This is a genomic window from Maritalea mobilis (assembly GCF_004363175.1).
GTDB lineage: Bacteria > Pseudomonadota > Alphaproteobacteria > Rhizobiales > Devosiaceae > Maritalea > Maritalea mobilis.
The window spans coordinates 5001-116286 of record NZ_SNYR01000003.1 but is presented as its reverse complement, the minus strand read 5'-3'; the positions used below and the strand labels follow the sequence as shown (position 1 = coordinate 116286).

Here is a 111286-nt window from a genome sequence, read left to right as displayed (position 1 = left end):
GGGCGTCGATCATCGCCACTTTGCCAGTGGTACGACATCTGATGAATATCGCATAGTTGGTGTCGAGAACCGGCAGCATTTCAATATCAAACTTTTGCGTCATGTCGGATCCTTCAAAATTTGGCGTTGGCAATAAGGTCTGTTGGGCATTACATATATAACATGTGCGAAACTAAGTTGAACCCAGTTCCATGTCGGTAACTATCGATGATCTCATGCAATTTTACCGCTCGCCGTTGGGGCGCATCTCCCGTCGGCTTATTGCGGATACGTTGTTGCCACTGGCACCGGTTCAGGGGCAGCGGGTTTTAGGCATTGGCTATGCCACGCCTTATCTCAATCGGTTGCGGGCGGACGCAGAGCGGGTGATGGCATTTATGCCGCAGCGTCAGGGTGTGACTCATTGGCCGCATGAGGCACCGAGTCTTTCTGCTTTGGTGGACCCGTTGGAGCTGCCGCTGACAGACAGCGCCGTTGACGTGGTGATCGCCATTCACGCGTTGGAGCATTTGTTTGATTTAGAAGAATTCATGCAAGAATTGTGGCGGGTGACCGCGCCCGGTGCGCGAGTGATTTTGGTGGTGCCGCGTCGGCGGGGCTTTTGGGCCCAGCGCGATACAACGCCATTTGGGCACGGGCATCCCTTTTCGCAAAATCAATTGGCCCGCTTATTGAAAGATCATTCTTTCACCCCGGAAGTGTGGCGCGAAGCGTTGTATTTGCCGCCCTCAAATTTTGGCCCATTGCTGAAATCGGCTCGCTTGTTTGAAACGATGGGCCGTTTGTTGGGGTCAGGCCTTGCTGGGGTGATGCTGGTGCGGGCGCGCAAGGAAATGTATCCGGCGGTGACCAGACGGCGGCGCTCACCGCAATTTTCGCAAATTCCCGGCCTTGTTTCTCAACCAGCATGGCCAACGGGACATATTCGCTAAAATTCGTTCGCCCTGCACCATAAAGACCAATGAATAATAGAGTTTTCTTTGCGTCTGGCGATGGCTTTGCCTATGGTGCGCGCGGCTAATTTCTTCAGGAAGAACAAAATGTCAGACAAACCGAATGCACATCGTTCGATTATGGATATTGCGGCATATAAGCCGGGCAAATCCAAATCGCCTACTGGCCAGTCTTTGGCCAAGCTTTCAGCCAATGAATCACCATTGGGCGCCAGCCCAAAGGCCGTTGAAGCTTATGGCAAATATGCATATCGGTTGGCCGAATATCCAGATGGCAGTGCCGCAGAATTGCGCGCCGCAATTGGCGAGGTGCATGGGTTGAACCCAGATCGCATTGGTGTTGGGGCGGGTTCTGACGAGATTTTACACTTGCTCGCGCAAGCCTATGTTGGCGCAGGCGATGAGACGGTGATGTCTCAATATGGCTTTTTGGTTTATCCCATCGTGACCAAAGCGGCGGGCGGCACTTGCGTGCAAGCGCCTGAAACCAATTTGAAAGCCGATGTGGATGCGTTGTTGGCGGCGGTGACCGAGAAAACAAAAATTATGTTTTTGGCGAACCCCAACAATCCAACCGGCAGCTATTTGACCGCCGATGAAATTAACCGTCTGCACCAAGGTTTGCGGCCAGACATCTTGCTGGTGCTGGATGCTGCTTATGCGGAATATGTGGATGCGCCGGATTTTGAAGTTGGCATAGATTTGGTCAATCGCGCGCAGAATGTGGTGATGACACGCACATTCTCCAAGATTGGCTTGGCTAATTTGCGCGTGGGTTGGTTCTATGGCCCGGAACACATTCTGGATGCCTATAACCGTTTGCGTGGACCCTTCAATGTGAATGGCATTGCCCAAGCTGCGGCAAGCGCTGCGGTGAAGGATATTGAATTTACGGCAGAGTTGAAGGCCCACAACGCCAAAATGCGCGACATGTTGGTGCGCGAGTTGCAATCCAACCGCTATAAAACTTATCCAAGCCAGTGCAATTTTGTGTTGACCGAATTTGGCGATGAGCCCGGTTTTACCGCGGCGGACGCCTTTAATCTTTTGATGGAAAAGGGACTGATTGTGCGTGAGATGCATTCTTACGGTTTGCCCAATTGTCTGCGTATTTCCATAGGCACCGAAGAGCAGATGCAGCTTGTGGTGCAAAGTTTGCAAGAAATGAGTGATCATGGCTGAAAAACCATTGTTTGATCGTATTGCCATTATTGGCATTGGCCTTATCGGGTCGTCCATCGCGCGCGCTATTTTGCGCGGGAATTTAACTGACGAATTGGTGATCTCTGATCGGTCGCCGCAGCATTTGTCTGAAGCGGAAAAGCTGGAATTGGGGCATGCGTTTCATGCCAACCCATCGGATGCGGTGAAAGATGCTGATCTGGTTATTCTGTGCACGCCTGTGGGCACTTATCGCGAAATAGGGGAACAGATTGCGGCTGGCCTTAAAGCAGGGGCCATTGTTTCAGATGTTGGCTCGGTGAAAGAGCATGTGGTCAATGCGCTACAAGATGTGCTTCCCGCACACGTAGACTTCATTCCGGGCCACCCGATTTCGGGTACGGAAAAATCTGGCCCAAAGCATGGTTTTGCGGAATTGTTTGATCAGCGGTTTTGTATTTTGACGCCGACTGAAGATGCGTCGCAGAGTGCTATCGATCGCTTGAAGGCGTTTTGGGAAGCTATTGGCTCCGACGTGGAAATTATGGATGCCAAACACCATGATCTGGTGTTGGCCATTACAAGCCATGTGCCACACCTTATTGCATATAATATTGTGGGCACGGCAGACGATCTTGAAAGCGTCACAAAGTCTGAAGTGATCAAATTTTCTGCCGGTGGTTTTCGTGACTTTACGCGGATTGCCGCCTCTGACCCGATCATGTGGCGTGATGTGTTTTTGACCAATCGCGATGCTGTGTTGGAAATGCTGGGCCGTTTTTTGGAAGATCTCAGCATGTTGCAGCGCGCGGTGCGCGACAGTGATGGCGAAATGTTGGAAGGGTTGTTTACCCGCACCCGCAATATCCGTCGCTCAATTATTGATGCAGGGCAAGAAACTGACGCGCCAGACTTTGGCCGGAAGCATCATAGCGATAAAGCTGAGTGATGATTTTGGGTGCTGGCGCTAAAAGAGCGCCGGCACCATATAGATTGGGGCCATACCCACGCTGATCACGCCCGAATTGGCCATAATTGGGATGTGGTGCTTACCTTCTTGATCAGGTGCGCCGACAATGGCTGCGGCCATTGGGCCGAGCGCTGACAAATCGAACTGGCTCACAATGTTTTGTGACGATGTGCGCAAAATACCTTGCAAAAAGCCTTGCTCAGTAAGCGTGAATTCACCCTCAGCATTGAGGGCAATGTCTTGCGCTTGGATTTGGCCTAGCGGCACAATGCGGCCATCTGTTTGATATTTTTCAATGATGATTTGGCCTTTATCAGCAGCGAATTTTTGTAGCGTGGCGGGGAAAACCCAATTGGTCAGATTTTGATCCAATGTGGTGATTTCAGCCTCGAGCAATGTGTTGAGCGTTTCAACGCCCAATTGCTGACTTTGAATATTGTCGAACTTCGCATAGGCAAAGAAGCCGGTTTTTGTTTCATCATTTGCGAGCAGGTGCAGCTCGGCCATGTCGGCTTGGCCAATATCTTGGGTGCCAAATAGCTGATCTGACCAAACGGGGTTCACCAATTGCGCTGACACTCGTTTGAGATTGAGTGAAAAATCGGCGCGGGCGCTTGCTTCGGCTTTTTCAAATCGCAGCTGCTTTTGCGCTCCGGTGAACGCGTTTTGGTAGTCGATGGGGCCTTCTAAAAAAGCCAGAATATGGGTCGGGCGATAGAAGAGTGCCGTTGCTTCAATTTTGGGAATGGAGATGGCCATATCGCCAGAATTGATCTGCGCGTTAAGGCAGCGCACATCAAAGCGGAACGGAAAGCCAGAGATGCTTTGTTCCTCACACGTCAAATTGACCTCTGGGTCATTGATCGCGGTTTGAATTTGCTGATCAATTTGTTGGGCGACGAAAAACCAGCCTGCGGTGACGGCGGCGCACACCAGAAGAATCGCGGCGAGCATGATTTTGAATTTTGCCATTTTCAAATCCTAACGATGTTGCACTTGGGTGTGTGCCTTGTGTCTTTTAAGAGAAGTTTGTACATCTCAATTATGGTTTTTCAAACAGGTGATTTGGCGAATTAATGGGAAAGTGGGTTTTTGGCTATGGCTCGTTGATCTGGCGTCCGGGCTTTGATTTTTTAAGCAAGAAGCCAGCGCTTTTGCGCGGTGCCCACCGCCAGTTGTGCATTTACTCCTTCACCCATCGTGGCACCGAAGAATGCCCTGGGCTGGTGTTTGGTTTAGACCGCGGTGGCGCTTGTCGTGGCATGGCATTTGAAGTTGACCCAGAGCAATGGGATAAAACATATGCCTATCTGCATGCGCGCGAGCAGCAAAATGGGGTTTATCGCGAAACGCTGCGCCGTGTGGCGTTAGATGATGGGCGGCATGTGGATGCGCTGGTTTATTTGGCTGATCCGCGCCATAAACAATATGCAGGGCGATTGAGCCATGTTGAGCAATTAAAGTTGGTGCAGCAGGGGCAAGGCCAAGCAGGGCCGAACATTGAATATGTGGTCAACACCCATGCGCATTTGGTTGAGTTGGGCATTCAAGACCCAAGCTTAGATGCACTGGTGAACGCACTGCAAAATAGTTGAATTGCAGTGATGTGATAATGTTCAGGCAGCGTGGGGTAAATTGTGATGGGTGTTTGATAAATCCCAGCTGGCCAAGGATTGCTCGGCACTATCTACAATTTCAATGATGTAGGCTTTATCTGCCTTATTCACCACATCCAAAAATTCAGCACGATTTGGCTGGTCATGCACAAGGCTTTGGCCAGAGCCGACCCACAAAATATCTTCAGATTGCTGATTGCGTACGCAAAGCAGGCACAATTGATCGTCACGAATGCGCAAATTCTCTAGCTGGGTTGGCTTTGCAGCATAAGTTTTGCCAGAGCGGCCAACAAAGGATACAGGTTTAGCTGCATCTTCGTCGGGATCTGCATATTGGGTTGTTTCTGATGTTGTTTGCACATTCAAAGAAGAGACGTAAGCCTCTTCAGCTCCACCTTGAGTGGTTTCAAATGGATAAAGTGTCCCATCGGTCATAACGGCCTCGCAAGCTCCCCAACTTTCTCTGGCGTCGCGGTACGGAACAAAACTAGAACAAAATCCGCATTTCGTCAATAAACTTTATAGTATGGACTATATTTATGAATTGTGGCGGCAGTTTGTCAATATCTAGTAGTTATGCGGATTTGCGCTGGTCGATGCGAGACTGGAACGCTTCGGAAATGGGTAGGCTGATGCCTTTTTCCAAATCTTCGAAGATCATTTTGTCGGTTTCAGCTTCAATAACGCTTTGTAATTTCTCGTGAAATTCTTTTGCGTCCAGACCGGGTTCGATGGGTTCAAGATAGCGTGCGCGGGCTGTGCCCGGCCATAACACCAAGGAGTTGCGGGGCCAATATAGACCCGATGTAAGGGCCACAGGCACTACGGGTATGTTCAATTCCGTATATAGTTTTGCGATGCCCCATTTGTAGTTTGGCTCGGCTAAAGGCGCTTTGCGGGTGCCTTCGGGGTAAATAACGATGCGGCAATCATGCTTGATGGCTTCCTTGGATTGCTCGATCATTTGAGGTAAAGCTTCGCGCCCTTTTTTGCGGTTGACCGAAATGGTGTGGAAGTTGCGCGCCGCCCAGCCGAAAAATGGAATGTCCAAAAGTTGCTTTTTGGCAATGAAGGAAGGGCGTTTTCCTGTTGCAGGCAACAAAGCAAAAATATCCCAGTCAGACTGGTGTTTCGACGCAATAATGCATGGGCCTTCCGGCAAGTTTTCTTCACCTTCAATTTTGGAGCGAATGCCCACAAAGAGGCGGAGGAAAAACAGGTTGGAATTGTACCAAAGCCAAACGATCGGATAGCCCGAAAATTTAGGTGCGACCAAAGAATAGATGCCCATTGGAATGGCAAGGAGGGTCGTTATGCCAATAAAAAAGACATAGAAAATCAATGAGCGGATGGTTTGGACAATCATGTGTGCTGCCTATCAGATCGGATCAATGAGGCCGCGACTAAGGCGCGACCTGTGCCAAGAAGCGATGTACTGTAATGCGGGAGGTGATGCTTGTCAGCCCGGCAATGATGGCCACAACAATGATCAAGCCAAAAATGCCCAGCCAGCCCAAAGAGAATTGGCCAAAAAGCAGTTCCACCTGTTCAGCGCTTTGGCTTGGTAAGAGATAATTGGTGATGATGCCAGCGAGAATAAAGAAGATCAGCGCCGCTGCGCCGCCAACGATGCCGCCTTGTAAACCAATGGCGAAAAAGCGGGATTGGAAAGCGCTTGCAATATAACGGTCTGGCGCGCCGATAAAATGCAGCACATCAACAATTTCTCGGTTTGAGGCCATAGCGCCATTGGTGGCGAAGATAACAGCAAGAATTGTCGCTGCCATAATCAACATCAACGCCAATAGACCAGAAAACACGATGGTGCCTGACATGGCGTTTAGTTTTTGCTGCCACGCTTTATGGGTGTCGATGGTGGCGCCGGGTACGGATTGTTCCAGCTTTGCGGTTAGTGCCGCTTGATCAAAGGCATTTGGATTGGACAAATGCACAACCACCAAACGCGGCAGATCAAAGCCTTCCAAATCGAACTCATCGCCCAACCAAGGTGATAAAAGGCGCTCGCTATCTTCAATGGTGAGTTCTTTGGCGCTGCCTACGCCAGGGCTGTCCAACGCGAGCGCGATTGCCGTGCGCACATTGGAGGTCATCTCATCGCCATCCACCGGCTGCAATTGAATCGTGATTTCGCGGCCCACTTCGGATGACCAAGCGATGGCCGAATTTTGAACCAGATAAACGGCGCCAAATGTCACGCAGCTCAAAAAGGTCATAATGGCGACCAGTAAGGCGAGGGTGCGGCCCGCGATGGATGAACGCGGCACAATGGCGATTTCGGTGCGATTGCGATTTAGAAACTGATCAATCATGAATGCTCACCTCGCCATCTTGCAATTGCAATCTTGGGAAACGGAATTGATCCAGCAAATGCAATTCGTGGGTTGCAAGAATAATGGTTGTGCCCATGCGGTTGAGTTCAACAAATAAATGCAGCAAACGTTCTGCCAATTCTGGGTCCACATTGCCTGTTGGTTCGTCGGCAAGCAAAAGCTCCGGTTTGGCAATCACTGCCCGCGCAATGGCGGCGCGTTGCTTTTCACCACCGGACAATAATTCAGGGCGCGCATTGATTTGATGGCCAAGGCCCACCCAATCTAGAAGTTCTTTCACGTTAGATCGATAAGAGGCTTCCGGCTCGCCACGTACCGCTAAGGGCAATGCAACATTTTCAAAAGTGGTGAGATGGTCCAGCAGACGGAATTCCTGAAACACGATGCCGATATGCTGGCGCATCGCCATAAGGCCTTCTTTGTCTAGTCCAGAAACATCTTTGCCAAACATGTTGAGACGCCCTGACGTGGGGCGCAATGACAGCAGCAAAAGGCGCAACAAGGATGTTTTGCCCGCACCAGAAGGTCCGGTGAGAAAATGAAAGGAACCTGGGTCAATTTTGAAATTGAGATTTTTTAGAATCTCTGGACCTGTGCCGTAATGCAGACCCACATCATCAAATTCGATCACTGGCAACTCCCGAATCACTATTTGGCAACCATTTTAGCAGTGATGAAGCATTGTTTGGGTGAAAGCTAGTCCGGTTTTTTCGGAGTGTTAAGATTCTCCGGGCTAAGATGGCGTTTGAGTGTTGGAAAAGCGTCTTTAGTTACCCATGATCATCGTATGCCCAAATTGTAATGCCGAATATGAAGTGGCAGCCCAAGCTATTGGGGAATCTGGTCGTGTGGTGCAGTGCGCAAACTGTGCCGAATCATGGCGTGCTATGCAGCCGCCACCAAAGCCAAAACCGGTGGAAGTGCGCGAAGTAGAACTTGCAGATGATTCGGATGATTTTTCGCGTTTGCTTGATGATGCGATGAAAGAAGAGGGTTTAGACCCGCTAAAACGTCCAGAGAAGTCAAAAGCCGAAGAAACAGCAAAAGAAGATGCTGAAAATGCTGGCGCAAAAGTTGCTGACAGCGAAGAAAAATCTTTAGACCAAGAGATTGAAGCGTTGGATGACGGGCAGGACGCCAAAAAGGGCGGTGCCAAAAAATCTAAAGGCGCAGGCACCGATGGCACTGGTGGCAAAATTTACAATGCCGAAGATGATGATGTAATGGAATCAGCATCTTACGCTACAAGGCGGCGCACGCGTATCGACCGTATGAAGCGGGCGCGGCGGGTGGCCAAGCGCCATCGTGACATTGCCCGCGGTTTGCCGATGGCCCGCACACGGCGAATGATCACCACGACTTGTTTGGCGCTGACTGCGGTGATTCTTTTGGGGCTATTTTCCTTTAGGGTTGAGGTGGTTCGGCTTTATCCAGAGATGGCCAGCCTCTATCGTTTGTTCGGCACAAATGTGAATGTTGTTGGACTTGATTTCGCAAATGTGCGTACAATTCGGTCATGGAAGGACGGACACGAGGTTTTAAACGTGACCGGCGACATTCAAAATGTGACCAGCAAGATTGCATATTTACCCCCCATTAGGGTGGCGCTGGTTAGAGATGACGATACTGTCATTTACGAATGGAACATGACGCCGGGAGTATCCGTCTTAGAGGCAGGTGGATCATTTGAGTTTTCAACTCAATTGCTATCTCCGCCTAATGATGTGCGGCGTGTAACACTTTCATTTTTGGATTGGCAGTCAGACAAAACAAATTGAACAATTCAAAAATTAAACAGGGACGTGGGTAAGGAGTAACGGGTATGGCACGGATTTTGTTGGCGGAAGACGACCCAAGCGTACGCGGATTTGTGGCGCGCGCGCTAGAGATGGACGGTCATGCCGTGCTGGCGACTGAAGATGGTGGGCTGGCCGCCGAAGCCATGTTGGAACATGAAGGTGCATTTGATCTGTTGCTCTCAGACATTAAAATGCCCGTGATGGACGGTATTGCGCTTGCCTTGCGTGTGGCCGATCAATTTCCTGATGTTACCATTTTGCTGATGACTGGCTTCGCTGATCAACGCGAACGGGCCCATGGACTTGATGCACTGGTGCATGATGTGGTGCCGAAGCCCTTCACCTTGGCCGATATTCGCGCGAAAGTGAAAGAAGCACTGGACGGACGCGAAGCCTCGACCATTACCTTGGCGCAGCAATTGGGCGCTTAGCACCTAATGCAAACGTCAATTGGATACTGAATTAAAAGAAAGCCCCGCAATGCGGGGCTTTTTTTATAACCAATCCGGCACAGAGTCCTGTCCGATTAAATCCTCGTAGGTTTGGCGCGGGCGGATGGTGTGGAATTGGTCGCCATCGACCAAAACTTCCGCGCATAGGGGGCGCGTGTTGTAGGTGCCAGACATAACGGCGCCGTAGGCACCGGCGCTCATGACTGCGAGGAGATCGCCTTCTTGCACGTGCGGTAGGTGACGGCCTTTGGCGATATAATCGCCGGTTTCGCAAACGGGACCGACTACATCGCCAATCCGATCTTGCAATTGCGCATCTTCCTTGACTGGTTGAACCGTGTGATAGCTTTCGTAAAGCGTTGGGCGTAGCAGATCGTTCATGCCCGCATCCACGATGACAAATTGCCGCTCCGCGCCTTCTTTCACATATTCAACCTTGGTGATGAAAATGCCCGCATTGCCAGCGACCATGCGGCCGGGTTCGAGCACGATTTCACAATCCAGATGGTTGAGATTTTTGCGCACGATCTGGGCGTATGCCATGGGCTCTGGCGGCACCTGATTGGAATTGTCATAAGGAATGCCTAAGCCGCCGCCCACATCGATGTGCTTGATTTTGTGGCCCGCAGCGCTGAGTTTCTCGACCAGTTCTGCCATCAATTTGAACGCATTGTCGAAGGGCTCCAAATCAGTGATTTGTGAGCCGATATGCATATCAATGCCCACCGCCTGCAAATGATCGCAGTCTGCAATCAGTTGATAAACCTCATTCGCGCGCTCAAATGGGATGCCGAATTTATTTTCCGCTTTGCCGGTGGAGATTTTGGCATGTGTTTTGGCGTCGACATTTGGGTTGATACGCACGGAAACTGGCGCAATCTTGCCCAAAGATTTTGCCACTTCATTGATGCGCAACAGTTCCGGTTCGCTCTCGGCATTGAAACATTTAATGCCCAAATTCAGGGCATAGGCGATTTCTTCATGGGTTTTGGCGACACCAGAAAAGACGATTTTTTCCGGTGGAATGCCAGCGCGCTCGGCGCGCATCAATTCGCCGAGGGATACCACGTCAGCACCTGCGCCAAGGCTGGCCACCAGTTTCAAAATCGCCTGGTTTGAATTGGCTTTCACGGCATAGGCCACAAGGGTGGGGCGATCGGCAAAAGCCTCCTGCATCACTTTGATATGGCGCGTGAAGGTGGCGCGTGAATAAAGGTAAAAAGGTGTGCCCACTTCTGACGCAATGTCAGCAATTGCCACATCTTCAGCATACATCTCGCCGTGGCGATATTGAAAATGATGTACCATAGTTGCCCTTTATGCGCTGGTGAGGCGGTCGCGCCAAATGGCGGCTGCGGTTTTTACGTTGGCAGGAGATGTGCCGCCGAAAGAGGTGCGGCTTTTCACGGAATCTTCCACGGTCAGCACCTTAAAGACCCTTGCGTCGATGCGTTGATCGATTTCTTTGAAGTCTTCAATGGTGAGGCCCGCGAGATCGCAGCCTTTTTCCTCGGCCCGGGCAACGGCTGACCCGGTGATATGGTGGGCATCGCGGAAGGGCACATTCGCCTCGCGTACCAACCAGTCGGCCAAATCTGTTGCCGTGGCAAAGCCTGCGCCCGCCGCATCGCTCATGGCGTCTTTGTTGACCTGCAAATCTTTGATCATGCCTGTCATTGCGGCAAGTGAAAGTGAAAGGCTGTCAAAAGCGTCAAAGCTGACTTCCTTATCTTCCTGCATATCTTTTGAATAGGCGAGGGGAAGGCCTTTCATCACCGTCATTAGCGACACCAAAGCACCTGTGATGCGGCCAATTTTGGCGCGGATCAGCTCAGCGGCATCCGGGTTGCGTTTTTGGGGCATAATGGAAGAGCCGGTTGAGAATTTGTCTGATAGGCGCACAAAGCGGAACTGCGCGGTGGACCAAATCACCAACTCTTCGGATAGACGCGACAAATGCATGGCGCACAGGCTGGCGGCGCTTAATGTTTCCAACACAAAATCGCGGTCAGACACAGCGTCGAGCGAATTCGCGGTTGGACGGTCGAAGCCTAGGGCTTCAGCTGTCATCTCACGATCAATCGGGAACGAAGTCCCTGCCAGTGCGGCGCTGCCGAGCGGGCTTTCATTCAGCCGCTTGCGTGCATCTTGAAAGCGGCCAACATCGCGGCCCAGCATTTCCACATAAGCCATCATATGATGACCGAAGGTTACGGGCTGTGCGCTTTGCAAATGGGTGAAGCCGGGCATCACGCTATCCGCATGTTCTTCGGCGCGTTCAACCATGGCCAACTGCAAGGTTTGAATTTGGGTCACAAAAGTGTCGATGCAGTCACGGACATAGAGTTTAAAATCGGTGGCCACTTGGTCGTTACGTGAGCGGGCTGTGTGCAGCCGACCTGCAGGTTCGCCGATGATTTCTTTCAGTCGCGCTTCCACATTCATATGAATATCTTCGAGCGCGCGCGAAAAAGTGAACGTGCCTGCGGCAATTTCGTCATGTACCTGATCTAGACCAGAGATGATTGCATCTTTATCTTCTTGGGTCAGGATGCCGACCTTGGCCAGCATTTCCGCATGGGCTTTTGAGCCAGCAATATCTTGCGTGTGGAAGCGTTTGTCATAGTCGATGGAGGCGTTGATTTCTTCCATGATCGCATCTGGACCGGTGGCAAAACGGCCACCCCACATTTTGTTGCTCATTGTACCCTCTTTTAGGAGAACCTATGTCCTCTCAACCATCAAATCCAAACGGCAATGATCGCGGAAATGGGGCTGAAAATGCCGTCAAAAAGCGCATTTCCATCGGCGCGGCCACTGCAATTGTCGTAGCTATAGCGACCGCCGTGTGGGTTAGCAATGGGAACAATGGTGGAAATGGTACGGCAATGGCCAATTCTTGCCCCGCAAACCCTGCTGTGCAAACGGCATTGGATGAAAAGGCGGTCGGTGATTTGGCCGCGGTGCAAGTTACTGCCAAGGGCGCGCGCTACGATGAAATCAGCTTTATCCATGAAAATGGTGATGAAGTGGGATTCAACGCTTTTGAGGGGAACGTCACTTTGGTGAACTTCTGGGCCACATGGTGTGCGCCGTGTCGCGCTGAAATGCCTGAGCTGGAAGCGCTGCAAAAGGATTATGGCGATAAAGGCTTTACGGTTGCCACCATCAATCTAGACATTGGCGATGATGGCCTTGCCAAAGCGCAAAAGTTTATGGATGAGGAAAATCTCAGCCAATTGCCGCTGCATCGTGACCCGACCTTTGATGCGTTTGAAGTGTTGAAGAAGCGCGGCGTGGCGTTAGGCTTGCCTGCCACGCTTATTTTGGGCCCGGATGGGTGCGAATGGGGCGTTTTGGCTGGACCTGCCGCATGGCATGGCGACGACGCAAAGGCGTTTGTTGAAGCCGCATTGGACTTGGCGCAAGAAAGCTAAATCTTTTTGATCACGCGTGCTGGGTTGCCAACGGCTAGGCTATCCGCGGGTATATCTTTGGTGACGACGGCGCCAGCACCGATCACGGTTCTGTCGCCAATGGTGACGCCTGGCAAGATGATTGCGCCTGCGCCAATCCAACATCCGTTGCCGATGGTGATGGGGGCTGCCAGATTGACGAAGTTCATCCGGTCGGGCTCATCTTCAAAAGGATAAACCATGCGCTCGTTGGCAGGAATAGGGTGTCCAGCCGCTAAGATTTGCACATTGGGGGCAATCAAAACATCATTGCCAATGGTGACTTTGCAGCTGTCCAGAATGACGCAATTGGTGTTGATAAACACCTTCTCGCCAATTTCGACCATTTCGCCAAAATCAACATAAAAGGGTGGCTCCACCCAGAATTGCTCTCCCGCTTTGCCCAAAATGCTGCGCAAATGCTCCATGCGTGTTTCATCATCGGGATGGGCTGTGTTGAAGGCATAACAAGCGCGGCGCGACCGCGCGGCAATTTCGCCAAGTTCAGGGTCGCCCGACAAGGTGGGTTCGCCAGCGAGCATGCGTTCTTTTACGGAGCGGGACATAAAAAGCCTATGGTCTTAAATTGGTAATGTGCCAATTTTTATGAGGCTTTTGGTGATTTGACCAGTGGGAAATTTATGCAGATTTGTCGACAATGGTGCCTGTGCCAGGTGCGGGCATGGCTTTGGCATTTGCCAACCCCTGATCAAGCATGTTGATCATGGCTTTTTGCATGTCGTTTGCCGCTTTAACCATCAACATTTGCGCTTGTTCTTGGCGCTGAGCTGACTGCATGGCAACGGCTTGTGTCACCAATGACATATCCATCTGAATGGCCTTCCTAGCTTTCAGTTGGCCACAGTCTCGCAATTCAAGATTAATAAGCCATTAATAATCATAATTTGGATCAAGCTTGACATCCACAAAATTTTCTATAACCATATAGTTATGGAACAGATTGGTTATGGAAAAAGTTCAGCGGATTTAGACGCAATTTTTGCTGCTTTGGCAGACCCGACACGTCGCGCCATGTTGACGCGTTTAGCGGAAGGGGAAGCATCTGTTGGTGAGTTGGCGGCGCCATTTCAGATAAGTCAGCCCGCAATCTCAAAGCATCTAAAAGTGTTGGAAAAAGCGGGTTTGGTTGAGCGTGCCATTGATGAGCAACGTCGCCCAGCGCGACTAAATGCAGAACCCATGGCGGAAGCCGTGGAGTGGATTAATTATTTCAAACGGTTTTGGGGTGACAGCTTTGATCAGCTTGACGAATTGCTGGTGACACTCAAAGCCCAGAAGGAGGAGGGGAAAGATGAGTAACCCAGCAGAATATGTGTTTAAGCGAGAATTTGATGCGCCGCGATCTTTGGTGTGGAAGGCTTGGACTGATCCCAAATTGTTATCGCGATGGTATGGTCCAAATATTGAAACGATCATCCACCAATTTGATCTAAAGCCAGGCGGCGAGTGGCGCAATGAAATGGTTATGGGTGATAAGTCGGACTTATCGGTGATGAAGTTCAAAGAAGTGGAGCCAGAAGAGAAAATTGTTTGGCACCATTGTTCCGCGGATAAGGATTGGAATGTTGTTTCCAGCCCGATGATGCCCAATTGGCCTAGGGTGCTGCACACCACAGTGACGTTTAAAGAAATGGGCGACAAAACCATTGTGACTATGGTTCAGGTGCCCTTTGAGGCGACGCCAGAAGAGAATGAGACTTTCGCCAATATGATGCGCGGCATGGATAATGGCTGGGGTTCTGGCTACAAAATTATCGACCAGATTTTGGAAGAGTTGCAAAACGCCTAGCTTGCTCAAGATTGTGAACTTTAAAAGCGCGCTTCGGTGCGCTTTTTCTTTGGGCTTTTCAGGATTGGAAATGCTGGCCGCTTTTCTATCGGTTGTAAATCTGTTGCTTCTTTCGTAAAATTTATTTATTACTGACTAGTCAGTTATTTTAGAAAGTCAGTATGATGTTTGTAGATTGGGAACCACCAGCACCGCGAAAAGGACTATCAGGCAGTTGGGATAAATTTGTTGGGCCTGGCGCCACTCAGGCTGAGGAATATGTGCAGTTGGGCTTAGGCGCCGTGATTGCAGCAGCGCTTGTTTTCCTATTTTGGCAGGGCGCGAATGCAGCCTATTCCGCTTGGCATTGGGTGTTTGTTGTGATCCTCGCGCTGGATATAGGCGGCGGTATTGTCACCAATGCGACATCTGCAGCAAAGAGATGGTATCACCGAAAAGGCCATGGCAAGCGCCAGCATTTTGTGTTTGTTTGCGCTCATTTATTGCATCTGGGCTTGGCGGCCTTTCTGTTCGCTGTGAACCCTATGGTGTTTTTCGCTGTGGCGGCGGGTGCTTTATTGTTTGGCACAATAGTGATCCTCTTTACGCCGTTATATTTGCAACGGCCAGTTGCGTTTGGCGTGGCCACTCTGTTTATCTTGCTCTCATTTCTGCCGATGATGAATCTGCCAAATTTGAATTGGCTGCTGCCCTTATTGGCGCTGAAATTATTGCTTGGTCATCTTGTCAAAGAAGCGCCATTCCAACCGGAGAATTAGATGTCTGTCGAAGTCAAAATCTGGAATGGCGAAGGGCGGCGAGCATTGGCTGAAATGTTTGCGCGTGCCTTCGCGCAAGATCAGGCGATGGTTTCATTGGTCAATGCTGGCCAGCATGACGCCGTAAAGCGGTTAAGCGCGTGGTTTGAGATTACCTTGCGCGCTTGGCCGCAAGCTCAAGTGATTGTTGCGACAAGTGAAGGTGAGTTTGTCGGTGGTAATATTTTTAGCCTTGGCAATCATGCACCGCCATTGCGGTTTTTGCTGCGCTGGTTTTGGCAGCAATGGCGGGTTTTTGGCCTGCGGGTGCCTTTGCATATGGTGCAGCACGAGCGGCGGCGGTTCGACATATACCCGCATAAATCTGCCTTGGTGGTTGAATTTGTCGCGGTGGATGAGCGTGCGCGGGGACAGGGACTGGCGCGACAGCTTTTTGAAACCGCTTATCATTTGCTTGAGAGACCGGCCACGGTTGCGCTGGAAACAGGAAATGCACAAAATGTAGCGATCTATCAGCATATGGGCTATCAGGTGGTGGCCCAATATGAGGACGATCAAGTCGAGTATTGTGTCATGACAAAACTCTTGGAAAAGGAAGATTGATGCCCCGCCCCAATATGAGCGCAAAGCGTATTCCTCAAATCTTAGATGCGGCCATGTTGGTTTTCTCGCGCAGTGGGTTGCAATCCACCAAATTGGAGGAAGTGGCCCTAGCCGCCGGGGTGAGCAAAGCCACCATTTATCTCTATTTCAAAAGCAAAGAGGATCTGATCTTCGCGTTGATGAAGCGGTTCTTTGAACAAAATATGGATGTGTTGCATCATTTGCGGCAAACCGAGGGTGATTTTCGGCAAATTCTGATGGAATGGATTGATCAGACAGAAGAAGTGCTGGCGGAAAATGATGTGTTTGTGGCGATCGGTTTGGAGTTCTATTCTTTCGCAGGGCGCGACGCGCAAGCGAAAGACATGGTGCGGGGCTTCTTTTTGGAATATCAGCAGCTGCTCACTGAAATGATTGAGACGGCCCTTTTGACGAAGGGCAAGCCAACAGATATTGCGCCGCAAATTGCATTTGGCCTGATCACCCAATTTGAGGGGACAAATTTGATCGGCTCGCTGATCAAATGGGAGCCCGGCCTATATGGCAAAATGAAAACCAATATGGGTTTGCTGCTGGATGGCGCAGGGCTTTAGTTGTGCCGCCTAGCCTTGGAAGAGTTTTACTTCCGGGCGTTTTAGCAAAAACACGAGGGCCATGCCCGTCAGCACGCCGCCAATATGAGCCCACCATGCAACCGAATCAGTTTGCGGCAAGATCACATAGACAAATTGCATGATGATCCACGCGCCCAGCACCCATAGGGCGGGGATGGGCAAGGGGAGCGGCACAATGATCCGCGCCAGCACATAAACGCGAACTTTTGGATACAGCAAAATATAGGCGCCGATGACACCGGCGACAGCGCCTGACGCGCCCACCAAGGGTGAAAGATCACCTTGGAACATCAGAAAATGCAAACCCGCGCCACCTGCCGCACAAAGCAAATAAAAGAGCAAATAGCGGACATGACCCAACGCATCTTCAATATTATCGCCAAACACCCATAGGAACAGCATGTTGGACAGAAGGTGCAGCCAATCTCCGTGCAAGAACGCGTATGTGATGAAGGTGAATTCATCCGGCACAAATGGGATTTGGTCGATCCGGCCATCGGCAAACCAATAGGGCACCATGGCGAACGTTGCGATTACATAGTTTTCTGCATTTTGTGGCAGGATATATTGAATGGTGAAAGCGAGTGTTGTGATGAGGATCAGGCCATAATTCACATATGGCTTGATCACGAAGCGCTTTGGGTTTTGGTCATAAAAAGGCAAAAACATAAGGCGCTTCGCTCACTTGTTGTTTGTGGATTAGCGGTGCTTGCCCGGCGCCCACAAAATATCCGATGCGCCATTATCATTGGCGATGCGTGACAAGACAAATAATAAATCTGAGAGGCGGTTGAGATATTTAATCGCTTCCGCGTTCACATCTGCTTCTTGCGCTTTCAGTTCAATGGCATCCCGCTCAGCACGGCGCACGATTGTACGGGCCAAATGCAGATGTGCGGCCAAGGCTGAACCACCCGGCAGGGTGAAGCTTTTGATGGGTTCCAAATGCGCGTTGAATTGGTCGATGGTTTCTTCCAGCCAAGTCACCTGGCTTGCGATGATCCGCAGTGGTTCAAAGCCCAGATCTTCGCCCGTGTCCGGCGTTGCCAAGTCTGACCCGAGATCAAAGAGGTCATTTTGCACGCGCAAGATCACTTGATCCATTTCCTTATGATCTGCTGTGTGTAAGCGCACCAACCCAAGGGTGGAGTTTGCCTCGTCCACGGTACCATAGGCGGCCACGCGTAGATCGAATTTTGGACGGCGTGGGCCGACAACCAAGCCAGTTGTGCCATCATCGCCGGTTTTGGTGTAAATCTTATTCAGTTTGACCATTTTCGCCTCCTATTTGGGTGCAAAAAAGAATGCTGCAATAAACAAAAGCAGCAGCGCGACAGCTTGGGCAATCACTCGTGCGCGCATCAGTTTTTGGCTGAGATTTGGGTTGCCGCCACGGAACATATTGATCAGGCCAGCACCAAGAATGATCGCGACCACGGCTATGGCCGCAAAAATGAGATAGTTGAGTATTTGATCCATCATCAATCTTTTTGGTTAGGTGATTTGGTGGCTAGTATAGGGGATAAGTTCCTTGGCCAATAGGTCATAAATGACGCGGATGCGCTTTGCGCGATGCACTTCCTTGTGGGCGGCGACCCACATTTCCATGGGGGGAATGTTCAACTCTGGCACCAGCCGTACCATGCCCGGCGTGCTATCAATTAGGCTTTTTTGGGCGAAGGAGACGCCTAGCCCCTGGGCCGCCATCTGCCAAATGGCGGTTTGGCTGTCGGTGCGAACAGCGAAGTCTTCGCGTTTAAGTTCAAACCCGATCATGCGCGCTACTTTGATAATATCTTCCTGCCGATCGAGCCCCAATAATTCATGGCCGAACAGATCGTCGATGGTTTCTGGCGTTCCATGCCGATCGAGATAGGATTGGTGGGCGCAGGCGCAAAGCGGCACAAGGCCGATTTTTTTCGCGACCACATCCAATTGGCTGGGGCGGAACATGCGGATGGCAATGTCGGCTTCGCGCAGCAAAAGATTTTCTGCCGAATCGGACGGGACGATTTCCAACTGAATGGTGGGATAGGTTTGCCGTGTCTTTTTCAAAATGCCTGGCAAAATATGATGAGACAGCACTTGTGATGCGGTGATCCGCACGGTGCCGTCCAGCATTTGAGTGCTGCCGCTGGCCATTAATTGTGCCTCGGCCAATGCGGACTTTGCGCCGCGCACAGAATTGAGCATTTGATGCGCCAAAGGGGTTGGGTTTAAGCCGCGGCCGGTGCGGTCAAACAATACTGCGCTCAGGCTGTTTTCCAATTCTTCGATATGGCGGCCAATGGTGGGTTGGGACGCGCCCAGTTTACGTGCTGCCGCGGAGAGCGACCCTTCCTCCATCACCGCAAGAAAGGATCGCCACAAAAACCAATCAGGTTCAATTATCGTGGTATTCATATTTGAATATCCCAAATGCGGTTTCAGTCAATTTTCATTTGAATATGAATATATCATCTTAGTCCCATCAGCAATGAAGGGATTTTGAAAATGACTGAGAACAGCACGCAAACAGTTTCTATTTTGGGCATCAACGGTCGCATTGGCCAATTCGCCGCCAAAGCATTTATCGATGCCGGGTGGCAAGTGAAGGGCTTTGGTCGCGAAAATCGCGCGCCATTCGATGGTTTTGAATTTGTGAAGGGCGACGGCTTTAATCTGCAAGATGTGCAACGTGCCGTTTCTGGCGCGGATGTGGTGGTGCACGCGCTAAACCTTCCTTATGATAAATGGGCCGACATGGAAAAGGGCGCGGTGGCGCTTAATCGGGTGGTGATTGAGGCGATGAAGGGTAGCGGCAAGACGCTTATCTTCGCTGGCAATGTTTATAATTATGGCGCGAAGGATCATCGGCTAACACCAGATTTGCCGCAAAACCCTGCCACGGATAAGGGCGAGATTCGGGTGCAGATGGAGAAGGAATTAGTCGAGGCTGGTCGTACCTATAATTTCCAGGTGATTGTGATCCGCGCCAGTGACTATTTTGGGCCTGATGCGACGGGCAGTTGGTTTGATTTGGCGATTGCGCGGGAATTCCACAAAGGCAAAATCACGCGGATTTGTGATGGTAAAACCAAGCATAGCTGGGCCTATTTACCAGATTTAGGCCGTGCATTTGAGAAGGTTGCTGCGCAGCGCGACCAATTGGACGCCTATGAGAATTTCCATTTTGCGGGCTACCGCGCGACAGGCGAAGAATTGATTACTTTGATCCAAGCTGCCTTGCCGACGCCTTATAAGGTGGTGCAATTGCCGTGGTGGGTGTTCAACGCGATGGCGGTATTCAATCCCATGATGCGGGAAATCGTCAAAATGCGTTATTTGTGGCAGGAGCCACATGAATTGGTGGACCCCAAACTGGATGCGATTTTAGGCTCGGATTTTGGCACGCCGTTTGAACGCGCAGTGGCGGAAACAACTTATAGTCTGTTGCCAGAACATGAATTAGCGAAAATCAAGGCCAAGCGTGCAGCTTAGTCTAATCCAATGGCGGCGCGCACCTGGTGCGCGCTCCAGCCTTGCTCGCGCAGCTCCTTGAGGCTTTGTGCCTTTTTTGATTTAGACAGTTTTTCTGCCGCTTCATCGCGGATTAAATCATGATGATGATAAAGCGGTTCGGGAAGAGCGAAGAGTTTTTGCAACACCCGATGGATCGATGTGGCAGCATATAGATCTTTGCCGCGGGTGATGTGGGTGATCTGTTGGGCGGCATCGTCCAGCACCACGCTCAGATGATAGGAGGTTGGCGTATCCTTTCGCACCAAAATCACATCGCCCCAACTCATTGGATCAGCTTCAATGGTACTGATTGTTTCAAGGTCGGCCTGAAGTTCACGCCATGTCAAAGCGCCGGTTTCCACCAGCGCTTTTTTCATATCCAGTCGCCAACTGTGCGGGATATTTTGCGCTAATTTCTCTTCAACTTCGCTTGATGATAAATGGCGGCATGTGCCCGGATAAATGGGGGCGCCGTCAGGATCGGTTTGGCCGTCGGCATTTTCGCGAATATCTTTGCGGCTGCAAAAGCAGGGATAGATCAGGTCGCGCTGTTTTAGGGTGTCAGCGGCGGCACGATAGCGCTCGAAATGATCAGATTGTATTTCTGGCGTGCCTTCAAATTCAAAGCCAATCCACTCCAAATCGCTAAGCATTTGAGTGACCAGTTCTGGTGTGCAGCGGGCTTGATCAATATCTTCAATGCGCAGCAAAGTTTTTCCGCCAAAATGGCGCGCAATTTTGTTAGTCAATAGCGCTGAATAGGCATGGCCCAAATGTAGATGGCCATTGGGGCTAGGCGCAAAGCGGAAAACGGGTTGTGTTTTTGCTGTCATAAGTCAAAGCTAGTGAAAAGTTGCCTTCTTCATACACGAGCGAACGCCATGCATAAAGAACGATTGAAAAGCCGCGCGGTTTTAGAGGCGCATTTGGACGGGTTGGCGGCTTGTGATCCGCGCTTGAAATCTGTGATCGCCGACTGCGGCGAAGTGCCATTGCGCGAGTCGACCGATGGGTTTGAAGGCATGGCCAAGATTGTGGTGGGGCAACAAGTGTCCGTTGCTGCGGCGTCTGCCATTTGGGGGCGTTTTGCTGGACTTATGGAAAATGTGTGCGCCGCTGAGTTTTTAACTCATCCTGAAGAAAAAGTGCGCGGTGCTGGCTTATCCGCCAGTAAATTTCGCACCCTGTGCGTTGTGGCGGAGGCCGAGCAATCTGGTGAGCTGCAATTTGACCAGCTTGTGCATTTGCCACCTGAGGAGGCGATTGAGCAACTTACAAAACTAAAGGGCATCGGCCCGTGGACGGCAGAAATCTATTTGCTGTTTTGCCTGGGGCACCCCGACATTTTCCCCGCAGGCGATTTGGCGTTGCAAAAGATGGTGGGGCATATCAATGGGCTTGAAGATGTGCCAAAAGAAAAAGAAACGCGCGCGTTAACAGAGATCTGGTCGCCCTATCGCGGGGCGGCATCGCGATTGATGTGGCGCTATTTCGCTGTGCTGAAAGATAAAGAAGGTATTGTTTTATGAGTTCATCGCTTGAATTGTCTGGCCCCACTTTGGCCCCTGCAAATGGGGCGCCTGCAAAAAAGCTTGTGATTTTGTTGCATGGATATGGCTCAGATGGACAAGATCTAATCGGGCTTGGGCAATATTGGGCGAATGCCTTTCCGCATGTGGGCTTCTATTCGCCCAACGCGCCGCATCGTTGCAGCATGAACCCGATGGGGTATGAATGGTTTCCGCTTAATGTGGAGCGGATCGGCGCAGACTATACGCGTGGCGCAGAAAGCGCTTATCCAACTGTGCGCGACTATGTTTTGGCGCGGACTGAAGAAGCAGGGCTAACGCTTGGCGATGTGGTTCTTGCTGGCTTTTCCCAAGGGGCGATGATGGCGCTTTATTCCGGCTTGCGGTTTGAAACGCCGCTGGCGGGTATCCTTGCCTTTTCTGGCAAGATGGTTGATGTGGAAAATGTGGCTGACGCCATTAAATCCAAGCCACCTGTTTGCCTTGTGCATGGCGAAGTTGATGATGTTGTGCCCGTTGCTGGCAGTGTTGAGGCTGCGACTGCGTTGGACGCACAAGGGTTTGATGTGCGTTTGAAGAAGTGCCCGGGTACAGGACATGGTATTTCCATGGATGGGCTTGAGTTTGCGGGTGAATTTTTGAAGAAGGTCACCTGATAATTCTTGCGCGGGCGCAGAAATTGCGCCCTATTAGAACCCTGAATAAATCTAGGTTCTACAGACGATGATTAAAAGTGACATTGATTTGCGCGGGGCGATTCAGCAAGCCCGCAAGGATGCGGCATCGCCCACAACTCAATTACAAATCAGTTCACTCATCACACCACTTATCACCCACGGGCTTTTGCTGCTGCTTTATCTTGGCGGCGGCTATTGGGTGTTTAAGGCATTCAATGAGAGTGCTTGGGGCTTTGTCGGTGTTGCAATGATGCTGTGGGGCGGTTTGTTCCATGGCATGATTTTGCTGTTTGTCTATGGCTTTGCGGGATATGCAGCTCTTTTCCGTCCACATTGGTTTCAGCGTGTCATTGAGCGTCGCCATGTTGAGCGGGTTAATGGTCGAATTGAAAAAGATTTGTTGAATGGTGATGTGGATAAAGCGCTGGATCGCCTGCGCGGGCTGCTATCCATCTATCGCGAAAATTTTACGTTGCGGCGTCGGTTGGCTGCCTTGCTGATCGAGCAGGATCAGTTGGTGGCGGCTGGGCAACTGATTATCTTGCATCCGCGAGCTACCCCGCCAGAGCAAAAAGCGATTTTGGCGTTTAAAGAAGCGAATGGGAATGATGCGTTTCAACTTCTGCGTAAATCGATCAAAGGTGTTTCGGGGCAAAATTTGAGCAAGCAATCACGCTTGAACTTGGCAGATTTACATCGCCAGATTGACGATGAACAAGGGCAGGCAAGTTGGCAATATCGGTTAGTCCAACAATATCTCGACTATACACTGCATCGACCTTATTGGCAGGTGCTTTGGGTTGAGCATCGCAATGTGTTGATCGAGTTGGTGATCGCTTTGTCGCTGCTCAGCTTCTTCTGGTTCATCCAATAGGGGCATGCCATGACACCGAGCATATTGTTGAATCTGGTATGGATCGCTGGGGTGCTGGCCATCGCGTTTTATTTTTTGCGCAAAGAGCATTTGAAAGAAAAGCAGCAAGAGCAGGAAGAAAAAGCCCAGTTGGACGCGATTGATAAGAATCGTGCCAAACTGCAGAAGAGCTACGCGCAGCAATATATCGATTTGCCGGATGGTGATTTTCCAAATTTAGAGCGTGATCAATTTGAATTGGCAGATTTAGCTCTGTTCGCGATGCATAATCCGCCGGATGTTCCATTGCCGTCGCTCAAATTCAAGCGGCTTGTTGGGCCGGGCGATTTGGTTCTGGTGGGGCTTTTGATGGCGGACGAGGACGAGCATGTTGAGGCAGTGGTGAAGGTTGCGACGCGTCTTGATCAACATATTTGGCAGGGGGAAATAATTGACGTGGCTGACCCCGCATTTGCCAAATTTGCTGGTTGTCAAGTATTGCTGCATGCAAACCATATTGGTGAGATTATTCAAGGTGATGCAGGCAAGTTATCGCATTGATAATGTTGCGGGTAAGTTATCGAGTTTCCTTTCAAAGAAATCCCAGCACTTCTGCTTTTCGCAGTCGTCGCAAAAATGGAACAAAGACTTCACATATATGACATGTTCTGCCTACAATAGTTAAGGCGAGTTCAAAACGAGTGATTCCATTTTAAGGAGGAAGGCGTGACCCTGCATGTGTCACCCGAATCTCTTCCGGCGCTGGTACTCAATGCTGACTATCGGCCCCTGAGTTATTATCCACTGTCTCTATGGTCCTGGCAGGACGCGATTAAAGCTGTTTGCCTTGAGCGTGTGAACATTGTTTCCAACTATGATCGGGTGATCAAAAGCCCAAGCTTTGAGATGCAACTGCCCAGCGTGGTGAGCCTCAAATCTTATGTAAAGCCAACAGGTAATCCTGCCTTTACGCGCTTTAATGTGTTTTTGCGCGATCATTTTGAATGTCAATATTGTCATTCAAAGGATGATCTGACCTTTGATCATTTGATCCCGCGCTCAAGGGGTGGGCGCACCACTTGGGACAATGTGGTGACAGCATGTTCGCCCTGTAATTTGCGCAAAGCCAATAAGATGCCGAAAGACATCAATATGTGGCCGACGCAAATGCCTTATCGGCCGACCACTTTTGATTTGCAGGCCAATGGCCGCAAATTTCCACCCAACCATTTGCATGAGAGTTGGATGGATTATCTTTATTGGGATATTGAGCTCGAGCCTTAAGCGATTTTTTGCACGCTCTTTTTGGTGGCCAGTGCAAAGATAGCAGCAATGACCAATGACACAATTGCGTTCATGCCGGCAAAGCTGAGGCCGAAGAAGCGCACGCTTGCGCGGTCACATGGCACCACGCGTGAGCCGTCAATATCGCTGAGCTGGTCAAGGCTGATGCCACCGCCAATGCCGGTGCAGGTATCTGGTCCCGGCCAAAAGCCCCATTCCACGCCTGCATGATAGCCCGCTTGATAAGTGCTCCACAAAAAGATGATCAACATGGCAGAGACCAAAGTGGTGATCATGATTTTTGACAGCTTTTTCCAGAAAATCAGCGCCAACAGCAAAATCGGGATGGCGATGTAATAAGGATTGCGCTGGGCATAGCACAACTCGCAGGGCTGATAATTCATCACATATTGGAAGAAATAGACGCTGAGAATCGTCAGTGTCGAAAGGCCAAAACCAATGACGGTTAGATTTTTCACACTTAGATTGTTCATGGTCTATTTTCCCCCATTAGAACAAGAATTTAACGGCGATAAAGCCACCAACCAGCAATGCGCAGCCCAAGAAGAACATGAGGCCCAAGCGTTTTTCGATGAAATCTTTGATGGGTGGGCCGAAGAAATAAAGAAGCCCTGCCACAATGAAAAAGCGCAGGCCGCGCGCCACTATGGAAGACAAGATAAATATGGGCAGATTAAGGCCAGTTGCACCGGAGGCGATGGTGATCACCTTATATGGGAAAGGTGTGAGGCCAAAAACGAACACGATCAGCAATCCCCATTCGTTAAAGGCTTCTTGGAAAGTTTCGAATTTGTGCCAATAGCCATAAAATTCAAGAATCGGCTGGGCAACTGCTTCGAGCAGGAATGCGCCGATCAAATAGCCAAATAGGCCACCCAATACAGATGTGATTGTGCAGATGAGTGCAAAGCGCCATGCGGACTCGCGTTTGGCGAGCACCATGGGAATCAACATGATGTCTGGGGGAATCGGGAAGAAAGAACTTTCCGCAAATGAAATTGCGCCCAAAGCCTTTGGTGCATCTTTTGAAGCGCCTAAAGCCAATACCCAGTCATAAAGTTTTCTAATCACACGCACATCCTTAAATTTTGCCCGAGAAACCGGGTAAAAAGTGGGTTTAGATGTAAAGAGTTTCAAATTAGTGTCAATCAGTGATTGACGGGGGCGAAACTTTACGATATTTCGCATGCCCAACACCTTAGTGCGGGTGTGGCGGAACTGGTAGACGCGCGGGATTCAAAATCCCGTTCCTTCGGGAGTGGGGGTTCGATTCCCTCCACCCGCACCAATATATCTCTTCTTCAAATTTCTCCTAAAACACAAATAAAACAAACGCTTGTCGCGTTGGGTTTTATTTTGCGCTGCGTTGGCACTTTTTGTGCGTGCGCAGGCTGCAAGGTGCCTTCATGTGACGTTCAGGTTCATTTCTTTATGTGAGAGGCAGAGCCAATTGGCTTGGTAAATATGCGACGGAAAACAGGGCGTTTTGGTGATCCTTGGCCATAAATCTGAAGCCTTTATGGAACCGAACTCCCCGCGAAACATTCTTATATGGACATTTGCATATCAGATCATATGCAGAATTGTGACATGCGAGACAGGTTGTTTCGGCGAGCCCGCATATGAGTCGGATGACTTCTCGAAACCATAAGGAGCGTGCCTATGCGCAACGCGATTTTGAAGAATACAATGCTGGCGATGTTGAGCATCGCGCCTATGCAGGCCATAGCACAGGATGCACCCAGCCAGGACGTGCCAGCCCAAGAAGTGCCAGCTGAAGAAACACAAGCAACTGAAGCCCCTGCACAAGATATGCAGGACCAAGCTGCCGTTGATGAACTGATGGTGGCGTATGAGCAATATGCAGAAGCACGGATTAATCTTACCCAAGTGCAGGCTGACGGGGGCGATGTCGCTGCTGCTGCCAGCAACTTGGATATGGCACGTGAAAATTTGAGCGATGCCTGCCGTGTTTTAGAAGCGCCTGATCTGGCGACATGTTTGGATCAATTTATTCCACCGGAAATGCGCCTGCCAGATGATTTGGCGCCGATCAATATCGAGCCAGCCCCTGAAGCTGAGGCGGAGGTGCCGGTTGAGACACAATCTGAGCCTGAACCGGTTACGGAAAGAGAATCTGAGCCAGTGATGGAAAGTGAAGAGGTCGCGCCTGAAGCTAATGCAGAAAGCGATGCACAGACAGAAGCGCAAGCAGATGCGGAAGCTGTTCAAGAGCCTGTAAGTGAGGAAGCGCCGGTTGAAAACCAAGATGAAATGAGCGCTGATGACAGTGCGCCGGAACTTATCGCGGCGTATGAAGCATATGCAGCTGCACGTATTGCATTCACTCAAGCTGATGCGGCTGGTGAAGACAGTTCAGCGGCAGCAGATGCTGTGCTGAATGCGCGTTTAGACCTTGAGGCAATTTGTGCCGAGTTGGGCGCGCCGAACCTCGCAGCTTGTTTAGATGAGTATGTGCCTGCTGAGATGCGTTTGCCGAATGATTTGGCGCCGCTTGAGATGAATTCTGGTGAGGCCACATCAGATGAGCCGATGCCAGAAACTGATGCGCAGGAAGGCGAACAGGCGGCTACTGAAGGCGAAGTAGCACCTGTAGAAGAGCAGCCAACTGAGCCGCTGGAGCAAGTTGAGGGTGTGGAAACATCTGAGGAAGATGTTGCCCCTGTGCTTGATAGTGCGAAGGAAGAACCTGCGCCCGTGCCTGCTGAAGAAGCCGAAATGGATGCAAATGCTGAGGCTGCAACCGATGGTGAAACTGCGGTTGAAGCGGAAGCTGATGCTGAGGTGAAAGCTGATGCACCTCCGCCACAGGATGATGCAGAGGCACAAGCAGAAGCTGCGCCAAAAGAAATCACTTCGATCACTGCGGAAGAAGGTGAACGGGTTTCAGACGAAGAGAAAGTTGAAGCCGCCGCCGCACGCAGTGCGCCTAAAGACGCGAAAGTTGTGCAGGAAAGCGAATCTGATTTCCGGATTGTGTTCCAGTTCAACAATCAGGTGATTGTGGAGAACAAAGATAATGAGCGGTTGGAGCAAGGCTCTGACGAGACTTATATCGAACGTTTGCGCAATGGCCGTACTCGCGAAACAATTGTGCGGGCTGATGGTTCTGAGATTGTGACGATCTATAACCGCAATGGTGATATTATTCGTCGTTCGCGCTTCACGCCTGATGGTCGTGAATATGTGTTGGTCTATGTAGACGAAACATATGAAGACGATTTGCTTGAATGGCGCGACCCTGCGCTGGATCTAGGTCCATTGCGTCTCGAAATCCCAGTATCAGAATATGTGCTTGATGCGGATGAGGCGGATGAAGACGAGTTGGTTCAATTCCTTGATCAACCGCCAGTGGAACGTGTGCAGCGTCTATATTCTATCAATGAAGTAAAACGCTCTGCGCGTATTCGGGATATGGTGCGTCGCCTAGAGGTCGGTGGCCTGACCTTCGATACAGCGAAAGCCACGATCTCTACAAATCAGATCGATAGTTTGACCAATGTGGCCAATGCGATGCTTGATTTGTTGGACGAGAACCCAGCAGAAACCTTCTTGATTGAAGGGCATACAGATGCTGTTGGTGGTGAGGTTTATAACCTTGAACTGTCAGACCGTCGCGCTGAGACTGTCGCGGTGATCTTGACCCAAGCCTTCGGCATTCCGCCAGAGAACTTGGCAACCCAAGGTTATGGCGAACGCTATTTGAAAGTGCGCACGCAAGAGGCAGACCGTCGGAATAGACGGGTGACCATTAAGCGGATTACGCCGCTGATCTCACCCGTTGCCCGCCGCTAAATGAAATGAAGCCCCTGCAACTTGCAGGGGCTTTTTTTATTGCTGATCCAGCTCGCCCAACATGTCATGGGTCAGTTTGCCGAAGCCAAATTCTGACCGTTTGATGTTGCCAATATTGGTTGCAAACGCGAAAGATGCGTTGGTTTTGGGATCATTGACCAAAAAGGCGTACCACATTGTGTTTGAGCCATTGTGGAACAGGCTCAATCGCTCATCTTCGCTAAAGCTCATCCAAATCCAGCCTGCCGCGTAAGGCGGGTGATTTTCGTTTATTTGCTGTGGCGGTGTGTGCAGCGATTTTGCGGTTTCGGCAGAAATATAGTCGCTGGTGCCTGCTTCAATGGCCAGATGGGCTTGGCCATATTTTGCCAGATCTGCCAAACTCATATGTACGATGCCTGCTGGCCCCATAATGGCTGAATTGTCAGCATTGGAGGAGGTCGGGTCCATCGCTTGGGTCAACACCATCAGTTTTTTGGCATGGCCCCAAGGGTTTTGGCCTTGAGGTGGGCCAAAGCCGGCACTGGTCAAATTCAGTGGTTTAAACACTTCCTCTCGTACCAATTGTTCCCACGATTTCCCAGTTTGTTGCACTGCCAATTGCCCAGCGATGGTGTAGCCAACATTGGAATATTCGAAATTTGTGCCGGGGGTGGTTTCTGGCGCTTTTTGCAAAATGCTCAACACGGCCTCTTGCCGTGCACTGTCCAGCTCAGCTTGGTTTTCGAAATCTCGATTGGTGAGAACTTTCAGCCCAAAATTTGCTTTTGCACCGCTGGTGTGATGCAGCAATTGGCTCATGGTGACCGTGCGCCAGGCTGGATCAAAATTTTCAGCTTCCTCAGGCCACAAATCTGCAATGCTATCGGAAAGATTTAGCTTACCTTGATCGGCCAAGCGGCCGATCATAGTTGCCGTTATGGATTTGGTGATGGAGCCGATATGCCAAACATCATTTGCGCCAATAGAAAGTTCTGTGTCTTTGCGTTTAAGGCCACTGTGCGCTTCAGCGATAATCGTGCCATTCTGCATTACAACGCCGCCATTGCCGATTTGTCCGGCATCTTGCAAAATCTGAGGCAGACGGTCATCCATCAATTTTTGCAAGTTTGCATTTGTGTTTTGATCTTGGGCATGAGCGCTCATGAGCGGGCCTTTCGCGCTTAATGTAGCGATAAAAATCAGGGGAATTAGCTTGGGAATTTTGGATAAGTTCATCATTTTAGCCTTGAGCAATTGTGTTATATTAAAATATGTGAAATTTATTTAATATGAGTCAGCCGCCTATTCAAGATCGCCCGGATATATTTATTTTAGATCGGCCAGAGCAATTGCGTGTGCTGGGGGCTACAGCTACGCATGACGCTTTTATCGGGTTGCTGAATATCAGAGAGGGTGGCGTGGCAGATATTGCCAAGGCGATTGGAAAAAGCCCGCATAGTCTTTATCACCATATCGAAAAGCTGGTGGATGTGGGGCTGGTTCTGCCAGCGGGTGAGCGTCGATCAGGCGCACGCACTGAGCAGCTTTATCGGCCAGTCGCACATTTATTGCAAACAGATCCGGATAATGATGATCCAGACTATCTGGCCGCTATCGCTGAGAATGCCAGAGCCGATTTCCGTCGAGCAGGTAAAGCGGTGACATACGCGTTAGCGCATGGGTTGGCCAAACGGCAACCAGACAATGCCAATATTGCTTCTTTGCAGTTCACCGTACCTTTGAATGATGAGCAGCGACAGCGTTTGGTGGCCCGGCTAAATGCGGTGGTGGAAGAGTTCACCAGTGAGCTAGAAGAAGAGGAAGGCGCGCCTCTTCATTTGGTGACATTGGGCCTGAGCCCTTTGAAATCCTCTTGAGTGGGCAAAAATTTGCCGCAATCTGGCAGCAGTGATTGCAAGCAATCGCCAGCAAGGCTAAAACTGGTCCACAAATTCGAATTTCGGGGTGTTCATGCGGTTATTTTTGCGCGTTATTTTGCTTGTGCTGACATTGGGGTTCAGCGCACAGCCGAGCTTCGCTTTGCCGCAATTATTGCTGGACATGCGCACTGGCGAAGTTTTGTTTGAAAAGGATGCTGGTGTGCCTTGGCATCCAGCCTCATTGACCAAATTGATGACAGCTTATGCCGCATTTGAAGCGGTGGACTCTGGGCGTTTGACATTAGATACGCCGGTTGTGATGACCGCCAATGCCCTTAAGGCGCCCCCAAGTAAAATGGGTTTTCCTGTCGGCACAGCGGTAACGCTTGAAGATGCGCTTTATTTGATGCTGGTAAAATCAGCCAATGATGTGGCCACGGCGATTGGCGAAACGGTTGGCGGGTCTGAGGCAGAATTTGTGAATTTGATGAACACTCATGCTGCGAATTTAGGGCTGACCAATACGCGATTTGCCAATGCAAATGGGTTGCATGACCCTAACCAGATAACAAGTGCGCGCGATATTGCGATTTTGGCATTTGTGATCCGCTCTCGCTATCCGCAATATGACAAGATTTTTGAAACTCGTGCTGTGAAGTTCGGCAAATCTACTTTGAAATCGTTCAATGTACTGCTGGAGAAATTTCGTGGCACAACGGGCATGAAAACCGGTTATGTGTGCGCGTCGGGCCTGAATATTGTGGCAACGGCGCAGCGCAATGGGCGCGAGTTGATGGCTGTTGTGATGGGGGGTGTTTCAGCACGCGAACGCGGTGAGATGGCGGCCTTGTTGTTGGAGCGTGGCTTTCAGGGGCGTTATACGGGTGAACGCAAGAGTGTGACCAATATTCAGAATTTAGCGATGTCGCCACCAGACATGCGGCCACAAATGTGTGGTGCGGAAGCGAAAAGCTATTTGGAATCTCGTAAAGTGGCGTTTCCCTTCGGTTTAGAAGGGCAGATCAGCTATTTGAACGATGATGTGGAAGAGCGCGCGGTGCGGGTGAACACATTGGGCAAAATTGTTGATGTGGATTTGCCACGGCCTCGCCCCGCCTATGCCTTTGTGCCCAAGTCGATTGCGTTGCCGCGCCCGCGGCCAGTGGTGCTACGCTGATTTTGCACGGCGATAGTGCATTTCTAATTCGATCAGTTTTTGCTTTCGCCAGAGTCCGCCGCCATAACCAGTGAGCTGTCCGTCCGCCCCGATCACGCGATGGCAGGGGATGATGACCGCAATTTGGTTGGCGCCGTTGGCGCGGGCAACGGCACGCGCTGCAGTGGGGTTACCCAAGCGTTTCGCCAATGCGCCATAGCTTACGGTTTCTCCGGCAGGAATTGTCTGTAACACCCGCCACACTGTTTGGGTGAAGGCGGAGCCATGCAAGGCCAGTTTTAGGTCAAATGTGGGGCGTTTGCCGTCAAAGAACTCCAGCATTTGCCGCTCCGTTTCTTTGATGATCGACGTTGTGCCAAAGCCCATTTGCCCTTTGGCTGTTTTGAACAATTTCTTCAATTCGGTGGGCAATGCTTTGCGGTCGTGAAACTCCAGCAAATGCAAGTGTGTGTCGTCGGCCACAGCAATCATGGTGCCGAGCGGCGTGTCGAACCAATCTGCTTTAAGTGGGGCATCGGCACTAAAGTCTTTTGGTTTTAAGCCGATATTTTTCGCAAAGGCGGTGCGGAATGCGCTGGGCGATGAAAACCCCGCATCCAGTTGCGCTTCGATCATCTTGCCGCCATCCTTCAGCGTGGTGAAGCTATTGCGCAGGCGGGTCAGTCGCGCCATTTCCAAAAAGGTGATGCTGAATTGGCGTTTGAACGCACGCCGCACGGTGGACGGATCAAAGCCCAAACAGGTGATGTCGCTTTCCTGCCAGAAATGATCGGGACGCTCTTCAAGCGCCGTTACCAATGTGCGGATGGCTTTGTTGGCCTCGGCCTCGCTGGTGGTGGGATGGCACTTCTTGCATGCGCGAAACCCCATCTCAAGCGCTTCGCTTGCGGTTTCGAAGAAGGTGCAATTTTCGCGTTTTGGCTTTCGTGCCGGGCAGGTGAGCCGACAGAAAATGCCCGTGGAAGAGACCGCGACAAACACACGGCCATCATAGGATGGATCGCGGTTTAGAAGGGCCTGATAAAGTTGATCGTCATTTGGTAATTGAAACAGCATGGTCACATCTTATCGTAAGATTTGTGACAGGTCTGTCTCAATTCGGGCGTCTAATTATTTTTGGATCAGAAAACGGATCACGCCGTCTTCAGTGCTGTGTTCGGCAAGGGTGAAGCCTTGCTTGTTGCACATATTGGGAATGTCGATGGACGCCAACGGGTCGGTTGCTAAGAGCGTGATAGACTGACCAGCTGCAATCTCGGTCAATGCCTTCTCTGCCTTAATAACAGGCAGGGGGCAGTTTAGCCCCCTTGTATCAATGAGCCGCTCGCTCATTTTGCGAGGCCGAGCACCCAATAGGTGCCATAGGTCGAGTTTGCATCATAATGCACGGCGATGGCCGCTTTTGAAGCAAATGGGTTCAGGAGGACTTTTGAATCCTTGGTGCTGTTACGCCAACCTGAGAATGTGTCAGCAAAGGTGGCATAGCCCGCGCTGGTGAGGCTGGCGGTTTCGCCAGGCACGTTCAAAGGCTTAGTGGCCGCTTGGCTGTTGCCGTTCTTTGCGTAGGCCACGGCAGCATCTTGTGCTTTCACCTGCACATTTGCGTCCAAAGTCAGCATGTTGAGGCCATTGGCTGTGCGATACTGGTTGATCAGGTTCAGTGCGGCTTGCCGATCCAATTGCGGATTGTTTGTATCCATACGTGCGGTCAATGCAGCAGGCAATTGACTGGTCATGGTGGTGCAGGCTGCCAATGGCAACATCAAAACTAATCCAAGCAATAATTTACGCATAAAAACTCCCAACCGCATCTTCGCAAATGGCTCATATCAGAACCCACAAAAAACAGCCAGCAAAGCTTTGCTGGCTGCGGCGAAATTGCCTGATAAGTGCGGCGGAAATGAGATGATCAATTGGCGCGGTCAATGCGGGTTGTAAAGCAACTATAGGCTGCAGACCGAATATGGATGAAGGCAACATTCTGATAAGCAAATATCTTTTCGGCTTGCTCCGGTAGTTCCTTTACTTTCACGATCTGACCTGTGCGATAATCAATTTTCTCATCTGCTGAATAGCCGCGGATTAAAAACTGTTCGCGTTCGGCAATCACGGGTGGCAGTGCACCATTTTCACTTTCGAAACGCTGGCAATTGTCTTCACAGATGAAAATGGGGCCGATCTCGGAGAAAGCGCCAGTTGATTGAAAGGGCTTATAAGCCCCGAGCAGAACACCTTTACCCTCGTGGATGTTTTTCAGACAATGGCGACAGGGCGCGCTGCCGTCTGAAATGCGGTGTTCAGGCAAAAGGCCTTGTGCGTCAGCGCCGCCATTGCGCCAGCTATTAGCTATTTCGGTGGGAATCGCGGTGAATTTGATCGACATATATATGCTCCTTTTGCGGAGGAGCATTGCGCAATGCTTGTCGAAACACGACCCGATTTTTACATCGCGACTTTTTGCGTCTTCGCTTCGTTGATTGCATCAAGTAATCGGGTCACGCCCATCTCTAAGGACTGATCATTGATGATCTGGGTTTGCGGCAAGCTGGGGTCGATGTCGTCCACTTTGCGGTTGAGCCGCTGGGTTATTTCTTCTTTGGTTTCTCGGCCACGTCCCGCAAGGCGTTCTGCACGCAAGGCCAGTGGTGCGGTGATGTTGATCACGTGGATTGGGTATTTTTGATGGGCGATCGGCAATTGTTTGCGCGATGTATTGCAGATCAGCGTTTTACCAGCGCGCAATTCATCCTCAATGTCTTTCGGGATGATGTAGCCGAGCCCATGTGCGCGCCAATGCAAAGCGAAATCGCCCTGCTGCACCATCTCTTCATATTGGGTTTCGCTGATGGTGCCGTGATCTTCCAGTTCAGCCATGGCCTCGCGGGTGATCAAGCGGCGCACAAAGCTGATATTTGGGTCTTGGCTGAGCGCGGTGGCCGCGCCCGCCATTAACGTGTCTTTGCCTGCGCCAGAAGGGCCGACGACAAAAATCAAAATGCCCTTAAAAGCGTCCGACATATTGCGTTCCTTAGATTACGCGTTGGCCGTCGCGCCATACGGCACGTACGATCGGCACGCCATCTTCAGGCAAATGCACCCGCGCAAAATCAGCTTTTTTGCCCACGGCCAATTCGCCACGATCATCAAGCCCGGCTGCCCGCGCTGGATTAAGCGAGACCTTGGCAATGGCTTGTGGCAACGTGATTTGCTCCACATTTTCGGCCAGTTTGAATGCACCTTGCATCAGAGAGAAGGGCACATAGTCTGAGCTCAATACGTCGAGCAAATCTTCCTTCGCCAAATCAGTGGCAGAAATATTGCCGGAATGAGACTTACCGCGCACCACGTTTGGCGCGCCCATCAGAATCGCCAAGTTCGCTTTGCGAGAGGCTTTTGCCGCTTCAATGGTGGTTGGGAATTCGGCAATGGCAACGCCGTCACGTTTGGCTTCGTCTACATGTTCTGCCGTGGCATCGTCGTGGCTGGCGAGGGCCAAGCCAATCTCATGCCCGCGCTTTACAATGGCTTGGCGGTTCGGGCCGGAAAATTGTTCGTGCTCCGCGATACGTGCGGCGATGAATTGTTCCATCTCCGCATCGCTCATGCCGGTTTTGCCTTGGTAATAAAGGTAATATTGTTCCAGCTGCATAAATTGGCGTTGGCCCGGCGTATGGTCCATCAGGGAGGCCAATTTCACCAGTTCATTTTGGCAATATTGCTCAAACTGCTCCAAGGCATCATGGCTGGATAGCTCGCACCGCAAATGGATCAAGTGATCCGAACGGAGGCGTTTTTCCGCCTTGGCCTTGGTGATGGCACCTACCAACACATCGACGTGCTCACCCATATTTTTCATATCGGTATCGGAGCCGATCCGCACCGCGTCGAACACGGTGGTGATGCCGGATGAAGTGACTTGCGCATCGTGGGCGTGCAACGCGGCCATCGGGTCCCAGAAGACGCCGGGGCGCGGGCGGTAGTGGCTTTCCAAATGGTCAGTATGCAGTTCGACCAGGCCCGGCACCAGATAATCGCCGTCAAAGTCGAGGCCCGTATCGCCTGTGCTTCCCATGTCAGCGATCATGCCGTTTTGCACGTTTAAGGTGCCTGTGATTTCGCTGTCTGCAAGGATCAGCTTTGCATTTTTAATGCTTAGATTCTCGTTCATTTCATCTCAGCTTTCGTTCAACCCTTTAAAGGGAAATCTTCTAATCGAACAAAAGGCGCGCCTTGTTCTGGCTCGTGATATAGCGCCAAATTGTTGAAGGTGTAGGTGCGTTCCAGCTCTTCCGCAAACCAATGCTGTGCGGCTTCAAAAAGCATCTTTCCTGCCAATTCATCCACTTGCCCCGTTAGGGTCAAATGCATTTTGAACTGCTCGCTCACATAGGGGTAGCCCCATTTATCCAGCAGCTCGATCTGGCGTTCATTAAGGCCTGAGGCGATGCGCTCTTGCCGTTTTTCTTGGCTAAGCGGCGCGCGATAGCGATCAAAATGGCGCACCACTTTTTGCGCAAATTTGGTCAATTCTTCGCTTTGTTGTGTAGGCACCATTGCGATAAATTTACCGATTTGATGCAGTTTTAGCGCGCCGATCTCGACAGGTTTTTGCATATTGGCAAATGCTCTCAGCTCCCGCCTTAGCGAATCAATATTGGTGTTGGCGACCAAATGAAACGGCGCTTTGATGGTGGCATGAAAGCCATAACGCCGTGGTGAGGCCGTAAGCCGATATTGATCAACTGGCGTCATGCCGTTGATTGATGGCTGTGCCAACTCACCTTTTTGATGGCAGTCGCGCCCAAGCCATTGGCTGGCTTTTTGCCACAAAGAGTCATTTGTGGCTGGCGCATAATATATCGCATAACGCTCAGACATGAGGGACCTTAAGAATTGGAAGGCGTGAACTCGCGCCTTCGCATAGTCTATTTAAATGTCAGCAATTTGACAGTCATTTATTTCGTCAATTTATGCTGCGCGTTGTACCGCGAATTTGGTGACATCGATCACGCGATCCGCCACCTTGTCGCGCGTATCTGCATCGTGAAAAATGCCCAACATGGCAGTGCCATTGGCTTTGCGTTCTTCAATTAGCGATAGAACAACTTGCCGATTGGCTGCATCAAGCGAAGCTGTTGGCTCATCGAGCAACAGCAATTTATGCTCGCCCATAAAGCCGCGGGCTATGTTGACTCGCTGCTGTTCACCGCCAGAGAAAGTGGCGGGGGGCAAGCCCCACAAATGCTCAGGGATGTTGAGCTGGCTGAGCATTTTGGCCGCCTTTTCTTGCGCAACTTCTTCGCTGTGGCCCCATTGGCGCGCGACTTGCGCCACCAAATCAAGGGCAGACACGCGAGGAATCGCCGAGAGGAACTGACTCACATAGCCGATGGTGGATTGGCGCAAACGCAAAATCTCGCGCGGTGAGGCGGTGACCAAATCGGTGTGCTGATCGCCATGGGCGATGATGATTTCGCCTGCATCCGCGGCATAATTGCCATAGATCATTTTCAGCAAGGTAGATTTGCCCGCGCCCGATGGGCCGCCAAGCACTACACATTCGCCAGTGAAGACTTCAAACCCTGCCCCGTCCATAACGGGCAATTGCAATCCATTTTGCAAATGCATCACGAAGGATTTGGTCAGGTTTTGAACGCTCAAAATCTTTTGTTGCATTGGATTAACTCCCCACATGCAGAATGGATGACACCAGCAATTGCGTATAGGCTTGGTGCGGGTCGTCCAACACTTGGTCTGTTAGACCTTGCTCAATCACCTTGCCGTCTTTCATCACCATAATACGGTCTGACAACAAACGTGCGACGGCCAGATCGTGGGTAACGATAATGATGGAAAGGCCAAGCTCCGAGACCAAACGGCGAATTAAATCGAGCAGGCGCGCTTGCACCGACACGTCCAAACCACCTGTAGGTTCGTCCATAAATACCAAGCGCGGGTTGGTCACCAGATTGCGCGCAATTTGCAGCCGCTGCTGCATGCCGCCTGAAAAAGTGCGCGGCGCGTCGTCGATCCGGTCGGCCTGAATTTCCACTTTCTCCAACCAGTCGAGGGCCGTGTCGCGGATTTTGCCATAGTGGCGGTCGCCCAACGCCATCAAGCGTTCGCCTACATTAGCGCCAGCGGAGACATTCATGCGCAACCCATCGCGCGGGTGCTGGCGCACAAAGCCCCAATCGGTGCGCAGCAAAATGCGCTGTTGGGCTTCGCTCATCTCATAAAGATTGTCGGACTGTCCCTTGCGGTTGCGGTAAAAAACCGCGCCATCGGTGGGGATGATTTGGGTGGAGAGACAATTGAGCAGGGTGGTTTTGCCCGACCCACTTTCGCCCACAATCGCCAGCACTTCGCCGGGATAAAGGTCGAAATTGACATTTTTGCAGCCCAGATGCTGGCCATAAAAATGGGATAGATTTTTCACGCTCAACAAAGGCAAGTCTTGATCTAGGCTCATTGCATGCGCTCCTTATAGTCGGCATTTAGCGGGCCAAGATGACCTTCGCTCTGGCGGGTTTCGCAATAATCGCTGTCCGAGCACACAAACATATTGTTGCCTGCATCATCCAAGATCACCTCGTCAAAATAGACGCCTTCTGCGCCGCACATGGCGCATTTGGTGTCGGGCCATTCCTGAATGGTGAAGGGATGATCTTCAAAATCGAGGCTCACCACATCGGTGTGCGGCGGCAGCGCGTAAATACGCTTTTCGCGACCCGCGCCGAACAATTGTAGGGCTTTGGACTTGTGCATTTTCGGGTTGTCGAATTTGGGTGTCGGTGACGGGTCCATCACATAGCGACCTTCCACCATCACAGGGTAAGCATAAGTGGTGGCGATGTGGCCGTGGGTGGCGATATCTTCATAGAGCTTTACATGGATCAGACCATATTCACTTAGCGCGTGCATTTTGCGGGTTTCGGTTTCCCGTGGTTCCAAAAAGCGAAGTGGCTCGGGAATAGGCACCTGATAAACCAGCGTTTGATGCTCTTGCAGCTCTTCTTCCGGAATGCGGTGCCGGGTTTGAATCACGGTCGCTTCGCTGGTGTGAGTGGTTAGGTCCACATTGGCGGTTTTGGCGAAGAAGTTGCGGATTGAGACCGCATTTGTCGTGTCATCGGCCCCTTGGTCGATCACTTTAAGAATGTCGCTTTCGCCCAAAACGGAGGCGGTGACCTGCACGCCGCCAGTACCCCAACCATAAGGCATGGGCATTTCGCGCGCAGCGAACGGCACTTGATAGCCGGGCACCGCTATGCCTTTCAGGATCGCGCGGCGGATCATGCGTTTGGTTTGCTCATCGAGATAGGCAAAATTGTAGGCCGGGGCCTCATTGGTCAATTGATCAAGGCTCATTGGGCCGCCTCCATTTTTGGCTCATCGCCATTTTCATTTTGCTGCGCGTCAAATTCCTTGCGCATGGTGCGGATCAGGTCCAATTCAGCTTGGAAATCGACATAGTGCGGCAGCTTCAAATGCTCTACAAAGCCAGTGGCCTGAATATTGTCGGAGTGTGACAGCACAAATTCCTGATCTTGCGCCGGGGCGGAGAATTCTTCGCCCAGCTCTTTCCAGCGGAGCGAGCGGTCCACCAACGCCATCGACATGGCTTTGCGTTCCGCTTGCCCAAACACCAATCCATAACCGCGGGTGAAAGCAGGTGGCGCCTTGGCGCTGCCTTTGAACTGGTTGATCATTTGGCATTCGGTCACCTCCATGGTGCCGATGGGCACGGCAAAGCCAAGCTCTTCAGCGAAGAACTCTACCTCGACTTCGCCGAAGCGAATTTCGCCAGCGAAGGGGTGCGAGCGGGCATAGCCACGCTGGGTGGAATAGCCCAGTGCCAGCAAAAAGCCTTCGTCACCACGGGCCAGATTTTGCAGCCGCACGTCGCGATCGGTTGGAAAATCGATCGGCGTTCGGGTCAAATCGCCTGTTTCATGACCTTCATCAAATTGATGGTCTGGCTCGATCATGCCGGACTTGCCCAAAATGTCAGAGACGCGCGGCACCTCCGCATTCAGATCAATATCTTCGTCACTTGAAGGGGGTGTTTCAGGTGCCGCTTCCGCGTCGAAATCAAAATTGATCAGGCGGTGCGAATAATCAAAAGTTGGTCCAAGCACTTGGCCGCCAGGCAAATCTTTAAAGGTGGCCGATATACGCCGTTCGATGGCCATCTTGCCGGTTTCGATGGGCTCCGCATAACCAAAGCGCGGCAAGGTGGTGCGATAAGCGCGGATCAGGAAGATGGCTTCGATCAAATCGCCTTGCGCTTGCCGAATGGCCATGGCCGCCAATTCTGGATCATAAAGTGAGCCTTCGCCCATCACGCGATCAACGGCGAATGACAATTGTTCGGTGATCTGGTCCAGACGCAGGCCGGGCACATTTTCATTACCGCGACGCTTGGCGGCGAACAATGTGTGGGCGTTTTTGATGGCCTTTTCGCCACCTTTTACAGCAACATACATATCTATTCTCCTTGCGCCGGATCAAGTTTGATTTTGGTGGAGCGGGGCAGGGCCGCCAGTTGCGTTTCGGTCACGAAAATATGGTCGATGCCCAAAGGATATTCCGCATTGTTGGCTTCTGCCTGTTGCCAGAATTGTTGGTTCAAGCTGGAGGAAGCGAAGGCGCGGCTGGTTTCGATGCCGGGGCCGGAAAGTGTAACGCCTGCCTGATTGGCCAGATCGTTCACGGCGATGATGACCGTGGAGGATTGGTCAGGATATTCATGATTACCCATATTGAAATTATGGTCGCCCTCCAAGGCTTCCGCGCTGCTCAGAAAAGCAAATTGCGCTTTTTGTGGGTCACTTGTGGTGGCCGCGCCGGTGTGGAACGCCAAGAATTGGCGTGTCTCTGGCGTATTGAGTGCCTCATCAAGATAGATCAGCGTTTCTGCGTCACATAGGGTCAGGGCAGTCATGGCAGCAACGGGATTAAGGGCACCCGCATTGTCCACTTTATGCGGCGCATCATAGATTTTTCCCGGCTGTGCCATGGCATCCATAATCGCTTTAAAGCTCTGTTGGCTTTGATGGGTGAGGTCGGTGAAACCCTGTGCGATAGCTTGTTGTGGCATTGGCATTATCCGTCTCCCCGCACCATGGTGAAAAAGTCGACCTTTGTGGCCGCTGCTTTTTTCAACTTGTCTTTTTTGGCCGTGAGTTGTTCTTGCTCCAACGGCGCGATGATGTTGGCTTCAACGCTTTGCTTGTGCGCTTCGCTCAACCATGCGGCATCGAAGAAAGCGGCGATGGCAGCTTTGCGTTGGTTGCGGCCTTGGCAGTATGCATGGCCAACTTCGCCACTTTCCAATTGAATGGCGGCGCGGGTCACAGTTATTTCGCCCAGATTAAACGGTGCCCCGCCGCCGCCGATCCGCCCGCGTGTCATCACAAGGCCCGTCTCGGGCTTGCGGGCGAATGTCCAGTCTGGCTTGTCAGCAAATTTCTCATACAGATATTCAAGCTGTTGGTCGGGTGCTTGCGCCAAAACGCGCATAACGCGCTGGCGAGTGATCACCTCAGCATTCTCAGCTTTATTGTCGGGGGAGGAAGGCGCGGTCATGAATTGGCTCTTTTCAGTTTTTGAAAGATCAGAACGGGTGCTGTCCTAAAGCATTTCAAAAAATTTGTCTATACGAATTGTATATATTTGTATACTTTTGTTTGTATGGTTTATTAAAGTGCGAAATTATTGCAGCCATATGACGGCATAAAAGGCTTGGGAGTGCGGAGTTTGAGCAAGATTGAGCGGGGGCGGGGCGTGTCCCTTTGGCGGCAAATTGCCGAGCGTTTGCAGCATGAAATTGTTGCGGGTACATTTAAACCGGGCACCCAATTGCCAACGGAAATCGAGTTGGCGAACGATTATGAGGTGAATCGCCACACGGTGCGGCGGGCCATCGCTTCGCTTACTGAAAATGGTTTTTTAACGGCCACTCGGGGGCGCGGCACATTTGTGGCCGAGGCGCCGATTACTTATCCAATTTCGTCGCGCACGCGATTCTCTGAAATTATTAGTGCGCAGAAACGCCAGCCAGGCGGGCGGCTCATCTCTTCTTCAGAAGAAGCTGCAGATGAAGAGGTGGCCAAGCATTTGGATATCTCCGCAGGTGATCCCGTATTGCGCATTGAGACGTTGCGGGTGGCAGATGGTGTGCCGATCACGGTGGCGACCATTTGGTTCCGCAAAGACTTGTTGCCGGATCTGGTGCCGCATTATGCAGAGCTCGGTTCTATATCTAAAGCGATGGCGCGCGCTGGATACGAAAATTACAAGCGAGATAAAAGTTGGGTCACAGCTATTGCTGCGACGGTGCATGATGCGCGCTTGCTACAAGTTGAGGTTGGGTTCCCCTTGATGCAGATCACCAGCGTGAATGTGTCAGAAGCAGGGGATAAACTGCAATATACACGGTCACGTTTCCGGGGTGAAACGGTGCAATTGGAAATTGAGAGTTAGTTTTCCACTTATATTTGTCTAGCGATTGCGACTTTCACAAATCTGACACGAAACCGACATTTTTGTGTAAAGCAGGCGCAATAGAGATGAGCCCGATTTGGAATTAGGGGCACATCTTTAAATGTTGAAACTGCAAAGTGTAAATCGTCGGTTTGGAGACAAGTTGGCGGTTAAAAATATCAACCTCTCTATCGCTTCCGGCGAAATGGTGGGGGTGATTGGCTCCTCTGGTGCAGGCAAGTCCACACTGTTGCGCATGATCAATCAATTGATCGGCGTGAGCGATGGCACCATCGAATTTGATGGCACGAAAGTAACTAGCCTTAAAGGCGCCGAGTTGCGCAATTGGCAGCGCGACTGCGCCATGATCTTTCAGCAATTTAACTTGGTGCCGCGCTTGGATGTGCTCACCAACGTGATGTTGGGTCGCTTGAACCGTCGCAACACATTTTCTTCCCTCATCAAAAGTTTCACCGAAGAAGAGCAGCTTGAAGCGCTTGAAGCGCTGGAGCGATTGAGCATTGCCCAAACCGCATTGCAGCGCGCTGGCACATTGTCTGGCGGTCAGCAGCAGCGTGTGGCTATTGCGCGGGCCTTGATGCAGCAACCCAAAATGATCTTGGCCGATGAGCCGATTGCCTCGCTTGATCCGCGCAACGCGAAGGTTGTGATGGATAGCTTGAAGGCGATTAATGAAGATGATGGCATCACCGTCATCACCAATTTGCACACGCTTGATACGGCCCGCAATTATTGCGAGCGGATCATTGGCATGTCGCATGGCGAAGTGGTTTTTGATGGCCCACCAGAAGCGTTGACCACTGAAGTCGCGCGGCGCATTTATGGCGCTGAAGGGCTGAAAGATGCCTTCTCTGAAAGCATGACATCCACTTCTTTGGATGATGAGGATGATGCACCGGCAGATAAGCGCCGTGCTCCATATCGTGATGCTGATGCACACGTGACACTGAATTGATGCGCTTGGCGCAGCAATGAATTTCAACGGTAAACCGCATAATTTTAGGAGAATCCCATGAATGCGATCCGTACTGGTCTTTTGTCTGCAGCAGCTTTGGTTGCGATGACATCAACTGCAATGGCTCTTGATACTTTCCGTGTAGGTATTTTGGGCGGTGAAAACGAAGCTGACCGTTTGCGCAACAATCAGTGCTTGATTGATCTTTTGCCAGACGCCATTGGCGTTAAAGACGTGAAATTGTTCCCAGCTGCTGACTATGATGGCGTGATCCAAGGCCTTTTGGGCGGTACGCTTGATTATGCTGAGTTGGGCGCTTCTGGTTATGCTGCTGTTTATTTGAAAGACCCAAAAGCTGTTGATCCGATTTTGACAACAGAACAAACAGATGGCGCAACTGGCTATCACTCAATCATGTTGTCTCGTTCAGACAGCGGCATCGAAAATCTTGAAGACATGAAGGGCAAGCATCTTGGTTTTGCTGACCCAGATTCAACTTCAGGCTTCTTGGTTCCTTCAGTTGCTTTGCCAAAAGAATTGGGCGTTGAGCTGGATGAGTATTTCTCAGAAACATCATTCAATGGCGGCCACGAAAACAACGTTTTGGCCGTTCTTGATGGCAAAGTTGACGGCGGCGTAACCTGGTCATCAGGTGTTGGCGAATATTCCGAAGGCTATACATCAGGCAATATCCGCAAGATGGTGGATAAAGGCCTTTTGGACATGGAAGACGTTAAAGAAATCTGGCGTTCGCCTTTGATCCCTAACGGCCCAATCGTTGTTCGCGCTGATTTGGACCAAGATGTTCGCACCAAGTTCAAAGACTTTATGATGAACTTGCCAGAAACAAATCCTGATTGTTTCTCTGCCATCCAAGGCGGCACATATAACGGTTTTGTTGAAGTAGATCACTCTTTCTACGAAACAATCGTTGCTGCCCGTAAAGCCAAAATTGGTGGCTAATTTTAATATCCTCGTTGAAAGGGCCGGTCATATTGATCGGTCCTTTTGCATATCTAATTGGAGCGCGATTTGATGGGTGCCGTTAGCCAATCTTCACCGCCAAAACTCAATGATGCCACCAAGGCGGTGCATCAACATTATAAAGAGCTGGCGCGAACCAAAAAGCTCTATAGCTTTCTTACAATTGGGATTTTGAGCGTTATTCTTGTGGCGGCCTTGTGGTTTGCCAACGCGTCTAATTCCGGCAAATTTATTGATCGCATTCCTTACTTTTTCGATTTTGTTTTGAATTTCCTGCCGGACGATCCTTTAGAGATTTTCCGAGCGCTTTTTGATTTGCCTTCGCCCTATGCGGATGGCTCTTTGAAATATGATTATGAAGAGGGACGGCATTATCTGTTCGGCGATTTTTATCTGCCTGAATATTTTTATGAAATGCTGGTCACTCTAAACATTGCATTTGTGTCCACCCTTTTGGGCGGCGGCATTGCTTTTGTTCTTTGCTTTTTTGCGGCGTCTAATCTGGTTGGGTCTAAAGCGGTGCGTTTTGTTGTGCGCCGGATCATGGAGCTGTTGCGGGCTTTTCCTGAGATTGTGATTGCGGGCCTTTTGGCGGCGATCTTGTCGCTGGGGCCAATTGCGGCGATTGCTGCGGTGTCGATCCACACGATTGGGGCGCTGGGTAAGCTGTTTTTCGAAGTGGTCGAAAACGCAGACATGAAGCCTGATGAGGGCTTGCGTGCTGCTGGCGCGAGCTGGCTGGAGCGCGTGCGCTTCGCCATTGTGCCCCAGGTTTTGCCTAACTTTACGTCCTATGCCCTGTTGCGGGCAGAGATTAATGTGCGGGCCTCTACCATTATTGGTGCTGTTGGCGGCGGTGGTATTGGCGAAGTTTTCCGCTTGTCTCTATCACGCGACCACGCAGCTAAAACCTACGCCATTATTCTATTGCTCTTTGTCACCATTATCGCGGTGGACCAGCTATCTGGCTGGTTGCGGCGCAAAATGGTTGGCGATCAAGCCTTCCAATTCGGCGCATAGGAGACGATCATGATGACAACTTCCAATCTCACAGACGAGCGTCGTTCCGAACTGAAAGCACAATATGCAGACGTGTTTCACCAAGACCCGGTGAAAAAGTTTCGTCCAATTGCGATCGTTGTGGCGCTGGTCGCCTATCTGGTGTCCTGCTTTTTCTTCTTCAATATCCCGCAAGTCTTTTCTGACGCGAAGTGGGATCGGGCGGGGCTTTACATGGCGGACTGGGTGTCTTGGCAGGCGCAGCCAAAGTTCCGCTTTCGCGACGAAGGTTTGGAACTTCAATATCCACGTTTCTCGCCATTGGGTGAGAACCCCAATCCAGACTGGATTTCATCGACCGAAGCAGGCGATGTTTATCGCGTGGATTTTGGCGGCAATAACTTCATTCTGGTGCAAGAAGGTTTGGTGGAAGTCACTAAAAACGGTCAGCGCTATGATGTGGTGATCACGGATGATGCTGCACTTCTACCTGAAAATGCCAGCAACGCTTTTGAAGAGCGTAATGGCCGTGTGTCGCTGAGTTTCGGCTTTGCGGGTAATATTGAAATTCGCAACACCCAAGTGCGCGTTTGGCGTCGGTTCTGGGGGTGGGAGAATTTCTTCTTCGACCCAAGCTCAGCCTATTGGGGCATGAATGGCTTTGAAGTGTTGACCATGATTGCGGCTGGTCCTCAACTGGAAGAGGGACAAAGCAATCTGAGTGTTGCGGTCAATGACTTCCTTTATAATGCTGAATGGCAGCATGCAGATGTTTTCATGAAATTGCTGCAGACCATCGTGATGGCCTTTGTGGGTACATTGTTTGCAGGCGTTTTGGCCTTCCCCTTGGCCTTCATCGCAGCGCGAAACATTACCCGTTCCAATGCGGCCAACTGGTTTATGAAGCGGTTTTTCGACTTCTTGCGCTCGGTGGATATGCTTATTTGGGCGCTGTTCTTCACCCGTTCATTTGGTCCAGGGCCGATTGCAGGTATTGCCGCGATCTTCTTCACAGACACGGGCACACTCGGCAAGCTTTATTCTGAAGCGCTGGAGAATGTGGACGACAAGCAACGTGAGGGCGTGAAATCGCTTGGGGCGTCTCCGGTGGAGGTGCAGCGCTTTGGCGTGGTGCCGCAAGTTTTGCCGCTGTTTGCGTCACAAGCGCTTTATTTCTGGGAATCAAACACCCGTTCCGCCACCATCATTGGTGCAGTGGGCGCGGGTGGCATTGGCCTCAAATTGCTTGAGGCCATGCGCACCGGCACCGACTGGGAAAATGTCGGCTATATGGTGATTTTGATCCTGATCGTTGTGTTTGTCTTTGACAATATTTCGAACCATCTCCGGTCAAAACTGATCGGCGAGGAAGCCCGATAAACGGACTTTTTACTGCCCAAAACTATCAAACTCGCCGGCGAGGAACTCTTCCTCTGCCGGCGTATTTTTGCGCCCCAGCACTTGGTTGCGATAGGGATAGCGGCCGAATTGCTCGATAATGTTGCGGTGCTTGATTTCATATTCAAGGCTGTTTTCATTGCCCAAGCTTTTGAACAGTTTCACCGCTTCATCATGCACTTTCAGGCTCTCCGCATGCATATAGGGCATATAGGCAAAGGTGCGCATGCGCGGCTCTAAATCTTGATCATCTCCACGGCTTACCATTTCTTGCGCCAGCGTGAGGGCTTGCATGTCAGAGGCGAATGCCCGCTTGTCTTTGCGGTAAATTTGGCGGCTAAATTGGTCGAGAATGATGATTTCGGCCAAACGCCCCTCAGCATCTACGCGCCAATCAAACAGATCGCCGCGCGCGGCTGCGGTGTGGGTGTCCGTAAAGCGCTCAATTATTTTAGCATCAAAGGCTTCGCCGCCCGTGAACCAATCTTCTTCACCGTGGTCTACAAACCAAAATTCAATAATGTCTTTTGCAGTGACAGTCATAAGCGCTCCTTTTGCCGGAAGGTTAGATTGATCTGATCTTTTGAGAAAATCAACTTGATGTGACGTTAGGGGTCGCCTTTATCCTTCAATTTGCGTTAGTAAGGCGGAACTCTATTTTATTTCGGTACGCCTTATGACCATCGAAACGACCAAACCCTTTCAAATGAACCGCGAAACCATGACGGGGATTTCGCGCGATCTCTATCAATTGGCCGATAGTGGCAAAGAGATCATTGTGGGTTTGATCGGGGCTGGAGAGATGGGTACCGACTTGATTTTGCAAATTGGCCGAATGCGCGGCATGCGTGTTGGGGCCGTTGCGGTGCGGAATATTGATAATGCACTAAAAGCCGTTGAGATTGCTTATGGCGACCGCGAAAATGCTGTGGTGTGCGAAAATGATGCCGCCATTTCCCGCGCAATTGAGATGGGCAAGATTGCCGTTTGTGGCGACGCACGTTTAGTGGCGCAAAATGGGCATATTAGCCAAGTGATTGAGGCAACGGGCAAGCCAAGCGTGGGGGCTGAAATTGGCTTGTTGACTCTGGAAGCGGGCAAACATTTGGTGATGATGAATGTGGAAGCTGACGTGACCGTCGGCACTTATTTGCATCGTCGCGCCAAAGAACTTGGATTGGTTTATTCTGTTGGAGCAGGGGACGAGCCGTCGTCGATCATGGAGCTGATCGATTTTGCGAATGCTTTGGAATTGCCGATCATCTCTGCCGGCAAGGGCAAAAACAACCCGCTCAAATTTGACGCAGTGCCTGCGGACTATGAAGAAGAAGCCTTTGTCCGCAATATGAACCCGCGCATGCTGGTTGAATTTGTCGATGGCTCTAAAACGATGGTGGAGATGGCGGCGTTGGCCAATGCCACTGGTCTGGTGCCGGATGTGCCGGGCATGCATGGACCAGAAGCGACCATTGATACGCTTGAGGATATTTTGATCCCACAGGAAGATGGCGGCATCCTCTCTGGTGCGGGCAAGGTGGATTACACCATAGGCAAGGGCGTGGCGCCAGGTGTTTTTGTGGTGGTGAAGGCCCCGCACGAACGCATTCATGAACGCATGGCGGATTTGAAAGTGGGGCGTGGGCCTTATTTCACGCTTTATCGTCCGTTCCATCTGACCAGTTTGGAAGTGCCGCTGACTTGCGCGCGCATCGCGCTTTATGGCCAGTCAGATATGGTGCCGATGGGTCGGCCAGTCGCGGACGTATGTGCGGTTGCGAAAAAGGATATACAGCCAGGTGAAACATTGGATGCGATTGGGCAATATTGCTATCGCTCTTTCACAATGACGCGCCATGATGCCAAGGCGAAGGCTGCGCATCCGGTGGGGTTGATTGAAGGCGGCAAAGTGATTGCCCCGATCAAAAAAGGTGAGCTGATCACTGCGCAAAACACCACCCCGGACGCGAGCTTGAAGATCGTTGATCTGCGCCGCGTCCAGGATGAAATGTTAGATTAGGCTATTCGCCTAAACAGTCAGCAAAATTATTGCCCATGGTGCGGATCAGGTTGAAATAAAGCTCTGGTCCATCTTCAAGTTCTGCGCCAAGCGGGTCGAGCACGGCCTGTTTCACATTGGTGCCTTCCACCGCCAGATCAACCAGTTTTGCATCAAACTGAGGCTCTGCGAAAATGCAGCTGATTTGATCTTCTTTCAAATGTGCTTTCAGCTCTGTCAGGCGTTTTGCACCCGGTTTGATCTCTGGGCTCAGCGTAACGGTGCCTGCATTGGTCAACCCATATTGAGCTTCAAAATATTGATAAGCATCGTGGAAGGTCACAAACTTTTTGGCCTCAAGGCCCGCCAATTGCGCTTTGATTTCCGCGTTTAGGGCGTTTAGGTTTTCAAGGGTAGCAGCGGCATTTTTTTGGTATTGCGCGGCGTGCTCAGCATCCGCCGCACTCAGCTCTTCGGCCACTAATTCGACGAAATGTTTGGCGTTTTCGACATCAAGCCAAAGGTGAAGATCTGTATCACCATGGTGATGGCCCTCATGGTCGTCATGACCATGTTCGTCTTCATGAGCGTGCTCGTCGTCATGCTCATGCTCTTCATGGTCATGATCGTCCAGGCTGACTTCGCGGGTGGGGAGAAAATGGAAATGATCCTCATGCTCTTGAAGCTCAATCACTTTGGCTTCTTGTGGCAATGATGTAATTGATTTTGCCAAAAAACCTTCAAGTTCATGACCGACCCAAAAGATGATGTCTGCATTTTGCAGCGCTTGCGCGTCTGAAGGTTTGAGCGCGTAATCATGGGGTGACGCATTGGCCGGCACGATGTTTATGGGTGTATTGACCCCTTGGGTCACGTTGGCCACCAGCGAGTGAAGTGGGCGAATGGAGGTCACCACATTGAGTTCACTAGCCGTTGCAACACCCGTCATCGCCAAGCTCAGGGCCAAGGCGCTTGCGCTAAATTTCATTCGCATTACCATCTCCATTAATGTAATAACATAACATTGTTGCGTAACGATATAACGTATGGCAAAAAGAGGCGCAACCGTTCTTTTTAAATGAGTGGAAAATCGTGGGTGATCAATTCAAAGCGCAAGAGGCGCTGGTGCGTTTAGACAAAGTTGGCGTTTATCGCGACGGCAAGTGGCTCGTGCGCGGCGTTAGCTTTGATGTGCATCCGAAAGAAATCGTTACGCTGATTGGGCCAAACGGTTCGGGCAAATCCACGAGTGTTAAAACGGCTCTTGGCGTGGTGCAGCCAACCGAAGGGCGGGTGACCCGTCGTCCCGATTTGCAAGTTGGCTATGTGCCGCAAAAATTTACGTTGGACTGGACATTGCCGCTTCCGGTCAAACGCATGATGAATTTGACCAAGAAACATAGACACGCTGAAATTGAGCGGGCTTTGGATCTGGTTGGGATTTTGCATCTAAAATCGGCCAATATGCAATCGCTGTCCGGCGGAGAAACCCAGCGCGCTTTGTTGGCGCGGGCTTTGTTGATGCAGCCGGATTTGCTGGTGCTGGATGAGCCTGTGCAAGGCGTGGATTTCGCCGGCGAGATCGCGCTTTATGAGTTGATCAAAACCATCCGCGACGAAACGGGTTGTGGAATTTTGCTGATCTCTCATGATCTGCATGTGGTGATGGCGCAAACCGATACGGTGATTTGTTTGAACGGCCATGTCTGTTGTCGCGGTACGCCGAAATTGGTGGCAGAGAGTGACGAATATAAGCGCTTGTTCGGTGCGCGCGCAGCGCAAAGTTTAGCGGTTTATCAGCATGATCATGACCATACACATCTGCCGGATGGGCGGGTGATGCATGCGGATGGCACCATTCATGGTCATTGCGAACATGTGCATGAAACATCCCATGAAAAGGAACATCACTAATGGGCATTTTTGATGATTTCTTTATGCGAGCATTGATTGGAGGCATTGGATTTGCCTTGGTTACCGGACCTCTTGGCTGCTTTATCGTGTGGCGGCGCATGGCTTATTTCGGCGACACGATGGCCCATTCGGCCCTGCTGGGCGTGGCGTTGAGTTTTGTGTTCAATCTTAATTTGATGGTGGGCGTTATCGCCGTGGCGTTAATGGTGTCGTTTGCGCTGATGATTTTGGAAAAGCGCCAATCGCTCTCTGCAGATGCGCTGTTGGGCATTCTGTCTCATTCCACGCTTGCGCTGGGCTTGGTTATCGTCAGCTTAATGACCAGTGTGCGCATTGATCTGATGGCGTTGCTGTTTGGTGATATCTTGGCGGTGACCACAGCTGATATTCAAATGGTCTATGGGTTAGGCGCGGTTGTTTTAGGCATTCTCATCTGGTTTTGGCGGCCTTTGATTGCGGCCACGGTGAATGTGGAATTGGCTCAGGCAGAAAATATGAAGCCGCAGCGCACGCGGTTTATCCTGATGGTGTTGCTGGCCTTGTTGATTGCCATTGCAATGAAGATTGTTGGCATTTTATTGATCACCGCTCTCTTGATCATTCCTGCCGCCACCGCGCGCCGCTTTGCGGCTACGCCAGAAATTATGGCTGTGCTTGCCTCCATTTTGGGCGTTGTCGCGGTGATTGGCGGTCTATATGGTTCGCTCTATTATGATACACCGTCCGGCCCTTCTATTGTGGTGGCGGCATTGGTCATTTTTCTGATTTCTTTGGTGCCGAAAAATCTGTTTGGCCCCAAAAACAAAGTTGCGGAGGCCCCACATGACTGAGCAAAATTTGACCAAAAACCAGGATTTGGTGCTCAATCAATTGGGCAAATCCAAAACGCCCATGAGCGCATATGATCTCTTAGACAAATTGCGCGATAAGGGGCTGAAAGCGCCGCTGCAAATTTATCGCGCGCTGGATAAACTCACTGAATTGGGTCTCGCCCATCGCCTTGAAAGTTTGAATGCTTTTGTGGCCTGTGCCCACCCCAATTGTCATGAAAATGAACTGATCGCTTTTGGCATTTGTGAAAACTGCAACAAGGTTTGGGAGTTTTCGGATGAGGAAGTGAGCAAGCGGCTCGATCTTTGGGCGAAAGAGCGCGATTTTACCCCCCTCAAAACCAGCCTTGAAATTCGCGGTATCTGCGCCAAGTGCGCTTAGTTTGCCGCGCCGACTTGCTATTCTAGGTGCCGCCTGATAGGAAGCGCGTCCGCATTTTTATAATTCTGACACGTCGTTGATTTAACCACCGCATCTTTCGGGGTGTTTGGCTTGGGTTTTTCACGTTCTTTTGGAGGGGCATATGGGCGCGCATTTTTCCTATGGCGTTGATTTTGGCACAACAAACACAGTTATTGCCCGGGCCAATCACAATGGTGATGTGGAAACGGTTCAATTCGGCATGTCTGATCAAATGTCGGACGTTTATCGCTCGGTTCTTTGTTTCCAAAAGATAGAACGCGAACGCTCATTTGATGTGGAAGTGAGTGCCGGGTTGGAGGCCATCAAAGCCTATTTGTCGGCACTGTCGGAAATTCGCTTCATTCAATCATTCAAAAGCCATGCGGCCAGTCGCTTGTTTGAAGAAACGCGGGTGTTTGGTCAAAAATATCGGTTTGAAGATTTGCTGGCCTCCTTCCTGCAAACAGCGCGCAAAAGTGCATCGAGCGGGTTGGACGAAATGGGCACCAGCTTTATTTCGGGGCGCCCCGTGGCGTTTGTGGGGTCATCGCCTGATGATCAATTGGCGATGGAGCGTTATGAGTTGGGATATCAAAAAGCGGGTTTTCCAACGCCAAAGCATGTTTATGAGCCGGTTGGCGCGGCCTATTCTTATGCGAAGCGCTTGCAAAAGGATGCAACGGTTCTGGTTGGCGATTTTGGCGGTGGCACCAGTGACTTTTCCATCATTCGGTTTGAACGGCATGGCGACAAGGTTGTGGCGCATCCGCTTGGTTATGCGGGTGTGGGCATTGCGGGGGATAGTTTTGACTATCGGATCATCGACGCGGTGATCTGTCCAGAACTGGGCAAAGGTACGCAATATAAGTCATTCGACAAAATCCTTGAAATTCCGAAACATTACTTCGCCAATTTTGCGCGATGGCACCAGCTTGCGGTTTTGAAAACGCCGCAAAATATGAATGAGCTGGAAGAGCTTTGGAACGCGTCGCTTGCGCCGGATAAGCTTGAGGCTTTGATCGATACCATCATGGACGATCGCGGCTTTGATATTTATCGGGCCGTTTCGGGCGCAAAGGCGGAGTTATCGTCGAAGCCAACGGCGAACCTGCAGATCAAGCTCGGCAAAATTCAAATTGATCGTGAAATACAGGTGCAGGAATTTGAGCAATGGATCGAGAAAGATCTTGCCCAAATTGGTGCGGCTGTTGATGGATTGTTTGATCGAGAACACATCAATATTGAAGATATTGACCATGTGTTCCTTACTGGTGGTTCGTCCTTCATTCCAGCAGTGAAGCAGTTATTTGCTGATCGATTTGGTCCCGACAAACTGGCTGACGGCAATCAATTTCAGTCTGTTGCACATGGCTTGGCCCTGATTGGTTTGCTAGACGATGTGGAGCCTTGGTTGGCGGGTGCAGAATTGGCGCTTAGCTAATTCATCCAGTGGCATTGGGAACCATTTTGCCCGAAACGCCTTTATCTCCTTGAACAGCGGAGAGCATTTTCTCCGCAACTAGCGATAGGAGAGAAATGTGCTTTCATGGATTTTGATTTTGCTTGTGGTTGCAGCTGTGGCGGGTCTTTTGGGCCTTGGCACCTTGTCTGGCTTGGCGATGACAGGCGCGAAAATTCTGATTGGTTTCGTGTTGGTGATGTTCTTGCTGGTGATTTTAGGTTTGGTATCGATCGCCTAAATAATGTTGGGCAAGTTTGAGCGGTTTAGAGCGCCATTGCGGCGATCAGCTCGTCAAAGTCTTTGCTTTCGATCATCTTCATTGACCAGTCGGCATAAGCGCGTTGGGTGATGGGCTTGCGCATCATTTCAACAACGCTGGCGTGGCGGCTATCCAATTTGATGTTGCGCATCAGTTGATTGATGTCGGCCTCTTTGCCTTCAATCACTTGGGCAAAGCTTTCGCCGTTATAGGCAAGGGCACCGGTAATGTTGTGGGCCTTATTGTTAAGTTGTGCATGCTCTAAAATTGCTGACACATCTTTGTAGTTCAGATTGGGCAATCCGGTGCTGACATAAAGAAGTCTAATCATTTGGCCCCATCGCAAGTTTGGTTTTAAGTATAACCAATTCTAGCAAATGGGGCTAAATGATTTCTGAATGAACAATTTGCTGTTTGCCGCGCTAGGCACTCATCGCGTGAACGAGCTCGTCGAATTGAAGCCCTTCAATATGTTTCATGTGCCAGCCGTCAAAGGCGCGTTTTTCAATGGGCTTGCGCACCATTTCAATCACGCCTGAATGGCGTTCATCATTTTTGATGTTGGTCATCAATTGATTAAGGTGGCTTTCTGCCCCTTCAAGCACTTGGGCGAAATTAACGCCATTATAGGCCAGAGCGCCTGTGATATCGAATTTTGCGTTATGTTCGGTGGCCGTGGCGACAATCTGTGAGATGTCGGCTTCAGTCAGGCTCGGTATCGCTGTGCTTACATATAGAATTCTAATCAAGTTGGTTCCTAAATCTGCTGATTTCAGCAATGTTTAAAGTTCTGCCCCCCGCAATGGGATGGCAATACACCAACATGATGTTTTGTAAGGATTATGGCAAGTGTTTGGATAGTTGGCGCGCGTTATATTTATGCAACACCATTGTTTGGGGAAGCTGGTGATCCCGGCGCGATTCGAACGCGCGACCCTCAGATTAGGAATCTGATGCTCTATCCTACTGAGCTACGGGACCACGGGCTCAACTTATCTAATGTTGGTGACAGATAAAAGCGCTTTGCGGGGATGATTTTCGCCCGAATTTAGTGCAACATCGCCAATGATGTATCAGGGTGGAATTTTATGAAGTTTGCCAAGCAATTTGGAGCAATATTTGTGGCAGGTTTTTTCTTTGCGACCAATTATGCCATGTCAGCCTACGCATGTGACACCTTAACACCCGGTCCAAAAGGGCGCGTGGTGGAAATCACTGATGGGGATACGTTGATTTTGGACAATAGCCAAAAGGTGCGGCTGATTGGGATGCAAGCGCCAAAATTGCCCTTGGGTCGCATCGGCTTTGAAACTTGGCCTTTGGCGCCGGAAGCGAAAGATTTTCTGGCTGATTTTACGTTGGGCGAGGATGTGCAGGTCTTTTATGGCAGCACCCGCAAGGATCGGCATGGGCGCATTTTAGGGCACGTGTTTGTTGATGGTGACAAGAAGCAGTGGGCGCAAAAGGCGGTGATCGCCAATGGGTTGGCCCGCGTCTATTCTTTTGACGATAATCGGCATTGTTTGGATGAGCTGTATGCGGCTGAGCGACAAGCGCGTGTGGACCGAAAAGGCATTTGGGCACTTGAATATTATCAAATTCGGCAGGCAGATAAGCCGAACCAATTGGTCAAGCTCGCTGGGCGGTACGAATTGGTTGAAGGCCGTGTTTTTGATGTTGGCAGTTCCGGTGGACGTGTATATTTGAATTTTGGTCGAGATTGGGACACTGACTTTACGGTTGTGATACAAAGAGGGGCGCTAAGTGCCTTTAAAAAGGCGGATTTTGATCCCAGAAAACTCGCAAATGCCTTAATTCGTGTGCGGGGTTGGGTGGATGACCATGATGGGCCGCGCATCGATGTAACGCATCCGGAGCAGATTGAGATATTGGCAGCGCAGTAGGTTGAGAACATGAAGAGACGTCACATTGTTATTGCCGTGGCGCTGGCTGGTGTTTTGTCTGGCTGCACGAGCGTTTTTACCGGCAACGGAGTAGGCACATCGCAATTGGGCGATTGGTCGGCCGATCGTGTGCCTGCTGGCGCTGACCCCGGGGATAGCGTGATCGGGCTGCGTGAGCATCCAAAAATTGTGGCTACATATGGTGGCGTTTATAACCACCGCGCTGCTGAGATTATGTTGGCGCGCATGGCGGGTAAGCTTTTGGTGGCGGCGGAACAGCCGAACCAGAGCCTGACTGTGACGATTTTGGATTCACCAGAGGTGAACGCCTTTGCCTTGCCGGGTGGCTATATTTATGTGACACGTGGCATTTTGGCGCTCGCCAGCGATGAGGCCGAGCTTGCCGCTGTGTTGTCGCACGAAATTGCCCATTTAACCTTGCGTCATGCGCGTGAACGGTCAAACCGTGAGCGGACGAGCAAGATTGTTGACCGTGTGATTTCGGGCATTTTAGGCGCTGATCCAGATACGGATCAATCATTGGCCCGCTCCAAACTATCCCTTGCTGCATTCTCGCAAGCGCAAGAGCTTGCTGCGGACCGCACCGGCGTGCTGGTGGCTGGGGCTGCTGGATATGATCCGCATGCAGCGGCGCGGTTCCTGTCGCAGATGGGTCGCTTTGCGGCGTTCACTGAAGGAGATAAAAGCGGTGACGATTTCTTGTCTTCGCACCCTTCCACCCCATCGCGCATTGAAGAGGCGGTGAAGTCTGCCCGTCAATTGGGCGCGCCGGGCATTGGGGAGAATGAACGCGAACGCTATCAGCGTGCCATTGACGGATTGGCTTTTGGCCCAAACCCGGAAAATGGCACAATTGTCGGCCAACGTTTTATTTATCCTGCGCTGAAATTTACGTTTGAAGTGCCAAACAATTATCAATTGAGCAATGGCAATGCCTCTGTGGTCGCGGTCGCGGAGAGCGGGACTGCGTTGCGATTTGATAGTGCCGAGGTGCCGGCCACTTTGCCGCTTGAAGATTATTTGCGGTCTGGCTGGGTAGCTGGGCTTAATGAAGATAGTGTGCGCACCGGAAAGCAAAATGGAGTTGATCGGGTGATCGCGACAGCAACAACGGAAAAATGGTTTTTCCGCATTGCTGCTTTGCGTTTTGAGGACCGCGTTTATCGCTTTATCTTCGCCGCAGAGCGCGACAGCAAAGCCTTTAAGCAAGAGTTTGAGCGCACCATTGATAGTTTCCGCCGTGCACGCGGGGAAGACCTCAAGCTGATCCAGAATTTTGAAATTGATATTGTGACCGCCAAGCAAGGGCAGCGGGCGCGCGACCTTTCATCTATGATGGCAGGTGTGAAGCGGCGTGATGATTTGTTCTTGATTTTGAACGGGCTTTACCCTGGCGATCCATTGGTTGCCGGGCAAGGGTACAAAATTATCAGGCCAGAACGATAAAGGCCGCAACCCCATGGGGTTCCGGCCTTTGATCTGGAATTGGCTTTGGTGCCTTATGCGGCAGCTTCTTCGCCAGCCTCGTCTGATTTAGCGCCACGACGTGGGCTTTTCGCGAGGTTCTTTTGGATGAGTTTCACCGCTTCTGTAAGTGTGATGCGGTTTACCGCAGCAATCTCACGGCTCATACGGTCGATCGCTGCTTCAAACAATTGACGCTCTGAGTAAGATTGCTCAGGCTGATCGTCTGAACGGAAAAGGTCCCGCACAACTTCAGAAATAGAAATCAGATCGCCGGAATTGATCTTGGCTTCATATTCTTGTGCGCGACGGCTCCACATGGTGCGCTTAACACGTGCGCGACCTGTTACAGTGGTCAATGCTTTTTCTACGGTTTCTTCGTCTGCCAATTTGCGCATGCCTACGGTTTTGACCTTTGCAAGTGGCACACGGAGGGTCAACTTATCCTGCTCAAAATTGATGACAAAAAGCTCAAGTGAAAGACCTGCAACTTCTTGTTCCTCGATGCCGGTAATCTGGCCAACGCCGTGTGAAGGGTAAACAATGAACTCACCTGTTTTAAACCCTTGACGCTGCACTGATTTTTTAGTTGCCATATAATGGTACTCCTGTTGACGCCCAAACGTTTCCCACGTTTGTTTGGCTTTATCGCCCCAAATCGCTAACTTATTCTGACACAAGGAATGGGACCCAATTCTCATTGGTTAAGGAAATGTTAATCCTGTCCTTGTGAAGCAAAAAAAACGTGCCCTCCGGCACGGCTGGTTAGAATAAATACGCGACTGTTATCTATATGTAACACAAAATGCCGCCAGAATCAATTTTGGCGGCATTAGGACTTGTCTAGCAATTTTTTATAGTAAAAGAGCGGCTAATAGAGCCAAGCTTAGTCGCCTTCACCAGGTGCTTCTGAGAAGTATTTCTCAAGCTTGCCTTTTTCACCGTCAAATTTAGCAGCGTCCGCAGGTGGTTCGCGCTTCTCGGTGATGTTTGGCCAAACTTCAGCAAATTTGGTGTTTAGCTCAAGCCAGCTTTCCAAGCCAGGCTCGGTATCCGGTACAATTGCTTCTGCCGGGCACTCAGGCTCGCACACGCCACAGTCAATACATTCATCAGGATGGATGACCAGCATGTTTTCGCCTTCATAGAAGCAATCCACGGGACATACTTCCACACAATCCATATATTTACATTTGATGCAATTGTCGGTGACGATGTAAGTCATGTAGCCAATTCCACTTTGTTATTTGACCGTTTAACCCGGTTTTTCATTCGGCTTATTGGCTAAAGCCTTTTCCAAAAAAGTGCAAGCCATGAAACGGGGTTTCCTTTTTCAAAGATTGGTGAATTTTGAAAAAGCAGAACTGTTTTTGGGTTGAAAAGAAAATGGTTGCGAAATTACAGCGCGTCTTTGCCCAAAAGCGACTGGGTTTGGCGCCGTTCTTTCTTGGTGGGGCGGCCAGCTCCCTTTTCCCGCACAGCTTGTGGTAATGGACGTGGACCATCTGTTTTGGGTGGCGGCGGTGGGCTTAAATCTTCATAGAGTTCAGCAGCTTGGGGCGCTGAGCCGCGCTTTTCACCCAATTGTACGACACGGTAAATTTTGATTTGTCGGGGCAGGGTGACGGTAAGTACATCGCCGATTTTCACCTTATAGGCGCAATCATTGCAGCGTTCTTTGTTCACCCGCACATGGCCACCATTGACCAGCTTTTGAGCGAGCGTGCGCGTTTTGACGCAGCGGACAAACCACAGCCATTTATCAATGCGTTGTTTGCCCGCTGGCGCGTTCATTTATTGTTTTTTGAGAGCCATCAACGCGGCGAAAGGCGAATCGGGATCGATTGGCTTTTGCTTCTTCTCAGGGCGTTGATTTTGGTTGGCGTGACGATTTGGCCCTTTGCCTTGATTTGGCTTGCCGCGCTTTTGGCCCTTGGCCGGGCGCTTCGCCCCTTGCTTGGCATGGTTTGGCTTGCGGTTATTGTTCCGCCCGCCGGGATACCAAATTTCGTCGAACTGTTCTTCAGCTTCTGCCGATGCCACCTCGGCTGCATTGGCTTCGGTAGCTTCTGCGGCCTGCTCTGGTGCAGCATTTTCTTCTGCAGGTGCCGTAGTTTCTGCTTGCGGTTCTGCCGCAGCAGTTTCAGCACTGTCAGCAGTTGCCTCTTCAGCTTTTGCTTCAATCTTTGTGCGATTGACGCGATAGCCTAGGCTTTTCAGCACAGAGCTGAATTCTTCACCGGCGCAGCCCAAAAGCGATGTCATTTCCACCGTAACACGGAAGCCGTTGCCCGGCGCGGCGCCTTCAGGTGCTTCAGTTTCCTGATTGCGGGCTGGGTCGAAGCTGATCAATGGGCGAATCAAATCTGCGAGACGCTCCAAAATGTCCACGCGCACAGCGCGTTGGCCCACCACTTTAAAGCCAGCAATTTCATACAATTCTTTGGCAAAGCTTGGCTCTACATCAATTGAAGTGCGGCCAGAAAGAATAACTTGCGGCAGTTCAGAAACGCCGGGTTGGCGCACGCCGCCATGTTGCAAGGCCCACAAGATGAGCGCCAATTCGCGCGGTGCGGGCTTAAGAGAAAGCGGCACATAGATGTGGTAAGCGCCAAATTTCACGCCCATTTTGCGCATTACGCCACGCACATCTTGGTCGAGGCCCTTGACTTCTTGCGCAACATCTTGCCGTGGCAGCACGCCAAGTTTTTCAGCGATCTGATAGGCAACGCCACGGGCAGTGCCATCCAGTTCAGTTGGCTCGCGCATTTGCAGCAGCGGCTCCAACAATGTGTTCACATGGTGCTTAAGCCACAACGTCACACGCTCTTGCACGGCCTCTAGTTCAGCGCCGTTCAAGCTTTCATCAGCCAAAATCACCGCGCGAGGGCGGAACAGATCGTCGCCTTGCGCAAGATCTGCAATGATTTCGCCGCGCCAACGGATCAAACCGTCTGTCGCCAAGACGAATTCATCATTTGGTGCATCTGCAACTTTTTCAGCACGCTTTTTGATTTCAGGTGCAATGGCTACGCCTGCAGCGGTGCGCAAATTTTTTGCGTCGCCACCTTCGCCAGGGGTGAGGTTAAAGCGAAAGCCTTCGATAGATCCGATTTTATGGCCCTCAAGGGATACGTCGCCGCTTTGGGAAATTTCAGGTGTCGTCATACTCTTATCTCTTAAATGGCGCAGAAGGACGCTGGTGCGCCGATCGACAAATCTTTGGGTAAGTCGCTCATGGAGCGCATCTGATAAATTGTTTTCGATTTCACTTGTTTTTTCACGCCAGTAGGTCGGATCTTTTAGCCAGTTTTTACGGTTTGCGACAAATGTCCAAGTTCGAATTTGTTTAATACGATTGGACAATGTGTCAATATCACCGACGCTATTGTCGCAAAAGCTGACCTGTTCGTCCATCCAGTCTTCAAAAATATAGCCTCTGGTGCCAAGATTTTGAAAGATTGTGGCAATTATCTCACCATGTTGGGCCGGAGAGATGCTGCGATAGTCTGGAATTTGCGCACATTCCCACGCCAAACTTGTCTGCTCAACGCCTTTTACTTCGCCAATTTCGGGGTGACGCTGCAAAAATTCGAGGGCCATTTGGTCCTTAGCGGTGGGGATATTGGTCAGCAATTTATGCTGTGCGGGTACTTCTAAAGATCGGCGCAGCGCTTCAAGCGAGCGCAAATCAAAGTCACGAGATCGCCATTGCAAGACTTTTACGGGCGCAAATTGGTGGGTTTCCAATTGCTCGATCACTTCGTCGCTGAACGGTTCAATACCAGCGGTGATGCCGAATGTGCCGTCGCGCTTGTGTCGTCCGGCGCGCCCGGCAATTTGGGCCAGCTCGGCTGGGGTAAGGTGACGCAATTGCTTGCCGTCAAACTTCATATCGGCTGCAAAAGCCACATGATGAATGTCGAGATTAAGGCCCATGCCAATGGCATCTGTGGCGACAAGAAAGTCCACATCGCCATTTTCATAGAGATCGACCTGCGCATTGCGGGTGCGCGGGCTAAGTGCGCCCATCACCACAGCGGCACCGCCGCGCTGGCGGCGGATCAGTTCTGCGATGGCGTAAACTTCATTGGCGGAAAAGGCGACAATGGCCGAGCGGCGGGGTTGGCGCGTGATCTTTTTTGAGCCGACATAATCCAAGTTGGAGAATCGGGGGCGCATAATGATGTCGACATCAGGCAGCAAGGCAGAAATGATGGGGGCCATTGTGCCCGCGCCCAACAGCAGCGTCTCTTGGGTGCCGCGGCTGTGCAAAATCCGGTCGGTGAATACATGGCCGCGGTCTAGATGGGTGGCGGTTTGGATTTCATCCACCACCACACATTCAACGCTCAGCTCGGTTGGCATAGCTTCGACCGTTGCCACCCAATAGCGTGCTTTGTCCGGCACGATGCGCTCTTCACCCGTAACCAAGGCCACCGCTTCGCTGCCCGCACGATGGCAAAGGGTTTGATAAATCTCCCGCGCCAAGAGCCGCAAAGGCAGGCCGATCATGCCTGAACGGTGCGCCAACATGCGTTCAATCGCATAATGGGTTTTGCCCGTGTTGGTAGGTCCCAAAATGGCTTTCAGATTTGGGCCTTTGGCGGGGCGGATGAAGGGGTGAGGTGCGTTCATAAGTTCTTTGGGCCAAACAATTTCAAACAAGCCTTTAGCTGGGCTTTTGATTGGTTTCAAATTGAAACATGTTTGGTCACAATTGCGGGCCGAATTTACACTTGGTACAAAGTGAGAACAAATAAGGTCCGAATCGCGCTTTTGTCCATATTCTGATTTCGTTCTATACCGTATATAGTAGGGCGGTTAGTCGCCTACCACAAATTTTGAATTTTTAATCAAAACTTAACCATAATTTTCGCTTTTTCCGTTTAGATTGATGAAGGAACGGTTAAAATTGTAACTTTATTTACCTGCCTTGTTTTTCTGTGAACTGCAAGGTGGTGAAATTAATTGCGATCTTAACTTTTCCCGCGCCGAAAATAAGGCATGTTGGCGGAAAAATTTACAAAAAAGCTATTGCCGTTCCATTTTGGGAATGGCGGCATAAAGGAATCGCGCTGTTGGACTGCGGGATGACTTTCTAATTTACGTTGAGACGAGTCAGCACCATGGAGAGGTCACCAAAGGCGGTGCCGATCAGGATGCGATAGGGAATCGCATAGCCAGTATCTTCAAGCGGGGCAAACCAAATGAGGAAGCGCTGATTGTTCTTCATATAGGTGGTGCTGGCGCTGTCGCTAAAATGGCCAGAGATTGGCTTATAGCGCAATTTGCACAGCACAACCGGGCCTTGATAACCGGTGCGTTGTGATGTTGCCGTTTGGTTTTCAGCAAAGCTCATATCAATATCGAACCGTTCAATGCCGGTATAAATATCGAGGTTGCGGTTACATATTTCAGGTGACAACGCATTGGCTTTGATCAAAAAGGCAGCAACGGGGTCGTTTACCCCTTTGCGATGACTTGGCTTTACGGGCACGCGGTTCACATTGTCGGTGAGCGCCGGAGTCACTTGAAAGCTGGTCACATTGCTATTTTGCGCCTGAAACTGAACTTCGAATGTTTCGTTGTTGGCAGCGGTGGACAGCAAAAACTGTTCTGCTTGCAGGCCGTTGGGTGTGACTTTGCCTTTTGAATTGAGGTCGGCCGTGCCTGCCGCCACAAGGCTTGCCAGGCCAGACACTAAGCCATCAATATTCACAGCGTAGCTTGCGCCATTATTCTGATAGTCGATGGCCACTTGGGAGATGTTTACGCCGCGCAGGGTCACCACATAATTGGCAGTTGCGTCAAAGGCGGTTGCAGTGCCGGTGCTGGCCAGAAAAAGAGCGGCAGACGCCGCGCTAAATTTACTTGCAAAACGCTTGGAAAAACGCTTCATGGTCGATACGAAAATGGCCACGTTTCGCCCTTGCTCCCTCAACTATAGGATGGCCAACTGGCCATATCGAATCAGTTTTTCTTCACACTGAACGGTGAACGGGGTGGATTCAAGGCAAGAATGGGACAAATTGGCACTGAGGTGCTTGACTAAAGAGGCTAAGTTCTCTAATTAGACGCGACTTTTCATTAATATGAGATCGACAAAAGCCGCTCATGGGGCGGATTTGTTGGTTTTGACCGAACAGGATGTGAGTAAAATGGCACGACGTTGTGAACTTTCTGGCAAAGGCGTGATGTCAGGCAATAATGTGAGCCACGCGCTTAACCGCACTCGTCGCAAGTTTTTGCCTAACTTGTGCAATGTGACTTTGATGTCTGAAGCGCTGGGTGAAGGTGTGAAACTTAAAGTTTCTGCTGCTGCATTGCGCACCGTTGAGCACCGTGGTGGTTTGGATGCCTATTTGCTGAAAGCAAAAGACACCGAATTGTCAGCACGCGCGTTGAACGTGAAAAAAGAAGTGCGCAAGGCACTTGCTGAAGCCTCTTAAGTCTTACGGCTTGAGCTGCTTGAAAATTTGAAGATTTTCGTTGGTGCCGCGCAAAGTTTTTTGCGCGGTGCTTTTTGTTGGATGTGGCGCTGGTCACCTGCCGGTTTAGCCACGAAATATAGAGGTGCATGACATGGTGCTCACTCGTCTATTTGTGGCTATTTTAGCCATGGCCGTTGTGGTAACGGCGTCGAACTATCTCGTTCAATTCCCGGTTCAAGCCCAGTTGGGGCCAGCTAATTTGGCTGACATTCTAACCTGGGGTGCTTTTACCTATCCTTTCGCATTTCTCGTTACAGATTTGACCAACCGCTTTTTCGGCCCGCAAAAAGCACGCATTGTCGTGTTTGTCGGCTTTGCGATTGCGGTGTTGATGTCGATCTTTTTGGCGACTCCGCGTATTGCCATTGCGTCCGGCACGGCCTTCCTGACCGCGCAATTGTTGGATGTGTCGATTTTTGACCGTTTGCGCAATGGTGCGTGGTGGAAGGCGCCGCTTGTTTCTTCAGGCATCGCATCAGTGTTTGATACGTTGCTGTTCTTCTCACTGGCCATGGCGCCTGCATTCGCGTTTATCGATGGCTGGTTTGGCATGGAAGATAGCTCGCTGGGCTTCCCAGTGCCGTTCCTCAGCTTTGGCCCAGAAACACCGCTTTACTTCTCTTTGGCAGTTGGTGACATGTTGGTGAAAGCGCTGGCTGTTATTGCGCTCTTGCTGCCTTATCAGGCATTGCGCCGCGCGATTGCATCACGGGTAGAACCGGCAGCGGCATAATTGAAATTCAAAACGTCGCACTTTGCGCGGCGTTTATCGTGAGCGAACCCCAAGCATATTCAGCAATGTGCTTGGGGTTTATTTTTGGCTAGGCGACAGGTGGGTTTTGCCACTCGGATGGTGCGAATGGTTTGGTTAAGGCACGCTCCACCAATTCCAAACGATCTTGGCCATAAAAGGGATCGCCATCTACGATGTAGGTTGGGGAGCCGAAAATATTTTGCTTGATGGCCCATTCTGTGTTGGCTTGAAGCCTGTTTTGGATGTCGGTGCTCTCGGCGGTTGCGAGCAAATTGTCCGCATCGTGCCCCAAACTTGTGATTAGCCGATGTAAAGCTTCTCTGTCAGACAGATCCATATCATCGCGCCAATGGGCTTCCAGCAATTTGTGCGCCATCTCATCTGTGGTCGCGCCGCTTTCGCCCAATGCTAAAATCAGACCCGATGCGAGACCATAGTCAGCATCATGATAGGTGGGGCGAAATTTGATGATCGGGACATGGCGATATTCGGCCCAGCGTTCAATGTCACGCCCAAAGAAATAATCGACATTGGCCTGTGTCCTCGCCCGAAAAGGCGTGCTGCCTTGGCTTTGTACCACCGGCGACAAAAGAATCGGCCGATGGATCAAAGTCACATTATGTCGGCGACAAATATCCATTAGCGTGGTTGAGCCGATATAGGCGAAGCCAGAGTGGGCTGAATAGGCATATTCGATGACGGGCATTGGGAACTCTTATTATTGGCTGTTGTCTGGTGAAAGTCCTGAAAGGATAAGGTCTAGGCCGAAATCAAATTGCGTTATGCCATCATATTCGCCTTTGATCAGGACCTCGGTTGCGCTGTGCAGATAGGGATATTTATCCTTATCAATTTCTGGCAGGTAATGGGCGGCAGCGGCTTTATATTTATCAGGCTCTACCGGAAAATTAAGCTCTTGCATTGTGTAGCCGAAAGTGTGGCTGTCAATTGCATTCCGTGCCCAATCTGCCGCAGCGTATGAAAAGCCGGCATTGATGAGGCAGCCCAGTGTGGCATTGGTGTCCTGCATGGTGTGGCTGCCATTGGTGATGGTGGAGATGAGCAAAGTGGGCGCCCAAGGGTGCCGCAAAAAGGCTCGGCGCATGCTGTGTGCCCGTCGCCGCAGCATGTCTTGCCAAGGACCATCTTTATTCGGCAGCTCGAATTCGCTCACCACATGATCGAGCATTAAACTCAGCAGATCATCTTTGTTCGCCACATGATTGTACATGGACATGGCGGTAACATTGAGTGCAGTGGCCAGTTTGCGCATGGATAGCGTTTCTATGCCTTGGGTGTCTGCAATGGTAAGCGCCGCCTCGATTATTTTTGCGCTGGTCAGCGTGCGTCGTTTGTCAGATTTGCTTGATGTTGGCATGGGCTCGAATCGTTCTCACACGAAAAGACTTGACGAATATACAGCGTATATTTATAGCTGAGGCTCGTCAAATATACACTGTATATATATCGAGTTTTGTCAGCTATTGGAGGCGTCATGACTATTTCGGAAAAAATTTCAACCTTGTGGATCGTGGTCATGTTCAACATGGCATTCGCTGACATACTGTCGTTCATCAGCCCAGATTTTCTGGCGCAAGTGTCGACGGGGGTTTTGGAGGGCGTAGAAATAACGCCCATGTTTATTCTGTTGGCAGCGGTGCTGATTGAGATCGCGATTGTGATGATCTTTTTGTCGCGTGCATTGCCGCGTAAAAGCAGTCGCATTGCTAACTTTGTGGCGGTGGCCATCACGATCTTGTTTGTGGTTGGCGGTGGTTCGCTAAAACCTCACTATATATTCTTCGCGTCGGTCGAAGTTCTAGCTCTGGTTTACATCGCTTTTCTGGCGTGGACATGGCCAGAAGAACAGGCACATGCTTAAACAAAAAAGCCCGCAACTGATGTTGCGGGCTTTGTTTTCCTTAGTCGGAAAATTTAGTGAGCGGCCAAATAGGCTGCCAAGATATCACGTGCCGCGCCAAGATCGGTTTTGTCGATCATTTCGGTCACGGTGTGCACGTAGCGAGTGCCCACTACAATGCCGATGGCTTTTGCGCCTGCTGCAGCTTGTTGTGCTGCTGCGCCGTCTTGTCCACCGCGGGCCAAAATGGTGCGCTGATATGGAATTTTGTTCTTTTCAGCCAACGCTTCCATTTCGCGAACCAAGCCGATATCAGCGATAAAGCTTGAATCTTTCACATGCAGGCCAACGCCGTCGCCTTGCACGGTTACGCGTTGGTGCTCAGGCACGCCTGGGGTGTCGCAAGCAAGGGTCACGTCAATGCCGATGCCGATGTCGGGCTTTACAGCATAAGCCGCTGTGCGGGCGCCGCGCAGGCCAACTTCTTCTTGCGTGGTGAAACCAACATGGATTTCACATTCATGCTTGCCGCCATCTTCCACAAGCTTGCGAATAGATTCGATGCCCAACCAGCAGGCCACGCGGTTGTCGAGTGCTTTTGATACGACTTTTTGATCAAGGTCGAGCAAAGGCTCATCCATCACGATGTAATCGCCAACCTTCACCTTGTCTTTGGTTTTCTCGCCCATGCCGAGGTCCACAAAGAATTCAGAAAGGCCCGGAACTTTTTTGGCATCGCCTGGCTCTTGAATATGAATTGGTTTGCCGCCTGGGTTCATCACGCCTTTATAATCGCCATCTTCGGTGCACACCAAAACACGACGAGAGAACAGATTGCGTGGGTCGAAGCCACCAACTGGATCGATATAGATGTGACCTTTGTCGCTGATGTGCGAAACCAAAAAGCCAATTTCATCCATATGGCAAAGCAACATCACTTTTTGTGGTGTGCCATCTGTCTTTTTGGTTGGGTTACGCTTGCACAAAAGTGAACCCATAGCGTCCACAGTCACTTCATCAAAAAGGCCTTCAATTTCCTTTTTGATCAGGTCGCGAATACGATCTTCGCGCCCCGGCACGCCTGGTGTTTCACAAAGGCGCTTCAACAATTCGATGTTCATAGAAAAATCCCTTGATTTATCGCGTTTCGTTGTACTTCGAAACTTAGGTGACACAGGTTAACTCGATTTGCCACAAACTCAAGCCAAAGTTGAAATTTAATATGCAATATCGAACTGCAATATCATGGTGCGTTGCCACCCATTGAAATTGTCGTCGGAAATGAGCGTGAGTCGTGGCAGATTGGTCGGACCAATACTTACCGCAAGTCCTTCCATATTGTCTATAGCAGTGCCGCCAGCGGCCAAGATGTTTTCGCCTTCAATGCGTGCGCCCGGTTTAATGTCGCCGCTTACAATATGTTCAAGCCGCATGGTGAAACCAATCAGGCTCACATTGCGCTTCAAGATCAGCAGGTCGCCATTGGGCAAAAAAGCGCAGGCTGTGGGCCGAAAACCACCGTGACGTGCGAAGCTTAGCTCGCCCCGGTCTTTACTGCCTTTCAGCCAAGCGGCATGGTCCCCATTGTTCGAGGTTACATTCTCCGTCAACATCAAAGTTGAACCGGCGATGGGGGAGGCAGGTGGCGCGATACACAGCGCTTCCAATGACCCGTTATGGCGATTTTGTTTTAGCCAATCCGGTATCGAAACTTCGCGTGCTGCGCCTTGGGGCCAACCATTTTCAAGCTCGAAATCGGCGACACGAGTTAAATGTTCAAATGCTACACGCACCGCGCCGGGCACGCCATCGCGATAGATGGTTTCAATGCTTTCAGAATCGCGGGAAAAGGCGGTGGGCAAATCAGCGCCTTTGGAGTTTTTAATGGGCAGCAACTGCATATTTTGCAGGCTTTCCAGATTGCCATCTGAATCATATTTCATTTTGCCATTTAGAAAATGGCCGCGGTCGCTAACGGCGGTGAACTTGCCATCTTCAGAGGTGAAGGTAATGCCGGAAAAGCCGCCAAAATCTGCATTGTCATTGCGCAGCACCAAGCCGCCACGCCAAATCAGTTTGCCAATTTTTTCGCCTTTTGCGCGGCCTTGAAAGCGTTCAAGGGGCTGCAAATCAAGGGTGAGACTGGCGGCGTAAACAGGCAAACAGCCAGCAACCAGAAGGCTGCTGGCCAGCAGAACACATGTGAGGAGTTTACCGACGGCGCGCACGGGCTTGCGATGGGGCTTCTTCGTCGAACAAATCGGCCAAATTGTCGGTAAGCGCGCCAGCCAGTTCTTCCGCATCAAGCAGGGTAACTGCACGGCGATAGTAGCGGGTAACATCGTGGCCGATGCCGATGGCCACCAATTGAACGGGCGAACGGGTTTCAATATCTTCAATGACAAACCGCAAATGTTTTTCCAAATAATTGCCCGGATTGACAGATTGCGTGCTGTCATCCACTGGGGCACCATCGGAAATCACCATCAATATGCGGCGATTTTCAGGCCGCGCCAAAATGCGCTTATGTGCCCATTGCAGGGCCTCGCCATCGATATTTTCTTTCAGCAAACCTTCACGCATCATCAGGCCAAGATTGTCCTTAGCGTGCCGCCATGGTTCGTCCGCCGCTTTATAAACAATGTGGCGAATATCATTGATCCGCCCCGGATTTGCCGGGCGGCCAGCCTGCATCCACGCTTCGCGAGATTTGCCACCTTTCCAGGCGCGGGTGGTGAAGCCCAAAATCTCGACCTTCACGCCACAACGCTCTAGCGTGCGGGCAAGGATATCGCCGCAAATGGCGGCGATGGTGATCGGGCGGCCACGCATGGAGCCAGAATTATCGATCAGCAGGGTCACCACAGTGTCGCGGAAGTCCGTGTCTTTTTCGATCTTGAAGGAGAGGGGCTGCAATGGGTCGGTCACCACACGTGTGATCCGTGATGTATCCAGCAGGCCTTCTTCGAGATCAAATTCCCAAGAACGATTTTGCTGCGCCATCAAGCGACGTTGTAGTTTGTTCGCCAACCGCGCCACGGCGCCGGTGAGGCTTTCAAGCTGCTTGTCCAGCAAGGCGCGCAACTGACCAAGTTCTTCAGGTGGGCAAAGCTCTGCCGCGCCAACAATTTCATCGAACTTGGTGGTGAAGACTTTATATTCCGGCATATTGCGGAAATGGTCTGGAATATCATTTTGCGGCGGTGTGTTGGCGCTGTCATCGCCCTGCTCGATGGGCGCTTCTTCCTCTTGCATTTGCTCAAGGCTGGCATCTTGGCCATCAACTTCGCCATCTTCTTCTGTGTCGCCGGGTGCTTGCTCAGCGTCCATCTCCATCTCTTCCTGATCAGCAGAACCATCCTGCTTATCTGGATTTTCGTTGGGCGCATTTTGCGGATCGGCGTCTTCTCCGCTTTCCTCTTCTTCCCCGTCAAAATCGGTGGGGTCAGCGTCAATCATCATGTCGAGATTGCGCAAGGCGTTACGGGTCAGTTTGGAAAATTCGACCTGATCGTCAAGATATTGGCTGAGGTCATCAAGGCTATCGCCAACTTTTTCTTCAATCGTATCGCGCCAAAACTCAACCAGCTTTTCGCCAGAAGGCGGTACTTTCATGCCCGCGATTTTTTCACGCAGCACCAAGCCCATGGCTTCGGCCAAGGGGGCGTCAGCAATGTCTTTGATGTTGGAATAGTTGGCGCGGAACATTTTATCTTCCAGCATGGCTGAAAGATTGTCTTTCATGCCGGGCAAGCGTTCCACCCCGAGGGCTTCAACCCGCACTTGTTCCAACGCGTCAAAAACCGCACGGGCTTCGGGATCTTGCGGCGCGTAGCGATTGTGTTTTTTGATGTCGTGGGCGGCCAAGCGCATAGACATGGCATCGCCCTGCCCACGGGCAATGGCAATATCTTCAGATTTGGGCACGCGCGGCAGGTTGGCCAGCCGCGCCTTGTCTTTGGTCAAAAGCGGGCGATCAGATGTGAAGGCCACTTCCAGCTCGCGTTCGCCGGAAATGGTGCGCACCGTTGCGCCAATCGCATTTTTAAGCGTGGCGGTTGGGTCGGCCCGGTTTTGCTTTTTGTCGCTTAAAGACATAGTGCCTCTTTTGACGTATTAGGCGCTCAAGGCGATGTTTGCTGCAGATTCTGGCAAATCGGTGCCAAACACACGTTGATAGAATTCTGCCACAACAGGGCGTTCCAGCTCGTCACATTTGTTCAAGAATGTCAGGCGGAAGGCAAAGCCAATGTCACCAAAAATCTGAGTGTTTTCAGCCCAAGTGATCACGGTCCGTGGGCTCATCACGGTAGATAGATCGCCATTGATGAAGGCCTGACGAGTCATATCTGCCAGCCGCACCATGTTGGAAACGGTTTTCTCGCCTTCTTCATTTTGCAATTGCTTGGCTTTGGCCAAAACAATGCCCACTTCTTTTTCATGCGGCAGATAGTTCAATGTGGTCACCAAAGACCAACGGTCCATTTGACCTTGGTTGATCTGTTGTGTGCCGTGATAAAGACCAGATGTGTCGCCCAAACCAATGGTGTTGGTGGTGGCGAACAAACGGAAAGCAGGATGCGGCTCGATCACTTTGTTTTGGTCCAAAAGTGTCAAGCGGCCAGAAACTTCCAGCACCCGCTGAATAACGAACATTACGTCAGGGCGGCCCGCATCATATTCATCGAACACAAGTGCGATATTGTTTTTCAGCGCCCATGGCAAAATGCCGTCGCGGAATTCAGTGATTTGCTTGCCGTCTTTCAATACGATGGCGTCTTTACCCACCAAGTCAATCCGGCTGACATGGCTGTCCAAGTTTACGCGCACCAAAGGCCAGTTCAGGCGGGCAGCGACTTGTTCAATGTGGGTGGATTTACCCGTGCCGTGATAGCCCTGCACCATCACGCGGCGATTATGCTCAAAGCCAGCCAAAATGGCCAAAGTTGTGGCTTTATCAAACAAATAATCTGGATCAAGCGGCGGCACATGTTCTGTGCGCTCTTTATAGCCCTTCACCACAAGATCAGTATCAATGCCGAATGTCTCGCGAACATTAAAGTCAGTATCTGGCAATGGAGCGGTTTGTTCAGTCATAGCGAATGCCTTGATTTCATCATATATGGGTCAGGTCTGGCCGATATGCGGCGCAGCGCCGAAAGTGGCAGGTAATTTATTGGTCGGTTTTCTATAACAGCAAATTGTGGCGCACCCAAGGGGTCGAATGATTTAAACGAACCCCTTCGCTTTAAGATGGTTATAGGCGGTGATGATATTGCGCAAACGCTCTTCAGAACTCTTGTCGCCGCCATTAATATCCGGGTGGTGCTTTTTCACGAGGTCTTTATAGGCCAGCTTGATTTTTTCAGCGCCATCCGTAGGGCCAACACCAAGCATTTCCAACGCTTTGCGGTCAGCTTCCAAGATTTTGCGGTCTGCCGAACGGTTGGGGCCGCCGGAGCCGCCTTGCATGCGTGCGTAGCGCGCGAAAACATTTGAAGGGTCGTGGCGTTTTTTCTTTTTGGTGCGTGGGGGCAAATCGCTGGCGCTCTTGGGTGGGGTTTTGCCGCCGCGCACATCCCAAGTGGGGCGTCCGCCAGAGCGATCCGTTACGATATCTTTGATTTCGTCTTCGCCCAAATCAGAGAAGAAGTCGTAATTTTTGTTATATTCGCGCACATGGGCCAAGCAGAATTGGTGGTGGCCAGGTGTGTTTGGGCCTTTAGGCGCTTTATGGGTGCCGGGTTCTTCACAACCTTTCCACGCGCAACGTGGGCCTTCATCTTCTGGCTTGCTGGCAGAAGAGGCTCTTTTTTTAACACGAATTTTATCGAACAGCTTGGATTGCAATTTGTCAGCTCAATTGGTTTATGAAGGGGGCACCCTTTTAGCGCAAAAATGGAAAAGAGAGAAACCCCTATGTTGGTAAAAGACGCGATTATTTCGAAATTAAATGCGGCATTTTCTCCACATCATCTCGAAGTGATCGATGAATCTGAGCATCACCGCGGCCATGGCGGGTGGCGCGAGGGCGGTGAAACTCATTTTCGGGTTATTATTGGTGCACAAAGCCTTGAGGGCAAAAACCGAGTGGAACAGCATCGCGCCATCAATGATTGTTTGGCGGAAGAGCTGATCGAGCAGGTGCATGCCCTTGTGATCAAGGTGCAGAAATAGCCGTATTTTACGGAATGATTTTGATTTCCGTAATGCGGTTGCGTTCTTTCTTCAGCACTTTAAATCTAAAGCCGTGGAAGGTGAACACCTGGTTCACTTCCGGGATCATTTTGGCTTCTTCCACAATCAGGCCCGCAATGGTGTTGGCATCTTCATCTGGCAGATGCCAATCGAGCGTCCGGTTCAAATCCCGGATTGGCACCGAGCCGTCCACAATGTAGCTGCCGTCTGGCTGCTTTTGTGCACCTTCCATGATTTCGTCATGCTCATCAGCGATTTCGCCTACGATTTCTTCCAAGATGTCTTCAAGTGTCAGCAAGCCTTCCACTTCTCCATATTCATCCACGATCATGGCAATATGGGCTTTTTCGCGCAAAAAGGCGTTGAGCTGGGCTTGCACGGGTGTTGTGTCCGGCACAAACCATGGCTTTGAAACGATGCGTGAGAAATTGAGCTTGTCGACATCGCCACCTGCGCGGAACAGGGCCCGCAGCAAATCTTTGGCGTGCACAATGCCCACAATATTGTCTTGGTCGCCACGCCAAAGCGGAATGCGGGTGTAGGGGCTTTCCAAAATCTCTTGCACCAGTTGCTCTTTTGGCAAGTCGGCATCAAAGGCCAACATTTTGGTGCGGTGCACCATCACGTCAGACACTTCAAGTTCGCTCAAATCCAAAATGCCGCCCAACATGTCGCGGTCGTTTTTGATCACTTCACCTTCGCGGTGCAGCAGATCCACGGTGCCGCGCAGCTCATCATGGCCAGTGAGGCCATATTTGTCATCTTCAGACCGCGCGCCCAACATGCGCAGCAGCAGGTTGACCAGCTTTTGAATGGCGAAGGTGATGGGTGCAAACACCACCACAACGGGACGCACAAAGGGGGCCACGCCAACCGAGAATTCGTCTGGCTTTGAAATCGCCCAGGTTTTCGGCAAAACTTCTGAGAAAATCACTACCATCATGGTCATGACCAATGTGGCATAAATCACGCCTGTATCGCCAAACAGCGAAATCAAAACGCTGGTGGCCAGAGACGAGGCGAGAATGTTGACCAAATTGTTGCCCAGCAGCAGGGCGCCGATCAAGCGCTCCTTATCTGCGATCAGATTTTCTACGATTGAGGCACCGTTTTTGCCAGATTTCACCCAATGGTGAATGCGGGCGCGGCTGGCAGCGGTCAGTGCCGTTTCCGAACCGGAAAAGAAGCCAGAAAGCGCCAATAGCACAAAGATGGCGCCTACAGAAATCCAAAAGCTCAATGTTAAGTCGGTCATTTTTGCCGTTCTTTGTTTAAGAATTCAAACACTAGGTCAGGATTGACATTTTTCTCAATGAAAGCCTTGCCAATGCCTTTTGTCAAAATAAAGGTCAGCGCACCGCGCGACACTTTTTTATCTTGCGCAATTAGGTCCAGCAATTCTTGGGTTGGGGGCAATTCACCTGGAATGTCGCTTAAATTGGTGGGCAAGCCTGCTTTTTTCAAGTGGGCGACCACGCGCTGATCATCTTGGGTATTTGAAAGGCCAAGGCTGGTGGAAAAACGGTGCGCCAGTGCCATGCCGATGGCGACGCCTTCGCCGTGGATCAAACGGTCTGAGTAACCCGTGGCAGCTTCAAGGGCATGGCCAAATGTGTGACCCAAATTGAGTAAGGCGCGCTGGCCTTGTTCTTTTTCGTCAGCAACGACAACACGGGCTTTGGCGCGACAGGCGCGGGCGATGGCTTCGGCACGGGCAGGTCCGCCTTCAAAGATGTTGTCTTGGTTTTCTTCCAACCAGAAGAAAAACTCTTCATCGTCAATCAGGCCATATTTAACCACTTCGGCATAGCCCGCGCGGAAATGACGGTCAGACAGGCTGTCCAAAACGCCCAAATCTGCCGCAACAAATTTAGGTTGGTGGAACGCGCCAATCAGGTTTTTTCCGTGAGGTGAATTGACGCCTGTTTTGCCACCAACGGAACTATCCACTTGTGCAAGCAATGAGGTTGGGATTTGCACAAAATCCATGCCTCGGCGCATGATTGCGGCAGCAAAGCCTGCTAAATCGCCGATCACGCCGCCGCCAAAGGCGAGAATAATATCGTTGCGCTCAAGCTTTTCTTTCAAAAGCGCAAACACAACACTGTCGAGGCGCGCCATGGATTTGGCATTTTCGCCTGGCGGAATAGAAATCAAAGCATAGTCGAGCCCATTAGCATCAAGGCTTTTTTGCAGTCGCGCCCATTGGGCGTTTTTAACATTGATGTCGGTCACCACGCCAAAGCGTGCGCCGGGAAATTTCTGTTTTAAAATGCCGCCCAAGCGATCCAAAACATCGGGTGCGATTTCAATATCGTAGGCGCGATCTTCCAAATCGATGGGCACGATGATCGGTTCTTGGGCGTTTTGGGTCGACATATAATTTCTTCTTGTGCGTTAAGCGGTTAGGTGCATTGCCAAAGCATCAATGGCTTTGGCGGCAACAGCTTCGTGCGTGCCATCAAATGAGGTCACTTTCACATCAGCCAAAGCATAGGTTGGATTGCGCTCATCATAAAGCGCTTTTAGCGTGCCAAACGGGTCAGCTGTGCGCAGCAAGGGGCGCGTGTTGCGCCGTGAAACGCGTTCAAACAGCAAATTGATGTCGGCATCCAGCCACAAAGACACGGCGTGCTTCTTGATGTTGCTGCGGGTTTCATCATTCATAAAGGCACCACCGCCGGTGGCGATGACGGCGTTGTTATTTTCCGTCAGCAGCCGCGAAATTACCCGCACTTCGCCTGCGCGAAACTCTTCTTCGCCATGGGTTTCAAAAATATCGGGGATGGGCATGCCTGCCGCTTTTTCAATTTCATTGTCGCTGTCAACAAAAGGGCGGTTGAGATATTGCGCGATGCGGCGACCAACAGTGGATTTGCCAGCGCCCATAAGCCCAATCAGCACGATGGGTTTGGTGCCAAGCATTTGGTTGACCAGTTTGCTGTTTTTGTTCACATCCGTGCTGGTCAGCCCGTCGTCCACTTTTGTCTCCTTATTCACCTAGGCTGTTTGAAGCCATTTGTTGGGTTTAATGTCAAGTCTTGTTGTTGGGGATGCAACCATAATGAGGGGCAAGTTGGTAAGGTAATTTCTTGAAATAATGCGCTAAATGCGCGAAAAAGGAGCCAATGGAGGGTGTCGATATGCCGACCTTGATCAGGTTTGTTGTGTTTTTAGCATTTTTGGCTGCATTGGTTTTTGGGTCCATGGTGGCCCTTACAATTTTTGTGGAGCCCACACCACGTGAGATGACTGAGCGTATTCCTGCGCGTGATCTTTTTGGCAATGACTGATCGAGCCGGGCAGTATTTAGACCTTTTTCTGGATATGATGAGCGCAGAGCGCGGCGCAGCGCAAAACACGCTTGAAGCCTATCAGCGTGATTTGATTGACTATGCCCGCCATTTAAAAGCCACTGGCCTGACAGTTGAGCAGATTGATCGAAATGGGGTGCAGGCCTATCTGATGCGGCTGGAGCAACAAGGCTTTGCGGCCACCACACAGGCTCGACATCTGAGCGCTATCAAACAGTTCCATCGTTTTATGGTTGCGGAAAATCTGCGCCAGGATGACCCAACGGCCATCGTGCCTGCGCCGAAGGCCGGGCAGCGGCTGCCAAAAACCTTGAGCATTGAAGAAGTCGACAAGCTTTTTGACGCCGCAGAGGCGGCAATGGCTGTGCCTGAATTGTCACCCAAAGCCATGTTGAAGGCAGAGCGCAATTATGTGCTTTTGGAATTGCTATATGGCACGGGCATGCGCGTTTCAGAATTGGTGGCACTGTTGCGTTCAGCGATTGTGCGCGATGCATCGATGCTGGTGGTGCGCGGCAAGGGCGATAAGGAACGCATGGTGCCGCTGAACGACAGGGCAAAAGATGCGTTGCTCTCCTATCTTAAAAAATTGCCACCGGGGCGTTTTGCGTTTCCCGCGAACACCAAAGAAGGTTATTTGGCCCGTCAGGTTTTTGCGCGGGAGTTGAAGCAAATTGCGATTGATGCCGGGATTGATCCCGGCAAAATATCGCCCCATATTTTGCGCCATGCTTTTGCCTCACATTTATTGGAAAGAGGCGCAGACCTTCGGGTGGTGCAGGTATTATTGGGGCATGCGGATATTTCCACGACGCAAATATATACACATATATTGGATGAACGCTTGACGCAGTTGGTGGAAAAGCACCATCCTTTGGCACAATAGAGTTAACCGCAAGGCCTTTGGGTGCTTGACATTTTAGGGGCAAATCGCCACTTTCCGCGCCAAATGGCGCGATCGGCGCAAAACGGACAGAGTAAAGCTGGTAAATATGCAATCTTATCTTGAATTTGAAAAACCCGTTGCGGACCTGCAAGCAAAGGTACAAGAGCTTAAATCTCTCGCACAAAGCGGGGAAGCGGTTGAAATTGAAGATGAGGTGAAGCGGCTGCAAGAGCGCGCTGATGAAGCGCTGGCCGATATTTATGGCCGTTTGACACCTTGGCAGAAAACCCAGATTGCACGGCACCCACTGCGTCCGCACTTTGTGGATTATGTGAAAGAGCTGATCACCGATTTTACGCCTTTGGCTGGTGACCGGAAATATTCCGAAGATGCGGCGATTCAAGCTGGCTTTGGGCGCTTTGACGGCGACGCGATTGCCGTGATCGGCATTGAAAAAGGCTCAGATACAGAATCGCGGTTGAAGCATAATTTTGGTTCTGCGCGCCCGGAAGGCTATCGTAAAGCGGTGCGGATTATGGAAATGGCAGATCGTTTCGATATTCCAGTGCTTTATTTGGTGGACACAGCTGGCGCTTATCCTGGTGTTGGCGCGGAAGAGCGTGGCCAAGCAGAAGCGATTGCCCGCTCAACTGAAATGTGTTTGGGGCTTGGCGTGCCGAACTTGGCCGTGATCACGGGCGAAGGCGGCTCCGGTGGTGCGATTGCCATCGCTGCAGCGTCTAAAGTTGCTATGTTGGAACACTCAATTTACACCGTTGCGTCACCGGAAGCTTCAGCTTCGATTTTGTGGCGTGATGCAGGCAAAGCGCAAGAAGCGGCCAACTCCATGAAAATTACCGCACAAGATTTGCTGAAATTTGGTGTGGTGGATCATATTGTGCCTGAGCCTGCTGGTGGCGCGCACCGTCATTCAGCACAGGTGATTGATGCAACAGGCAATTTGGTGCGCAATTTCTTGAAAAGCTATGCGGGCAAAGATCGCGATGCCATCCGTGAAGAACGGCGTGAGAAGTTCCTTGCGATGGGCTCTGCCCTCACTTGATTGTGATTGCGCCAACGCGCGCAATCGCTTCACCTTTCCATTAAATTGTGTGTAAAGATTTTACCCATTATTTGGTGGTAATTTGTGCCAAATCACAGTCGGGGACCATTTGTGACTAAGCCATTGCGCATCGTTCGTTCAGTATTTTTGATGTTGTCGCTGTTTGTTTTGGCGGCGTGTACCACTGGTTTTGAAGACCGGGGCAATATTCCATTGTCGTCCTTCACCAAGGCACAGCTTAATGGCATGGGGTCGTCTCCCGGCGCGCCAATGATCATTCGCATTTTCAAACAAGAAAGTGAGCTTGAGGTTTGGAAGCAAGTTAAGGCTTCCGGCAAATATGAGTTTTTCCGCTCTTATAAAATTTGCGCTTGGTCTGGTGAAGTTGGTCCTAAATTTAGAGAAGGTGATCGCCAATCGCCTGAAGGATTTTATGAGGTTACGCCGGGGCATATGAACCCGCGTTCGAATTACTTCTTGTCGTTCAATCTTGGCTTCCCAAACAAATTTGACCGTACGCACGGGCGCACAGGTTCTAATTTGATGGTGCATGGCGATTGTTCATCGCGTGGTTGCTATGCCATGACTGATGATCAGATTGGTGAGATTTATGCATTGGTGCGGGAAAGCCATAAGGGTGGCAATCGCTCTGTGCAGGTGCAGGTTTATCCGTTCCGCATGACAGGTAAAAATTTGGCGAAGTTTGCGGATAGCGAACATATGGACTTCTGGAAGAACATCAAAGAAGGCTACGACATTTTCGAGATCACCAAAACCAAGCCGAATTGGGATGTGTGTAACCGCAATTACAGCTTTAACCGCTCAGGCGCTTGTGGGGCCTCAACCATGGACCCGGCTGTGGTTGCGTCCATCAAGGCTAAGCAAGCCAAAGATGATGCTGAGTTTAAAGAGGCGGTTGCCGATATTAAGCAGGCGGAAGTAGATAAAGTTGCTGCTGCGCAGGCGAAAGTTGAAGCCAAACAGGCACTGCAAGAGCGCAACGAAAAAATCACTGGCTGGTTTGGTAATTTGTTCGGTGGCGGCAGCAGCGATGGTGGTGCCGGTCAACCTGACCCGAACGCACCTACACCGCCAGCACGCAATTAATTTGGTTTCATTTATCCAAGCTGTTTAACCCAATAACCTACGGTTTTACCGTTGGGCAATTCACGCTCAGCAATCATCTCAAAGCCCATCTTTTGATGGAAGGCTTCGGAGCCGGGATTGGGTGGTTCGCGATTGATTTCGCACCCCACAATGCCAATCCCATCTGCATTGGCGGCATCGAAAAGAGCTTCGTAAAGGCTACGGGCGAGGCCTTGGCCGCGGGCGCGTTCATCCGTAACAATCCGATCGATATAGGCAAACTGCTCGTAGCGCTCTTTGAACCAGGTGTAGTTGATCCCATCATGGTCTGATTGCTCATTCATCGCGATCAAAAAGGCATCAGCGTCATCTACGACTTCTACGAAATAGGCACGGTCGAATAAGGTTTTGAGATCATCTGGCTCAAGCCATGATGTTTCTACTTCGTGCACATTGTTGAGGTTGCGCACCGCATCCATAATTTGCGCATCAAATTCAAAGTCGGTCATAAATCATCCTTGATGAGATCACTAAAGAGGCCAGAATACCAGCAAAGCGGGCACGGAAACGGCCACAATTAAAATTTCCAATGGCAGGCCCATGCGCCAATAGTCAGAGAATGAATAGCCGCCGGGGCCGAGCACGAGCATATTGTTTTTATGGCCAATGGGGGTGAGGAACGCGCAGCTGGCTGCAATTGCCACGGCCATCAAAAAAGTATCCGGGTTTACGTCCATTTGGGTGGCAAGGCCGACTGCAATTGGTGCGGCCACAATGGCTGTTGCTGTGTTGTTGAGAACGTCTGACAGGGTCATCGTCACCACCATCAGCAGCGTTAGCGCAACCCATGCGGGCATGCCAGCGGTTATGGTGGCAAGGCCGTTTACGATCAATTCGGTGCCGCCAGAGCTTTCTAATGCGCTGCCGAGGGGGATCATGGACCCGAGCAGAACAACCACCGGCCATTCAATTGTGTCGTAGAGTTCGCGGATCGGCACGATGTCGGTGTAAACAAACACCACGGCGACCAACGCTAGCGCAACGGGCAAATATAGCCAGCCAATGCTTGCGGCAATCAACGCCGCGACGAAGAGGCCGATGGCTAAGCCTGCACGTTCATATTGGGTGACTTGCAAGCCGCGATCCGCGAGAGGCAAACAGCCCATGCGCGGAATAACGTCTTCAATAGAATCCGGTGGCCCAAGCAACAGGATAATGTCACCGGCCTGTAATTTGGTTTTGCGCACTTGTTCGCGCTGGGTTTTGCCCTGTCGGGAGAGGCCCAACAGCGAAACGCCATAGCGCGAGAGCAAACGCACATTCATCGCAGTGCGATCGATCAATCTGCTGTCATTGCCCACCACCGCTTCGGCCAAAACAAGGTCGCCGGAGAGTGCATTTTTAGAGGATGAGGCTTGCCCTTGATATTGCAGGCCCAGTGCGCCCACCAGTGCGTTGATGGCGGCTGGTGCTGCTTCAATAATCAAGGAATCGCCTTCTTTGATTTCCTCTGTGCGGGCACGGCCTGCGAAGCGTTTCCCACGACGGGAAAGGCCTAAAATGATGCAGTCATTTTCCTCGGCAATGGCGTCCAAATCTTTGACCTGTTGGCCAATGGCAGAAGAACCTTCTGCCACCACCAAATCAGCGACATAGCCTTCCAGCTCCATTAAATCTTGTGGCGAGTTTTTCTTTTTCTTCTGTTCGGGGATCAGCCGCCAGCCCACGGTGGCGACAAAGGCAATGCCGATCACCGCCACAATCAGGCCAACAGGCGCAAAGTCGAACATGCCAAATGGCTCGCCCAAGGCTGTTTCTCTGAATGACCCAATAATAATGTTGGGGGGCGTGCCGATCAGGGTGATCAGTCCCCCGAGAATGGTGGCAAAGGACAAGGGCATCAGCGTTTGTCCCGGCGTACGGCCAGCCTTTTGTGCGGCCTGAATATCCACGGGCATAAGCAAGGCGAGGGCGGCAACATTGTTCATAAAGGCGGATAGAATGCCGCCAATACCGCCCAGCATGGTGATGTGCATGCCGATGGATCGGGAATGATCAATGACCGAGCGGGTGATCAAATCAACCGCGCCTGAGTTGGTGAGCCCTCGCGACACAACCAGCACCAGCGCCACAATAATGGTTGCCGGATGGCCGAAGCCTTCAAATGCGATTTCTGTTGGCACTACGCCAGCGATTAGCCCGATTATAAGGGCTGTGAACGCAACGAGATCATAACGCCATTTGCCCCATAGCAGGCCAATGAAAACCAAAACAAATAGGCTGAAAAGAATGATTTGTTCCAGCGTCATAAAGGCGGGCTCCGCTTTCCCATATTGGTTGGCAATTTTCGCGCATGATGGCAAACTGAAGCGCGCATGGCCAGTCATAAGACGGGAAAGTTTGCCCTTATTTCAAGCGAATTGTAAAATAATCAGATGGTTGAAACACTGAAACAGGAAATTGCAGCTTGCACCTTGTGTAAGCCGCATTTGGCGCATGAGGTGCGCCCCGTGGTGCAATTGAGCAATGTTGCAAAAATCGCCATTGCAGGGCAGGCGCCAGGGCGAGTTGTGCATGAAACAGGCGTGCCGTTTAACGATAAAAGCGGTGACCGTTTGCGCGAATGGCTTGGGGTGACAAGAGATCAGTTTTATAACCCGGATTTATTTGCCATTGTGCCTATGGGCTTTTGTTATCCCGGCACAGGCAAATCTGGCGATTTACCGCCACGGCCAGAATGCAAGGCCACGTGGCATGATCGTATTTTTGCGCAGATGGATCAGATAGAATTGATTGTTGTCATCGGTGCATATGCCATAGACTATCATTTGGGGAAGCAGGCGGAAAAAACACTCACGGAGACCGTGCGCAATTGGCAAAACTATCAACCGCGCCATCTCGTTTTGCCGCATCCTAGTCCGCGCAATAATTTATGGCTGCGCCGCAATCCGTGGTTTGAGGTGGATGTGTTGCCCTATTTGCAAGAGCGGGTTTCTCACCTAATTTAATCTCCACAGGAGGAACTCAGATGCCCAAACCAACACCTTGCTTATGGTTTAATCACGACGCAGAAGCGGCGGCGCGATTTTATTGTTCGATTTTTGAAGATGGCGAAATGCTGCATCCGAAAGAACCTAAACCCGAAGGCGGTCACTCGCCTGTGATGGTACGCTGGCGGATGAATGGGCAGGATGTGTTGGGGCTAAATGGTGGCCCTAAATTTCCGCAAAATGAGAGCTTTTCTTTCTTCATCGAAGTGCAGGATCAGGAAGAGCTTGACCATTATTGGAATGCTCTTTTGGCCGATGGCGGGCAAGAGAGTATGTGCGGCTGGCTTAAAGATCGCTATGGCGTGTCGTGGCAAGTGATCCCGAAACAATTGGGCGGCCTGGTGGGCAATGAGAACCCTGTCATCGCCAAGGCGGCAACAGAAGCGATGTTCAAGATGCGCAAGATCATTATTGCAGATTTGGAGGCGGCAGCCGCCAACGCTCAGTGATCAGTTTGGCTTTTTTAGCAGGAAGAAAATAAAACGTGGCTGAGTGGTGAGTTTTTTATAGGCCTCAGGGAATTTTTCTGCCGCTTCAGGCACGGGTTGTGGTTCTTTGATCAGGTCGATTTCCAAGCCAACGGCTTTGATTTCGTCGATCATTTGGGTGAGCGGACGGCGCCAATAGCGCACATAAAGTGTGCCGTCTGGTTTTTTCCAGCTATCTTCGATCAGGGTATGAGCGAAATAATCTTCGCCGCCGGCCAGCTCGTGATCCATAAAAGGATGGTGGGTGGAAATCACCACCTTGCCGCCGGGTTTTAAAACGCGATGGAACTCGCTGAGCGGGGTGCTCCAGTCTTCCACATAATGTAAAGCCAACGCACATAGTACCCGATCAAACTGAGCGTCTTCATAGGGCAGTTTTTCTGCCAAACTAGCCACTTTAAAATCCATTTGGTCGGCCAGCATTTCTTTGGCAAAGTCGAGCATTTTTTCGCACAGATCAAAGCCATGCATATTGGCGCCTTTTGCCAGAAGGTCGGCGCTGTGTTTGCCTCCGCCACAGCCCGCATCCAAAACGGTCAAGCCATTTACATCCCCCATCAGTTTGATGGTGTTGGGGCGTTCGTAGAGGTCGTTCCAAGGGCTAACCCGTTCTGCATCATAAATCTTGGCGAGTTTGTCAAAATCGGTGGCTGTCATGTGCTTCCCTCAATGCAAAAAGGCGCTTTGAATAAAGCGCCTTTTAAAAATCTGCGATGTGTCTGTTCGCCTAGTAGGCGCCGTGACAATGCTTATATTTTTTGCCTGAACCACATGGGCATGGATCGTTGCGGCGTACTTTGCCCCAATTGTCCATGTTCAAATCACCATCTGCACCCACTTCGTTTTCACCGGTTTGTGGGTTGATGTGGCTTTCTTGCATTTGTGGCATTTCAGGCTCTTGCGGCTGCTGAATTTGCACGTGGCTCACCTGAGTGATCACCAATTCGCGCAACCGATCCAACAAGCCTTGGAACAGCTCATAAGCTTCCTGCTTATATTCGTTCAGCGGGTCACGCTGGGCAATGGCGCGCCAGCCGACCACTTTTGACAAATGATCAAGGGTCACCAAATGCTCGCGCCACAGGCCATCCAATGATTGCAGCAATAGCTGCTTTTCAATTTGGCGCATAATGTGCGGCGTATATTGAGCGGCTTTTGCTGCAGCAACTTCGTCGGCAGCTTTGGTCAAACGCTCGGTCACTTCAGCAACGTCAATGCCTTCTTCCTCGGCCCATTTGTCAGTCTGCACATCTACATTGAGATATGTTTTTGCCGCTTCATTCAGGCCTTCAGTGTTCCATTGTTCAGGGTAAGCTCGTTCCGGCACAAAGCGCTGGATAATATCTTCCACCACATCGTGGCGCATCTCGGTGATGGTTTCGCTCACATTGTCGTCATCCATCAACTCAAGGCGTTGCTCGAAGATCACCTTACGCTGGTCGTTCATCACATCATCATATTTGAGGATGTTTTTACGAATGTCGAAGTTGCGTGCTTCCACTTTGGTTTGTGAGCGTTCAAGTGCGCTGGAAACCCATGGGTGAGAGATGGCTTCACCATCTTCCAGGCCCAATTTGGTGAGCATAGATTCCATGCGCTCTGGCGCAAAAATCCGCATCAAATCATCTTGCAATGACAAGTAAAATTTCGAACGACCTGGGTCACCCTGACGGCCAGAACGACCACGCAACTGGTTATCGATCCGACGAGATTCATGGCGCTCGGTGCCAACCACATAAAGGCCGCCTGCAGCGAGTGCCTTTTGCTTGTTCTCTTCAATTTCGGCTTTGATCGCTTCGATTTTCTTGTCGCGCTCTTCGCCTTCAAGGCCATCACATTCAATCTCAACGCGCATCTCAAAATTGCCGCCGAGCTGAATGTCGGTACCGCGGCCAGCCATGTTGGTGGCGATGGTTACGGCACCGGGTATGCCCGCATTGGCGATAATTTGCGCTTCCTGCTCGTGGTGGCGGGCGTTCAACACTTTGATGTCTTTCACGCCTTCTTTTTGTAGCAGGTTGGCCAAGATTTCTGATTTTTCAATCGAGGTTGTGCCCACCAGAACGGGCTGACCTGTTTGTTGGCAAGCAGCAACTTCTTTGGCGATGGCCTGATATTTTTCTGGCTCGGTGCGGTAAACTTCGTCTTCCTCATCAATCCGCGCGATTTCGCGGTTGGTCGGCACGGTGACCACGCTGAGCTTGTAAATATCGGCAAATTCTTCGGCTTCGGTTGAAGCTGTGCCGGTCATGCCCGCAAGCTTGTTGTAGAGCCGGAAATAGTTTTGGAACGTGATGGACGCCAAAGTTTGGTTTTCAGGCTGAATTTCAGCACCTTCTTTGGCTTCAAGTGCTTGGTGCAAGCCTTCTGAGAAGCGACGACCCGGCATCATACGGCCAGTAAATTCGTCAATGATCACCACTTCATTGTTGCGCACAATATAGTCTTTGTCGCGGGTGAAAAGCTTATGGGCGCGGAGGGCGGAGTTAAGATGGTGAACGATGGACACGTTCTCCACATCATAAAGGCTTTCGCCCTTAATCAGCTCCTCTTTGCGCAAAACTTCTTCCAGCTTTTCGATGCCTTGATCGGTAAATGTGGCGGAACGCTGTTTTTCGTCCAACTCATAATCACCTTCTTCCACCAACGGAATGAGCGCATTGATTTTGATGTAGAGATCAGAACGATCTTCTGATGGGCCAGAAATGATCAATGGGGTCCGCGCCTCATCGATCAAGATGCTGTCCACCTCGTCAACAATTGCGAAATTGTGGCCGCGTTGAACCATTTGCTCGCGCGAATATTTCATATTGTCGCGCAAATAGTCGAAGCCGAATTCATTGTTGGTGCCGTAGGTCACGTCCGCGGCATAAGCGGCGCGGCGCTGATCTTCAGAAATACCGTGAATGATGATGCCGGTGGTTAAACCCAAAAAGCCATAAACTTGGCTCATCCACTCGGCGTCGCGTTTGGCCAGATAATCGTTGACCGTGACCACGTGCACGCCTTTGCCCGCCAAGGCATTCAGGTAAACCGCCAAAGTCGCTACAAGGGTTTTACCCTCACCGGTGCGCATTTCAGCGATGGCATTGTCGTTTAACACCATGCCACCAATGAGCTGCACATCGTAGTGCCGTTGGCCCAAAGTCCGTTTGGCCGCTTCGCGCACGGTGGCGAAAGCTGGAACCAAAAGGTCTTTTAAGGTTTTACCTTCTTGGAACTCACGTTTGAATTGCTCTGTTTTCGCGCGCAGTTCGTCGTCGCTCAGCGCTGCGATTTCGGGTTCCATTGCGTTGATTGCGTCAACCAAAGGGCGATATTTTTTGATTTGACGGTCGTTCGCAGAACCAAAAATTTTTTTAGCCAGTGCAGCTAATGCCATGACAAATGTCCTTATTGATGCCTCAAAGCGGGTTTTAAGCCTTCAAGGCGACAGGAATGTGTTCGAATTTCCATGCGACACGATCAAATGCCACAATTGGCCACTAAAAAAGCAGCGTTGGGAGATGTAGTGCTGGCAAAGTGTCTTGTCAACGCTTCACAAATCACGCAAACCTCACGACTAATTGTATCTGGCGATGAAAAGTCAGCCACACATGAAAAAAGGAAAGTCTTATGACCGGAATGATTCACCAACTTAAAAACTTTACCTCAGCTTTGGTCTTGGGAGGGGTTGTTACCGTTGGTTCGGTCTTTGCGGTCTCTGGCGCTATGGCACAAGACGCTACTCAACAGGAAGCGCCGCAGTTTGATCCTGAGAAAGTTGTTGCCAAGGTTGGCGATGAAAACATCACCGAACTTGACCTTGTGTATGCCATTGAAGATTTGGGCCAAGACATTGCGCAAATTCCACCGCAGCAGCGTCGTCAATTTGTGATCCAGATGCTCGTGGATATGAAAGTGATGGCGCAGGTTGCGCGGGATGAAGGCATGGCGGATAGCGATGTGTTTGCTCGCCGCAAGGCCTATTTGGAAGATCGTGCATTGCGTCGCGCTTATTTGGAAGAAGTTGTGGCCAAAGGCATCACTGATGAAGAAGTGAAAGCTGAATATGATGACATCTTCAAAGATTTTGAAGGCAAAGAGCAATTGCGTGCTCGCCATATTTTGGTTGAAAGTGAAGATGACGCGAAAGCCATTGTTGACGAGTTGAACAATGGTGCTGACTTTGTGGAAGTGGCAAAAGCTAAATCCACTGGCCCAAGCGGGCCGCAAGGTGGCGACCTTGGCTATTTTGCTGAAGGTGACATGGTGCCTGAATTTTATGAAGCTGCAAACGCGCTAGAGGTTGGCAAAATTTCTGCGCCTGTGCAGTCTCAATTTGGTTGGCACGTGATTAAGCTGGAAGATCGCAAAGCTGCAGAGCCACCTGCATTTGAGCAAGTGCAGCAGCAAGTGCGTCAACGCGTATTGGCTAAAAAGTTCGAAGAGATCGTGGCCAAAAATAAAGAAGAACTCACCATCGAGATCGTGGAATAGGAACCTTTGGATGGAACTGAACATCTCCCCACTTGCGCCTGCGCAATTTGCTGAATTGAATGTGATTGAAGGGGTGGAGCTTTTCACCGCCCCTATTGGTGCTGGCTATAAAGGCCGCAACAATTTGCTGTTGGCAAAATTTAGTGAAGGCACAAAAGTGGCCGGGGTGTTCACCACGTCAAAATGTGCGTCTGCGCCGATTGATTGGTGCAAAGCACATATTGAAAATGGGGTTGCCCGTGGACTGCTGGTCAATGCGGGCAACGCCAATGCCTTTGTGGGTAAAGTGGGTGCTGAAACGGTTGAGCAAACCGCGCAAGCAGCTGCAGCCTTCATTGGCTGTACGCCACAAGATGTTTTTGTCTCCTCCACCGGGGTGATTGGTGAGCCGCTAGATCCTGCACCGATGATGGAAACCATCAGCAAGCTGGATGAAAGCCAGTTGGGCGATTATCAGGCTGCGGCAAATGCTATCCGCACCACAGACACCTATGCCAAAGGCGCGGGCGCTGTGTTGGTGATGGATGGGGTTGAGGTCAATATTTCTGGTATTGCCAAAGGCTCCGGCATGATTGCGCCAAATATGGCGACGATGCTGGCTTATATCTTCACAGATGCGCCGGTTGCTGCGCCTGTTTTGGATGCGCTGCTGAAAAAAGCCAATCAGAAAAGCTTTAATGCCATCACGGTTGATAGCGACACGTCGACATCCGATTGCTGCTTGGTGTTTGCAACGGGCAAGGCAAATATTGATCCCATTGAAGATCTGGATGATCCGCGATGTGCAGGCTTTGCGGAGGCGTTGAATGCAGTGCTGCATGATTTGGCGTTGCAAATTGTTTGTGATGGTGAAGGGGCGCAAAAGCTGATCACCGTAAAAGTGGATGGTGCCACTTCTGATGAAAGTGCGGATATTATCGCGCGCTCTATTGCCAACTCACCGTTGGTTAAAACGGCGGTTGCCGGGGAAGATGCGAATTGGGGTCGTGTGGTCATGGCTGTTGGCAAAGCCGGGCAGCCTGCGGATCGCGATAAGTTGGAAATTCGCTTCGGTGATTTGTTGTTGACGGAACAAGGGCGGCGCTCGCCTCGTTATCGGGAAGAAGATGCCGCCGCCTATATGAAAAATGATCAGATCGAAATTTCGGTTCATTTGGTATTGGGCGAAGGCAAAGCAACCATTTACACCTGTGATCTGACCCATGGCTATATCACCATTAATGGGGATTATCGCAGTTAGCCCCATGGGCAGGAGGCCCAAAATGAAGATCACAGTTGAAGCAACTATTCACGCCGATATTGAAACAGTTTGGATGGCGTGGAACACGCCTGAAGATATTGTGAAATGGAACGCTGCGTCTGATGATTGGCACACGGTAAGCGCTGAGGTGGATCTTCGCGAAGGTGGGCAACAAAGGGCGCGCATGGAAGCCAAAGATGGCAGCATGGGCTTTGATTTTGTGGGCACTTATGTGCAGATCATTCCCCATGAATTGATCGAATATGTGCTTGAAGATGGTCGCGAAGTGATTGTGCTGTTTAGCGCCATTGACGGTCAAGTCAAAGTGGTTGAAACCTTCGATGCAGAGCATGAAAATTCTCAAGAAATGCAGCGGGCAGGTTGGCAAGCCATTTTGGACAATTTTGCCGCCTATGTTGAAGCGAAGAATAAGAACTAAGGTGGGTTGAGTTTGTGAGTGGAGATAAATCGCTATTATGTGTTGTAGCTTGCGCGCTGATTGATGCTGATCGGCGCGTTCTTATTGCCCAACGTCCTGCAGACAAAAATATGGGTGGTTTGTGGGAATTTCCTGGCGGAAAGCTGGAAAAAGGCGAGTCGCCTGAAGAAGCTTTGATCCGTGAATTGCGGGAGGAGCTGGCGGTTGATACACAAGCAGCCTGTTTGGCCCCGCTCACCTTCGCTTCATTTTCTTATGAAAGTTTTCACCTTCTCATGCCACTTTATGTCTGTCGAAAGTGGCAAGGCACCCCGCAAGCGCTTGAACATCAAGCTTTAAAATGGGTGCGCCCTCAAAAGTTGCGGGACTATGACATGCCACCTGCAGATGAACCATTGATCGCCCATTTGTGCGATCTTTTATAGGGCATAAAGGGACGGACATGGCAGTATTAAAGCGGTTCTGGGCAGATGAGAGCGGCACTACAGCAATTCAATATGCTATGATCGGTACCTTGATTTCTGTTGCTATTTTGGGCGCGGTAACGGGCCTTTCAGGCAATTTGGGCAATGTTTTTAACGCAGTTGCCACTGCCTTTACCAATGCAATGGGCGGTTAACCCTTTTCCGACTTATCACCTAAAACATCTTTGAGGCTGGTTTTGGCGCTGCCAGGGCGCATTGGTTTTTGCTGGCTTTCATGAGGTGTCCACCCCATAAGCCACAGCAAATCGAGCGTTGCACGACACCGGCCATCTTCGTCCGTAAATTGGGTTTGATAATTTTCAACGGCTTTGGCCAACAGGCTGCGTGACACAAAGTTCTTTGGTCGCTCAAGCAGTGGATTTGATGCGCCAAACTGGCGTAGTTCTTCCATCAGGCTGATCGGGTGGCCATAGCGCACCACATGATGTTCAAGGTCGCTCACGGGCAGGGCAAAGCCGCCACGTTGCAGCAGGGCGCCACCATCACGAATGTCAATAAAGGGCGCAACACGGGCATAGGCACCGCCTGAATGTTCCACATCGGCGCTGAGCCACGCTTGGCGCAATTCGGTAAGGCTGTCGCCGCCCAACGTGGCCACAACACAAAGCCCGTCGGGTCGCAAAAATCGCTGCGCTTGAATGAAAAAGCCCGGCACATCATCCAGCATTTGCAAATCTGCAAGTGAGACGATCAGATCATAATCATTATGCGGGAGGGCCAGATTTGCCGGGTCGTAAATCGTCACATCAGTGGCCTCCGTCAGAGGCAAGGTCAGGCCATATTCAAAATTGATCGGCGCTTCTGTAGTGCGCACATCTTTTGCGAAAAAGTCAGGATGGGGTGCCAGCAATAATGCCTTGTTGAAGGTGCGGGTGATGGCGCTTAGACGATCCCTAAGGTCGTTGGTGATCAGGTCGGCAATAAAATTATCCGGTCCAGATGCAGTTTGGAAAATGCTGGCTTTTTGCAAGCGTCTTGCAATAAGCTCACGATCAAACAATTTTTTAACCTGATTATTTTGTGCCATTGAAAGACCTTTCATGTCAGGGCGTTGGATCGAAAAGGACGATTTCCTTCGACATTTTTCTCGCGCATCGCGCTTGATGAATGCACTGCCATCTGCGGTGTTGGATAGGGTGTTTCCGCCAGTGTGTCTAGCCTGTGACGGGCCGATTATCGAAAATCAGAAATTATGTCCCACCTGTTGGGCGCAGTTAGATCATATAACCGCGCCTTATTGTCCGGTGATGGGGTTGCCGTTCAGTGTGGATATGGGACCGGGGGCGAAAAGCGCAGAAGCTTTGGCACATCCACCGCCCTATGATCGGGCACGCTATGCCTTGCGGTTTAACGACAAAGCACGCGAGCTTGTTCATAATTTGAAATATCGTGATCGGCACGATATGGCGCGGTTTTGTGCCGAACTTATGGTGCGGGCGGCGCCTGAATTGTGGGCGCAACCGGGGGTAATTGTGCCGGTGCCTTTGCATTGGCAGCGCAAACTGTCTCGGCGGTATAATCAGTCGGCACTTTTGGCCAGCGCTTTGGCGCGGCAGACGGGGCTTCCCGCCTGCTATGATCTGGTTCAGCGGGTGCGGCCCACGCGGCAACAAGTTGGGCTTTCAGCCAAGGCGCGCACCAAAAATGTGCGCGGGGCATTTGCAGTGAATTCAGAAGTTCTTGGGCGGCGGCAAAGCGATCGCATCATTTTAGTTGACGATGTGATGACGACGGGTGCCACCATTACAGCCCTAGCCAAAGTGCTTCGTTCCCATTATATCAAGCATATTGACGTTATTTGTTTTGCGCGGGTCACCTCCCAACCCTGATTGGCGCAAACGAACAGTGTGAGATGTGAGATATGCCTAAAATCGAGCTTTATACAACGCCAACATGTCCTTATTGTTTGGCGGCAAAAGCGTTGCTGAACAAAAAAGAAGTCAGCTTCACTGAGATTACCGTTGTGGGTCACCCACAAGAGCGTGAAAAGATGATTCAGCGGGCACGTGGACGCCAAACTGTGCCGCAAATCTTTATCGATGAATATCATGTTGGCGGTTATGACGACCTTGTGGCGCTAGATCGCGCGGGCAAGCTAGACCCATTGCTTCAGGATCGTGCCGCCTCTTAACCGAGGTGAGACCAATGAAAATTGCCGCACTGCAAATGTGCAGCTCCATGCAAGTTGATCAAAATATCGACGCGATTGCGCAGGCCGCGCAGGCGGCCGCGTCTCAAGGCGTGAGCTATTTGCAAACTCCTGAAATGTCGGTGATGTTTGCTGAAAGGCGGGCACAACTTGATGAATGGGCGACAGCGCAAAATGTCGAACAGACATTGGGTGCTTTGGCAGATATTGCCCGGAACAATGCGCTTTATTTGCACATTGGCTCCATGGCGGTGCCTGCTGAGGATGGGCGGTTGTTTAACCGCGCATTCCTGTTTTCGCCCAATGGCGAGTTGCTGACCACCTATGACAAGATTCATCTGTTCGATGCAGATGTTGAGGGTGACGATCCTTATCGTGAAAGCGATAATTATCGGCCTGGTGAAGAGGCTGTGGTGTGCCCAGTTGGGGCGATCAATTTGGGTTTTTCCATTTGTTATGATGTGCGGTTTGCTCATCTATATGCGGCTTTGCGCGAAGGCGATGCCAATGTGATGGCGGTGCCTGCTGCCTTTACGGTGCCCACGGGTGAAGCCCATTGGCATGTGTTGCTGCGGGCGCGGGCCATTGAAACGGGTAGTTTTGTGGTGGCGGCGGCTCAAGGTGGCGCCCATGAAAATGGGCGCAACACTTATGGCCATTCGCTGATTATTGACCCTTGGGGTCGCATTTTGGCCGAAAAAGCGGATAAAAGCCCTGGGTTAATTATTGCGCCATTGGATTTAAACCTGATAAAGGAAGCCCGCATGCGGTTGCCAACACTTGCCAACCGCCGGGAATTTTCGTTAAGCGTTAACCGACATATGTCATAAACAAAATATGTTGTTTATTTGAAGGGTGAACTTCCGTGATTCAGTATTCGCTCATTTGCGAGAATGATCATAAGTTTGAAGCTTGGTTCAAAAATGCCAATGCCTATGATGCGCAAGCGCAGCAGGGGGTTTTGGAGTGTCCTTTGTGTGGCACAAGTGAAGTGAACAAGGCTTTGATGGCGCCAGCCGTTGGCAAAAAAGCCAACCAGCGCGAAGATGTCCCGCAAAAAACTATGGCCCTTTCCGCTGGCCACCCTGAACAGCAAGAAGTGCGTGAAGCTTTGCGTCGTTTGCGCTCTAAGGTGGAAAGCGAAGCGGAATATGTAGGTACACGCTTTGCCGAAGAAGCGCGCAAAATGGCTGAAGAGCCAGAGCAACGGCGCGGCATTTATGGGGAAGCGACAGCAGAAGAAGTCACGTCATTGATTGAAGATGATATTGACTTTATGCCGCTGCCACGTTTGCCCGAAGAGCATAATTAAGCCTTATACCTATTTGCTTAAATCGTCCCAATTGCCATTGAGCAGCTCACGCACTTCGTCGAGGGCGGTTTGCCAAATCAAATTCATGTCGTCGTCGCTGCGCTGATAGAGGCCGCCATAATTGCCATCCTCGAGCAAGGTGCGGGCTTTTTCGGGCGATAGTCGGCGCAACTGATCTAGATCGACCATTGGTTTTTGATGGCTGGGTAGGGAAACGCCCTCAAGGCGCGTCCAAGGGAAGTTTTCCATCCAGGATGCGTGGGAGGCAATTGGGTCGATTTCTTTGACCTTGGCCATTGTTTTTGGTGCCATCCACCAGTTGTGAACGATCACACTGCATTCAGGATGGTCGCCCATCCATTCCAACGCCGCATTGCCTGCAGGAATGTTGCCGCCATGGCCATTCAACAACATGATGCGGCGAAAGCCGGTTTGTTTCAGGCTCGTCAGAATGTCCTGCACGACGGCCAAAAATGTTGCCATGCGCAGAGTGACAGTGCCGGGATAGGCCATAAAACTTGGTGTGATGCCATAGGCTTGTACTGGAAAGACCGGAATGCCCAATGGCTCTGCCGCATCTGTGGCAATTTTTTCGGACAAAATATTGTCGGTGCTTAGCGATAGATAGGCATGTTGCTCGGTGCTGCCCAGTGGCACAATCACGCGATCATCTTTTTCCAAATAGGCTTCGACTTGCATCCAGTTCATATTGGCAATTTTCATGTCGAACTCCCTATTGAAATTTATACCCTGATTAGCCCTTCGGCTTTTCCGCCAGCATCATATAATTGACGCTCATGTCGCGAGAGCGTTTCCACGCATCTTCTAACGGATGGTAGCTCACGCCAAGCCGATCTTTAATTTGCATGCCATTGCGCTTGAGATTGGACGTGATTTCTTCCGGTGTCACCAACATGTCGTAGGAATGGGTGCCTTTGGGCAGCCAGCGCAGAATATGTTCAGCGCCGATAATGGCGAGGGCATAGGCTTTGAAGGTGCGGTTGATGGTGGCCACGAACATCAGGCCGCCGGGTTTCACCAATTGTGCGCAGCTTTTGAGATAGAGCTCAATATCGGCGACGTGTTCCACCACTTCCATATTGAGCACCACATCAAATTGCTCGCCTGCTTCGGCCAGCGCCTCTGAGGTGGTGGCGCGATAATCAATGTCGAGTTCAGACCGTTCGGCGTGGATTTGCGCGATCTTGATGTTTTTCTCGCCCGCATCGGCGCCCATCACATCGGCGCCAAGCCGTTTCATCGGTTCGCACAACAAGCCGCCGCCGCAGCCAATGTCCAACAAGCGCAAGCCTTTAAAGGGCTCGCGAGCCGTTTGGTCCAAACCAAAATGATTGATCACCTGCTCGCGGATATAGGACAGGCGCACCGGGTTGAATTTATGCAATGGCTTGAACTTGCCTTTCGGGTCCCACCATTCATCGGCCATGGCGTTGAACCGTTCAACTTCATCTTGGTGGATGGTTGTTTGGGCCATTTTCAATTCCTTTTTGCCTTCTCCGCTGTGTGCGCTGCCCGGAAACGGGATGCCGAACGCTTTTGGATCAATCAGGCACATTTTGTTAGGTGTCAATATGACAAATGGCTTCATTCGTGCCCGAATCGCGAAATTAGGGCCGTTTTAGTTGATCAAAACGCCAGTTTGTGGCAATTGACGCGCGCGAGCATTGTCGGCGCGGGGCCAACAACTCGCGCTTCAACCCGAGGCAGTTCAAAGCCAATCGGGCATAATAAATGTAGGAAAGCGCGCCATGGCGACAATTGTGATGAAATTTGGCGGCACCTCGGTGGCCGACATTGAGCGGATTAGGCATGCGGCCCGGCATGTCAAACGTGAAGTGGATGCAGGGCATAAGGTTTGTGTGGTTGTTTCCGCAATGTCTGGCAAAACCAATGAGTTGGTGGCGTGGACACGAGAAGCCGCGCCAGTGCATGATGCGCGCGAATATGATGCGGTTGTGGCCTCTGGTGAGCAGGTTTCCGCTGGCTTGATGTCAATTGTGTTGCAGGAAATGGGCGTGCCCGCGCGTTCCTTTGCCGGCTGGCAAGTGCCGATTGAAACAAGCGATGCCCATGGCTCAGCGCGGATCACCAATATTGATCCAAAGCTTTTGTTTGATCGCATGAGCGCTGGGCTTGTTTGCGTAATCACAGGTTTCCAAGGCGTGTCGCCACATGGGCGCATCACCACATTGGGTCGTGGGGGATCAGACACAAGTGCAGTGGCTGTTGCTGCAGCGGTGGAAGCAGACCGTTGTGATATTTATACTGATGTGGATGGTGTTTACACCACCGACCCGCGCATTGTGCCGAAGGCGCGCCGGATTGATCGGATCAGTTTTGAAGAGATGCTGGAGATGGCATCATTGGGCGCAAAAGTGTTGCAGACCCGATCAGTTGAATTGGCGATGGCCAAAAAAGTGCGCCTTGTTGTGCGCTCAAGTTTTGATGACCCCGATCAAGTGCCGCCTTTGGGTGAAAATGGCGACTGGCAAGGTCCAGGCACATTGGTGTGTGATGAGGATGAGATTATGGAAAAGCAAATTGTTTCCGGTGTGACCAGCGCAAAGTCAGAGGCGAAAATCACCTTGCGCGGTGTTAAAGATAATCCAGGCGTTGCTGCTGCAGTTTTTGGCCCATTGGCTGATGCGCAAATCGTTGTGGATATGATTGTGCAAAATATTTCTGATGACGGTAAATCAACCGACATTACGTTTACTATTCCCGATGCTGAATTTGACAAGGCCATGACGGTGCTTAAAGAAGCGGGGGAAACAAGTTTAGAATTTGATTCGATTTCTGGTTCTAAAGGCGGAGCCAAAATTTCAGTTATTGGGGTGGGGATGCGGTCTCACGCGGGCGTTGCAGCGTCTATGTTCCGGGCCCTATCTGATAAAGGCATAAATATTCAATTGATTACCACATCCGAGATCAAGACCAGTGTGTTGATTGAGGAAGAATATGCCGAATTGGCGGTGCGGGCACTCCACACCTATTATGGCTTGGATATGGAAGAGGCATAAGCCAATTTGGCCCAAAAAGGCAGCTCGCTTCGGCGGGTTGAGGGCGGATGGCACATACGATAGCTGGCCCTCGTGAATTGTTGCGCAGATTGCGCGAAACAATGGCAGAGCCATTGGGCATTCAGGAGCGGCTGGATAAAATTGTTGAATTGATCGCGGACAGTATGCGGGCCGATGTGTGCTCGTTTTATGTCTTGCGTGATGATGGTGCCTTGGAGCTTTTTGCCACCCATGGTTTGAAGCGCGAAGCGGTGCACAAAACCAGCTTGCGCCTTGGCGAAGGCCTTGTGGGCTTGATCGCGGCAGAAGCGATGTCGCTCAATTTGGCGGATGCGCCAAAGCACCCTGCCTTTGCTTATCGCCCTGAAACGGGTGAAGACCCCTACCAATCATTTCTTGGCGTGCCTGTTTTGCGTGCGGGCCAAACCCTTGGGGTTTTGGACGTTCAGTCGGTTGAAAGTCGGCTTTATCGCGAAGATGAAACTGAAGCGTTGATGACCACTGCCACTTTGCTGGCAGAAATGGTTTCGACCACTGAATTTGATAGTCTGATCACCCCGGGGTCGGAAATTGAATTGCGGCGTCCGCGCTCGTTGGAAGCGTCGAGCTACACAGATGGCATTGCATTGGGCAAAGTGTTTGTGCACGACCCGCGGGTGGTGGTGACCAACTTTGTTGCTGAAGATGTGGATCAGGAAAAAGAGCGCCTTGAGTCTGCCATCCGCACCATGCGGGTGACGATTGACGACATGTTCAATCGCGGCGATATGCAGGCGCGGTCTGAACATCGTGAAATTCTTGAAAGCTACCGCATGTTCGCCCATGACCGGGGATGGGTGCGGCGGCTGCGTGAAGCGGTGGGCGCAGGTTTGACCGCGGAAGCTGCGGTTGAGCGGGTGCAAAACGACACGCGCGCGCGCATGATGCGTCAAACCGATCCCTATATTCGCGACCGGTTGCATGATTTGGACGATTTGGCCAACCGCCTGCTGCGGGTTTTGACTGGTGGCACAAAAGTGTTTGGCCATGAGCTGCCCGATAACGCCATTTTGGTGGCGCGGAATATGGGGCCAGCGGAACTTCTTGAATATGATCGGCGCAAGCTGCGCGGCGTTGTGCTGGAAGAAGGCGGCATGACCGCCCACGTGTCGATTGTAGCGCGGTCTTTAGGCCTTAATGTGTGCGGGCAGGTCGAGAATATCGCCGCCATGTGCGAAACAGGCGACGATATTATTCTCGATTGTCAGCAAGGCATTGTGCACTTGCGTCCATCCGTGGACGTGCTCGCCACTTATGCAGATAAGGTGCGCATGAGCGCCAAGCGGCAGGAACGTTTTGCTGCGCTGCGCGACAAGCCCTCTATCACCCGCGATGGCGCTGAAATTACGCTGTTGCACAATTCTGGTTTGATCGCAGATCTGCCGGCGATTGAAGAAACGGGCGCGGCGGGCATTGGTTTGTTCCGGACCGAGCTGCAATTTATGATCGCGTCTAAGCTGCCGCGTTTGGCCGAACAGGTTGAGCTTTATCGCGAGGCGATGGAACTGGTGGGGGATCGCCCTATCGTATTCCGCTTGCTGGACATTGGCGGTGATAAGGTGGTGCCCTATTTGCGGGCAGAAGCTGAAGAAAACCCTGCGATGGGGTGGCGGTCACTTCGTTTGGCGTTGGATCGGCCTGGTCTGTTGCGCACCCAAATTCGCGCCTTGCTACAAGCGGCGAATGGGCGTGATCTGGATATTTTGGTGCCTATGGTCACCGATGCGCAGGAATTTTGTGAAGCCCGCAAAGTCCTCGATATCGAATTGAAGCGTTTGGACAATGCTGGATTTGAGCGCCCTAAAAATCTTCGCCTTGGTGCGATGATCGAGGTGCCGTCGCTTTTGTTCGAACTTGATCATTTGCTGCCCATGACGGATTTTGTGTCCATTGGCTCTAACGATCTTGTGCAGTTTCTCACTGCGTCTGACCGCGCGAATGCGCGGGTGGTGCGGCGCTATGATCCAATTGCAATTCCGCGCTTGCGTGCGTTTAAGCATGTGGCAGATGCAGCCAAAAAGCATAATGTGCCGCTGACCATGTGTGGCGAGTTGGCAGGGCGGCCAATTGAGGCGTTGGCATTGATGGCGATTGGCATTGATCGGTTGAGCATGGCGGCTTCTTCAATCGGCCAGATTAAAGAGCTTGTGTTGTCTCTTGATCTTCAAGCCATTCGCGGGCAAATATGCGCCGCATTGGATGAGGGCGGTGATCCGCTGGTTATCCGTGATTTGATTTATGATTTGGCAGATCGCCAACATCTACCCCTTTAAATGAAAGTCTGAGCTGTTATGGCGAAACTACCTGCAGAAAAATTGGATGCTTTGTTGCACCGCTTTGAAACGGTTGAAGGAGAAATGGCTGCGAATCCAGATCCCGAAACCTATGTGAAGCTGTCCAAGGAATATTCTGACCTGCAGCCATATGTGGACAAAATTCGCGAGTTCAAATCTGCGCAGACAGACCTTGAAGGGGTCAATGAAATTTTGGCGTCCGGTGATAAAGAAATGGCCGAGATGGCGGAAATGGAGCGGGACGAGCTTAAAGAAAAGATTGAAGAGCTCACCCAAGAAATCCGTTTGATGCTGCTGCCAAAAGATGAAGCTGACGATAAGTCGGTTATTGTTGAAGTGCGGGCAGGCACGGGGGGCGACGAAGCCGCTTTGTTTGCGGGTGATCTGTTCCGCATGTATCAACGCCACGCTGAAATCAATGGCTGGAAAGTCCAGATCATGGAAGAGAGCGAAGGCGATATGGGCGGCTACAAAGAGATTGTCGCCAGTATTAAAGGTCAGGGCGCATATGCCCGTTTGAAATTTGAGTCTGGTGTGCACCGTGTGCAGCGGGTGCCGGAAACAGAATCTGGTGGGCGTATTCACACCTCCGCCGCCACCGTGGCTGTGTTGCCAGAAGTGGAAGATATCGACATTGAAATTCGCAATGAAGATATTCGGATTGATACGATGCGGGCATCAGGCGCGGGTGGTCAGCACGTGAACACCACCGACAGTGCGGTGCGGATTACCCACATTCCAACTGGCGTGGTGGTTATTTCGTCTGAGAAATCGCAGCACCAGAACCGGGCCAACGCCATGAAGGTTTTGCGGGCGCGCTTGTTTGATATGCAGCGGCAGGAGCGTGATAGTGCACGGGCCGAAGCGCGGCGCGATCAGGTGGGTTCGGGTGACCGTTCAGAGCGCATTCGGACCTATAACTTCCCGCAGGGTCGGGTGACAGATCACCGGATTAACCTCACGCTTTATAAGCTTGATAAGGTGATTGCGGGTGAAGCGCTGGATGAGATGATCGATGCATTGATCACCGAAAACCAAGCGGCGCAGTTGGCTGCTATGGATGAAGCAAATAAGTAGCACCACGCCCATAAGCTTTGGTCAGTTGCGGCAGCATTGGCGGCAGCAATTTGCCGAAAATCAGATTGAAAGTGCCGCGATAGATTCGCGGCTGCTTTTGTGTGCAGCCGCCGAGATTGATCAAGCACAGCTAATCGGCAAAGAGCATGATCTTGTGTCGCCGGAAATTCTGGCGAGGATGGACGGATTTGGACAGCGCCGATTGGCGCATGAACCTGTTGCACGCATTTTGGGTGAAGCTGCCTTTTATGGGCGCGTATTTTCGTTGAATGCGGATACGTTGGTGCCGCGTCCAGACACCGAAGTGTTGGTCGAGCGTGGGCTGCAGGCTTTGCCGAAAGTCGGACATTTCATAGATTTGGGCACAGGCACGGGCTGCATTGCGATCAGTCTGCTGGCTGAGCGTGTCGATTGCACAGCGGTGGCCACGGATATTGCGGCAGGCGCGCTGGAGATGGCGCGTGAAAATGCAACACGGCATGAGGTTTCGGATCGGCTAGAGTTGGTGACCAGCAATTGGTTTGATGCAATCCCAGCGCAAAACCAATTTGACCTGATCCTTTCCAATCCGCCGTATATCGCTGAGCACGAAAAAGCGCTGATGAATAAAGAGGCGCTTGATTATGATCCGGCGCTGGCGCTTTTTGCTGAAGATGAGGGCATGGCGGCTTATCACCAGATTTTGGCTGGTGCGAAAATGCGGTTGCGGCAGGGCGGTAAGCTGCTTTTTGAAATCGGTTTTCGTCAGGCTGAATTGATGGAAAAGGCTGCAATTGCAGCGGGTGCGCAGCAAGTAACCTTTTTCAAAGACCTTTCTGGGCATAATAGAGTTGCTGAAATTTCTTGGTGAAATTCAGGAGGGGCCAGCAAGTTTGGCCAAAGTGAAAATTTTTCACTTGGAAAAGTTTTCCGAAGCATATAGGTTGCAATGGCTAGTTGGGTTTGATGTTCATTCATTGACCGCAAAATTTTACCTACACATAACAGGTGGATTTGCCCCCAGCAAGCTGGACAGCCGGCATATAGCGACCATTCAAAGTCACATCCAAACCAAAAATGTTTGGCGGGCAATGTGACAGGTACGGTTTGGTGCGCTCTTTTCGGTGCAAATGTAAGAAAAGTTTGAAGTCATCGTATGAGACCTGGACAACAGAATAAGCGTTCACGCGGCCGTGGTAACGGTCGGAAAAACGTCAATCCGCTTTCCCGCAATTATGAAAGCAACGGACCGGATGTGAAGGTGCGTGGCAATCCTTCTCACATTGCGGAGAAATATGTGCAGCTCGCGCGCGACGCGCAGGCCTCTGGCGATTCTGTCATGGCCGAAAACTATTTGCAGCATGCGGAACATTATTTCCGGATCATCTCTGCAGCTCAGGCGCAAAACCAAGCGCGGCAAGAGCAGCGGCGGGAGCGGGAAGAGCAAGATCGTGACGAAGACGATCAGGCAAATGATGAAAAAGCAGTGGCTGAGGCAAATGTGGATCAGGACAATGAGCCTGAAGATGCGCCGAAAGAAGAAGCTATTGCTGAAGCGCCTGCAAATGATGAAGTGGCACAGGAAAAGCCAAAACGCGCACCACGTGCGCGGCGTCCACGTCGCAAACCTGCGACTGAGGGTGATTTGGCCGATGCACCACAGCCCAAATTGAGTGTGGGCGATGATGTGGCGGACGAGGTTCCAGCCAAAAAAGCAGCCGCAGCAGCGGAATAAAGTTAGGGGCGGGTGACCGCCCTTTATTTTTGCCGAAAATTATTGCGATAGACGACCGGGCTTATTTTGAGGTGGGTGCGGAAATGGTGCCGCATTGTCTCTGGCGTGTTGAAGCCTGCCTTTTGTGCAATCTCGTCAATGGTGAAATGATCTTCTTCTAGAAGGGAACGGGCGAAAAAGACTCGCTCCTGAATCAGCCATTGGCTTGGGCTCAACCCCATCACTTCCTGAAATCTGCGCATCAATGTACGTTCGGACATATGGCAGAGGGCTGCCATTTCTTTCACTGTCCAAGATTGATCGAGTTTTTGGCGCACCTCATCGAGATATTTGGCAAATCCGCTTTTTTGCGCATGTGCCACTGGGCGCGGCACAAATTGTTTTTGACCGCCTTCGCGATGGGCTGGCAGAACCAGCCGCTGCGCCAACCGATTCGCTTCTTTGGTGCCAAAGTCCTGCCGCACAATTTCTAATGCCAGATCAATCCCTGCCGCTGATCCGGCTGAGCTCATAATTTGCCCTGTGCCGCAATAAAGCACATTGTCTTCAACGTTCTCGCTGGTCGCTTCAGCTCTTAATTGATCAATATATTGCCAGTGTGTGGTGATGTTGGTGTTGGCGGTGAGGCCAGCACGGCCCAGCAAAAAGATGCCAGAGCAAATGGTCATAAATCGCGCACCAGCCTCGTGTGCATTTTGCAAGGCGCTGGCCATTTCAGATGAAACTTTCTTATGCAGCGGCCAGCCCGGCACGATTATCAGGTCAAATTCAGCAAGTCGTTCCAGTTGCGCGACACATTGGGTACGCAAGCCACCGGCCAATCTCAGATTGCCCGATTCGATGGGCACTGTTTCGGCTTGGTAAAGCGGTGCGGTTTTAGATTGAATCGTATCGAACACTTCAATGGCGATGCCATATTCGAAGGTGCAAAGCTGATCATATGCCAGCACAGCCACTTTTTTGGGCATAGTGCCTGCTGGCTGAATGGTGTGATGGGGTTCGACTTTGTTCATCTTATCAGCTTTGACTGTTTGTTTGGCGGGATATTACTGCACCTTGCTAAATTTGCCAAAGGCTAGATCATTGTCAGAGATAGGGATAGACTTATCCGGTCCCACAATTTGAGTGAGATTTTTATGTTTGAGACTTTGTTTGCCCCGTTGGAAACCAATGGCTTTAATATTTTTATGATTGGTTGGATTGTCGCGTTGGCCGGTGGCGCGCTGCATATGATTGGCGGCGGGTTTAAAGAAGGCTCATCCAAAGTACCAGTCTTGGGCAATTTTGAAGAAGTGAAGAAGGGTCAGAAAGGCTATCGTCAACAGCAGATTGCAGGTTGGGTTTTTAAATTTGGTGCTGCCATGGTGGTCGTAGGGGGCGTGGCGCACTTCTTTTAAAAGTGAAGCCAAAAGAGCAGTTTATTTGTCTTTTGCTCTTTTTTCCCTTCGAAGCGTACCTATATCTAATTCAACAGTCCGGCGTGCCAAATGTGGGCGCCTTAGGATAAGTTGAAACAAACAACGCTTCGAGACGTTTTAACCCGTGCTTTTTAGGCGGATTGAGATGGGCGAGAAATGGAGAGTTGAGATATGAATATCGAGAAATATACCGAGCGGGCACGCGGTTTTGTACAATCTGCCCAATCTGGCGCCCTTTCTGCTGGGCATCAGCAATTTTCGCCTTTGCACCTTCTAAAAGTTCTTTTGGACGATAATGAGGGCATGGCGTCTGGCCTCATTCAACGGGCTGGCGGTGATCCAAAGGCGGTGCATGCTGCAACTGAAGCGGCATTGAAAAAAATTCCTTCTGTATCCGGTGATGGTGGCCAACTTTATTTGAGCCGCGAAATGGCGCGTGTTTTTGAAACAGCTGAAAAAGCTGCGGATAAGGCAGGCGACAGCTATGTCACCGTTGAACGCCTTTTGCTGGCATTGACCATCGAAAAAGACACAGATGCAGGCAAAGTTTTGGCTGCAGGTGGTGTTACGGCCAATGGGCTGAACGATGCCATCAATGAATTGCGCAAAGGCCGTACTGCAGATAGCCAAAGTGCAGAAGAAGGCTATGACGCTTTGAAAAAATATGCGCGTGATTTGACCCAAGATGCACGTGATGGTCGGCTTGACCCTGTGATTGGCCGGGATGAAGAAATTCGTCGCTCAATCCAAGTGTTGTCACGCCGCACAAAAAACAATCCTGTTTTGATTGGTGAGCCCGGTGTGGGTAAAACCGCGATTGCCGAAGGCTTGGCCTTGCGAATCGTCAATGGTGACGTGCCGGAAAGCTTGAAGAACAAAAAGCTCCTGTCTTTGGACATGGGGTCCCTCATTGCGGGCGCGAAATATCGTGGTGAGTTTGAAGAACGTTTGAAATCTGTGCTCAATGAGGTGCAATCAGAAGAGGGAAAAATCATCCTCTTTATTGATGAGATGCACACTTTGGTTGGCGCAGGTAAAGGCGACGGCGCCATGGATGCGTCTAACCTGCTGAAACCTGCATTGGCGCGGGGTGAATTGCACTGCGTGGGCGCCACCACTTTGGACGAATATAAAAAGCATGTTGAAAAAGATGCGGCTTTGGCCCGTCGGTTCCAGCCTGTTTATGTGTCTGAACCCACTGTGGAAGATACAATTTCGATTCTTCGCGGCCTGAAAGAAAAATATGAGCTGCACCACGGTGTGCGAATTTCGGACAGCGCCTTGGTGTCGGCCGCTACTTTGTCGAATCGCTATATTACAGATCGGTTTTTGCCAGATAAGGCCATCGATTTGGTGGACGAATCGGCTGCGCGGTTGCGCATGCAGGTGGACAGCAAGCCAGAAGCGTTGGACGAGTTGGATCGTCGCATCATCCAGTTGAAAATTGAGCGCGAAGCGCTGAAAAAAGAAACGGACGATGCGTCCAAAACCCGGCTTGAGAAGTTGGAAGCTGAGCTTTCTGATCTGGAAGAAGAAGCTGGTGCATTGAACCAGCGTTGGGTTTCAGAAAAGGAACGTTTAGGCGCCGAGCAAAAACTCAAGGAAGAGTTGGACCAAGCGCGGACCGAGCTTGAAAATGCCCAGCGGGCAGGTGATTTGGCACGGGCAGGTGAATTGGCCTATGGCGTTATTCCCGGTCTGGAGCAAAAAATTGCCGAAGCCGAAGCCAAAGATGCGGCTGCCGACAATGTCACCGACGCGATGATGGAAGAGGTGGTTTCCCCCTCTCACATTGCGCAGGTGGTGAGCCGTTGGACGGGTGTGCCCGTGGATAAGATGCTCGAAGGCGAGCGCGACAAGCTGCTGCGCATGGAAGATGAATTGGGCAAGCGGGTGATTGGCCAGCGCGAAGCGGTGACAGCCGTTGCCAAAGCGGTGCGCCGGTCACGTGCCGGGTTGCAAGATCCGAATCGCCCGATTGGCTCTTTCATGTTCTTGGGGCCAACCGGTGTCGGTAAAACCGAGTTGACCAAAGCTTTGGCTGAGTTCTTGTTTGACGATGAGACGGCCATGGTGCGGTTGGACATGTCTGAATTTATGGAGAAGCATTCGGTTGCCCGGCTGATCGGCGCGCCTCCAGGCTATGTGGGTTATGATGAAGGGGGCGTGTTGACCGAAGCGGTGCGTCGTCGTCCTTATCAGGTGATCTTGTTTGACGAGATCGAAAAAGCCCACACGGACGTGTTCAATGTGCTGCTTCAAGTGCTTGATGATGGCCGCTTGACCGATGGTCAGGGTCGCACGGTCGATTTCCGCAACACGCTGGTCATCATGACCTCGAACCTTGGTGCCGAATATCTTGTTGAACAGCAAGACGGCGAATCGGTTGATCTGGTGCGCGGCAAGGTGATGGATGCGGTCAAAGCTCATTTCCGCCCTGAGTTCTTGAACCGGGTGGATGAGATCCTGCTGTTCCATCGTTTGGCCCGTGCCGATATGGGCGCCATTGTGGATGTTCAATTGGGCGGTTTGCGCAAATTGTTGAATGAGCGTGACATCGCCATTGAACTCAGCCCTGCTGCCCGCGATTGGATTGCCAATGAAGGTTATGACCCTGCTTATGGGGCACGTCCTTTGAAACGGGTCATTCAACGCAATTTGCAAGATGAGCTCGCCGAGCAGATTTTGAGCGGCAAAATTGTTGATGGTCAACGGGTCTCTGTGGATGTGGAAGGCAATAAACTTGCCTTCACTGCAGATGGCACCAGCATCGATGATAGCCCGCTGCCCGACGCAGCCCAATAAACTAACCCTCCTCCTCAACGATGAAGGAAGCCCGGTGCTTTTATGAGCGCCGGGTTTTCTTTTTTCCTAATTTCATGTCCCGTTGCCCGACTTGACGGTGATCGACAGGCGACCACCCTCATTCGTGCCGGGCAGTTGGTTGTTAGCGACCATAATTTCGGGGGGCCGCGACATAGCGATAGCTATTTTCGTGACGTTCCACATATCCCAAGGATGGGAAATCCAGATGCATGCCGGCGACCATGGCGCGGTCTGCGGCGGCTTGATCGAGAAGTTTGGTCCGCGTTTGAGCTGAAAGTGCCGGGTCTGCGTCGATGATGGTTGACCATTCAGGGTGACTGAATTGGTAAGTTGGGCTGTGGATAATGTCACCCCAGATCATAAGGCTCTTGTTCTGGCTTTCCACTCTGATACCCATATGTCCCATTGTGTGGCCGGGCAGAGGTACACTGAACACGCCGGGCGCGATTTCTGTTTCTTTGTCCATGCTCAGCAGTGTGCGCTGGTCTTTATAGGGCAGTGTTTGCCCGCGCGCATATTGGATCATGGGCGCAAATTCCTTCGGCAGATAGGCCAGTTTTTCATTATCAAATGAATGTGCCCATTCTGTTTCTGAAAGCATCAACTCAGCTTGCGGCATGTGCATTTCGCCCGTCTCGCCCACGAGGCCAGCGACATGGTCAGTGTGCATATGGGTGAGGAACATGATGTCGATGTTTGACAAGGAAATATTGGCCTTGGCCAATCCCGCCTGCCACGCGCCCACATTTGGGCCGAGAAAACTTGGGGCACCTGCATCCACGGCAATAACCTTGTTGCGTGTGCGCACGATGTAGCTGTTGATGGCGATGGGAATCATGTTGGGGTCGTAGTTTTTGTAGGCCAACCGCGCTGCCTGTTCTGCCACTTCTGGTTCCAAACCCACCATGACTTGGCTGGGCAAAGCGGTGAAGCCATCTGCAATGGCAATCACTTCGATGTCGCCAATTTGATATTTGAATATTTCAGCTTGTGGATGCTGGTGGGGAGCGTTTTTTGGGGTGGTCTCGTTTGCCATTGCCTGAGCGCTTGCGCCCACGGCAAGGGGGGCGGCCGCTATTCCGGAAAGGAAGTGTCGCCGATTCAGGCTGGCATCATGATGGGTAAAAGGCATGTTGAACTCTTCAGTTGAATTAAAACTGAAGTGAAGCTATTGCTTTTATTATGGATATAAAATTCCCCGATTCCTTATTATTGATATAAGAATTACTTATGGATGAACTGCACCCTTTGCGCTGTCTGGTTGCGGCTGTGGACGCCGGTTCCTTCACTGGCGCCGCCAAAACGCTCGGCGTGAGCCAGCCCGCTGTTTCGCAAAAAGTCAAATCCCTCGAACTTGCCTACGGCCAAACATTGTTGATCCGAAACCGTGCTGGCGTTCAGCCGACGATGGCGGGACAGGTAGCCTATGGTTTTGGTCAAAAAATCGGACAGGCGCTGGATGAAATGCGCGTTGAATTGGATTCCCTGCAGGGGACTATTTCGGGACATATTCGCATTACAGCGGGACAATCTTTGAGCCAAACTTATTTGGGAGAAGTCGTGATTGCGCTAAAGGCGCAACATCGCGATCTCAAAGTCGATTTAGTGATCTCTGATGCCTTGATTGATCTGGAAAAAGACAATGTTGATTTTGCCATTCGCTTTGGTTCACCGGGACAGGGCCGTGGAATCGGGCGTAAAATTGGTGTGGTGCAGTCAGTGTTGGCGGCAACCCCAGCCTATTTGGATCGAGCGGGGCGCCCACACTCACCCAGGGAGTTGCAAAATCTGGATTTTATTCAATATCGTGATGATACAGAGCAGGCCATGGTTGCGGTCACCTATGAGGGGCAGAATCTTTCTGTCCCGGTTACGCCGAGTTTGACGGCGGATCACCCGAATCTGATTGCGCATGCGCTTGAAAAAGGGTTGGGCTTTACAAAAGCGCCCCTCTATTTTGTGCAGAATTTTCTGGACAGCGGTGTTTATGAGGAGGTTTTGCCCGGCTGTCGTCCGGTGCCAAAACCGCTTTATTTGGTGCAGCGTGAGGAGGTGCACAACACGGCGCGCGCCAAATTGTTTCAGGAGGTGTTGATCGAAAAACTCGCCACGGCGCCGGGCATTTCGATTTCGCCGGATTTGCGCCGGATGGGGTGAGGCTTGCGCGGGCAAAAATCGCTTAATTCCTGGTTGGCGGAATTGCTCAATTTGCCAACTGGTTGATTTATCGTCATTCATTTTCTTCTCAGGCAAAAACATCACAAACTTATCTCCGGGGGGAGATTTCGCCCTATAATAAAGTCATCTTCTTTTGGCCGCGTGGGCTGTCGACGGGCAGTGGCGGTACATCCTCTATGTGATGAAGAAGAGGTTGGTGCAAAATTTGGACGCAGAATCTGTCGCTCCTTATAGAGTGAGCCCTACGCCGGGGGCCGATGCTAGTTGGGTATTGCGGGAACATTGGGTAAGCAGCCCGGCAGGCTAAAAGGTGATGCGCAAAACCAGTCGCATGAGGTGTAAAATGTCTCCTTATTCTGCAGATCTGATTCGAGACGTTGCGTGCCTCGTGCCCCACATTTATCGCTGCGCCATCGGTTGCGGCACCATTTGTGTTGGCTTGATTGACTCCTGAGTACGTTCGAAATAGAACAAATACAGAACAATAAGTGGAGCTGTTATGAAATTAGAGATCGACTATATTGAATTTCAATCCAATCAGTTTGAGCAATCTAAGTCATTTTTTGAGAAAGCCTTCGGCTGGTCCTATGTGGATTATGGTCCGGACTATTCGGAAATTCGTGATGCCGGGGTTACCGGTGGGTTAGAGCGCGCTGAAACGATTGAGGCGCCGTTGGTGATTTTGAAAACGGACCAGTTAGAAGCAACATTGGAGCAGGTACAGACCAATGGGGCGGAGATTGTGAAGCCGATCTTTTCATTTCCCGGTGGTCGACGTTTTCACTTCAAAGAACCCGGTGGCAATATTCTGGCGGTTTGGTCCGAAACGTAGGAAATCTACTCGCGCATCGCGAATCGCGCCCTTTCCAATGGCGAATTTTCCTCGCCATTGGCGCATATCACCTTTCAAATTCTTCAGTTTCCATCATTTCAGTCGGCAACCAAAAATTGCGAGGTACTGAAATGGTTTTCGATGAGTTGTTGGCTGGCCTAGCGCCATTCAAAAATTTGATCTTTTTAACATTGGCGCTGCTCGGGCCTTTATTGTTTTTCCACATTGGGCAGTTGTTTGGGCTGGAGCGTAGATATGAACCTCAGTTTTGGGGTCGACTGGGCTTGTGTCTATTCCTGTTTATGACGGCAAGCGCGCACTTCACTGATCCGATGGCAATGGCGGTGATGCTGCCTGAATTTGTACCGTTCCGCGAATATATTGTGGTGCTCACTGGGTTTCTAGAAATCGGCTTGGGCTTGGCAGTTTTGTACAATCCGGTGACACGCCTGATGGGGTGGGCGATTATCGCCATGCTGATCGGCTTTTTGCCTGCCAATATTTATGCCGCTTTGAACTATATTCCTTTTGGCGGCGCAGAAATGGGGCCGGCCTATTTGCTGGTTCGGGTGCCTTATCAGGCTTTCTTGGCGGGATTTGCGTTTTGGACAACGCAAACAGGCCAGCACGCTAGCACAAAACGCTTTGGCCAATTGGCCTAATTGCGCGCCTTCTCTTTTCAGCTTATTCTGTGTTTAAGGAGTGCAATGCTGCATGGGTAAAGCGACAAGAGTCGATGTGCCATATTTGATCAAATCGCGTTCGACCATATTTGGCCGGGCGCTTCCATATTGCAGAGATAAATGCCTCCACTGCCTGCTTAACTTCATATTTTCCGGCTGCATTGCGCCGGGCCAGCGGGCGTGCAATTTCAAATTATACTTAGAGCCATCATTGGGATGAGGAGGACATCATGCGAATCGGTGATATTTTAGAGGAAAAAGGCAACCAAGTTTTCACATTGCCCGAAGCTGCGCCTGTGGCACAGGCGGTGGATATGCTGGGCGAAAACAATATTGGTGTGGTGGTGATCACTGCGGCAAATGGTGATGTGGTTGGCATTCTGTCTGAGCGCGATATTGTGCGCCGCTTGCGCGAGCATGGCGCTGCCGCGTTAGAAAGCGGTTTAGAGAAATGCATGACCCGTGATCCGTTCACCTGCTCGCGTGACGCCAGTGTTGACGAGGTGATGGGCACCATGTCCAAGCGGCGCATACGCCACATGCCAGTTGTTGAAGGCGGTAAGCTGTTGGGGCTGGTTTCGATCGGCGATATTGTGAAACGCAAGATTGAACAGGCCGAGCGTGAAGCAGCAGCTCTTCGCGATTACATCGCTTCGTAATTTTCGAACAAATTGCCGAGCGGGCTTAGTTGCCCGCTTGTGCCACATTGATTGGTGCAGATGGTTCGCGTGACATCAGATCGTTGATCTGCGCGATGGTCTGGTCAAATTTGGCGCGATATTGGTTCGGCAGCGATTTGTCCCGCGGCAAACGCACGCTTAGAGGATCGACCGTCCGGCCGTTAATCTTGATTTCATAGTGCAGGTGAGGGCCAGTTGAGTAACCTGTTGAGCCCACATAGCCAATAATCTGACCCTGCCGTACGCGCGTGCCGGGGCTCATGCCATCGGCGATACGGTTCATGTGAGCATAGGCGGTTTGATAGCCGTTTGCGTGGTTCAGCTCCACATAGCGACCATAGCCTGAAACCCACTGCGCGCGTTTCACAACGCCATCGCCGCCAGCATAAATCGGTGTGCCGGTGCGGGCGGAAAGATCAACGCCAGTGTGCAGTTTGCGGGTTTTAAAGATCGGGTGGATTCGATAGCCGTAATTTGAGCGCAACCGCCCACCACCTTCGAGTGGACGCCGCATCAAGAACTTCTTGCCCGTTTGGCCATTCTCATCGAAATAATCAACCAAGCCATCTTCGGTCTGGAAACGATACATATGCCGCTCTGTGCCGGCTAGCTTCAACCCGATATAGAGCAATTCCTTGTGCCCATGGGTATCCGCTTCGGTTTGCAGAATTTGGATTTGATCACCCGGTGCAATCTTTTTGGTCAGATCGAGATCATAAGCAAACATGGCTACGATTCGCTCAATGGTCGCATCTTTCAAGTCCAACTTGCGGCCTGTTTCATAGATTGACCGATAAAGCGAAGGCAGGTTGGCAACGTTAATTTCTTCCGTGTCCTCATCGGGCAAATCAATGCCTGGAGGTGGGGCACCCAACACATAACGCCCTTGGTCGGTGCGGGCGACGGTGACCAGATGGCGCTCATCTGCATTATAAAGGCTGAGCAAATAGGGGATTTGCGTTTCAGTGCCGGGCTCTAGCCCGAAAAGGATACGCATCCGGAATCCCTCACGCACTTCAGTTGAGGGGTTTACGGACCGCATTGTCCGTTCAATCGCGGTCACCATTTGCTCGGTAAAACCGTTTTTAGACAATACATCGCCAATGGGCGCAGTTTGTCGCACGGAGATGATCCGTTCCGTCCGTGCGGTTTCGTTGGTCGATGCAGGAGACTTCGGCACAATAGATACATTTTGTGCGACAGAGGAGAAACCGTCAGATTCTACGGAAAGCTCGCGCAGGCCCGGTACATTTTCTGCCGCATATGCCAGGGCAATAGAATCGGAGCCGGAAAAGGCGCCTTCCACTGTGGTGCGCACATATTCAGCGGCCAACCGATCATCAATGGCGGGTTCGGGCGCGAAGTTGATATTGAGGCTTGCCTCTTTAACAGTGACTTCGCCCTCTACTTCGGCGCCATAAATATCAGTATTGATGGTGCGGGCATCTTCGGCCAAAGCGATGGGTTGGTTTTTGCGCAGCAACGCCACCGGGTCATATTTGGGAATGTCGGCGGAAAGCGCTGTGGCCGATGTGGCCAAGGTCGCGTTGATTCGAATAAAGGGTTGGCGGCGGATACGGTCCGCGCCATCAACTGTTTCGCGAATGCTGGCTTCAATGATCTCGCGGTCTGATCGGGTGGCCGCAACGGGCCGCACACGATCAGACTTCTTGGTCACCAACTTGCTGTCAGAACTTGGCGTGTTGATGTCTTCTGCCAAGGTTGGGCTTAAAGAGGCATAGGGCGTTGCAAATGTGCCGCGGCCGTCAAAGGACACATAGAGCGCGCTTGCCATCAAAAGTACACCGGTCACCCCTGTTAGAATGGTGCCGCTCAACCATGAAAGCGAGATCTCGCGTCCATGGGGCATATGTCCATCATGGGAATTTAGTGTCAAAGCTGGTGCATCGCGATAGCCCGCAGATTTCAAAAGCATTTTGTGCTGTTTGAATTGAACAGGTGTCACGCAGCCAGCTCCTTTGATTTGTTTGCAGCGTTTATATGGCACAGACTTGCGTTAAAGCGCAAATTTATGGCCTCAAATGCGGCACTATATATAGAGTGTGCCAACCAGCTCTGTCCTTTTGCGGATTAAATGCGGCAAAAATCGGTCAAATGGGGCTTTATTGGCCCTCTTTATAATGGTGCGGTGCGGGGTGGATAAAAAGACAGGGTGAAAAGGCCCGAAAATCGGGCTTTTTGCGGCAATGTCAAAAAAAGTTCATCTTTTTGAAAAAGGGCTGTTGACTCTGAAATGCCCCCGCCCTATAACCCCCGAGCGCTGAGGGAAACGGGGTCGCAAGACACCAGCGGAACTCAGATAACTAGCTGAAAAATAAATGAAAATTTAAATTTCAGATAGGGTGTTGACAAGGCGAATTTAAAGCATTATCAACCGCATCTCTTGAGTGTTAAATGTTCAGCTTTGAATGTTTAATTTTCAAGATTTCAGATTTAAAGAGTGGGCTTGCTTGCTCGGGAAATCGTGGACGATTTAATCGTCGGTTCTTTGACATTGTGAATGAGAGAAGAAAGGGAAACGTGGACGGCGAGGTCCTTGCGGATCGGCTTTTAGCTGATCATCAAGACTTCGATGGGTGTACGTTTCTACTAAGAGAACACCAAATTTACGATGCGTTGAGAAACGCATTTGTGACAAGTGGTGTCCTCGTCAAGAACGTGCATTGCGTCGTAAATAGTCATATCAAACTTGAGAGTTTGATCCTGGCTCAGAACGAACGCTGGCGGCAGGCTTAACACATGCAAGTCGAACGCTCTCTTCGGAGGGAGTGGCAGACGGGTGAGTAACGCGTGGGAACCTACCTAGTAGTACGGAATAACGTTTG

At 51.0% G+C, this 111286-nt stretch carries 122 protein-coding genes, 2 tRNA genes, 1 rRNA gene and 2 pseudogenes (2 of these 127 only partly in view); 66 read left to right on the top strand and 61 right to left on the bottom strand.

Translation table 11 applies throughout. From position 1 onward, the window contains the following. On the bottom strand, positions 1-103 hold the start of the coding sequence (gloB, locus tag ATL17_RS13240) for a hydroxyacylglutathione hydrolase (RefSeq protein WP_133573308.1). Its footprint begins 671 nt before the window's first position; only the first 103 of its 774 coding nucleotides appear in the window; its start codon is at positions 101-103; its stop codon lies beyond the left edge, outside the window. Between the two features lie 88 nt (positions 104-191). Here gloB and ATL17_RS13235 point away from each other — a divergent pair, with 88 nt between their 5' ends. The 3 genes from ATL17_RS13235 to ATL17_RS13225 all read left to right on the top strand — a co-directional run bounded on the left by ATL17_RS13235 (position 192) and on the right by ATL17_RS13225 (position 3063). Further along, entirely contained in the window at positions 192-932 is a 741-nt protein-coding gene (locus ATL17_RS13235; RefSeq protein ID WP_133573307.1) for a class I SAM-dependent methyltransferase, read from the top strand. A 108-nt stretch (positions 933-1040) separates the two neighbouring features. Next, complete coding sequence (gene hisC, locus ATL17_RS13230; RefSeq protein ID WP_133573306.1) at positions 1041-2135, top strand: histidinol-phosphate transaminase; 1095 nt, start codon at positions 1041-1043, stop codon at positions 2133-2135. Beyond that, positions 2128-3063 (top strand): prephenate/arogenate dehydrogenase family protein, encoded by a 936-nt coding sequence (locus ATL17_RS13225; RefSeq protein WP_133573305.1) that lies wholly within the window; start codon positions 2128-2130, stop codon positions 3061-3063. The genes hisC and ATL17_RS13225 overlap by 8 nt, the downstream gene beginning before the upstream one ends. Positions 3064-3081: 18 nt before the next feature. Here ATL17_RS13225 and ATL17_RS13220 read toward each other — a convergent pair whose 3' ends face one another. After that, the gene (locus ATL17_RS13220; protein ID WP_133573304.1) at positions 3082-4056 is read right to left on the bottom strand and encodes a DUF2125 domain-containing protein; all 975 of its coding nucleotides are present in this window, start codon (positions 4054-4056) and stop codon (positions 3082-3084) included. A 104-nt stretch (positions 4057-4160) separates the two neighbouring features. Here ATL17_RS13220 and ATL17_RS13215 point away from each other — a divergent pair, with 104 nt between their 5' ends. Then, a complete protein-coding gene (locus ATL17_RS13215) occupies positions 4161-4679 on the top strand; it encodes a gamma-glutamylcyclotransferase (protein ID WP_133573303.1) in 519 nt (172 codons plus the stop codon). 21 nt (positions 4680-4700) lie between these two features. On the opposite strand, the gene ATL17_RS13210 is transcribed toward ATL17_RS13215, so the two are convergent. The 4 genes from ATL17_RS13210 to ftsE form a co-directional block, all read right to left on the bottom strand. Further along, positions 4701-5135, bottom strand: a complete 435-nt coding sequence (locus tag ATL17_RS13210) for a hypothetical protein (protein WP_133573302.1) — start codon at positions 5133-5135, stop codon at positions 4701-4703. 139 nt (positions 5136-5274) lie between these two features. Further along, a complete protein-coding gene (locus ATL17_RS13205; protein ID WP_133573301.1) occupies positions 5275-6066 on the bottom strand; it encodes a lysophospholipid acyltransferase family protein in 792 nt (263 codons plus the stop codon). A 37-nt stretch (positions 6067-6103) separates the two neighbouring features. Next, complete coding sequence (locus ATL17_RS13200) at positions 6104-7030, bottom strand: cell division protein FtsX (protein ID WP_133573300.1); 927 nt, start codon at positions 7028-7030, stop codon at positions 6104-6106. Beyond that, the gene (gene ftsE / locus ATL17_RS13195) at positions 7023-7682 is read right to left on the bottom strand and encodes a cell division ATP-binding protein FtsE (RefSeq protein WP_133573299.1); all 660 of its coding nucleotides are present in this window, start codon (positions 7680-7682) and stop codon (positions 7023-7025) included. Before ftsE ends, ATL17_RS13200 begins: the two co-directional genes overlap by 8 nt. 145 nt (positions 7683-7827) lie before the next feature. Here ftsE and ATL17_RS17255 point away from each other — a divergent pair. The 3 genes and pseudogenes from ATL17_RS17255 to ATL17_RS13185 all read left to right on the top strand — a co-directional run. After that, a pseudogene (locus ATL17_RS17255) lies at positions 7828-7926 on the top strand (zinc-ribbon domain-containing protein); the annotation flags it as partial. Positions 7927-7938: 12 nt separating this feature from the next. Further along, positions 7939-8829, top strand: a complete 891-nt coding sequence (locus ATL17_RS13190; protein ID WP_246028721.1) for a hypothetical protein — start codon at positions 7939-7941, stop codon at positions 8827-8829. A 44-nt stretch (positions 8830-8873) separates the two neighbouring features. Beyond that, complete coding sequence (locus ATL17_RS13185; RefSeq protein WP_133573297.1) at positions 8874-9281, top strand: response regulator; 408 nt, start codon at positions 8874-8876, stop codon at positions 9279-9281. Positions 9282-9344: 63 nt separating this feature from the next. Here the strand turns inward: ATL17_RS13185 and lysA are convergent, their stop codons facing one another. Together lysA and argH are read right to left on the bottom strand one after the other, a co-directional pair. Continuing rightward, positions 9345-10610 carry a diaminopimelate decarboxylase gene (gene lysA, locus ATL17_RS13180; RefSeq protein ID WP_133573296.1) on the bottom strand — a complete coding sequence of 422 codons (1266 nt, stop codon included), beginning with the start codon at positions 10608-10610 and terminating at the stop codon, positions 9345-9347. A gap of 9 nt (positions 10611-10619) precedes the next feature. Then, positions 10620-12005 carry an argininosuccinate lyase gene (gene argH, locus ATL17_RS13175; RefSeq protein ID WP_133573295.1) on the bottom strand — a complete coding sequence of 462 codons (1386 nt, stop codon included), beginning with the start codon at positions 12003-12005 and terminating at the stop codon, positions 10620-10622. 23 nt (positions 12006-12028) lie between these two features. On the opposite strand from argH, the gene ATL17_RS13170 reads away from it, so the two are divergent. Continuing rightward, on the top strand, positions 12029-12739 hold the full coding sequence (locus ATL17_RS13170; RefSeq protein WP_133573294.1) for a TlpA family protein disulfide reductase: 711 nt from the start codon (positions 12029-12031) through the stop codon (positions 12737-12739). Here the strand turns inward: ATL17_RS13170 and ATL17_RS17175 are convergent. Beyond that, a complete protein-coding gene (locus ATL17_RS17175; RefSeq protein ID WP_133573293.1) occupies positions 12736-13323 on the bottom strand; it encodes a sugar O-acetyltransferase in 588 nt (195 codons plus the stop codon). The genes ATL17_RS13170 and ATL17_RS17175 overlap by 4 nt on opposite strands. A 73-nt stretch (positions 13324-13396) precedes the next feature. After that, positions 13397-13588 (bottom strand): hypothetical protein, encoded by a 192-nt coding sequence (locus ATL17_RS13160; RefSeq protein WP_133573292.1) that lies wholly within the window; start codon positions 13586-13588, stop codon positions 13397-13399. Positions 13589-13708: 120 nt separating this feature from the next. Between ATL17_RS13160 and ATL17_RS13155 the strand changes: the two genes are divergently transcribed. The 5 genes from ATL17_RS13155 (at position 13709) to ATL17_RS13135 (ending at position 16521) form a co-directional block, all read left to right on the top strand. After that, complete coding sequence (locus ATL17_RS13155) at positions 13709-14077, top strand: ArsR/SmtB family transcription factor (protein ID WP_133573291.1); 369 nt, start codon at positions 13709-13711, stop codon at positions 14075-14077. After that, positions 14070-14567 carry an SRPBCC domain-containing protein gene (locus ATL17_RS13150; RefSeq protein WP_133573290.1) on the top strand — a complete coding sequence of 166 codons (498 nt, stop codon included), beginning with the start codon at positions 14070-14072 and terminating at the stop codon, positions 14565-14567. Before ATL17_RS13155 ends, ATL17_RS13150 begins: the two co-directional genes overlap by 8 nt. Before the next feature lie 161 nt (positions 14568-14728). Beyond that, a complete protein-coding gene (locus ATL17_RS13145; RefSeq protein WP_133573289.1) occupies positions 14729-15325 on the top strand; it encodes a hypothetical protein in 597 nt (198 codons plus the stop codon). Beyond that, on the top strand, positions 15326-15928 hold the full coding sequence (locus ATL17_RS13140) for a GNAT family N-acetyltransferase (protein ID WP_133573288.1): 603 nt from the start codon (positions 15326-15328) through the stop codon (positions 15926-15928). Then, positions 15928-16521, top strand: coding sequence for a TetR/AcrR family transcriptional regulator (locus ATL17_RS13135; protein WP_133573287.1), 594 nt, complete (start codon positions 15928-15930; stop codon positions 16519-16521). Before ATL17_RS13140 ends, ATL17_RS13135 begins: the two co-directional genes overlap by 1 nt. Positions 16522-16530: 9 nt before the next feature. Here ATL17_RS13135 and ATL17_RS13130 read toward each other — a convergent pair whose 3' ends face one another. The 4 genes from ATL17_RS13130 to ATL17_RS13115 are packed head-to-tail and all read right to left on the bottom strand — an operon-like array spanning position 16531 to position 18945. Beyond that, entirely contained in the window at positions 16531-17211 is a 681-nt protein-coding gene (locus ATL17_RS13130) for a rhomboid family intramembrane serine protease (protein WP_133573286.1), read from the bottom strand. Positions 17212-17241: 30 nt separating this feature from the next. Then, entirely contained in the window at positions 17242-17817 is a 576-nt protein-coding gene (locus ATL17_RS13125) for a cob(I)yrinic acid a,c-diamide adenosyltransferase (RefSeq protein ID WP_133573285.1), read from the bottom strand. 9 nt (positions 17818-17826) lie between these two features. Then, positions 17827-18024: a twin transmembrane helix small protein gene (locus ATL17_RS13120; protein WP_342775948.1), complete on the bottom strand. Its 198-nt coding sequence runs from the start codon at positions 18022-18024 to the stop codon at positions 17827-17829. A 12-nt stretch (positions 18025-18036) separates the two neighbouring features. After that, the gene (locus ATL17_RS13115; protein WP_133573284.1) at positions 18037-18945 is read right to left on the bottom strand and encodes a LysR family transcriptional regulator; all 909 of its coding nucleotides are present in this window, start codon (positions 18943-18945) and stop codon (positions 18037-18039) included. A gap of 90 nt (positions 18946-19035) precedes the next feature. Between ATL17_RS13115 and ATL17_RS13110 the strand changes: the two genes are divergently transcribed. Then, a complete protein-coding gene (locus ATL17_RS13110; protein ID WP_133573283.1) occupies positions 19036-20022 on the top strand; it encodes an NAD-dependent epimerase/dehydratase family protein in 987 nt (328 codons plus the stop codon). Here the strand turns inward: ATL17_RS13110 and gluQRS are convergent. Then, positions 20019-20876 (bottom strand): tRNA glutamyl-Q(34) synthetase GluQRS, encoded by an 858-nt coding sequence (gene gluQRS, locus ATL17_RS13105; RefSeq protein ID WP_133573282.1) that lies wholly within the window; start codon positions 20874-20876, stop codon positions 20019-20021. The two genes, ATL17_RS13110 and gluQRS, sit on opposite strands and share 4 nt — an antisense overlap. Before the next feature lie 48 nt (positions 20877-20924). Between gluQRS and ATL17_RS13100 the strand changes: the two genes are divergently transcribed. The 5 genes from ATL17_RS13100 to ATL17_RS13080 all read left to right on the top strand — a co-directional run bounded on the left by ATL17_RS13100 (position 20925) and on the right by ATL17_RS13080 (position 24386). Then, a complete protein-coding gene (locus ATL17_RS13100) occupies positions 20925-21572 on the top strand; it encodes a DNA-3-methyladenine glycosylase family protein (RefSeq protein WP_133573281.1) in 648 nt (215 codons plus the stop codon). Continuing rightward, positions 21569-22228 carry an alpha/beta hydrolase gene (locus tag ATL17_RS13095; RefSeq protein ID WP_133573280.1) on the top strand — a complete coding sequence of 220 codons (660 nt, stop codon included), beginning with the start codon at positions 21569-21571 and terminating at the stop codon, positions 22226-22228. The genes ATL17_RS13100 and ATL17_RS13095 overlap by 4 nt, the downstream gene beginning before the upstream one ends. Positions 22229-22295: 67 nt before the next feature. Further along, positions 22296-23123 (top strand): tetratricopeptide repeat protein, encoded by an 828-nt coding sequence (locus ATL17_RS13090; RefSeq protein ID WP_133573279.1) that lies wholly within the window; start codon positions 22296-22298, stop codon positions 23121-23123. Positions 23124-23132: 9 nt separating this feature from the next. Continuing rightward, positions 23133-23663 carry a hypothetical protein gene (locus ATL17_RS13085; protein ID WP_133573278.1) on the top strand — a complete coding sequence of 177 codons (531 nt, stop codon included), beginning with the start codon at positions 23133-23135 and terminating at the stop codon, positions 23661-23663. Positions 23664-23828: 165 nt separating this feature from the next. Next, positions 23829-24386, top strand: coding sequence for an HNH endonuclease (locus tag ATL17_RS13080; protein ID WP_133573277.1), 558 nt, complete (start codon positions 23829-23831; stop codon positions 24384-24386). On the opposite strand, the gene ATL17_RS13075 is transcribed toward ATL17_RS13080, so the two are convergent. Both ATL17_RS13075 and ATL17_RS13070 read right to left on the bottom strand, forming a co-directional pair. Further along, on the bottom strand, positions 24383-24880 hold the full coding sequence (locus ATL17_RS13075; protein WP_133573276.1) for a disulfide bond formation protein B: 498 nt from the start codon (positions 24878-24880) through the stop codon (positions 24383-24385). The two genes, ATL17_RS13080 and ATL17_RS13075, sit on opposite strands and share 4 nt — an antisense overlap. A gap of 16 nt (positions 24881-24896) precedes the next feature. Then, a complete protein-coding gene (locus ATL17_RS13070) occupies positions 24897-25478 on the bottom strand; it encodes a YqaA family protein (protein ID WP_133573275.1) in 582 nt (193 codons plus the stop codon). A 132-nt stretch (positions 25479-25610) separates the two neighbouring features. Between ATL17_RS13070 and ATL17_RS13065 the strand changes: the two genes are divergently transcribed. Together ATL17_RS13065 and ATL17_RS13060 are read left to right on the top strand one after the other, a co-directional pair. Next, positions 25611-25695: transfer RNA gene (locus tag ATL17_RS13065), tRNA-Leu, on the top strand. Between the two features lie 374 nt (positions 25696-26069). Then, the gene (locus tag ATL17_RS13060) at positions 26070-28223 is read left to right on the top strand and encodes an OmpA family protein (RefSeq protein WP_133573274.1); all 2154 of its coding nucleotides are present in this window, start codon (positions 26070-26072) and stop codon (positions 28221-28223) included. A gap of 36 nt (positions 28224-28259) precedes the next feature. Here ATL17_RS13060 and ATL17_RS13055 read toward each other — a convergent pair whose 3' ends face one another. Continuing rightward, positions 28260-29369 (bottom strand): serine hydrolase domain-containing protein, encoded by a 1110-nt coding sequence (locus ATL17_RS13055; RefSeq protein WP_166639039.1) that lies wholly within the window; start codon positions 29367-29369, stop codon positions 28260-28262. Between the two features lie 125 nt (positions 29370-29494). Here ATL17_RS13055 and ATL17_RS13050 point away from each other — a divergent pair, with 125 nt between their 5' ends. Together ATL17_RS13050 and ATL17_RS13045 are read left to right on the top strand one after the other, a co-directional pair. Next, positions 29495-30082, top strand: coding sequence for a helix-turn-helix domain-containing protein (locus ATL17_RS13050; RefSeq protein ID WP_133573272.1), 588 nt, complete (start codon positions 29495-29497; stop codon positions 30080-30082). Positions 30083-30176: 94 nt separating this feature from the next. Beyond that, the gene (locus ATL17_RS13045; RefSeq protein WP_133573271.1) at positions 30177-31262 is read left to right on the top strand and encodes a D-alanyl-D-alanine carboxypeptidase family protein; all 1086 of its coding nucleotides are present in this window, start codon (positions 30177-30179) and stop codon (positions 31260-31262) included. Here the strand turns inward: ATL17_RS13045 and ATL17_RS13040 are convergent. From ATL17_RS13040 to phnG, 13 genes are all read right to left on the bottom strand, one after another. Continuing rightward, entirely contained in the window at positions 31254-32318 is a 1065-nt protein-coding gene (locus ATL17_RS13040) for a bifunctional transcriptional activator/DNA repair enzyme AdaA (protein WP_133573270.1), read from the bottom strand. The two genes, ATL17_RS13045 and ATL17_RS13040, sit on opposite strands and share 9 nt — an antisense overlap. Positions 32319-32372: 54 nt before the next feature. Further along, positions 32373-32594, bottom strand: coding sequence for a sulfurtransferase TusA family protein (locus ATL17_RS13035; RefSeq protein ID WP_133573269.1), 222 nt, complete (start codon positions 32592-32594; stop codon positions 32373-32375). Beyond that, positions 32591-33055 (bottom strand): CAP domain-containing protein, encoded by a 465-nt coding sequence (locus ATL17_RS13030; protein ID WP_166639038.1) that lies wholly within the window; start codon positions 33053-33055, stop codon positions 32591-32593. Before ATL17_RS13030 ends, ATL17_RS13035 begins: the two co-directional genes overlap by 4 nt. A 116-nt stretch (positions 33056-33171) precedes the next feature. Then, positions 33172-33645, bottom strand: a complete 474-nt coding sequence (locus ATL17_RS13025) for a DUF1203 domain-containing protein (protein ID WP_166639037.1) — start codon at positions 33643-33645, stop codon at positions 33172-33174. A 59-nt stretch (positions 33646-33704) separates the two neighbouring features. Next, complete coding sequence (gene phnN, locus ATL17_RS13020; RefSeq protein ID WP_133573266.1) at positions 33705-34280, bottom strand: phosphonate metabolism protein/1,5-bisphosphokinase (PRPP-forming) PhnN; 576 nt, start codon at positions 34278-34280, stop codon at positions 33705-33707. Between the two features lie 10 nt (positions 34281-34290). Beyond that, positions 34291-35430, bottom strand: a complete 1140-nt coding sequence (locus ATL17_RS13015; RefSeq protein WP_133573265.1) for an alpha-D-ribose 1-methylphosphonate 5-triphosphate diphosphatase — start codon at positions 35428-35430, stop codon at positions 34291-34293. Between the two features lie 17 nt (positions 35431-35447). Continuing rightward, the gene (locus ATL17_RS13010; RefSeq protein ID WP_133573264.1) at positions 35448-36140 is read right to left on the bottom strand and encodes a DUF1045 domain-containing protein; all 693 of its coding nucleotides are present in this window, start codon (positions 36138-36140) and stop codon (positions 35448-35450) included. A gap of 90 nt (positions 36141-36230) precedes the next feature. Further along, positions 36231-36938, bottom strand: coding sequence for a phosphonate C-P lyase system protein PhnL (gene phnL / locus ATL17_RS13005; RefSeq protein ID WP_133573263.1), 708 nt, complete (start codon positions 36936-36938; stop codon positions 36231-36233). 4 nt (positions 36939-36942) lie between these two features. After that, a complete protein-coding gene (phnK, locus tag ATL17_RS13000) occupies positions 36943-37734 on the bottom strand; it encodes a phosphonate C-P lyase system protein PhnK (protein WP_133573262.1) in 792 nt (263 codons plus the stop codon). Beyond that, positions 37731-38633 carry an alpha-D-ribose 1-methylphosphonate 5-phosphate C-P-lyase PhnJ gene (locus ATL17_RS12995; protein ID WP_133573261.1) on the bottom strand — a complete coding sequence of 301 codons (903 nt, stop codon included), beginning with the start codon at positions 38631-38633 and terminating at the stop codon, positions 37731-37733. Before ATL17_RS12995 ends, phnK begins: the two co-directional genes overlap by 4 nt. Then, positions 38630-39751, bottom strand: a complete 1122-nt coding sequence (locus ATL17_RS12990) for a carbon-phosphorus lyase complex subunit (RefSeq protein ID WP_133573260.1) — start codon at positions 39749-39751, stop codon at positions 38630-38632. The genes ATL17_RS12995 and ATL17_RS12990 overlap by 4 nt, the downstream gene beginning before the upstream one ends. 2 nt (positions 39752-39753) lie before the next feature. After that, positions 39754-40371, bottom strand: coding sequence for a phosphonate C-P lyase system protein PhnH (gene phnH, locus ATL17_RS12985; protein WP_133573259.1), 618 nt, complete (start codon positions 40369-40371; stop codon positions 39754-39756). Next, positions 40371-40853 carry a phosphonate C-P lyase system protein PhnG gene (gene phnG, locus ATL17_RS12980; protein ID WP_133573258.1) on the bottom strand — a complete coding sequence of 161 codons (483 nt, stop codon included), beginning with the start codon at positions 40851-40853 and terminating at the stop codon, positions 40371-40373. The genes phnH and phnG overlap by 1 nt, the downstream gene beginning before the upstream one ends. A gap of 162 nt (positions 40854-41015) precedes the next feature. Between phnG and phnF the strand changes: the two genes are divergently transcribed. The 5 genes from phnF to phnE (ATL17_RS12955) all read left to right on the top strand — a co-directional run bounded on the left by phnF (position 41016) and on the right by phnE (ATL17_RS12955) (position 46089). Further along, positions 41016-41750, top strand: a complete 735-nt coding sequence (gene phnF / locus ATL17_RS12975) for a phosphonate metabolism transcriptional regulator PhnF (RefSeq protein WP_133573257.1) — start codon at positions 41016-41018, stop codon at positions 41748-41750. A 121-nt stretch (positions 41751-41871) separates the two neighbouring features. Beyond that, on the top strand, positions 41872-42726 hold the full coding sequence (gene phnC / locus ATL17_RS12970) for a phosphonate ABC transporter ATP-binding protein (protein ID WP_133573256.1): 855 nt from the start codon (positions 41872-41874) through the stop codon (positions 42724-42726). 57 nt (positions 42727-42783) lie between these two features. Further along, positions 42784-43689 carry a phosphonate ABC transporter substrate-binding protein gene (gene phnD, locus ATL17_RS12965; protein WP_133573255.1) on the top strand — a complete coding sequence of 302 codons (906 nt, stop codon included), beginning with the start codon at positions 42784-42786 and terminating at the stop codon, positions 43687-43689. Positions 43690-43761: 72 nt separating this feature from the next. Next, complete coding sequence (gene phnE, locus ATL17_RS12960) at positions 43762-44730, top strand: phosphonate ABC transporter, permease protein PhnE (RefSeq protein WP_133573254.1); 969 nt, start codon at positions 43762-43764, stop codon at positions 44728-44730. Between the two features lie 9 nt (positions 44731-44739). Continuing rightward, positions 44740-46089 (top strand): phosphonate ABC transporter, permease protein PhnE, encoded by a 1350-nt coding sequence (gene phnE / locus ATL17_RS12955; RefSeq protein WP_246028720.1) that lies wholly within the window; start codon positions 44740-44742, stop codon positions 46087-46089. Between the two features lie 9 nt (positions 46090-46098). On the opposite strand, the gene ATL17_RS12950 is transcribed toward phnE (ATL17_RS12955), so the two are convergent. Beyond that, positions 46099-46650 (bottom strand): DUF924 family protein, encoded by a 552-nt coding sequence (locus ATL17_RS12950; RefSeq protein ID WP_133573253.1) that lies wholly within the window; start codon positions 46648-46650, stop codon positions 46099-46101. A gap of 163 nt (positions 46651-46813) precedes the next feature. Between ATL17_RS12950 and ATL17_RS12945 the strand changes: the two genes are divergently transcribed. Continuing rightward, positions 46814-48124 carry an NAD(P)H-dependent oxidoreductase gene (locus ATL17_RS12945; protein WP_133573832.1) on the top strand — a complete coding sequence of 437 codons (1311 nt, stop codon included), beginning with the start codon at positions 46814-46816 and terminating at the stop codon, positions 48122-48124. Position 48125: 1 nt separating this feature from the next. On the opposite strand, the gene znuA is transcribed toward ATL17_RS12945, so the two are convergent. Next, entirely contained in the window at positions 48126-49097 is a 972-nt protein-coding gene (znuA, locus tag ATL17_RS12940; RefSeq protein ID WP_208111209.1) for a zinc ABC transporter substrate-binding protein ZnuA, read from the bottom strand. 98 nt (positions 49098-49195) lie between these two features. On the opposite strand from znuA, the gene ATL17_RS12935 reads away from it, so the two are divergent. From ATL17_RS12935 to ATL17_RS12915, 5 genes are all read left to right on the top strand, one after another. Continuing rightward, positions 49196-50017 carry an ATP-binding cassette domain-containing protein gene (locus ATL17_RS12935; protein ID WP_281275894.1) on the top strand — a complete coding sequence of 274 codons (822 nt, stop codon included), beginning with the start codon at positions 49196-49198 and terminating at the stop codon, positions 50015-50017. After that, positions 50017-50847: a zinc ABC transporter permease subunit ZnuB gene (gene znuB / locus ATL17_RS12930; protein WP_208111208.1), complete on the top strand. Its 831-nt coding sequence runs from the start codon at positions 50017-50019 to the stop codon at positions 50845-50847. Before ATL17_RS12935 ends, znuB begins: the two co-directional genes overlap by 1 nt. Further along, positions 50840-51229, top strand: a complete 390-nt coding sequence (locus tag ATL17_RS12925) for a Fur family transcriptional regulator (RefSeq protein ID WP_133573250.1) — start codon at positions 50840-50842, stop codon at positions 51227-51229. Before znuB ends, ATL17_RS12925 begins: the two co-directional genes overlap by 8 nt. Positions 51230-51371: 142 nt before the next feature. Continuing rightward, entirely contained in the window at positions 51372-52691 is a 1320-nt protein-coding gene (locus ATL17_RS12920) for an Hsp70 family protein (RefSeq protein WP_133573249.1), read from the top strand. Between the two features lie 97 nt (positions 52692-52788). Continuing rightward, a complete protein-coding gene (locus tag ATL17_RS12915; protein ID WP_133573248.1) occupies positions 52789-52950 on the top strand; it encodes a DUF1328 family protein in 162 nt (53 codons plus the stop codon). 25 nt (positions 52951-52975) lie between these two features. Here ATL17_RS12915 and ATL17_RS12910 read toward each other — a convergent pair whose 3' ends face one another. The 3 genes from ATL17_RS12910 to ATL17_RS12900 all read right to left on the bottom strand — a co-directional run bounded on the left by ATL17_RS12910 (position 52976) and on the right by ATL17_RS12900 (position 53952). Further along, entirely contained in the window at positions 52976-53302 is a 327-nt protein-coding gene (locus ATL17_RS12910; RefSeq protein ID WP_133573247.1) for a BLUF domain-containing protein, read from the bottom strand. A gap of 91 nt (positions 53303-53393) precedes the next feature. After that, complete coding sequence (locus ATL17_RS12905; protein WP_166639036.1) at positions 53394-53720, bottom strand: BLUF domain-containing protein; 327 nt, start codon at positions 53718-53720, stop codon at positions 53394-53396. A gap of 155 nt (positions 53721-53875) precedes the next feature. Continuing rightward, positions 53876-53952, bottom strand: a tRNA-Arg gene (locus ATL17_RS12900). A 140-nt stretch (positions 53953-54092) separates the two neighbouring features. Between ATL17_RS12900 and ATL17_RS12895 the strand changes: the two genes are divergently transcribed. Both ATL17_RS12895 and ATL17_RS12890 read left to right on the top strand, forming a co-directional pair. After that, positions 54093-54875, top strand: a complete 783-nt coding sequence (locus ATL17_RS12895; protein ID WP_246028719.1) for a thermonuclease family protein — start codon at positions 54093-54095, stop codon at positions 54873-54875. 9 nt (positions 54876-54884) lie between these two features. Next, the gene (locus ATL17_RS12890) at positions 54885-56342 is read left to right on the top strand and encodes a M48 family metalloprotease (protein WP_133573245.1); all 1458 of its coding nucleotides are present in this window, start codon (positions 54885-54887) and stop codon (positions 56340-56342) included. Between the two features lie 53 nt (positions 56343-56395). Here ATL17_RS12890 and ATL17_RS12885 read toward each other — a convergent pair whose 3' ends face one another. From ATL17_RS12885 to ATL17_RS12865, 5 genes are all read right to left on the bottom strand, one after another. Further along, a complete protein-coding gene (locus ATL17_RS12885; protein WP_133573244.1) occupies positions 56396-56956 on the bottom strand; it encodes a CarD family transcriptional regulator in 561 nt (186 codons plus the stop codon). Positions 56957-57246: 290 nt separating this feature from the next. Next, positions 57247-57585, bottom strand: a complete 339-nt coding sequence (gene fdxA, locus ATL17_RS12880; RefSeq protein WP_133573243.1) for a ferredoxin FdxA — start codon at positions 57583-57585, stop codon at positions 57247-57249. Between the two features lie 173 nt (positions 57586-57758). Further along, positions 57759-58154, bottom strand: coding sequence for an RNA-binding S4 domain-containing protein (locus tag ATL17_RS12875; protein ID WP_133573242.1), 396 nt, complete (start codon positions 58152-58154; stop codon positions 57759-57761). Next, the gene (locus tag ATL17_RS12870; RefSeq protein WP_133573241.1) at positions 58155-60998 is read right to left on the bottom strand and encodes a helicase-related protein; all 2844 of its coding nucleotides are present in this window, start codon (positions 60996-60998) and stop codon (positions 58155-58157) included. 463 nt (positions 60999-61461) lie between these two features. Then, a complete protein-coding gene (locus tag ATL17_RS12865) occupies positions 61462-62283 on the bottom strand; it encodes a DUF3108 domain-containing protein (RefSeq protein WP_133573240.1) in 822 nt (273 codons plus the stop codon). A 238-nt stretch (positions 62284-62521) separates the two neighbouring features. Between ATL17_RS12865 and rpmB the strand changes: the two genes are divergently transcribed. Both rpmB and ATL17_RS12855 read left to right on the top strand, forming a co-directional pair. Beyond that, positions 62522-62812, top strand: a complete 291-nt coding sequence (gene rpmB / locus ATL17_RS12860) for a 50S ribosomal protein L28 (RefSeq protein WP_133573239.1) — start codon at positions 62522-62524, stop codon at positions 62810-62812. 133 nt (positions 62813-62945) lie between these two features. Beyond that, positions 62946-63587, top strand: coding sequence for a VUT family protein (locus ATL17_RS12855; protein ID WP_133573238.1), 642 nt, complete (start codon positions 62946-62948; stop codon positions 63585-63587). An 88-nt stretch (positions 63588-63675) separates the two neighbouring features. On the opposite strand, the gene ATL17_RS12850 is transcribed toward ATL17_RS12855, so the two are convergent. Together ATL17_RS12850 and ATL17_RS12845 are read right to left on the bottom strand one after the other, a co-directional pair. After that, positions 63676-64314: a 2-hydroxychromene-2-carboxylate isomerase gene (locus ATL17_RS12850; RefSeq protein WP_133573237.1), complete on the bottom strand. Its 639-nt coding sequence runs from the start codon at positions 64312-64314 to the stop codon at positions 63676-63678. Positions 64315-64326: 12 nt separating this feature from the next. Further along, complete coding sequence (locus tag ATL17_RS12845; protein WP_133573236.1) at positions 64327-64986, bottom strand: TetR/AcrR family transcriptional regulator C-terminal domain-containing protein; 660 nt, start codon at positions 64984-64986, stop codon at positions 64327-64329. A 117-nt stretch (positions 64987-65103) separates the two neighbouring features. Between ATL17_RS12845 and ATL17_RS12840 the strand changes: the two genes are divergently transcribed. Further along, on the top strand, positions 65104-65490 hold the full coding sequence (locus ATL17_RS12840) for a DUF6326 family protein (protein WP_133573235.1): 387 nt from the start codon (positions 65104-65106) through the stop codon (positions 65488-65490). Between the two features lie 53 nt (positions 65491-65543). Here the strand turns inward: ATL17_RS12840 and ATL17_RS12835 are convergent, their stop codons facing one another. The 5 genes from ATL17_RS12835 to ATL17_RS12815 all read right to left on the bottom strand — a co-directional run bounded on the left by ATL17_RS12835 (position 65544) and on the right by ATL17_RS12815 (position 71319). Then, on the bottom strand, positions 65544-66590 hold the full coding sequence (locus ATL17_RS12835; RefSeq protein WP_133573234.1) for a M42 family metallopeptidase: 1047 nt from the start codon (positions 66588-66590) through the stop codon (positions 65544-65546). Between the two features lie 96 nt (positions 66591-66686). Continuing rightward, on the bottom strand, positions 66687-67697 hold the full coding sequence (locus ATL17_RS12830) for an esterase-like activity of phytase family protein (protein ID WP_166639035.1): 1011 nt from the start codon (positions 67695-67697) through the stop codon (positions 66687-66689). Next, positions 67681-69567: a cobaltochelatase subunit CobT gene (gene cobT / locus ATL17_RS12825; RefSeq protein WP_133573232.1), complete on the bottom strand. Its 1887-nt coding sequence runs from the start codon at positions 69565-69567 to the stop codon at positions 67681-67683. Before cobT ends, ATL17_RS12830 begins: the two co-directional genes overlap by 17 nt. A gap of 18 nt (positions 69568-69585) precedes the next feature. After that, positions 69586-70566: a cobaltochelatase subunit CobS gene (gene cobS, locus ATL17_RS12820; RefSeq protein WP_133573231.1), complete on the bottom strand. Its 981-nt coding sequence runs from the start codon at positions 70564-70566 to the stop codon at positions 69586-69588. A gap of 132 nt (positions 70567-70698) precedes the next feature. After that, complete coding sequence (locus tag ATL17_RS12815) at positions 70699-71319, bottom strand: J domain-containing protein (RefSeq protein WP_133573230.1); 621 nt, start codon at positions 71317-71319, stop codon at positions 70699-70701. 69 nt (positions 71320-71388) lie between these two features. Here ATL17_RS12815 and ATL17_RS12810 point away from each other — a divergent pair, with 69 nt between their 5' ends. Beyond that, positions 71389-71646: a BolA family protein gene (locus ATL17_RS12810; protein ID WP_133573229.1), complete on the top strand. Its 258-nt coding sequence runs from the start codon at positions 71389-71391 to the stop codon at positions 71644-71646. A gap of 7 nt (positions 71647-71653) precedes the next feature. On the opposite strand, the gene ATL17_RS12805 is transcribed toward ATL17_RS12810, so the two are convergent. Genes ATL17_RS12805 through ATL17_RS12795 form a run of 3 tightly spaced genes read right to left on the bottom strand, consistent with a single transcriptional unit; the run spans position 71654 to position 74649 of the window. Further along, positions 71654-72922: an HlyC/CorC family transporter gene (locus tag ATL17_RS12805; RefSeq protein WP_133573228.1), complete on the bottom strand. Its 1269-nt coding sequence runs from the start codon at positions 72920-72922 to the stop codon at positions 71654-71656. After that, positions 72919-74046: a 3-dehydroquinate synthase gene (gene aroB / locus ATL17_RS12800; RefSeq protein WP_133573227.1), complete on the bottom strand. Its 1128-nt coding sequence runs from the start codon at positions 74044-74046 to the stop codon at positions 72919-72921. The genes ATL17_RS12805 and aroB overlap by 4 nt, the downstream gene beginning before the upstream one ends. Positions 74047-74064: 18 nt before the next feature. Further along, positions 74065-74649 (bottom strand): shikimate kinase, encoded by a 585-nt coding sequence (locus tag ATL17_RS12795; protein WP_246028718.1) that lies wholly within the window; start codon positions 74647-74649, stop codon positions 74065-74067. A gap of 303 nt (positions 74650-74952) precedes the next feature. On the opposite strand from ATL17_RS12795, the gene ATL17_RS12785 reads away from it, so the two are divergent. The 3 genes from ATL17_RS12785 to ATL17_RS12775 all read left to right on the top strand — a co-directional run bounded on the left by ATL17_RS12785 (position 74953) and on the right by ATL17_RS12775 (position 78037). Beyond that, complete coding sequence (locus tag ATL17_RS12785; protein WP_133573225.1) at positions 74953-75867, top strand: site-specific tyrosine recombinase XerD; 915 nt, start codon at positions 74953-74955, stop codon at positions 75865-75867. A gap of 106 nt (positions 75868-75973) precedes the next feature. Next, positions 75974-76930 (top strand): acetyl-CoA carboxylase carboxyltransferase subunit alpha, encoded by a 957-nt coding sequence (locus ATL17_RS12780; RefSeq protein ID WP_133573224.1) that lies wholly within the window; start codon positions 75974-75976, stop codon positions 76928-76930. A gap of 111 nt (positions 76931-77041) precedes the next feature. Continuing rightward, positions 77042-78037 (top strand): L,D-transpeptidase family protein, encoded by a 996-nt coding sequence (locus tag ATL17_RS12775; RefSeq protein ID WP_133573223.1) that lies wholly within the window; start codon positions 77042-77044, stop codon positions 78035-78037. A gap of 11 nt (positions 78038-78048) precedes the next feature. Here the strand turns inward: ATL17_RS12775 and ATL17_RS12770 are convergent, their stop codons facing one another. Both ATL17_RS12770 and ATL17_RS12765 read right to left on the bottom strand, forming a co-directional pair. Further along, on the bottom strand, positions 78049-78525 hold the full coding sequence (locus tag ATL17_RS12770) for a GNAT family N-acetyltransferase (protein WP_133573222.1): 477 nt from the start codon (positions 78523-78525) through the stop codon (positions 78049-78051). A gap of 21 nt (positions 78526-78546) precedes the next feature. Continuing rightward, on the bottom strand, positions 78547-80325 hold the full coding sequence (locus tag ATL17_RS12765; protein ID WP_133573221.1) for an SLC13 family permease: 1779 nt from the start codon (positions 80323-80325) through the stop codon (positions 78547-78549). Between the two features lie 126 nt (positions 80326-80451). On the opposite strand from ATL17_RS12765, the gene ATL17_RS12760 reads away from it, so the two are divergent. Further along, a complete protein-coding gene (locus ATL17_RS12760) occupies positions 80452-81024 on the top strand; it encodes a uracil-DNA glycosylase family protein (RefSeq protein WP_133573220.1) in 573 nt (190 codons plus the stop codon). Between the two features lie 20 nt (positions 81025-81044). Further along, positions 81045-81515 carry a VOC family protein gene (locus ATL17_RS12755; RefSeq protein WP_133573219.1) on the top strand — a complete coding sequence of 157 codons (471 nt, stop codon included), beginning with the start codon at positions 81045-81047 and terminating at the stop codon, positions 81513-81515. On the opposite strand, the gene ATL17_RS12750 is transcribed toward ATL17_RS12755, so the two are convergent. After that, positions 81516-82211, bottom strand: coding sequence for a class I SAM-dependent methyltransferase (locus ATL17_RS12750; RefSeq protein WP_133573218.1), 696 nt, complete (start codon positions 82209-82211; stop codon positions 81516-81518). 70 nt (positions 82212-82281) lie between these two features. Further along, a complete protein-coding gene (gene secA, locus ATL17_RS12745; protein WP_133573217.1) occupies positions 82282-84936 on the bottom strand; it encodes a preprotein translocase subunit SecA in 2655 nt (884 codons plus the stop codon). 233 nt (positions 84937-85169) lie between these two features. On the opposite strand from secA, the gene ATL17_RS12740 reads away from it, so the two are divergent. The 5 genes from ATL17_RS12740 to ATL17_RS12720 are packed head-to-tail and all read left to right on the top strand — an operon-like array spanning position 85170 to position 88331. Then, entirely contained in the window at positions 85170-86033 is an 864-nt protein-coding gene (locus ATL17_RS12740; protein WP_133573216.1) for a peptidylprolyl isomerase, read from the top strand. 10 nt (positions 86034-86043) lie between these two features. Beyond that, positions 86044-87273, top strand: coding sequence for a bifunctional glutamate N-acetyltransferase/amino-acid acetyltransferase ArgJ (argJ, locus tag ATL17_RS12735; RefSeq protein ID WP_133573215.1), 1230 nt, complete (start codon positions 86044-86046; stop codon positions 87271-87273). Positions 87274-87295: 22 nt separating this feature from the next. Then, complete coding sequence (locus ATL17_RS12730; RefSeq protein WP_133573214.1) at positions 87296-87712, top strand: SRPBCC family protein; 417 nt, start codon at positions 87296-87298, stop codon at positions 87710-87712. A gap of 14 nt (positions 87713-87726) precedes the next feature. Next, positions 87727-88137: an 8-oxo-dGTP diphosphatase MutT gene (gene mutT, locus ATL17_RS12725; RefSeq protein ID WP_133573213.1), complete on the top strand. Its 411-nt coding sequence runs from the start codon at positions 87727-87729 to the stop codon at positions 88135-88137. Between the two features lie 17 nt (positions 88138-88154). After that, positions 88155-88331 carry a Flp family type IVb pilin gene (locus ATL17_RS12720; RefSeq protein ID WP_133573212.1) on the top strand — a complete coding sequence of 59 codons (177 nt, stop codon included), beginning with the start codon at positions 88155-88157 and terminating at the stop codon, positions 88329-88331. On the opposite strand, the gene ATL17_RS12715 is transcribed toward ATL17_RS12720, so the two are convergent. Next, the gene (locus ATL17_RS12715; protein WP_133573211.1) at positions 88328-89224 is read right to left on the bottom strand and encodes a methyltransferase domain-containing protein; all 897 of its coding nucleotides are present in this window, start codon (positions 89222-89224) and stop codon (positions 88328-88330) included. The genes ATL17_RS12720 and ATL17_RS12715 overlap by 4 nt on opposite strands. A 13-nt stretch (positions 89225-89237) precedes the next feature. Here ATL17_RS12715 and ATL17_RS12710 point away from each other — a divergent pair, with 13 nt between their 5' ends. The 4 genes from ATL17_RS12710 to ATL17_RS12695 are packed head-to-tail and all read left to right on the top strand — an operon-like array spanning position 89238 to position 91658. Further along, positions 89238-90026, top strand: a complete 789-nt coding sequence (locus ATL17_RS12710; protein WP_133573210.1) for a ComF family protein — start codon at positions 89238-89240, stop codon at positions 90024-90026. 32 nt (positions 90027-90058) lie between these two features. Beyond that, positions 90059-90328, top strand: coding sequence for a glutaredoxin 3 (gene grxC / locus ATL17_RS12705; protein ID WP_133573209.1), 270 nt, complete (start codon positions 90059-90061; stop codon positions 90326-90328). Positions 90329-90342: 14 nt separating this feature from the next. Continuing rightward, a complete protein-coding gene (locus ATL17_RS12700; RefSeq protein ID WP_133573208.1) occupies positions 90343-91176 on the top strand; it encodes a carbon-nitrogen hydrolase family protein in 834 nt (277 codons plus the stop codon). Between the two features lie 35 nt (positions 91177-91211). Then, a complete protein-coding gene (locus ATL17_RS12695) occupies positions 91212-91658 on the top strand; it encodes a DUF1178 family protein (RefSeq protein ID WP_133573207.1) in 447 nt (148 codons plus the stop codon). Positions 91659-91667: 9 nt separating this feature from the next. Here the strand turns inward: ATL17_RS12695 and ATL17_RS12690 are convergent, their stop codons facing one another. Next, complete coding sequence (locus ATL17_RS12690) at positions 91668-92381, bottom strand: creatininase family protein (protein WP_133573206.1); 714 nt, start codon at positions 92379-92381, stop codon at positions 91668-91670. 31 nt (positions 92382-92412) lie between these two features. Further along, positions 92413-93153 carry a bifunctional 2-polyprenyl-6-hydroxyphenol methylase/3-demethylubiquinol 3-O-methyltransferase UbiG gene (gene ubiG / locus ATL17_RS12685; protein WP_133573205.1) on the bottom strand — a complete coding sequence of 247 codons (741 nt, stop codon included), beginning with the start codon at positions 93151-93153 and terminating at the stop codon, positions 92413-92415. A gap of 274 nt (positions 93154-93427) precedes the next feature. Here ubiG and ATL17_RS12680 point away from each other — a divergent pair, with 274 nt between their 5' ends. The 5 genes and pseudogenes from ATL17_RS12680 to ATL17_RS17250 all read left to right on the top strand — a co-directional run. Further along, entirely contained in the window at positions 93428-94699 is a 1272-nt protein-coding gene (locus tag ATL17_RS12680; protein WP_133573204.1) for an aspartate kinase, read from the top strand. A 47-nt stretch (positions 94700-94746) separates the two neighbouring features. Then, complete coding sequence (ptsP, locus tag ATL17_RS12675) at positions 94747-97011, top strand: phosphoenolpyruvate--protein phosphotransferase (RefSeq protein WP_133573203.1); 2265 nt, start codon at positions 94747-94749, stop codon at positions 97009-97011. Between the two features lie 18 nt (positions 97012-97029). Continuing rightward, a complete protein-coding gene (prfA, locus tag ATL17_RS12670; protein ID WP_133573202.1) occupies positions 97030-98109 on the top strand; it encodes a peptide chain release factor 1 in 1080 nt (359 codons plus the stop codon). Next, on the top strand, positions 98093-98959 hold the full coding sequence (prmC, locus tag ATL17_RS12665) for a peptide chain release factor N(5)-glutamine methyltransferase (protein ID WP_133573201.1): 867 nt from the start codon (positions 98093-98095) through the stop codon (positions 98957-98959). Before prfA ends, prmC begins: the two co-directional genes overlap by 17 nt. 285 nt (positions 98960-99244) lie before the next feature. After that, positions 99245-99500 (top strand): annotated as a pseudogene (locus ATL17_RS17250) (DUF4167 domain-containing protein); the annotation flags it as partial. A 346-nt stretch (positions 99501-99846) separates the two neighbouring features. On the opposite strand, the gene ATL17_RS12655 reads toward ATL17_RS17250, so the two are convergent. After that, complete coding sequence (locus tag ATL17_RS12655) at positions 99847-100836, bottom strand: helix-turn-helix domain-containing protein (RefSeq protein WP_133573199.1); 990 nt, start codon at positions 100834-100836, stop codon at positions 99847-99849. Between the two features lie 123 nt (positions 100837-100959). On the opposite strand from ATL17_RS12655, the gene ATL17_RS12650 reads away from it, so the two are divergent. Continuing rightward, positions 100960-101220 (top strand): hypothetical protein, encoded by a 261-nt coding sequence (locus ATL17_RS12650; protein WP_133573198.1) that lies wholly within the window; start codon positions 100960-100962, stop codon positions 101218-101220. Positions 101221-101412: 192 nt separating this feature from the next. Then, entirely contained in the window at positions 101413-104046 is a 2634-nt protein-coding gene (clpB, locus tag ATL17_RS12645) for an ATP-dependent chaperone ClpB (RefSeq protein ID WP_133573197.1), read from the top strand. Between the two features lie 142 nt (positions 104047-104188). On the opposite strand, the gene ATL17_RS12640 is transcribed toward clpB, so the two are convergent. Further along, the gene (locus ATL17_RS12640; protein WP_166639034.1) at positions 104189-105103 is read right to left on the bottom strand and encodes an MBL fold metallo-hydrolase; all 915 of its coding nucleotides are present in this window, start codon (positions 105101-105103) and stop codon (positions 104189-104191) included. A 194-nt stretch (positions 105104-105297) separates the two neighbouring features. Between ATL17_RS12640 and ATL17_RS12635 the strand changes: the two genes are divergently transcribed. The 4 genes from ATL17_RS12635 to ATL17_RS12620 all read left to right on the top strand — a co-directional run bounded on the left by ATL17_RS12635 (position 105298) and on the right by ATL17_RS12620 (position 108419). Beyond that, positions 105298-106224: a LysR family transcriptional regulator gene (locus ATL17_RS12635; protein WP_133573195.1), complete on the top strand. Its 927-nt coding sequence runs from the start codon at positions 105298-105300 to the stop codon at positions 106222-106224. 520 nt (positions 106225-106744) lie between these two features. Further along, complete coding sequence (locus ATL17_RS12630) at positions 106745-107077, top strand: VOC family protein (protein WP_133573194.1); 333 nt, start codon at positions 106745-106747, stop codon at positions 107075-107077. Positions 107078-107208: 131 nt separating this feature from the next. After that, positions 107209-107739 carry a hypothetical protein gene (locus ATL17_RS12625; RefSeq protein WP_133573193.1) on the top strand — a complete coding sequence of 177 codons (531 nt, stop codon included), beginning with the start codon at positions 107209-107211 and terminating at the stop codon, positions 107737-107739. Between the two features lie 251 nt (positions 107740-107990). Beyond that, positions 107991-108419 (top strand): CBS domain-containing protein, encoded by a 429-nt coding sequence (locus tag ATL17_RS12620; RefSeq protein WP_133573192.1) that lies wholly within the window; start codon positions 107991-107993, stop codon positions 108417-108419. A gap of 25 nt (positions 108420-108444) precedes the next feature. On the opposite strand, the gene ATL17_RS12615 is transcribed toward ATL17_RS12620, so the two are convergent. After that, positions 108445-110406 (bottom strand): M23 family metallopeptidase, encoded by a 1962-nt coding sequence (locus ATL17_RS12615; RefSeq protein WP_133573191.1) that lies wholly within the window; start codon positions 110404-110406, stop codon positions 108445-108447. Positions 110407-111146: 740 nt separating this feature from the next. On the opposite strand from ATL17_RS12615, the gene ATL17_RS12610 reads away from it, so the two are divergent. After that, a 16S ribosomal RNA gene (locus ATL17_RS12610) occupies positions 111147-111286 on the top strand (it continues 1344 nt past the right edge of the window).

Bases quoted from the DNA above. Each gene is read 5' to 3' on its own strand.
- ATL17_RS13235 (WP_133573307.1), top strand. From the start codon at position 192: ATGTCGGTAACTATCGATGATCTCATGCAATTTTACCGCTCGCCGTTG.
- hisC (WP_133573306.1), top strand. From the start codon at position 1,041: ATGTCAGACAAACCGAATGCACATCGTTCGATTATGGATATTGCGGCA.
- ATL17_RS13225 (WP_133573305.1), top strand. From the start codon at position 2,128: ATGGCTGAAAAACCATTGTTTGATCGTATTGCCATTATTGGCATTGGC.
- ATL17_RS13220 (WP_133573304.1), bottom strand. From the start codon at position 4,056: ATGGCAAAATTCAAAATCATGCTCGCCGCGATTCTTCTGGTGTGCGCC.
- ATL17_RS13215 (WP_133573303.1), top strand. From the start codon at position 4,161: ATGGGAAAGTGGGTTTTTGGCTATGGCTCGTTGATCTGGCGTCCGGGC.
- ATL17_RS13210 (WP_133573302.1), bottom strand. From the start codon at position 5,135: ATGACCGATGGGACACTTTATCCATTTGAAACCACTCAAGGTGGAGCT.
- ATL17_RS13205 (WP_133573301.1), bottom strand. From the start codon at position 6,066: ATGATTGTCCAAACCATCCGCTCATTGATTTTCTATGTCTTTTTTATT.
- ATL17_RS13200 (WP_133573300.1), bottom strand. From the start codon at position 7,030: ATGATTGATCAGTTTCTAAATCGCAATCGCACCGAAATCGCCATTGTG.
- ATL17_RS13190 (WP_246028721.1), top strand. From the start codon at position 7,939: ATGCAGCCGCCACCAAAGCCAAAACCGGTGGAAGTGCGCGAAGTAGAA.
- ATL17_RS13185 (WP_133573297.1), top strand. From the start codon at position 8,874: ATGGCACGGATTTTGTTGGCGGAAGACGACCCAAGCGTACGCGGATTT.
- lysA (WP_133573296.1), bottom strand. From the start codon at position 10,610: ATGGTACATCATTTTCAATATCGCCACGGCGAGATGTATGCTGAAGAT.
- argH (WP_133573295.1), bottom strand. From the start codon at position 12,005: ATGAGCAACAAAATGTGGGGTGGCCGTTTTGCCACCGGTCCAGATGCG.
- ATL17_RS13170 (WP_133573294.1), top strand. From the start codon at position 12,029: ATGTCCTCTCAACCATCAAATCCAAACGGCAATGATCGCGGAAATGGG.
- ATL17_RS17175 (WP_133573293.1), bottom strand. From the start codon at position 13,323: ATGTCCCGCTCCGTAAAAGAACGCATGCTCGCTGGCGAACCCACCTTG.
- ATL17_RS13160 (WP_133573292.1), bottom strand. From the start codon at position 13,588: ATGGATATGTCATTGGTGACACAAGCCGTTGCCATGCAGTCAGCTCAG.
- ATL17_RS13155 (WP_133573291.1), top strand. From the start codon at position 13,709: ATGGAACAGATTGGTTATGGAAAAAGTTCAGCGGATTTAGACGCAATT.
- ATL17_RS13150 (WP_133573290.1), top strand. From the start codon at position 14,070: ATGAGTAACCCAGCAGAATATGTGTTTAAGCGAGAATTTGATGCGCCG.
- ATL17_RS13145 (WP_133573289.1), top strand. From the start codon at position 14,729: ATGATGTTTGTAGATTGGGAACCACCAGCACCGCGAAAAGGACTATCA.
- ATL17_RS13140 (WP_133573288.1), top strand. From the start codon at position 15,326: ATGTCTGTCGAAGTCAAAATCTGGAATGGCGAAGGGCGGCGAGCATTG.
- ATL17_RS13135 (WP_133573287.1), top strand. From the start codon at position 15,928: ATGCCCCGCCCCAATATGAGCGCAAAGCGTATTCCTCAAATCTTAGAT.
- ATL17_RS13130 (WP_133573286.1), bottom strand. From the start codon at position 17,211: ATGTTTTTGCCTTTTTATGACCAAAACCCAAAGCGCTTCGTGATCAAG.
- ATL17_RS13125 (WP_133573285.1), bottom strand. From the start codon at position 17,817: ATGGTCAAACTGAATAAGATTTACACCAAAACCGGCGATGATGGCACA.
- ATL17_RS13120 (WP_342775948.1), bottom strand. From the start codon at position 18,024: ATGATGGATCAAATACTCAACTATCTCATTTTTGCGGCCATAGCCGTG.
- ATL17_RS13115 (WP_133573284.1), bottom strand. From the start codon at position 18,945: ATGAATACCACGATAATTGAACCTGATTGGTTTTTGTGGCGATCCTTT.
- ATL17_RS13110 (WP_133573283.1), top strand. From the start codon at position 19,036: ATGACTGAGAACAGCACGCAAACAGTTTCTATTTTGGGCATCAACGGT.
- gluQRS (WP_133573282.1), bottom strand. From the start codon at position 20,876: ATGACAGCAAAAACACAACCCGTTTTCCGCTTTGCGCCTAGCCCCAAT.
- ATL17_RS13100 (WP_133573281.1), top strand. From the start codon at position 20,925: ATGCATAAAGAACGATTGAAAAGCCGCGCGGTTTTAGAGGCGCATTTG.
- ATL17_RS13095 (WP_133573280.1), top strand. From the start codon at position 21,569: ATGAGTTCATCGCTTGAATTGTCTGGCCCCACTTTGGCCCCTGCAAAT.
- ATL17_RS13090 (WP_133573279.1), top strand. From the start codon at position 22,296: ATGATTAAAAGTGACATTGATTTGCGCGGGGCGATTCAGCAAGCCCGC.
- ATL17_RS13085 (WP_133573278.1), top strand. From the start codon at position 23,133: ATGACACCGAGCATATTGTTGAATCTGGTATGGATCGCTGGGGTGCTG.
- ATL17_RS13075 (WP_133573276.1), bottom strand. From the start codon at position 24,880: ATGAACAATCTAAGTGTGAAAAATCTAACCGTCATTGGTTTTGGCCTT.
- ATL17_RS13060 (WP_133573274.1), top strand. From the start codon at position 26,070: ATGCGCAACGCGATTTTGAAGAATACAATGCTGGCGATGTTGAGCATC.
- ATL17_RS13055 (WP_166639039.1), bottom strand. From the start codon at position 29,369: ATGAGCGCTCATGCCCAAGATCAAAACACAAATGCAAACTTGCAAAAA.
- ATL17_RS13050 (WP_133573272.1), top strand. From the start codon at position 29,495: ATGAGTCAGCCGCCTATTCAAGATCGCCCGGATATATTTATTTTAGAT.
- ATL17_RS13045 (WP_133573271.1), top strand. From the start codon at position 30,177: ATGCGGTTATTTTTGCGCGTTATTTTGCTTGTGCTGACATTGGGGTTC.
- ATL17_RS13040 (WP_133573270.1), bottom strand. From the start codon at position 32,318: ATGCTGTTTCAATTACCAAATGACGATCAACTTTATCAGGCCCTTCTA.
- ATL17_RS13035 (WP_133573269.1), bottom strand. From the start codon at position 32,594: ATGAGCGAGCGGCTCATTGATACAAGGGGGCTAAACTGCCCCCTGCCT.
- ATL17_RS13030 (WP_166639038.1), bottom strand. From the start codon at position 33,055: ATGCGTAAATTATTGCTTGGATTAGTTTTGATGTTGCCATTGGCAGCC.
- ATL17_RS13025 (WP_166639037.1), bottom strand. From the start codon at position 33,645: ATGTCGATCAAATTCACCGCGATTCCCACCGAAATAGCTAATAGCTGG.
- phnN (WP_133573266.1), bottom strand. From the start codon at position 34,280: ATGTCGGACGCTTTTAAGGGCATTTTGATTTTTGTCGTCGGCCCTTCT.
- ATL17_RS13015 (WP_133573265.1), bottom strand. From the start codon at position 35,430: ATGAACGAGAATCTAAGCATTAAAAATGCAAAGCTGATCCTTGCAGAC.
- ATL17_RS13010 (WP_133573264.1), bottom strand. From the start codon at position 36,140: ATGTCTGAGCGTTATGCGATATATTATGCGCCAGCCACAAATGACTCT.
- phnL (WP_133573263.1), bottom strand. From the start codon at position 36,938: ATGCAACAAAAGATTTTGAGCGTTCAAAACCTGACCAAATCCTTCGTG.
- phnK (WP_133573262.1), bottom strand. From the start codon at position 37,734: ATGAGCCTAGATCAAGACTTGCCTTTGTTGAGCGTGAAAAATCTATCC.
- ATL17_RS12995 (WP_133573261.1), bottom strand. From the start codon at position 38,633: ATGAGCCTTGATCAATTGACCAATGAGGCCCCGGCCTACAATTTTGCC.
- ATL17_RS12990 (WP_133573260.1), bottom strand. From the start codon at position 39,751: ATGTATGTTGCTGTAAAAGGTGGCGAAAAGGCCATCAAAAACGCCCAC.
- phnH (WP_133573259.1), bottom strand. From the start codon at position 40,371: ATGCCAATGCCACAACAAGCTATCGCACAGGGTTTCACCGACCTCACC.
- phnG (WP_133573258.1), bottom strand. From the start codon at position 40,853: ATGACCGCGCCTTCCTCCCCCGACAATAAAGCTGAGAATGCTGAGGTG.
- phnC (WP_133573256.1), top strand. From the start codon at position 41,872: ATGTTGAAACTGCAAAGTGTAAATCGTCGGTTTGGAGACAAGTTGGCG.
- phnD (WP_133573255.1), top strand. From the start codon at position 42,784: ATGAATGCGATCCGTACTGGTCTTTTGTCTGCAGCAGCTTTGGTTGCG.
- phnE (WP_133573254.1), top strand. From the start codon at position 43,762: ATGGGTGCCGTTAGCCAATCTTCACCGCCAAAACTCAATGATGCCACC.
- phnE (WP_246028720.1), top strand. From the start codon at position 44,740: ATGATGACAACTTCCAATCTCACAGACGAGCGTCGTTCCGAACTGAAA.
- ATL17_RS12950 (WP_133573253.1), bottom strand. From the start codon at position 46,650: ATGACTGTCACTGCAAAAGACATTATTGAATTTTGGTTTGTAGACCAC.
- ATL17_RS12945 (WP_133573832.1), top strand. From the start codon at position 46,814: ATGAACCGCGAAACCATGACGGGGATTTCGCGCGATCTCTATCAATTG.
- znuA (WP_208111209.1), bottom strand. From the start codon at position 49,097: ATGCGAATGAAATTTAGCGCAAGCGCCTTGGCCCTGAGCTTGGCGATG.
- znuB (WP_208111208.1), top strand. From the start codon at position 50,017: ATGGGCATTTTTGATGATTTCTTTATGCGAGCATTGATTGGAGGCATT.
- ATL17_RS12925 (WP_133573250.1), top strand. From the start codon at position 50,840: ATGACTGAGCAAAATTTGACCAAAAACCAGGATTTGGTGCTCAATCAA.
- ATL17_RS12920 (WP_133573249.1), top strand. From the start codon at position 51,372: ATGGGCGCGCATTTTTCCTATGGCGTTGATTTTGGCACAACAAACACA.
- ATL17_RS12910 (WP_133573247.1), bottom strand. From the start codon at position 53,302: ATGATTAGACTTCTTTATGTCAGCACCGGATTGCCCAATCTGAACTAC.
- ATL17_RS12890 (WP_133573245.1), top strand. From the start codon at position 54,885: ATGAAGAGACGTCACATTGTTATTGCCGTGGCGCTGGCTGGTGTTTTG.
- ATL17_RS12885 (WP_133573244.1), bottom strand. From the start codon at position 56,956: ATGGCAACTAAAAAATCAGTGCAGCGTCAAGGGTTTAAAACAGGTGAG.
- fdxA (WP_133573243.1), bottom strand. From the start codon at position 57,585: ATGACTTACATCGTCACCGACAATTGCATCAAATGTAAATATATGGAT.
- ATL17_RS12875 (WP_133573242.1), bottom strand. From the start codon at position 58,154: ATGAACGCGCCAGCGGGCAAACAACGCATTGATAAATGGCTGTGGTTT.
- ATL17_RS12870 (WP_133573241.1), bottom strand. From the start codon at position 60,998: ATGAACGCACCTCACCCCTTCATCCGCCCCGCCAAAGGCCCAAATCTG.
- rpmB (WP_133573239.1), top strand. From the start codon at position 62,522: ATGGCACGACGTTGTGAACTTTCTGGCAAAGGCGTGATGTCAGGCAAT.
- ATL17_RS12855 (WP_133573238.1), top strand. From the start codon at position 62,946: ATGGTGCTCACTCGTCTATTTGTGGCTATTTTAGCCATGGCCGTTGTG.
- ATL17_RS12850 (WP_133573237.1), bottom strand. From the start codon at position 64,314: ATGCCCGTCATCGAATATGCCTATTCAGCCCACTCTGGCTTCGCCTAT.
- ATL17_RS12845 (WP_133573236.1), bottom strand. From the start codon at position 64,986: ATGCCAACATCAAGCAAATCTGACAAACGACGCACGCTGACCAGCGCA.
- ATL17_RS12840 (WP_133573235.1), top strand. From the start codon at position 65,104: ATGACTATTTCGGAAAAAATTTCAACCTTGTGGATCGTGGTCATGTTC.
- ATL17_RS12835 (WP_133573234.1), bottom strand. From the start codon at position 66,590: ATGAACATCGAATTGTTGAAGCGCCTTTGTGAAACACCAGGCGTGCCG.
- cobT (WP_133573232.1), bottom strand. From the start codon at position 69,567: ATGTCTTTAAGCGACAAAAAGCAAAACCGGGCCGACCCAACCGCCACG.
- cobS (WP_133573231.1), bottom strand. From the start codon at position 70,566: ATGACTGAACAAACCGCTCCATTGCCAGATACTGACTTTAATGTTCGC.
- ATL17_RS12810 (WP_133573229.1), top strand. From the start codon at position 71,389: ATGTTGGTAAAAGACGCGATTATTTCGAAATTAAATGCGGCATTTTCT.
- ATL17_RS12805 (WP_133573228.1), bottom strand. From the start codon at position 72,922: ATGACCGACTTAACATTGAGCTTTTGGATTTCTGTAGGCGCCATCTTT.
- aroB (WP_133573227.1), bottom strand. From the start codon at position 74,046: ATGTCGACCCAAAACGCCCAAGAACCGATCATCGTGCCCATCGATTTG.
- ATL17_RS12785 (WP_133573225.1), top strand. From the start codon at position 74,953: ATGACTGATCGAGCCGGGCAGTATTTAGACCTTTTTCTGGATATGATG.
- ATL17_RS12780 (WP_133573224.1), top strand. From the start codon at position 75,974: ATGCAATCTTATCTTGAATTTGAAAAACCCGTTGCGGACCTGCAAGCA.
- ATL17_RS12770 (WP_133573222.1), bottom strand. From the start codon at position 78,525: ATGACCGACTTTGAATTTGATGCGCAAATTATGGATGCGGTGCGCAAC.
- ATL17_RS12765 (WP_133573221.1), bottom strand. From the start codon at position 80,325: ATGACGCTGGAACAAATCATTCTTTTCAGCCTATTTGTTTTGGTTTTC.
- ATL17_RS12760 (WP_133573220.1), top strand. From the start codon at position 80,452: ATGGTTGAAACACTGAAACAGGAAATTGCAGCTTGCACCTTGTGTAAG.
- ATL17_RS12755 (WP_133573219.1), top strand. From the start codon at position 81,045: ATGCCCAAACCAACACCTTGCTTATGGTTTAATCACGACGCAGAAGCG.
- ATL17_RS12750 (WP_133573218.1), bottom strand. From the start codon at position 82,211: ATGACAGCCACCGATTTTGACAAACTCGCCAAGATTTATGATGCAGAA.
- secA (WP_133573217.1), bottom strand. From the start codon at position 84,936: ATGGCATTAGCTGCACTGGCTAAAAAAATTTTTGGTTCTGCGAACGAC.
- ATL17_RS12740 (WP_133573216.1), top strand. From the start codon at position 85,170: ATGACCGGAATGATTCACCAACTTAAAAACTTTACCTCAGCTTTGGTC.
- argJ (WP_133573215.1), top strand. From the start codon at position 86,044: ATGGAACTGAACATCTCCCCACTTGCGCCTGCGCAATTTGCTGAATTG.
- ATL17_RS12730 (WP_133573214.1), top strand. From the start codon at position 87,296: ATGAAGATCACAGTTGAAGCAACTATTCACGCCGATATTGAAACAGTT.
- ATL17_RS12720 (WP_133573212.1), top strand. From the start codon at position 88,155: ATGGCAGTATTAAAGCGGTTCTGGGCAGATGAGAGCGGCACTACAGCA.
- ATL17_RS12715 (WP_133573211.1), bottom strand. From the start codon at position 89,224: ATGGCACAAAATAATCAGGTTAAAAAATTGTTTGATCGTGAGCTTATT.
- ATL17_RS12710 (WP_133573210.1), top strand. From the start codon at position 89,238: ATGTCAGGGCGTTGGATCGAAAAGGACGATTTCCTTCGACATTTTTCT.
- grxC (WP_133573209.1), top strand. From the start codon at position 90,059: ATGCCTAAAATCGAGCTTTATACAACGCCAACATGTCCTTATTGTTTG.
- ATL17_RS12700 (WP_133573208.1), top strand. From the start codon at position 90,343: ATGAAAATTGCCGCACTGCAAATGTGCAGCTCCATGCAAGTTGATCAA.
- ATL17_RS12690 (WP_133573206.1), bottom strand. From the start codon at position 92,381: ATGAAAATTGCCAATATGAACTGGATGCAAGTCGAAGCCTATTTGGAA.
- ubiG (WP_133573205.1), bottom strand. From the start codon at position 93,153: ATGGCCCAAACAACCATCCACCAAGATGAAGTTGAACGGTTCAACGCC.
- ATL17_RS12680 (WP_133573204.1), top strand. From the start codon at position 93,428: ATGGCGACAATTGTGATGAAATTTGGCGGCACCTCGGTGGCCGACATT.
- ptsP (WP_133573203.1), top strand. From the start codon at position 94,747: ATGGCACATACGATAGCTGGCCCTCGTGAATTGTTGCGCAGATTGCGC.
- prfA (WP_133573202.1), top strand. From the start codon at position 97,030: ATGGCGAAACTACCTGCAGAAAAATTGGATGCTTTGTTGCACCGCTTT.
- prmC (WP_133573201.1), top strand. From the start codon at position 98,093: ATGAAGCAAATAAGTAGCACCACGCCCATAAGCTTTGGTCAGTTGCGG.
- ATL17_RS12655 (WP_133573199.1), bottom strand. From the start codon at position 100,836: ATGAACAAAGTCGAACCCCATCACACCATTCAGCCAGCAGGCACTATG.
- ATL17_RS12650 (WP_133573198.1), top strand. From the start codon at position 100,960: ATGTTTGAGACTTTGTTTGCCCCGTTGGAAACCAATGGCTTTAATATT.
- clpB (WP_133573197.1), top strand. From the start codon at position 101,413: ATGAATATCGAGAAATATACCGAGCGGGCACGCGGTTTTGTACAATCT.
- ATL17_RS12640 (WP_166639034.1), bottom strand. From the start codon at position 105,103: ATGGCAAACGAGACCACCCCAAAAAACGCTCCCCACCAGCATCCACAA.
- ATL17_RS12635 (WP_133573195.1), top strand. From the start codon at position 105,298: ATGGATGAACTGCACCCTTTGCGCTGTCTGGTTGCGGCTGTGGACGCC.
- ATL17_RS12630 (WP_133573194.1), top strand. From the start codon at position 106,745: ATGAAATTAGAGATCGACTATATTGAATTTCAATCCAATCAGTTTGAG.
- ATL17_RS12625 (WP_133573193.1), top strand. From the start codon at position 107,209: ATGGTTTTCGATGAGTTGTTGGCTGGCCTAGCGCCATTCAAAAATTTG.
- ATL17_RS12620 (WP_133573192.1), top strand. From the start codon at position 107,991: ATGCGAATCGGTGATATTTTAGAGGAAAAAGGCAACCAAGTTTTCACA.